85 protein-coding genes and 6 pseudogenes are annotated in these 100534 nt (G+C 69.7%); 53 read left to right on the top strand and 38 right to left on the bottom strand.

From position 1 onward, the window contains the following. The 5 genes from E1193_RS01940 to E1193_RS01920 form a co-directional block, all read left to right on the top strand. Window positions 1-220: SIP domain-containing protein (locus E1193_RS01940; RefSeq protein ID WP_207922504.1), on the top strand; the 220-nt coding region annotated here is incomplete at its 5' end. Window positions 221-347: 127 nt separating this feature from the next. After that, window positions 348-1223: an iron-siderophore ABC transporter substrate-binding protein gene (locus E1193_RS01935; RefSeq protein WP_207922503.1), complete on the top strand. Its 876-nt coding sequence runs from the start codon at window positions 348-350 to the stop codon at window positions 1221-1223. After that, window positions 1220-2269, top strand: coding sequence for an iron chelate uptake ABC transporter family permease subunit (locus E1193_RS01930; protein ID WP_132179567.1), 1050 nt, complete (start codon window positions 1220-1222; stop codon window positions 2267-2269). The genes E1193_RS01935 and E1193_RS01930 overlap by 4 nt, the downstream gene beginning before the upstream one ends. Before the next feature lie 47 nt (window positions 2270-2316). Continuing rightward, window positions 2317-3342: an iron chelate uptake ABC transporter family permease subunit gene (locus tag E1193_RS01925; protein WP_132179565.1), complete on the top strand. Its 1026-nt coding sequence runs from the start codon at window positions 2317-2319 to the stop codon at window positions 3340-3342. Then, window positions 3339-4136 carry an ABC transporter ATP-binding protein gene (locus E1193_RS01920; protein WP_207922507.1) on the top strand — a complete coding sequence of 266 codons (798 nt, stop codon included), beginning with the start codon at window positions 3339-3341 and terminating at the stop codon, window positions 4134-4136. The genes E1193_RS01925 and E1193_RS01920 overlap by 4 nt, the downstream gene beginning before the upstream one ends. A 613-nt stretch (window positions 4137-4749) precedes the next feature. On the opposite strand, the gene E1193_RS01915 is transcribed toward E1193_RS01920, so the two are convergent. After that, window positions 4750-5421: a response regulator transcription factor gene (locus E1193_RS01915; protein ID WP_132179561.1), complete on the bottom strand. Its 672-nt coding sequence runs from the start codon at window positions 5419-5421 to the stop codon at window positions 4750-4752. After that, window positions 5418-6716, bottom strand: coding sequence for a sensor histidine kinase (locus E1193_RS01910; RefSeq protein ID WP_132179559.1), 1299 nt, complete (start codon window positions 6714-6716; stop codon window positions 5418-5420). Before E1193_RS01910 ends, E1193_RS01915 begins: the two co-directional genes overlap by 4 nt. A gap of 160 nt (window positions 6717-6876) precedes the next feature. On the opposite strand from E1193_RS01910, the gene E1193_RS01905 reads away from it, so the two are divergent. The 5 genes from E1193_RS01905 to E1193_RS01875 all read left to right on the top strand — a co-directional run bounded on the left by E1193_RS01905 (window position 6877) and on the right by E1193_RS01875 (window position 11981). Continuing rightward, window positions 6877-7674, top strand: coding sequence for an ABC transporter ATP-binding protein (locus tag E1193_RS01905; RefSeq protein ID WP_132179557.1), 798 nt, complete (start codon window positions 6877-6879; stop codon window positions 7672-7674). After that, on the top strand, window positions 7674-10196 hold the full coding sequence (locus E1193_RS01900; protein ID WP_132179555.1) for an ABC transporter permease: 2523 nt from the start codon (window positions 7674-7676) through the stop codon (window positions 10194-10196). Before E1193_RS01905 ends, E1193_RS01900 begins: the two co-directional genes overlap by 1 nt. A 170-nt stretch (window positions 10197-10366) precedes the next feature. Continuing rightward, window positions 10367-10780 carry a MerR family transcriptional regulator gene (locus E1193_RS01895; protein ID WP_132179553.1) on the top strand — a complete coding sequence of 138 codons (414 nt, stop codon included), beginning with the start codon at window positions 10367-10369 and terminating at the stop codon, window positions 10778-10780. An 18-nt stretch (window positions 10781-10798) separates the two neighbouring features. Continuing rightward, window positions 10799-11140, top strand: a complete 342-nt coding sequence (locus E1193_RS01890) for a cupredoxin domain-containing protein (protein ID WP_132179551.1) — start codon at window positions 10799-10801, stop codon at window positions 11138-11140. A gap of 580 nt (window positions 11141-11720) precedes the next feature. After that, a complete protein-coding gene (locus E1193_RS01875) occupies window positions 11721-11981 on the top strand; it encodes an SHOCT domain-containing protein (RefSeq protein ID WP_132179549.1) in 261 nt (86 codons plus the stop codon). A 36-nt stretch (window positions 11982-12017) separates the two neighbouring features. Here E1193_RS01875 and E1193_RS32370 read toward each other — a convergent pair whose 3' ends face one another. The 3 genes from E1193_RS32370 to E1193_RS32790 all read right to left on the bottom strand — a co-directional run bounded on the left by E1193_RS32370 (window position 12018) and on the right by E1193_RS32790 (window position 15956). Further along, entirely contained in the window at window positions 12018-13877 is a 1860-nt protein-coding gene (locus E1193_RS32370; protein WP_207922502.1) for a Tn3 family transposase, read from the bottom strand. Continuing rightward, a complete protein-coding gene (locus tag E1193_RS32365; protein WP_207922501.1) occupies window positions 13838-14971 on the bottom strand; it encodes a DUF4158 domain-containing protein in 1134 nt (377 codons plus the stop codon). Before E1193_RS32365 ends, E1193_RS32370 begins: the two co-directional genes overlap by 40 nt. Window positions 14972-15788: 817 nt before the next feature. After that, window positions 15789-15956: a hypothetical protein gene (locus tag E1193_RS32790; protein WP_243707219.1), complete on the bottom strand. Its 168-nt coding sequence runs from the start codon at window positions 15954-15956 to the stop codon at window positions 15789-15791. A 473-nt stretch (window positions 15957-16429) separates the two neighbouring features. Between E1193_RS32790 and E1193_RS01860 the strand changes: the two are divergent. After that, window positions 16430-16624: pseudogene (locus tag E1193_RS01860) on the top strand (transposase); the annotation flags it as partial. Between the two features lie 137 nt (window positions 16625-16761). Here the strand turns inward: E1193_RS01860 and ileS are convergent. The 3 genes from ileS to E1193_RS01840 all read right to left on the bottom strand — a co-directional run bounded on the left by ileS (window position 16762) and on the right by E1193_RS01840 (window position 23477). Beyond that, a complete protein-coding gene (ileS, locus tag E1193_RS01855; RefSeq protein ID WP_132179547.1) occupies window positions 16762-19887 on the bottom strand; it encodes an isoleucine--tRNA ligase in 3126 nt (1041 codons plus the stop codon). Between the two features lie 675 nt (window positions 19888-20562). Further along, window positions 20563-21519, bottom strand: a complete 957-nt coding sequence (locus E1193_RS01845) for a helix-turn-helix domain-containing protein (RefSeq protein ID WP_132179545.1) — start codon at window positions 21517-21519, stop codon at window positions 20563-20565. A 125-nt stretch (window positions 21520-21644) separates the two neighbouring features. Further along, complete coding sequence (locus E1193_RS01840; protein ID WP_132179543.1) at window positions 21645-23477, bottom strand: carbohydrate binding domain-containing protein; 1833 nt, start codon at window positions 23475-23477, stop codon at window positions 21645-21647. 221 nt (window positions 23478-23698) lie between these two features. Between E1193_RS01840 and E1193_RS01835 the strand changes: the two genes are divergently transcribed. Beyond that, window positions 23699-23980 carry a hypothetical protein gene (locus E1193_RS01835; RefSeq protein ID WP_132179541.1) on the top strand — a complete coding sequence of 94 codons (282 nt, stop codon included), beginning with the start codon at window positions 23699-23701 and terminating at the stop codon, window positions 23978-23980. A 544-nt stretch (window positions 23981-24524) separates the two neighbouring features. On the opposite strand, the gene E1193_RS01830 is transcribed toward E1193_RS01835, so the two are convergent. Genes E1193_RS01830 through E1193_RS01815 form a run of 4 tightly spaced genes read right to left on the bottom strand, consistent with a single transcriptional unit; the run spans window position 24525 to window position 28411 of the window. Then, complete coding sequence (locus tag E1193_RS01830) at window positions 24525-25136, bottom strand: ATP/GTP-binding protein (protein ID WP_132179539.1); 612 nt, start codon at window positions 25134-25136, stop codon at window positions 24525-24527. After that, a complete protein-coding gene (locus E1193_RS01825; RefSeq protein WP_132179537.1) occupies window positions 25117-25509 on the bottom strand; it encodes a DUF742 domain-containing protein in 393 nt (130 codons plus the stop codon). Before E1193_RS01825 ends, E1193_RS01830 begins: the two co-directional genes overlap by 20 nt. Continuing rightward, entirely contained in the window at window positions 25506-25937 is a 432-nt protein-coding gene (locus tag E1193_RS01820) for a roadblock/LC7 domain-containing protein (RefSeq protein WP_207922506.1), read from the bottom strand. Before E1193_RS01820 ends, E1193_RS01825 begins: the two co-directional genes overlap by 4 nt. 56 nt (window positions 25938-25993) lie before the next feature. Beyond that, the gene (locus tag E1193_RS01815; protein ID WP_132179535.1) at window positions 25994-28411 is read right to left on the bottom strand and encodes a nitrate- and nitrite sensing domain-containing protein; all 2418 of its coding nucleotides are present in this window, start codon (window positions 28409-28411) and stop codon (window positions 25994-25996) included. A 245-nt stretch (window positions 28412-28656) separates the two neighbouring features. On the opposite strand from E1193_RS01815, the pseudogene E1193_RS01810 reads away from it, so the two are divergent. Beyond that, window positions 28657-28830, top strand: a pseudogene (locus E1193_RS01810) (IS5/IS1182 family transposase); the annotation flags it as partial. On the opposite strand, the gene E1193_RS01805 reads toward E1193_RS01810, so the two are convergent. The 9 genes and pseudogenes from E1193_RS01805 to E1193_RS01765 form a co-directional block, all read right to left on the bottom strand. Next, the gene (locus E1193_RS01805) at window positions 28827-30467 is read right to left on the bottom strand and encodes a prenyltransferase/squalene oxidase repeat-containing protein (RefSeq protein WP_132179533.1); all 1641 of its coding nucleotides are present in this window, start codon (window positions 30465-30467) and stop codon (window positions 28827-28829) included. The pseudogene E1193_RS01810 and the gene E1193_RS01805 overlap by 4 nt on opposite strands. Window positions 30468-30481: 14 nt before the next feature. Beyond that, entirely contained in the window at window positions 30482-31375 is an 894-nt protein-coding gene (locus E1193_RS01800) for a terpene synthase family protein (RefSeq protein WP_243707218.1), read from the bottom strand. A 20-nt stretch (window positions 31376-31395) separates the two neighbouring features. Beyond that, entirely contained in the window at window positions 31396-32778 is a 1383-nt protein-coding gene (locus E1193_RS01795; RefSeq protein ID WP_243707217.1) for a cytochrome P450, read from the bottom strand. A 444-nt stretch (window positions 32779-33222) separates the two neighbouring features. Continuing rightward, window positions 33223-33702 carry an SRPBCC family protein gene (locus E1193_RS01790; RefSeq protein ID WP_132179529.1) on the bottom strand — a complete coding sequence of 160 codons (480 nt, stop codon included), beginning with the start codon at window positions 33700-33702 and terminating at the stop codon, window positions 33223-33225. Next, window positions 33699-34061, bottom strand: a complete 363-nt coding sequence (locus E1193_RS01785) for a metalloregulator ArsR/SmtB family transcription factor (protein ID WP_132179527.1) — start codon at window positions 34059-34061, stop codon at window positions 33699-33701. Before E1193_RS01785 ends, E1193_RS01790 begins: the two co-directional genes overlap by 4 nt. Window positions 34062-34234: 173 nt before the next feature. Beyond that, window positions 34235-34501 (bottom strand): annotated as a pseudogene (locus tag E1193_RS32785) (IS1380 family transposase); the annotation flags it as partial. Between the two features lie 74 nt (window positions 34502-34575). After that, window positions 34576-34776: a hypothetical protein gene (locus E1193_RS01775; protein ID WP_132179525.1), complete on the bottom strand. Its 201-nt coding sequence runs from the start codon at window positions 34774-34776 to the stop codon at window positions 34576-34578. A 243-nt stretch (window positions 34777-35019) separates the two neighbouring features. Next, complete coding sequence (locus E1193_RS01770; protein ID WP_132179523.1) at window positions 35020-36354, bottom strand: anthranilate synthase component I family protein; 1335 nt, start codon at window positions 36352-36354, stop codon at window positions 35020-35022. Continuing rightward, entirely contained in the window at window positions 36351-36971 is a 621-nt protein-coding gene (locus tag E1193_RS01765; protein ID WP_132179521.1) for an aminodeoxychorismate/anthranilate synthase component II, read from the bottom strand. Before E1193_RS01765 ends, E1193_RS01770 begins: the two co-directional genes overlap by 4 nt. 178 nt (window positions 36972-37149) lie before the next feature. Between E1193_RS01765 and E1193_RS01760 the strand changes: the two genes are divergently transcribed. The 8 genes from E1193_RS01760 (at window position 37150) to E1193_RS01725 (ending at window position 48567) form a co-directional block, all read left to right on the top strand. Beyond that, on the top strand, window positions 37150-39588 hold the full coding sequence (locus E1193_RS01760; RefSeq protein WP_132179519.1) for an FAD-dependent oxidoreductase: 2439 nt from the start codon (window positions 37150-37152) through the stop codon (window positions 39586-39588). A gap of 77 nt (window positions 39589-39665) precedes the next feature. Next, window positions 39666-40799: an aromatic ring-hydroxylating dioxygenase subunit alpha gene (locus E1193_RS01755; RefSeq protein ID WP_132179517.1), complete on the top strand. Its 1134-nt coding sequence runs from the start codon at window positions 39666-39668 to the stop codon at window positions 40797-40799. A 31-nt stretch (window positions 40800-40830) separates the two neighbouring features. After that, window positions 40831-42135, top strand: a complete 1305-nt coding sequence (gene glyA / locus E1193_RS01750) for a serine hydroxymethyltransferase (RefSeq protein ID WP_347877003.1) — start codon at window positions 40831-40833, stop codon at window positions 42133-42135. Continuing rightward, window positions 42135-43352 (top strand): sarcosine oxidase subunit beta family protein, encoded by a 1218-nt coding sequence (locus E1193_RS01745; RefSeq protein ID WP_132179515.1) that lies wholly within the window; start codon window positions 42135-42137, stop codon window positions 43350-43352. Before glyA ends, E1193_RS01745 begins: the two co-directional genes overlap by 1 nt. Before the next feature lie 26 nt (window positions 43353-43378). Beyond that, window positions 43379-43684: a sarcosine oxidase subunit delta gene (locus tag E1193_RS01740; RefSeq protein WP_132179513.1), complete on the top strand. Its 306-nt coding sequence runs from the start codon at window positions 43379-43381 to the stop codon at window positions 43682-43684. After that, window positions 43681-46572, top strand: a complete 2892-nt coding sequence (locus tag E1193_RS33630; RefSeq protein WP_132179511.1) for a 2Fe-2S iron-sulfur cluster-binding protein — start codon at window positions 43681-43683, stop codon at window positions 46570-46572. Before E1193_RS01740 ends, E1193_RS33630 begins: the two co-directional genes overlap by 4 nt. After that, window positions 46565-47197: a sarcosine oxidase subunit gamma family protein gene (locus E1193_RS01730; protein WP_132179509.1), complete on the top strand. Its 633-nt coding sequence runs from the start codon at window positions 46565-46567 to the stop codon at window positions 47195-47197. The genes E1193_RS33630 and E1193_RS01730 overlap by 8 nt, the downstream gene beginning before the upstream one ends. After that, entirely contained in the window at window positions 47197-48567 is a 1371-nt protein-coding gene (locus E1193_RS01725; protein ID WP_132179507.1) for an L-serine ammonia-lyase, read from the top strand. Before E1193_RS01730 ends, E1193_RS01725 begins: the two co-directional genes overlap by 1 nt. A gap of 9 nt (window positions 48568-48576) precedes the next feature. Here the strand turns inward: E1193_RS01725 and E1193_RS01720 are convergent, their stop codons facing one another. From E1193_RS01720 to E1193_RS01695, 5 genes are all read right to left on the bottom strand, one after another. After that, a complete protein-coding gene (locus E1193_RS01720; protein ID WP_132179505.1) occupies window positions 48577-48876 on the bottom strand; it encodes a helix-turn-helix transcriptional regulator in 300 nt (99 codons plus the stop codon). A gap of 299 nt (window positions 48877-49175) precedes the next feature. Continuing rightward, a complete protein-coding gene (locus E1193_RS01710) occupies window positions 49176-49805 on the bottom strand; it encodes an MBL fold metallo-hydrolase (RefSeq protein WP_132179503.1) in 630 nt (209 codons plus the stop codon). Next, a complete protein-coding gene (locus E1193_RS01705) occupies window positions 49802-50887 on the bottom strand; it encodes an S-(hydroxymethyl)mycothiol dehydrogenase (RefSeq protein ID WP_132179501.1) in 1086 nt (361 codons plus the stop codon). Before E1193_RS01705 ends, E1193_RS01710 begins: the two co-directional genes overlap by 4 nt. 56 nt (window positions 50888-50943) lie before the next feature. Beyond that, complete coding sequence (gene purU / locus E1193_RS01700) at window positions 50944-51810, bottom strand: formyltetrahydrofolate deformylase (RefSeq protein WP_132179499.1); 867 nt, start codon at window positions 51808-51810, stop codon at window positions 50944-50946. A 211-nt stretch (window positions 51811-52021) separates the two neighbouring features. After that, on the bottom strand, window positions 52022-53623 hold the full coding sequence (locus E1193_RS01695) for a BCCT family transporter (protein ID WP_132179497.1): 1602 nt from the start codon (window positions 53621-53623) through the stop codon (window positions 52022-52024). Between the two features lie 399 nt (window positions 53624-54022). Here E1193_RS01695 and E1193_RS01690 point away from each other — a divergent pair. Both E1193_RS01690 and E1193_RS31650 read left to right on the top strand, forming a co-directional pair. Next, window positions 54023-54208 (top strand): annotated as a pseudogene (locus tag E1193_RS01690) (transposase); the annotation flags it as partial. A 206-nt stretch (window positions 54209-54414) separates the two neighbouring features. Continuing rightward, window positions 54415-54591, top strand: a complete 177-nt coding sequence (locus E1193_RS31650) for a hypothetical protein (RefSeq protein ID WP_165945583.1) — start codon at window positions 54415-54417, stop codon at window positions 54589-54591. 40 nt (window positions 54592-54631) lie between these two features. On the opposite strand, the gene E1193_RS01685 is transcribed toward E1193_RS31650, so the two are convergent. Beyond that, window positions 54632-55447 (bottom strand): IclR family transcriptional regulator, encoded by an 816-nt coding sequence (locus E1193_RS01685; protein ID WP_132179493.1) that lies wholly within the window; start codon window positions 55445-55447, stop codon window positions 54632-54634. 23 nt (window positions 55448-55470) lie between these two features. Here E1193_RS01685 and E1193_RS32765 point away from each other — a divergent pair, with 23 nt between their 5' ends. The 8 genes and pseudogenes from E1193_RS32765 to E1193_RS01645 all read left to right on the top strand — a co-directional run bounded on the left by E1193_RS32765 (window position 55471) and on the right by E1193_RS01645 (window position 63187). Next, a complete protein-coding gene (locus E1193_RS32765) occupies window positions 55471-56019 on the top strand; it encodes a bifunctional 3-phenylpropionate/cinnamic acid dioxygenase ferredoxin subunit (protein ID WP_243707216.1) in 549 nt (182 codons plus the stop codon). Further along, complete coding sequence (locus E1193_RS01675) at window positions 56016-57197, top strand: FAD-dependent oxidoreductase (protein WP_132179491.1); 1182 nt, start codon at window positions 56016-56018, stop codon at window positions 57195-57197. The genes E1193_RS32765 and E1193_RS01675 overlap by 4 nt, the downstream gene beginning before the upstream one ends. Window positions 57198-57239: 42 nt before the next feature. Continuing rightward, window positions 57240-58148: a bifunctional methylenetetrahydrofolate dehydrogenase/methenyltetrahydrofolate cyclohydrolase gene (locus E1193_RS01670; protein ID WP_132179489.1), complete on the top strand. Its 909-nt coding sequence runs from the start codon at window positions 57240-57242 to the stop codon at window positions 58146-58148. Beyond that, a complete protein-coding gene (gene folP / locus E1193_RS01665; RefSeq protein WP_243707215.1) occupies window positions 58148-59029 on the top strand; it encodes a dihydropteroate synthase in 882 nt (293 codons plus the stop codon). Before E1193_RS01670 ends, folP begins: the two co-directional genes overlap by 1 nt. Then, window positions 59029-59937: a methylenetetrahydrofolate reductase gene (locus E1193_RS01660; RefSeq protein WP_165945582.1), complete on the top strand. Its 909-nt coding sequence runs from the start codon at window positions 59029-59031 to the stop codon at window positions 59935-59937. The genes folP and E1193_RS01660 overlap by 1 nt, the downstream gene beginning before the upstream one ends. Before the next feature lie 44 nt (window positions 59938-59981). Continuing rightward, window positions 59982-60509, top strand: coding sequence for a hypothetical protein (locus E1193_RS01655; RefSeq protein ID WP_132179487.1), 528 nt, complete (start codon window positions 59982-59984; stop codon window positions 60507-60509). A 199-nt stretch (window positions 60510-60708) separates the two neighbouring features. Then, window positions 60709-60823: pseudogene (locus tag E1193_RS33915) on the top strand (pyridoxal 5'-phosphate synthase lyase subunit PdxS); the annotation flags it as partial. Window positions 60824-60877: 54 nt separating this feature from the next. Next, a complete protein-coding gene (locus tag E1193_RS01645; protein WP_243707214.1) occupies window positions 60878-63187 on the top strand; it encodes an FdhF/YdeP family oxidoreductase in 2310 nt (769 codons plus the stop codon). A gap of 226 nt (window positions 63188-63413) precedes the next feature. Here the strand turns inward: E1193_RS01645 and E1193_RS01640 are convergent, their stop codons facing one another. Continuing rightward, the gene (locus E1193_RS01640) at window positions 63414-63782 is read right to left on the bottom strand and encodes a LysR substrate-binding domain-containing protein (protein ID WP_207922498.1); all 369 of its coding nucleotides are present in this window, start codon (window positions 63780-63782) and stop codon (window positions 63414-63416) included. Between the two features lie 176 nt (window positions 63783-63958). On the opposite strand from E1193_RS01640, the gene E1193_RS31645 reads away from it, so the two are divergent. Together E1193_RS31645 and E1193_RS31640 are read left to right on the top strand one after the other, a co-directional pair. After that, on the top strand, window positions 63959-64096 hold the full coding sequence (locus E1193_RS31645) for a hypothetical protein (protein ID WP_165945581.1): 138 nt from the start codon (window positions 63959-63961) through the stop codon (window positions 64094-64096). Between the two features lie 121 nt (window positions 64097-64217). Continuing rightward, entirely contained in the window at window positions 64218-64361 is a 144-nt protein-coding gene (locus tag E1193_RS31640) for a hypothetical protein (protein ID WP_165945580.1), read from the top strand. A 14-nt stretch (window positions 64362-64375) separates the two neighbouring features. Here the strand turns inward: E1193_RS31640 and E1193_RS01635 are convergent, their stop codons facing one another. Together E1193_RS01635 and E1193_RS01630 are read right to left on the bottom strand one after the other, a co-directional pair. Next, entirely contained in the window at window positions 64376-66922 is a 2547-nt protein-coding gene (locus E1193_RS01635; RefSeq protein ID WP_132179483.1) for an FtsX-like permease family protein, read from the bottom strand. Further along, window positions 66919-67389, bottom strand: a pseudogene (locus E1193_RS01630) (ATP-binding cassette domain-containing protein); the annotation flags it as partial. The gene E1193_RS01635 and the pseudogene E1193_RS01630, both read right to left, overlap by 4 nt. A gap of 141 nt (window positions 67390-67530) precedes the next feature. Between E1193_RS01630 and E1193_RS01625 the strand changes: the two are divergent. The 3 genes from E1193_RS01625 (at window position 67531) to E1193_RS01615 (ending at window position 71018) form a co-directional block, all read left to right on the top strand. Next, window positions 67531-68772: a sensor histidine kinase gene (locus tag E1193_RS01625; protein ID WP_165945579.1), complete on the top strand. Its 1242-nt coding sequence runs from the start codon at window positions 67531-67533 to the stop codon at window positions 68770-68772. Further along, complete coding sequence (locus E1193_RS01620; RefSeq protein WP_132179479.1) at window positions 68762-69421, top strand: response regulator transcription factor; 660 nt, start codon at window positions 68762-68764, stop codon at window positions 69419-69421. The genes E1193_RS01625 and E1193_RS01620 overlap by 11 nt, the downstream gene beginning before the upstream one ends. Window positions 69422-69554: 133 nt before the next feature. Beyond that, complete coding sequence (locus tag E1193_RS01615; RefSeq protein ID WP_132179477.1) at window positions 69555-71018, top strand: NAD(P)/FAD-dependent oxidoreductase; 1464 nt, start codon at window positions 69555-69557, stop codon at window positions 71016-71018. 19 nt (window positions 71019-71037) lie between these two features. Here the strand turns inward: E1193_RS01615 and E1193_RS01610 are convergent, their stop codons facing one another. Genes E1193_RS01610 through E1193_RS01595 form a run of 4 tightly spaced genes read right to left on the bottom strand, consistent with a single transcriptional unit; the run spans window position 71038 to window position 75798 of the window. Beyond that, window positions 71038-72357, bottom strand: a complete 1320-nt coding sequence (locus tag E1193_RS01610; protein ID WP_132179475.1) for a toxic anion resistance protein — start codon at window positions 72355-72357, stop codon at window positions 71038-71040. A 16-nt stretch (window positions 72358-72373) separates the two neighbouring features. After that, window positions 72374-73516, bottom strand: coding sequence for a hypothetical protein (locus E1193_RS01605; RefSeq protein ID WP_207922497.1), 1143 nt, complete (start codon window positions 73514-73516; stop codon window positions 72374-72376). A 10-nt stretch (window positions 73517-73526) separates the two neighbouring features. Then, window positions 73527-74123 (bottom strand): hypothetical protein, encoded by a 597-nt coding sequence (locus E1193_RS01600; RefSeq protein ID WP_132179473.1) that lies wholly within the window; start codon window positions 74121-74123, stop codon window positions 73527-73529. Window positions 74124-74160: 37 nt separating this feature from the next. Further along, window positions 74161-75798, bottom strand: coding sequence for a vWA domain-containing protein (locus tag E1193_RS01595; protein WP_207922496.1), 1638 nt, complete (start codon window positions 75796-75798; stop codon window positions 74161-74163). 551 nt (window positions 75799-76349) lie between these two features. Here E1193_RS01595 and E1193_RS01590 point away from each other — a divergent pair. From E1193_RS01590 to E1193_RS01555, 8 genes are all read left to right on the top strand, one after another. Beyond that, entirely contained in the window at window positions 76350-77684 is a 1335-nt protein-coding gene (locus tag E1193_RS01590; protein WP_132179471.1) for a peptide ligase PGM1-related protein, read from the top strand. 100 nt (window positions 77685-77784) lie between these two features. Then, window positions 77785-78813 (top strand): zinc-binding dehydrogenase, encoded by a 1029-nt coding sequence (locus tag E1193_RS01585; RefSeq protein WP_132179469.1) that lies wholly within the window; start codon window positions 77785-77787, stop codon window positions 78811-78813. After that, window positions 78813-79655 (top strand): CoA ester lyase, encoded by an 843-nt coding sequence (locus E1193_RS01580; protein ID WP_132179467.1) that lies wholly within the window; start codon window positions 78813-78815, stop codon window positions 79653-79655. Before E1193_RS01585 ends, E1193_RS01580 begins: the two co-directional genes overlap by 1 nt. Window positions 79656-79700: 45 nt before the next feature. Continuing rightward, window positions 79701-80942, top strand: a complete 1242-nt coding sequence (locus E1193_RS01575; protein ID WP_132179465.1) for an aminotransferase class I/II-fold pyridoxal phosphate-dependent enzyme — start codon at window positions 79701-79703, stop codon at window positions 80940-80942. Then, window positions 80932-81492 (top strand): MaoC family dehydratase, encoded by a 561-nt coding sequence (locus tag E1193_RS01570; RefSeq protein WP_132179463.1) that lies wholly within the window; start codon window positions 80932-80934, stop codon window positions 81490-81492. The genes E1193_RS01575 and E1193_RS01570 overlap by 11 nt, the downstream gene beginning before the upstream one ends. Before the next feature lie 2 nt (window positions 81493-81494). After that, complete coding sequence (locus E1193_RS01565; RefSeq protein WP_132179461.1) at window positions 81495-82610, top strand: scyllo-inosamine-4-phosphate amidinotransferase; 1116 nt, start codon at window positions 81495-81497, stop codon at window positions 82608-82610. 32 nt (window positions 82611-82642) lie between these two features. Next, window positions 82643-83743: a class I SAM-dependent methyltransferase gene (locus E1193_RS01560; RefSeq protein ID WP_132179459.1), complete on the top strand. Its 1101-nt coding sequence runs from the start codon at window positions 82643-82645 to the stop codon at window positions 83741-83743. Beyond that, the gene (locus E1193_RS01555; RefSeq protein WP_243707213.1) at window positions 83697-83930 is read left to right on the top strand and encodes a transposase; all 234 of its coding nucleotides are present in this window, start codon (window positions 83697-83699) and stop codon (window positions 83928-83930) included. Before E1193_RS01560 ends, E1193_RS01555 begins: the two co-directional genes overlap by 47 nt. A 13-nt stretch (window positions 83931-83943) precedes the next feature. On the opposite strand, the gene E1193_RS01550 is transcribed toward E1193_RS01555, so the two are convergent. After that, window positions 83944-84831 (bottom strand): winged helix-turn-helix transcriptional regulator, encoded by an 888-nt coding sequence (locus tag E1193_RS01550; protein ID WP_132179457.1) that lies wholly within the window; start codon window positions 84829-84831, stop codon window positions 83944-83946. 25 nt (window positions 84832-84856) lie between these two features. Between E1193_RS01550 and E1193_RS01545 the strand changes: the two genes are divergently transcribed. Then, entirely contained in the window at window positions 84857-86095 is a 1239-nt protein-coding gene (locus E1193_RS01545) for an MFS transporter (protein ID WP_132179455.1), read from the top strand. A 150-nt stretch (window positions 86096-86245) separates the two neighbouring features. Here the strand turns inward: E1193_RS01545 and E1193_RS01540 are convergent, their stop codons facing one another. Next, complete coding sequence (locus E1193_RS01540; RefSeq protein WP_207922495.1) at window positions 86246-87376, bottom strand: amidohydrolase family protein; 1131 nt, start codon at window positions 87374-87376, stop codon at window positions 86246-86248. 232 nt (window positions 87377-87608) lie between these two features. Between E1193_RS01540 and E1193_RS01535 the strand changes: the two genes are divergently transcribed. From E1193_RS01535 to E1193_RS01500, 7 genes are all read left to right on the top strand, one after another. Continuing rightward, window positions 87609-88094 (top strand): MarR family transcriptional regulator, encoded by a 486-nt coding sequence (locus E1193_RS01535; RefSeq protein ID WP_132179453.1) that lies wholly within the window; start codon window positions 87609-87611, stop codon window positions 88092-88094. A gap of 827 nt (window positions 88095-88921) precedes the next feature. Further along, entirely contained in the window at window positions 88922-91714 is a 2793-nt protein-coding gene (locus tag E1193_RS01525) for a sialidase family protein (protein WP_132179451.1), read from the top strand. A 25-nt stretch (window positions 91715-91739) separates the two neighbouring features. Then, the gene (locus E1193_RS01520) at window positions 91740-92576 is read left to right on the top strand and encodes a carbohydrate ABC transporter permease (protein ID WP_132179449.1); all 837 of its coding nucleotides are present in this window, start codon (window positions 91740-91742) and stop codon (window positions 92574-92576) included. A gap of 16 nt (window positions 92577-92592) precedes the next feature. Beyond that, window positions 92593-93915, top strand: a complete 1323-nt coding sequence (locus E1193_RS01515) for a sugar ABC transporter substrate-binding protein (RefSeq protein WP_132179447.1) — start codon at window positions 92593-92595, stop codon at window positions 93913-93915. Next, window positions 93912-94946, top strand: coding sequence for an ABC transporter ATP-binding protein (locus tag E1193_RS01510; RefSeq protein WP_132179445.1), 1035 nt, complete (start codon window positions 93912-93914; stop codon window positions 94944-94946). The genes E1193_RS01515 and E1193_RS01510 overlap by 4 nt, the downstream gene beginning before the upstream one ends. A gap of 151 nt (window positions 94947-95097) precedes the next feature. Beyond that, window positions 95098-95967, top strand: a complete 870-nt coding sequence (locus E1193_RS01505) for a sugar ABC transporter permease (protein ID WP_132179573.1) — start codon at window positions 95098-95100, stop codon at window positions 95965-95967. Between the two features lie 53 nt (window positions 95968-96020). Next, window positions 96021-96512, top strand: a complete 492-nt coding sequence (locus E1193_RS01500; protein ID WP_132179443.1) for a hypothetical protein — start codon at window positions 96021-96023, stop codon at window positions 96510-96512. 558 nt (window positions 96513-97070) lie between these two features. Here E1193_RS01500 and E1193_RS01490 read toward each other — a convergent pair. Continuing rightward, window positions 97071-97853 (bottom strand): arylamine N-acetyltransferase, encoded by a 783-nt coding sequence (locus E1193_RS01490; protein WP_132179441.1) that lies wholly within the window; start codon window positions 97851-97853, stop codon window positions 97071-97073. 269 nt (window positions 97854-98122) lie between these two features. Here E1193_RS01490 and E1193_RS01485 point away from each other — a divergent pair, with 269 nt between their 5' ends. Next, on the top strand, window positions 98123-98581 hold the full coding sequence (locus E1193_RS01485) for a hypothetical protein (protein WP_132179439.1): 459 nt from the start codon (window positions 98123-98125) through the stop codon (window positions 98579-98581). A 131-nt stretch (window positions 98582-98712) separates the two neighbouring features. Here E1193_RS01485 and E1193_RS01480 read toward each other — a convergent pair whose 3' ends face one another. Continuing rightward, on the bottom strand, window positions 98713-100020 hold the full coding sequence (locus E1193_RS01480) for a hypothetical protein (protein WP_132179437.1): 1308 nt from the start codon (window positions 100018-100020) through the stop codon (window positions 98713-98715). Between the last annotated feature and the right edge of the window lie 514 nt (window positions 100021-100534).

Here is a 100534-nt window from a genome sequence, read left to right as displayed (position 1 = left end):
GGGCGGGACGGTGCTGACCGCCATGGTGGGCGACTGGCTGGCCGAGCACGGTGCTGCGGCGGCCGGGTCGGGAACCCACTTCTATGCCTGGGCAGCTACGGAGAGTAGCAGGATTGCGCAAGTGCGCCGGACCTTCGCCGAGGCGCGCATCGCCCCGGAGCGGGTTCACACGCAGGGGTACTGGCACGATCGCCCAACCCGCGAGGAGGTGGCGGATTAGGTTACGCTAACCTAATCCAATCGCCCCACCCTCACCGTAAGTCACCAGACGGGAATTCTGCACCATGCGCTCGACAACCCCTCGAACAACTCGCCGACGCCTCCTCGCCCTCACCATCGCCTCGACGATGGCGCTCGTCGTGGCCGCCTGCGGCTCCGCCGACTCCGACCCGGCGAGCAGCGTCGGCGACACCAGAACCGTCGAGCACGCGCGCGGCAAGACCGATGTACCGGCCGCGCCGACCCGAGTCGTCGTCCTTGAACCGGTACAGCTCGACACCGCTATCGCCCTGGAGATCACCCCGGTCGGCGCGGCCGTACTCAACGAGGCCACCGGCGTGCCCAAGTACCTCGGGGACAAGGCCGCCGGCATCACCACCGTCGGAACCGTCCAGGAACCCAACGTGCAGAAGATCGCGGCCCTCAAGCCCGACCTGATCATCGGCACCGAATCCCGGCACTCCGCCCTCTACGCCCAACTCACCGACGTCGCCCCGACCGTCTACATGGCCTCGCAGACAGACCCGTGGCAGGACAACGTCCGCTTCACCGCGACCACGCTCGGCGGCGCGGGCTCCGCCGACAAGCTCCTCACCGGCTACCAGCAGCGGTGTGCGGAGATCGCCAAGAAGTTCGGCACCGCCGGCAAGACCGCACAGCTCATCCGCCCCCGTGACGGCGTCCTCACGTTGTACGGGCCCACCTCCTTCGCAGGCAGCACGCTGGAGTGCGTCGGCTTCACCACCCCGCAGCGCGACTGGGAGAACTCCATCTCGGTCGACATCTCCCCCGAGCGGGTGCTGGAGGCCAAGGCCGACCACGTCTTCGTCACCACCGTCGACGTGAACGACCGCAGCACCATCCCGGCCTCGGTCAGCGCCAACGCCGCCGCCTTCCCCCGCCTGCACCTGGTCGACCAGTCCTTCTGGATCACCGGGGTCGGCACGGTCGGTGGGCAGACCGTCCTCGACGACCTCGAACGCATCCTCGCCGCGTCGAGTTGACCACCACCGCATCCGCGCGCGCGGCACCGCCGACCACCGGCCGTGCCGCGCGCCGTCGTACCACCCGGCGCTGGCTGGCCGGGGCGGTTGCCGTACTCCTGGGGTCGCTGGTGTTGTCGGTCTTCGTCGGTGCGAACCCGGTGCCCCCGTCTGACGTGTGGGCGGCGCTGCGGGGCGCGGGCACCGAGACCGCGCAGTACGTGGTCTGGGGACAGCGCCTGCCGCGCACCCTGGCCGGACTACTGGTCGGCGCCGCGCTCGGGGTCGCGGGCGCCCTGATGCAGGCGTTCACCCGCAACGCGCTCGCCGAACCGGGCCTCCTCGGCGTCAACGCCGGAGCCGCCGCGTTCGTCGCCGTGGGCATCGCCTTCTTCGGGGTCACCTCACCGGCCGCCTACATGTGGCTCGCCCTGCTCGGCGCGCTCCTGGTCGCCATCGCCGTGTACGCCGTCGGCGGTGCCGCCGACCTGCGGGCCACCCCGACCCGGCTGCTGGTGACCGGGGTGGCGACGGGCGCGGTGCTGGCCGGACTGACCACCGGAGTCACCCTCACCCACCCCGACACCTTCGACCGGATGCGCGGCTGGAACGCCGGCAGCCTGCTCGAACGCGACACCGCCGTGGTGCTCCCGGTGCTGCCACTGATCGCGGCCGGGCTGGTCGCGGGGCTGCTCGCGGCGCGCAGCCTGAACGCACTCGCGCTCGGCCCGGACCTGGCGGCCGCGCAGGGAGTCAGCCTCGTCCGGACCCGGCTGCTCGTACTGGGCGCGGTGACCCTGCTCGCCGGTGGGGCGAGCGCCGTCGCCGGCCCCATCTCGTTCGTCGGGCTCGTGGTACCGCACCTGGTGCGCTGGGGCGTCGGCGCCGACCAGCGCCGGATCCTCGTCGGATCCCTGCTGGCCGGCGGGGTCCTGGTGCTGCTCGCCGACGTACTCGGCCGGATCGCCGTCCTGCCCAGCGAGATGCCGGTCGGCATCGTCACCGCGTTTGTGGGCGCACCGGTCCTGATCGCGCTGGCCCGACGCCGACGGGCGACGGCGCTGTGAGCGCCGGGAGCCGGCCACCACGCCGCACCGAAGGACGCCGCCGGCTGGTGCTCGGCACCGACCGCGCACACGTGGCCGTCGGCGCACGCGAGGCCGCCGTCTGCGTCACCGCGGCGCTCCTCGTCACGGCGTTGGCGGTGATCGGCCTCTGGGTGGGTGACTTCCCGCTCCGCTTCGACGAGGTCCTCGGCGTGCTCGGCGGCCGGATCGGCGGGCTGACCCGCACCGTTGTGCTGGAGTGGCGGCTGCCCCGCATCGCCGCCGCCATCGCCTTCGGCGCGGCGCTCGGCGTCGCCGGTGCGATCTTCCAGACCATCACCCGCAATCCGCTGGCCAGCCCGGACATCATCGGTCTGGCCAACGGATCGTTCTGCGGAATGCTGATCGCCCTGCTGCTGCTCGGCGGCGGCTGGCACCTGCTGATGCTCGGCTCGCTCGCCGGTGGCCTGGTGGCCGCCCTGGCGATCTACCTGCTCGCGTACCGGGACGGGCTCTCCGGGTTCCGGTTCATCGTCGTGGGCGTCGGGGTTTCCTCGATGCTCGCCGCCACCAACACCTGGCTGCTGCTCCGCGCCGATCTGGAGACGGCACTCTTCGCCGCCGCCTGGGGCGCTGGCTCCCTCAACACCGCCACCGCCGAGGTGGTCTGGCCCGCCACCGGGGTCATCCTGGCGCTGCTGGTGATCACTCCCCTGTGGTCGGCGGCCCTGGCCCAGCTGGAACTGGGCGACGACGTCGCCGCCGCCAGCGGAGTCGCGGTCGATCGGGACCGCGCCGCCCTCGTGCTGGTCGCGGTCGTCCTGGTCAGCGCCGTCACCACCGTGGCCGGTCCGATCTCCTTCGTGGCCCTGGCCGCCCCGCAGATCGCCCGCCGGCTTGTCCGGGCACCGGGCCTGCCGCTCGCCGCCACCGCCGTGGTGGGGGCGTTGCTGCTGCTCGGCTCCGACCTGGTCGCCCAGCACGTGATCCCGCTGACCGTACCGGTGGGGGTGGTGACGGTCACCCTCGGCGGCGCGTACCTGCTCTGGCTGCTCGTCCACGAGTTCAGGAGGACCAGATGGTCGACCAACTGAACGCCCGACTCCGCGCGGAACGCGTCACCCTCCGCTATGATCATCGGACCGTCAGTGAGGATCTGTCGTTCGCGGTGCCGGACGGCTCGTTCACCGTGCTCATCGGGCCGAACGCGTGCGGCAAGTCGACACTCCTGCGGGCCCTTGCCGGGCTGCTCCGCCCCGCCGTGGGGCGAGTCCTGCTCGACGGGTCGGACCTCGTCGCCCTGCCGGCGAAGGAACGCGCCCGCCGGATCGCGCTGCTACCGCAGACCATGGCCGCGCCCGAGGGGATCACCGTCCGGGAACTGGTCGGCCGGGGCCGCTACGCCCACCAGCGGGTGCTACGCCGCTTCTCCCGGGCCGACGAGGAGGCCGTCGAAGCGGCCCTAGCCTCGACCGGCGCGACCGACCTGGCCAACCGCCGGGTCGACGAACTCTCCGGCGGGCAACGACAGCGGGCCTGGATCGCCATGGTGCTGGCTCAGGAGACGCCCCTCGTCCTGCTCGACGAGCCCACCACCTACCTGGACGTGGCTCACCAGATCGACGTGCTCAACGTACTGCACCGGCTGGTCACCCAGGGCCGCACCGTCGTGGCCGTGCTGCACGACCTCAACCACGCGGCCCGGTACGCCACCCATCTCGTGGCGATGCGCGACGGCCGGATCGTTGCCGAGGGCCATCCCGCCTCGACGGTGGGCACCGGACTCGTCGCCGAGGTCTTCGGGATGCCGAACCAGGTCGTCCCCGACCCGGTCACCGGAGCGCCGCTGGTCGTACCAGCCGACACCCGGGAGCCGGCCGCCGGCTGAGCCGGCCCCGGCGCCACGATCGACGGTGAATCCCTACCGCCGACTTTGGTCGATCTCGGTCATGACCAATCCAGCAAGCCGGGCGGAACCGTGTTCACGAGGCGATGTCTCAGTCATGCGAACCACGGAAGCGTAGGTCAACAGCGAGATCACACCTTGCGGTGGGTCGCCGGGGACTCGAACCCCGAACCCTTCGATCCAACCAGGAGAAGGAAGCGCTTCCATAACCGCACAGGCGGAAAGTGGACGCACTACTCGGGGTGCCGGTAACGAACGTGTCATCGGCCGCCAAATAGTTGATTTTTATAGGGGCGGCGGCAGCGTCTGCGCTGGTGTCCGTAAGGGGAACCTTCATCGGACACATTTTAGGCGGTCTGACCGACATGTCCTGGCGGTGATGCGGGGTAGGTCTGGTTCTGGGTTGTCGGTTGGTCGCTGCTGCGGTGGGTGGTCGGGTTGTGGCATCGAGCGGTCGGGTCGCGAGTATTGTTCCCGCGTCGCGCACCTCACGTCCGGTGACGGCCTGGGGCACGGACGCCACCTCGCCCGGCTGCCTCCCGCCGAGCCGGGTCCGCGGGCGGCTCGGGCATCCGCGCCGCGCGATCGCGGCCGCTCAGGCGGCCGATGCGTCCGGGCCGGGGCCGAGCCGGGCGTCGTGGACGAGGATGGCGGCCTGCACCCGATTGGCCAGGCCCAGCTTGGCCAGCGCCCGGCTCACGTGGGCCTTGACCGTGGCCTCGGCCATGTCCAGCTCACGCGCGATCTCCGCGTTGGACAGGCCGCGGGCCACAGCCCGGACCACGTCGCGCTCGCGGTCGGTCAGCACCCCCAGGCGGGCGCGGGCCTGATCCGCCACGGACGGGCCGCGCTGCGCGAACGAGCTGATCAGCCGCCGGGTCACCGTCGGCGCGAGCATCGCGTTGCCGGCCGCCACGGTACGCACCGCCTCGGCGAGGTCGCGCGGCGGCGTGTCCTTGAGCAGGAAGCCGACCGCTCCGGCGCGCAGCGCCGCGTGCACGTACTCGTCCAGATCGAACGTGGTCAGCATGATCACACGCGGCGGCTCGGGCAGCTGCGCGACGGCGGCGGCCCCGGCCAGCCCGTCGGTCCCCGGCATACGCACGTCCATCAGCACCACGTCGGGGCGGTGCCGCCGGGCCGCCTCCACCGCCTGCGCGCCGTCGCGGGCCTCGGCGACCACGGCGATGTCGCCGGCCGCCTCCAGGATCATCCGCAGGCCGGAACGCACCAGCGCCTCGTCGTCGACCACCACCACCCGGATCACTCCGGCACCTTCCGATCCGCGCCCGCCTGCGGCGGGTCGGCCGGGATGCGGGCGTGCAGTGTGAACCCGCCGTCCAGGCGCTGCTGGGCCTGCACCGTACCGCCCGCCAGGGCGACCCGCTCGGCGAGGCCGACCAGGCCCAGCCCGCTGCCCGGCAGCGGCGGCGCCGGGTGCGGCGGGGCGGCGTTGTCCACAAGCACCACCAGCTCGCGCGGCTCGTGGCGCAGCGTGACGGTGGTCGGCACGGCCCCGGCATGCTTGGCCACGTTCGTCAGCGCCTCCTGCACCACGCGGTATGCGGTGCGCTGCGCCGACAGCGACACCTGCCGCGGCTCGCCCTCGTCCGCCCGGCGCACCGGCAGGCCGGCCGCGCGGCTGGACTCCAGCAGCCGGTCCAGGTCCGCCAGCGTCGGCAGCGGCGCGAGGTCCGCGGCCGGGCCGGACGCGTCGGGCGCCCGCAGCATGCCGAGCACCTCGCGCAGCTCCTGCATCGCCTCCCGGCCGGTGGTGCGGATCAGCGCGGCCTCCGCGGCGGTACGCGGGTCCGTGGTGCTCACCTCCAGCGCTCCGGAGTGCAGCACCATCAGCGCCACCCGGTGCGCGACCACGTCGTGCATCTCCCGGGCGATACGGCGGCGCTCCTCGGCGCGGGCCCGCTCGGCCCGCTCGTGCTGCTCGCGTTCCAGCCGCTCGGCGCGTTCCCGCAGCTGCGCGAGGACCTGGCGGCGCGTCCGCACCCACAGCCCGAAGACGAACGGCAGCCCGACCGTCATGCCCGCCCAGGCCAGTCCCGTGAAGACGCTGTCGGCGACGAGCCAGCCGGGGTCCTCGTAGTACGGGCGGTGCGTGGCGCTCCAGCCGACCGGCACCCCGACCAGCGTCGCCGCGACGATGAAGAACGGCAGGGCGCGGCCGGGGTCGTGCGGCCGTCCCGGGCGGCCGGCGCCGGCGTAGTAGGACGCGGCGATCACCGGGGCCAGCAGGCTCAGCGCCAGCCACGACGCCAGCGAGATCACGAACAGCGGCCAGCGTGCCCGGCGCACCAGCGCAACGCTCGCCCCCGCCGACAGCGCCGCGAACGCGACCAGCGCCCACGGCGGGTCGTGGACATCTTCGGCGACCGGGTCGACGAAGATCAACATCGGCGGCACCAGCGGAGAGAGGACCGAGGACACCGCCACCGCGCCGCCCAGCACGAACGGGAACAGCCGGTGTGTGACGTGCCCCAGCCGGCTCGACGGCTGCAGCCACGACGGCACGCCCGGCACCGTCACCGTGCCGCCCTGCTGACCCATGCCGTGCCCTCCTGCCGTCGCCGCCCCCGTGACCAGCCTAGGCGGGCCGGCCGCCGCGGCGGACACTACTTCCGTCGCCGCGGCCTGCTACTTATGTAGCAGGCCGTGATCTACTCCTGCCCGACGGCAGGCACCGCCACCGCGCGGGAGCGTGTCCCCCATGACGAACTTCGACGCCGCGGTGAGCGCGGCAGACCTGACCAAACAGTACGGCTCGGGCGACGCGCAGGTGACCGCGCTGAACGCGGTGAACGTGGCCTTCGGCCGCGGCGAGCTGACCGCGATCATGGGCCCGTCCGGGTCCGGCAAGTCGACCCTGATGCACTGCCTGGCCGGGCTGGACACGCCCACCTCGGGCCAGGTGTGGCTGGAGGGCGCCCGCCACGGAGACGCCGGACGCGTCGAGCTGAGCGGGCTGCGCGACGACGCGCTGACCACGCTGCGCCGCGACCGGATGGGCTTCGTGTTCCAGGCATTCAACCTGCTGCCGACGCTGACCGCGTGGGAGAACATCACCCTCCCGCTGGACCTCGCCGGGCGCAGGCCCGACCAGGCGTTCGCCGACACGGTGATCGAAGCGGTCGGGCTGCGCGACCGGCTGCACCACCGTCCCGCCGAGCTGTCCGGCGGCCAGCAGCAGCGGGTCGCCTGCGCCCGCGCGCTGGTCAGCCGCCCCGACGTGGTCTTCGCCGACGAGCCGACCGGGGCACTGGACTCCCGCTCCGGCGCGGAGGTGCTCGGCTTCCTGCGCCGCAGCGTCGACCAGCTGGCGCAGACCGTCGTCATGGTCACGCACGACCCCGTCGCGGCCGGGTACGCCGACCGGGTGCTGTTCCTGGCCGACGGCGTCATCGTCGACGAGCTGCGAGAACCCTCCGCCGACCGGGTGCTCGACCGGATCCGCTCGCTGGAGTCCGTCGCGCGCGGCGGCCGTACGAGCGTCGGGGCGGGTGCCTGATGCTGCGGGCGATGCTGCGCGACCTGCGCGCGCACCTGGGCAGGGTCGTGATGACCCTGGCCGCGATCGTGCTCGGGGTGGCCTTCGTGGTCGCGACCTGGGTGGTGTCCGACTCGGCCGCGGCGACGGTGGGCGGCGCCCAGCGCACCGACCTGGCCGCGCTGGTGCACCGCGAGTCGGAGGATCCCACCGCGACGGACATCCCCGCGGACGTCCGCGACCGGCTCGCGCGGCTGCCGGGTGTGACCCGGGCCGAGGGCGTACGGGAGGGCTACGCGGCGCTGGTGCGCGCCGACGGCAAGCTCGGCGCCACATCCTGGCCGGACGCGGGCGGCACCGACTGGGACGGCTCACAGCGGTTCACGCTGAGCGCGGGCCGTGGCCCGCAGCGGGCCGGCGAGGTGGCGCTGGAACAGGGGGCCGCCGCCGAGGCCGGGCTGACGGTCGGGGACTCGGCGCGGGTGCTGCTCGGCGGCGACCGGTCGGACACCGCGACGGTCGTCGGCGTCTTCACCTACCGTCCGGCGGGACACGAGCTCGACCCGGCCGTGGCGTACGACGCGGATACCGCGGCCCGGCTGCTGCGCCCCCGCGACGCCGCTGCGGACGTCGTGCCCGGCTTCGCGCGGATCGAGCTGTCCGGGCCGGACGAGCGGGCCGTCATCGCGGCGGCGCAGGCCGAACTCGGCCCCGGCTTCGAGGTGGAGTCCGGCAGTTCGCTGCGGGCCGTGCGGGAGCAGGCGTCGCACGACGCCGCCGACACCATCCGCAAGGCGCTGCTGGCCTTCGCCGCGGTGGCGCTGATGGCCGGGGTGTTCGTCATCGCCAACACGTTCACCATGCTGGTCACCCAGCGCACCCGGCAGTTCGCGCTGCTGCGGGCGGTGGGCGCGCGGCGGCGCCAGGTGCGCCGGGCCGTGCTCGCCGAGGCGGTGGTGCTCGGCCTCGTCGGCTCGACGGTCGGCGTGGTGCTGGGCGTCGGCTTGGGCCTGCTGGCGATGCGCCTGCTGCCGGTGGCCGGGACGGTGGCCTACGCGGTGTCGCCGTGGGCCGTGCTGGTCGGCTACCTGGTCGGCGTGGTGGTGACGGTCGTGTCGGCGTACGGGTCGGCGCGGCGGGCGGCACGGGTGTCGCCGATGGCGGCGCTGCGCACCGACGCCGTCCTGCCGCGGCGCTCGCTGGTGCTGCGCACCGTGCTCGGCATGCTGGCCGTGGCCGGCGGCGTGGCAATGGTCGCGGCGACCTCCTCGGACAGGCTCACCGAGTCGACGCGGGCGCTGGCCATGTCCGGGGCGGTGCTGGCCTGGGTCGGCGTGCTGCTCATCGCGCCCGTCCTGGTCGTCGGGGTGCTGCGCCCGCTGACGGGGGTGCTGCGTTCGCCGCGCCCGGTCACCCGCATCGCCCTGCGCAACGCGGTACGCGATCCGCGGCGCACCGCCGCGACCGCGTCCGCGCTCATGATCGGCCTGTCGCTGGTGTGCGCGTTCGCGACGGTGGGGCAGACGCTCACCGACACCACGACCGCCGACGTGCGGGCGTCGGTGCCCGCAGACGCGGTGGTGCTGCGCGCCGCGACGTTCGGGACGTTCGACGACACGGTACGCACCGCCGCGGCGGCCGTCCCCGGGGTGACCGGCCTGGCGGCGCCGCGCTCGGGCGCGATGCTCGTGATCGGCCCGGGGGGCACGGCGAGGGACACCCTGTTCACCAGCCTCGACGCGGCCGCGCTGGGCAGTGCGCTGCGCGTCAGGGTGACCGCGGGCGACGCCGACCTGCGCCGCGGGGTGGTACTGGACCGGGGGTTCGCCGCCGAGGCGGGACTGCACGTCGGTGACCGGGTCCGGCTGCGCTTCGACGCCGCCGACGCCGCGGGCCGGGTCACGCCGGTCGAGGTGCCGGTGACCGTGGCGGGCCTGCGCGAGCCCAGCGAGCTGCTGCATGGGCAACTGCTCGACGACGCGCTGCTGCCGGACGGCGTCGCCCGCCAGGGCGGCAGCGTCTACGCGGTCGGCGCGGACGCGGCGGCGCTGCGTACCGCGATGGAGCGGTCGTTCGCGCAGCGGCCTGACGTGCTGGTGCAGGACCGCGAGCAGGTGCTCGACGAGGTGCTGGAGCCGTTCCAGCTGGTGCTCGGCCTGGTGTACGTGCTGCTCGGCGCGGCCGTGGTGATCGCCGTCTTCGGCGTGGTTAACACGCTGGCGCTGTCGGTCCTGGAACGCACCCGCGAGCTGGGCGTGTTCCGGGCGCTGGGGGCGTCGCGGGCGCTGGTGCGCCGCACGGTGCGCCGCGAGAGCGTGGTGATCTCGCTGTACGGCGGCGTGCTCGGCATCGGCGTGGGCGTGCTGCTCGGCGGGGTGATGCAGTACGTCATCCTCGCCAACCCGGTGTTCGCCATGTCGGTGCCCTGGCTGGCCGCCGCGGTGGCGCTGGCGGGCATGGCCCTGGTCGGGGTGCTGGCCGCGCTGTGGCCCGCCCGCCGGGCCGCCCGCGCGGACATCCTCGCCGCCATCGCCACGCAGTGACCGTCGGGCCGAGCCGGGTGCCCGCAGGCCCGGTTCGCCCGCCAGGAATGGAGCTGAGGCTGCCTACCCGTCGAGAAGCGGGTAGGCAGCCTGTGGCGTGACCGGAGCCACGCTTGCCTTGACACCGGCGGCAACGTTTAGCGTTGGCGGCGACAGGGAGGAGGCCGCGGATGCGTATCGGCGAGCTGGCGCAGCGCACCGGCACCAGCACCCGCACGCTGCGGTACTACGAGGAGCACGGGCTCATCCGGTCGCGCCGGGCGGCCAACGGCTACCGCGCCTTCGACGAGTCCGAGCTGCGCGTCGTACACGAGATCCGGTCGCTGCTCGCGGTCGGGTTCGACCTGGACGACATCCGCCCGTTCGTGGCGTGCCTGCGCGCGGGCCACGCCACCGGCGACGCATGCCCCGACTCGGTCGCCGTGCTGCGGCGCAAGCTCGCCGAGGTCGACACCTGCCTCGACCGACGCCGTACTGGCCGCCTACGCCGGGCCGTGGCCACCGGCGTGCTGGTGCTCGCCCTGGGCGCTTATACCCTCAACGGCGGACTCGAACTGACCGGCTCACCGCTGGCAGCCAGCTAACTCGCCCACACCCTCGGCCTGACCGGCGACGAAGCCGACGCCGCGACCCCGCCCGGCGAGCGGGTCACGGTCGCCGACGGCCGCCAGCGCGTCGTCATCACCGCCGTGGAGGGCGCCTACCAGCCCCGCAACCTCGACATCCAAGCCGGCCTGCCCACGACCTTGATCGTGCGGTCGGACCGGGCGCAGGGCTGCGTGCGGTCGTTCGTCATTCCCAGCCTGGGCGTGGAGAAGATACTGCCCGTCAATGGCGACACCGTCATCGACCTCGGCGTGCTCAACCCCGGCAGGCTCGCCTACTCCTGCGGCATGGGCATGTACACCGGCCGGCTCAACATCACCGACAAGGCCATCTCATGACCACCTACACCTTCGCCGTCACCGGCATGCACTGCACCAGCTGCGGGATGCTCATCGACGAGACCCTCGAAGACGACGTCCCCGGCGTGCGCCGCTCGCAGACGAGCCTGCGTAAGGGCCGCACCGTCGTGGAGACGACGGCGGAGTCGACGCCGCCGCCATCGCCGCAGCTGTCGAAGGCACTTATCAGGCGGTCTTGGAGGCGGTGTCATGAACCCGGCGCACACGGCCGTGAGGCCGCCGCTGTGGCGCCTGGGACGTGCGGCGATCTGGCTGCTGCTCGGCGCCGCCGCTGCATACGTGCTGGCGTTCAACCCCACCGATCGGGTCGCCGACCCGACCGGGCCGTGCCTGTGGCACGCGCTGACTGCTCGCGCTTGTCGGCCTCTACGCCCTGACCGCCTGGACGGTCCATGCCTACACCGGCCACAGGCTGCCGCTGTGGCGGCCCGGCCCCAAGGTGATCGCCGCCTACATCGGGCTGTTCCTGCTGTACGCAGTGGTGCTGCGCAACCTGCCCTGGCCGCCGTTGTCCTGGTTCAACATCCCCAACCTCACCTGAACGCGGGAGGTGACAGTGATGATGTACTGCAACGGAATGCTCATGATGGCCTTCATGACCATCCCGGCGATCCTCCTGATTGTCACAGTGCTCCTCGGCCTCGTGTGGCTCGTCCGCAGCACCGGCGTGCTGACCGCCCGCGGGCGGCCGGACACCGTTTCGCAGACACCAGAGGCGGAGCTGTTACTGCGCAGGCGCTACGCCGCCGGTGAGATCGACGACGAGGAGTACCAGCGGAGGCTAGCCGCCCTGCGCGGCCAGCCGTCCGCCCCAACATGAGATGTGCCTGGGCGGGTGCCTGCCCGGCCACGTCAGTCACGCCGCCGCCGATTGCGTCACCGGGCCGGCGTCGGCTCGCAACTCCAGCCGCTTGGCCATGTTGAGTTTCACCTCCCCGTACGGGGCGACGTGGGTCCAGAACAGCGGGGTCAGACCACGCCGGTCCTCGGCGGTGAGCGTGTCGGCCCACGCCGGTTCTGCCAGGACGTCTTGCACGAGCAGCGTGTTGACGTACGCGACAGCGGCCTGCAGCACGTGCAGGCAGGCCACGGACAGCTCCTGCTCGTCGCGGCGGTTGGAGGCGATGTCGCCGCCCTTGCCGTAGAACAGGACCTGGTTGCCGCCGTTCCAGCCCTCGGCGACGTTGAGGCCGTCGTGGATCTCGCGCTGCAGGTCCCGGTCGCGCAGGTACCGGGCCACGAAGATGGTCTTGGTGGCCCGGCCGACCTCGAGCATCGCCTGGTAGGTGGGGTGGGAGGCGGCACGGGTGAACCGGCGCAGGATCGCTTCCGTGGAAGCGGTGCCGGTCCGGATCGCCGTCGCATACTTGATCATCTGGTCGTACTGTTCGGCGATCAGATCCCAGCGGATCGACCGGCCCATCATCGCCGGGGCCAGTCCCGGCCAGGCGCCGGCCTCGCCAGGGGCGGGCCGGTAGAGCTTGACGTGGTTGATGCGCTTGATCCGCGGCAGCAGGTCGAAGCCCAGCAGCCGGGTGACGCCGAAGCCGATCTCGGACTGGCCGTGGCTGTCGGTGTAGTTCGCCTCGACCTCCATCGTGGTGCCGTGCCGCATCGTGCCCTCGATCATCGCGGCGACCTCGGACGCGGTACAGGAGATCAGCTGCGAGTGGATGGCCATCGACTTGCGTTCGACATGCCAGTAGATGAGCACCCCACGGCCACCGTAGCGGGAGTGCCACTGGGTGAAGATGTTCTGGTCGTAGGCGCCGAAGTGCGTCGAGTCACTGGCCACGGCGGTGGACCCGGTGCCCCAGACCTGCTCGGAGCGCACAGCGAAGGTCGCGTTGGCGATCTGCACGGCCATCGCCCGAGCGGTGTCGGCCGACAGGAACCGCCGGCGAACATACCGCAGGTCGTCCTCGGTGTGGCCGTGGTCGCCGGCCGCCGCCGCCTTGATGCCGGTGTTGGTGCCGTACCCGTACACACACAACAGCAGCCGCTCGGCCAGCACCGCCGGGTCCAGCCCGGCCCGCGTGCCGACGTTGGCCGCCGCGGTCAGGCACCCGGTACGCAGCGCCGCCTCCTTCAGCATGTCAATCAGCGGCACCGTGCCCCACTGCCGCTCGATCTCCCGCTTGAGCCTGCGCAGGTTGCGCGGCTCCGGCAGCGCGTCCAACGGCTCCAGCTTGATCGCCGCGCCGCCCGGGCGGGCCTTGACCGACAGCCACGGCGTACGTGCCAGGCCCGCGTGCAGGGCGTCGAGCTCGGCGCGCATCTGCTCGGTGATGAACGCGGTCGGATCCAGCGGCTTGCGCAGCGCGCCGTAGTGCTCGTGGCGGCGGGCCTCGAAGTCGGCGGGCAGGTCCTCGTCGGGGTTGCGGAAGTGGTCGGCGCCGACGACCCATATCTCCTTGCACCGCAGCGCCTCCCGCAGCGCCTGAAAGGTGCACACCTCGTACACCATCCGCACGACCCGCCTCCGGCCGCGCTTGTCCGGCTTGAACGCCAACTCCTCCCAGTCCCCCGTGATGCCGCGGTGCGCCGGGGGCAGCTCACCGTCGGGGTAGTAGTAGACGTTGCCCTTGGCATAGCGGGCCACCAGGTCCAGGGCGTCGATGACCGGCCGGTGGGTGGAGTTGGAACTGCCGAACTGCAGCACCTCCAGCAGCCGGATCAGGCCCTTGCGGTAATGGCTGGTGTACGAGGCCCGCATGGTCGTCTTGACCGTGCGCGGTACGTCGGGCCCTTGCTCTTGAACTCCGCGACCAGGTCCCGCAGCGTCTGCTCCCCACCCGAAGCCGGGAACACCACCTCCCGCACTACGGCGTCCGGCGCGGTCAGCGCCGCCTCCGCGATGCGAAACAGCAGGTTCTCCTTGCCGGTCACCTTCTTGAACTCGTTGATCAGCTCCTGGGTCACCTTCTTGTTCGCCCGCGCGTCGATACGGTGCACCGTGGAGATCAGCAACTCCACGAGCGTGTCGGTGAGTTCCCGCAGCCGCAGCCGCAGCAGCGCCGCCAGCAGCGTCACCCGCAGCTGCGGGGTATGCCGGGCAAGGTGCGACGGCGCCTCCACCATCGCGCGGGCCCGCCAACCGGCCACGACCTTCGGCGCAACGTCGGCGAACGCCGCCGCCGGGACGCCGACCGCCCGGACAGCCTTCAGCTTGTCGATCTCCGTCAGCATCGTGTCCAGACTCAGGTTCCCCGGCACCGACTTGATCAACGCCAGCAGCGACGGCCCGTCATCCTCACCGCCCGCCAGCTCCTCGACCCGCACCACCACATCAGCGGGCAACCGCGACACCACCCGCAGACACAGCGCCTCCTCCGCCTGGTGCAACGCCGAACGCACGATCCGCTCAACCCGCCCGTCCGCCGGCGGCTCGATGCGCTCACGCCGGCACTGCGCCAGCAACTCCTCACGCACCGGCTCGAACCGGCGCTCCTTGCACGCCACCTCTCCGGCCAGCCACCCGGTCAGCTTCTCCGCATCCGCGACCGAACACTCCCGAAACCCCAGGTGCGACCGGATCGCCGCCCGGTGCCGCTCCGCAGTCCGGCCTTCCCACTCCGCCAGCGACGCATCGCCCGCCGACACGCCCAACTGCTTGGTCACGAACGCCACCGCATCGTCGGGCAGCTCACCGCGGCCGCGGGGGAACCGGCCGGTGCGCGTGTAGAACTTCAACCACAGGGCGAAGACCAGCCTTGTCGCCTCATGGCGTCGTACGACGAGATCCATCTCGTCCGGGAGCAACGTCCAGTGCTCCACCAGCGCATCGATATCAAGGGGTGCTCTGCTCACGATCGCTCATCGTGCCGTCGCAACAGCGCCAGCGCAGCACCCTCAGCAGAGATCAACTAATTGGCGGCCGATGACACGTTCGTTACCGGCACCCCTACTCAGTCGAATGCTCTATCCAGTTGAGCTAGCGACTTAGGTGCCGATCATCGCACCGGCCGAGCCGGCATGGCTATCCGGTTTCGAAGTCACTGCCAGACACGGCAGACATGCGAGTGCCGCTCCCCGCCGGTAACGGCAGTGTCCGCAAGCCCACCGGCCTGGAGGACGTCTACAGATCAGGGCCCGTTGCGAGGCGAACCATCTGCCGCGATGCGAGGGTCGATTTGATGACGACGGATGCCCGGGCTCGGGCTTTCGAGGCGGCGGCTTTTGTCCGCTCTGTTCACCAATCCGCCGCGGCAGGAAGGCGGCGGTCGTCCCGCGAGACTGCCGAAGGACAGAGCGAAGGCCAACAGGAGGAACAAGTCCCACGGGAAGCGGCCGGAAGACGGCAGCAAGCGGTCGCAGGGCGATGGCGCGCGGTCGAGCTCGCCGACCCCGCCCCTCACAGCTCGGCACCAGGACAAAAACGGGATCGTCTCGCCAGCCCGCCCCGTCCTACCCTGTAACTGGATTTTCTTCTCCGCCCCACTCACGAGAGGACCTCACCCCGCGTGACGCCGCCTGCTCTTTAGACCTGACACGTTCCCCGCGCATCGGTTGCCGACGTCCCCGTCGGCTCTTGTCCCATGCCTTCCGTCAGATCTTCAGAGAGATCATGTCTACGCGTCCTCATATCGTTTTGTCCTGGACCGTTCGGCGCACGCGCCCTGCCCTGCTAGCGTTCGGCCACGTCCACTGCCATTGCGGCCTCGCCAGCACCGGCGACGGGAAGTCCCGCGTCAATGCCAACGGCGAACTCCTCGCCAACTGGCTCCTGGCCGCCTGCGTTTCCTGCAACCAGACCAGCAAAATCACCGTTCACGATCGCGTCCCGGTCCGGCACCTGGATCCGATCCTTCTCGAGGGTTATTCCGGCAACTCCTCCCGCCGCGGGCCTGAGCCGGGGCGAGAGGCAAGGTGGCCTTGCACCGGACTGCATCATGCGGCGGTCCGCGCGTGGTCGCTCATGACCGGGCGCGAACGAAGGTCAGGGCCGGCCCGATACCGGCGACGAAGGTGAACGCCCGGCATCCGGACGTAGCCGAGAACAGTGCGTACCGCGGACCACCGGAGTCAGTCGTCTGTCTGTCCGCGCTTCCTCGCCGACGGGTCAGGCGGAGTCTGCGCGGCTTGCTCCATGTTCAGGATGTTCTGGGTGATCGCGGCGATGCCTTCGCGCGCTTTGGGCGAGAGTTGTTCGATGGACCGGAGCGCGGCAGTGGTCTAGCGCGAGAGCAATGTTCAAGACCTGTGGATCCACCGAGAAGGGCGTACCTTCCCGGTGATCGATTTGTGTGGGTCTCGAGCAAGGCCGACGTTGAGACCGACCGTGGCACGTGGGTGCAGGCGCTGGTCGCGGTGGGGTATCAGGTGTATGCGATCGACCCGATGTCGGTGGCGCGGTACCGAGAGCGGCATTCCACCTCTGGTGCGAAGTCCGACGCCGGGGATGCGTACGTGCTGGCGGAGATTGTGCGTCTGGATCATGCCCATCACCGGCAGCTGGCTGGTGCGCGGCGATCGTGTCCAGCCAGGTCCAGCTGATCAACGTTCTCAACATCGAGATCGCCGAACTCGGTCAGGTCGTGGCCTGACATTTTGTGGGGCGGGTGCCGCGGACGCCCTGGCGTCCGCGGCACCGCGACACCTCAGGCCCGGCGGAGCCAGAAGGTCAGCCCGAGCGACGGGTCGGTGAACGGCTCGGCGTCCGGCCAGGACGGCTCGCCCGCGGCGCAGTCCGTGGCGAGCACCTCCTCCGCGACGAGATCACGGTGCTCGGTCAGCGCGAGCGCCGTTTCCTCCCGCGTCGCCCGGTACCGCAGCACGATCCGGTCGGTCACCTCCAGCCCGCTGGACTTGCGGGCCTCCTGGATCTGCCGGATCGCGTCCCGCGCCGTACCGGCCCGGCGCAGTTCCGGGGTGAGGTGCAGGTCAAGCGCCACGGTCGCCCCGGCGTCCGAGGCCACCGCCCAACCCTCACGCGGCGTCTCGATGATCACGACCTCGTCCGGGCCGAGGCTCACGAGGTCGTCCCCGACCGGGACGGTCGCCGAGCCCGTCTCCCGCAGCGAGGCGCTGAGCGAGACCGCGTCCGCCGCGGCGATGGCCGCGGCGACCTGCTGCACGGTCTTGCCGAACCGCCTGCCCAGGGTGCGGAAGTTCGCCTTGGCGGTCGTGTCCAGCAGCGACGTGCCCGCCGTGCCGACGGCGGTGACCGAGCCGACGTTCAGCTCCGCCGCGATCTCGGCCCGCAGGTCCGGGGTGAGCTCGTCGAAGTTCGCCACCGAAGCCAGCGCGCGGGCCAGCGGCTGACGCACCTTGATGCCGGACTCGGCGCGTGCGACACGGCCCAGCTCGACGAGCCGCCGGGCCAGTGCCATCTGGCGCGACAGCGCGGGGTCGATCAGTGACGGGTTGGCGACCGGGTACTCCGCGAGGTGCACCGACGAGGTGGCGTCCCGAGTCACCGCCACGACCAGGTCCTGCCAGATCCGCTCGGCGACGAACGGGGTGAGCGGCGCCAGCAGCAGGGTCAGCGTGGTGAGCGCCTCGTGAAGGGTCGCGAGCGCCGCCGGGTCCCCCCGCCAGAAGCGTCGCCTGCTGCGCCGGACGTACCAGTTGGAGAGGTCGTCGATGAAGGTCGACAACAGCCGACCCGCCTGGTGCGTGTCGAAGTTCGCCATGGCGGCGTCGACCTCGCGTACGAGGATGTTCAGCTCGGAGAGCAGCCACCGGTCGAGCACCGGGCGGTCCGCGGGCGCCGGATCGGCCGCCGACGGGGACCATCCGGCGGTACGGCCGTACAGCGCCTGGAAGGCGGCCGTGTTCCAGTACGTCAGGAGGACCTTCCGGACGACTTCCTGCAGGGCCGTGTGCCCCACCCGGCGGGCCGACCACGGCGAGCCCACCGCCGCCATGAACCAGCGGACGGCGTCCGCGCCGTGCCGTTCCATGAGCGGGATCGGCTCCAGGATGTTGCCCAGGTGCTTGGACATCTTCCGGCCGTCCTCGGCGAGGATGTGGCCGAGGCAGACCACCGTCTCGTACGGCGACCGGTCGAAGACCAGCGTGCCGACCGCCATCAGCGTGTAGAACCACCCGCGGGTCTGGTCGATGGCCTCGGAGATGAACTGCGCCGGATAGCGCTGGGCGAACAGGTCGGCGTTCCGGTAGGGGTAGCCGAACTGCGCGAAGGGCATCGAGCCGGAGTCGTACCAGGCGTCGATCACCTCCGGCACCCGCCGCGCCGTCCCGCCGCAGTCCGGGCAGGCGAAGGTGACCTCGTCGATGTACGGCCGGTGCGGATCCAGGCCGGACTGGTCCGTCCCGGTCAGCTCACCGAGTTCGGCGAGCGAGCCGACGCACGTAAGGTGCTCCTCGGGGCACTGCCAGATCGGCAGCGGGGTGCCCCAGTATCGCCGCCGGGACAGCGCCCAGTCGACGTTGTTGTTCAACCAGTCGCCGTACCGGCCGTGCTTCACGGTGGCCGGGTGCCACGTGGTGCGCTCGTTCTCGGCCAGCAGCCTGTCCCGGATCTCGGTCGTCCGGATGTACCAGGAGGGCTGGGCGTAGTAGATCAGCGCGGTGTGGCACCGCCAGCAGTGCGGGTAGCTGTGCTCGTACGGCTCGTCCTTGAACAGCAGTCCGCGGGCCTTGAGGTCCTCGACCAGCGGCCGGTCCGCCGCCTTGAAGAACAACCCGCCGATCAGCGGCAGTTCGGGCTCGAAGCGGCCGTCCGGTTGCACCGGGTTGACCATGGGCAGTCCGTACACCCGGCTGCTGGCGAGGTCCTCCGCGCCGAAGGCCGGTGCCTGGTGGACCAGACCGGTGCCGCTGTCCGTGGTCACGTACGACGCGAGGATCACCATGTGCGCGTCGGGGATCTCCAGGAGGGAGAACGGAGGCCGGTAGTTCCAGCGCTCCAGCTCCTTGCCCCGGAACGACTCCCCGGTGAGATCCCACCCGTCCCCGAGCGCGGCGGCGAAGAGCGGCTCCGCGACCACTAGCCGCTCGTTGCCGTCGGTCGCGACGACGTACCGGACGTCCGGGTGTACGGCGACCGCGACGTTCGACGGCAGCGTCCATGGCGTCGTCGTCCAGACCAGCAGCGACGTGTTGCCGGCCAGCGGACCCGAGGTCAGGGGGAACCGGACGTAGACCGAGGGGTCCACGACGGTCTCGTAACCCTGGGCGAGTTCGTGGTCGGACAGGCCCGTCTCGTCCCGCGGGCACCATGGCGCGACGCGGAAATCCTGGACGAGCAGGCCCTTGTCGTAGATCTGTTTCAGCGACCACCAGACGGACTCGATGTACTCGGAATCCATGGTCCGGTAGGCGTCGTGCATGTCGACCCAGTAGCCCATCCGTTCGGTGAGCTCGGCGAAGGCGTCGGTGTGCCGGGTGACCGACTCGCGGCAGCGGGCGTTGAACTCGGCGATGCCGAACTTCTCGATGTCCTGCTTGCCAGAGAAACCCAGCTCCCGCTCGACGGCCAGCTCGACCGGCAGCCCGTGGCAGTCCCAGCCCGCCTTTCGGGCGACGTGGAACCCCTTCATGGTCTTGTAGCGAGGGAAGATGTCCTTGAAGACCCGGGCCTCGATGTGGTGGGCGCCCGGCATGCCGTTGGCGGTGGGCGGCCCCTCGTAGAACACCCACTCGGGCTGGCCCTGCGACTGCTCGAGGCTGCGGGCGAAGACGTCGTTCGCGCGCCAGAAGTTGAGGATCTCGTGGTCGATAGCGGGAAGGTCGACCTGGGTCGGGACGCTGCGGTACATGACTCCTCCGTCGGATGCGTGCTCGTGCTCCGGCGGAGGGACGAGGCCGGCCGGCCCCGCGGTACCACCCTCCTTGGCCGCATGCGGCCCTCTCGTTGGTCGTACGGTCGGTTCTACTCGGCCGAGGCCTTTCCTCCGACGGCTCCGGGGTGATCTTCCCGCCGTGCACGCCCCCGGGCTTCCACCGTCCCCGGGTCGCTCCTGGCTGCGTTCGGCGGTACTCGTCCCCTTCAACGCCGCACACAACGATAGCGGATCAACGGGGCGCACCGGCGACGCGGAGGCGGCCGGGCGAGCCGGGCCGGCCGACCGGTGCCGCCGGTCTCGGGTCGGGTCGTGCTTCGACAACGCCGTCGCCGAGGCCACCCTTTTTCACCATCAAGGTCGAGGACGTCCACCGCCGTCAGTTCCGCACCCGCGCCGAGGCCCGAGTCAAGATCGCCCCCTGGATGACCGACTTCTGCAACCACCGCCGCCGGCACTCCGTCTGCGACGAGCGCTCGCCTATCGACTACAAACGATCAACGGCGCAGGCCATGGAGGCCGAAGCCGCAGAACGGAACCCTCCACGCTTCCAGGGAATTGACATCGGTCAGCGGCCCGGTTAGTGACCTCGCCGGCGAGCCCATTCTGGTTAATGGCCTCCAGTGACTGTGCGAGAGATTGCGAGCCCGGTCAGGGCACCGGGCTGGTGAAGGTGAAGATCTGCTCGGGGTTGTCGGTGCGGCACGGCTGCTGGACGGCGTAGCGGGGCGGCGTCCCGGCGGCACCCGGGCTGGGGATGGTCATGCAGAGCCCGCTGTGCACAAGTTCCAGCCGGTAACCGGCGACGGGTTCGGTGACGGGATGCAGGCGGAACTGTTCGGCTACCCCGCGCTGGCCGCAGTAGCTGTCGGCCAGCAGCGCGCCGGGCGACGGGTTGGCCTCCTCGACGCCGGTGCAACCCGCGCCGAATTTCGGGTGGTCGGTCTCGATCTGGTACGTGCCGTCCGGTAGCCGGCGCAGGGACATGTCGGGATGGCTGGTGGCACAGTTGGCGAGCGTCAGGTGACCGGTATCCGAGCCGGCCACCTCGGACAGGCACAGGTCGGTGACGGTCGACCGGATGCGGTTGCCGCCGTTCAAGGGAGCCGGGTGCGACTCCGCTGCCGAGGGGCGCTCTCCGCTGTTGACCGCCCAGCCAACCAGACCGGCCGGGACGGCGAGCATCGCGAGGGCGAGCACGGGGACGAGGCGCCGGCGGCTGGCCCCGGCCCGCCCAGCGGCCATCGTCCGGGCCGGGAGTGGCGTGGCGGTGCCGCCGCCTTCGCCGGCATCCACCGACCCGACGCGGCCCTCGTTGGTTGCCGGTGGCTCTGGTCCGTCGGCGAGGGCCGACGACTCAGTTCCGGCGGCGAGGGCCCTGCGCACCGCCAGCCACTCCTGCACGGTCGCCTCGTCCTGCCCACAGGCGCGGACGAAACTGGCGACCAGTTCCTCCCGGGGCAGGCTGGTGCGACTCAGCGCGGAGGCGACGGTGCTCGCCGGCAGGAAGTCGCCGGACTCGCGGGCCCGGGCAGCGAGCTGCCGGTAGGTGAGCCCGGACCACCGGCGCAGGCGCCGGAGCCCGGTCACGAACTCCTCGACTGTCATCAGGGCATGCGGTTGTGGCGGCTCCCCAATGGTAAGCACGGGATCACCCTACGCGACGGCCGCCGACTATGGACAGAGCGCCCGGCCACCGCGCCCGAGGACGAGCGCGGTGGCCGGGCCCCGCGCTAGCCGCGCAGGTGGTTGGCGTACACGTGGGCGCCGACGGCGAGCCCGGCGGTGATCCCGGCGTCCGCGTCGAACTGGAAGTGGACCCCGAGGTAGATCCGACTGCGGGCATTCTCCCGCGCCGCCTGGGTGAAGCTGCCGAACGACCGCCGCACCCCGGCCGCGTTGGGATCGTCCGTCGTGCCGGTGAACGGGATCGCGTCGGTCCCGAAGTAGGAGCGCAACACACCCGCCCAGGCGCCGGCGAAGGTGGCGTGCCCGGAGGCGTACGCCGGGAAGGCCGGAGAGAACGACTGTCCGGCGCGGTCCTGAGACAGGGGCCGCCAGGACGGGTCCGGTTGGGTACCGGGCCGACCGTCGGTGTCCGCGTGGTGGATCGCCGACTCCGGTCGCCACAGGTCGATCGGGGTGGCGTACTTGCTTCCCCAGGCGACGATCGCCGCGTCGGCCAGGGCCAGCGAGACCAGACCGAACAGGCGGGCGTTCTGCAGAACGGTCAGGTTCCGCTGCTCGGCGACGATCCTGGTGTGCGCCAGGAGCTGGCCCGGCGGCTTGTACGTGCCGGCGATGTCGTTGGCCCAGAAGAAGGCGATCTGCGTCTGCTCGGCGGTCCGGGTGCTGCCCGTGCGACCGCCGAGCAGCCGGACCTCCGTCACCTGGTCCTCGTATAGCTGGCTGCCGAGCAGCGCGGCGTAGCTGCCGAACCCACCCGGCAGGCCGGGGCGGAACTGGGCCGGCGAGGTCAGCGTGAACGGGGTCACCCGCCCCCAGTTCGGCGTGACGGCCGCTCCGGAGCCGGTCGGCCGCCACGAGCCCGGCACCCCGTCGGGCACGTACGGGCTCCCGTCGGCGGAACCGTCGGCGCGGCGGGCGTCCACGTTGCCGGCGGCCGCCTGGCTGCCGACCGCTCTGCCCCGCTCGACCTCGTCGGCGTTCAGCCCGGACGGCAGCCGGTCGGTGGCCGTGGCCAGTGCGGAGCCGAACGACCGGCCGGTGAACAGGGCACGGAGGCTGTCGTGGGCCGCCTGGTTGATCGCGGCCTCCAGCGAGGGCGCCACCACGTCCTCCAGGGTGCCGGGATAGTGGACCGGCACCCGCATCCGATAGGGCTGCCCGGTGCCGGTGACCGAGACGGCCGCGTCGTGCATCGCGGTGTGCATGATCGCGGCGATCCGGCTCAGCGAGGTGGGCGGCTCGTCGACCGCCCGGAAGGTGTCCAGCAGCACGCCGTTCCAGAACAGCACCGGGTCGGCCGCCGGGTTCGGCGCCAACGGCACCAGCGAGACGTTGTCCACGCGGACCGTCGAGGCCGGGCTCGCGCCCAGGTGGAGCAGCAGCACCGCCTTCGGGTCGCCGAACGGCGCGGTGAACTCGAAGCTGAACCGGCGCGTCGTCCCCGTCAGCTCCACGGTGCGGTCGAAGGCCGAGGTGTACGGCGAGTCGACGCGGGACACCGTGACCCGCATCGGTCGGTTGAGGTTGGCGGAGGCGTCGAACGCCACGCGGTAGGAGCGGCCGGCGGTGATCCCGAAATCGAAGTGGCCGACCACGTCGTCCCAGACCCGGGTGGCCCGCCCTGCGGTCCGGATCTGGAGCTGCCCGTCGACGACCGACGTCTGGGTTTCGGCCAGCCGGGTCCACCATGGTTCGGTGATCCCGTTGCCGAACGTTCCGTTCTTGATCAGTTCAGTGCCCGGGGGCGGCTCCACGGTGGCTGCGGTGGCCGGAGGCGCGACGAGGGCACCCGCCAGGGTGAGGATGAGCGCGAGCAACCCGGTCAGGGCGTGCCGGGTGGCCCGGCGCACGGGTCTTGCGCTGGTGGGATGGGGCATGGCCGTACCTCTCGGTGACGGGATGGGGGAAACGCCCTGCCGGCGGTGTCACCAACCCGGGCGAGGCCGGAGCGAAACCGCCAGCCGTCCATACCGGACGGTGCCTGGCGCAGCGTCAACGTAGGCGTCAGAAGAGGCCGCTGAACTGCTCGGAGGCGTTCGGAACAGTTCGAGACAGCGCAGCCGCCCACCGCCGACGGCCCGAGGTCGAGGATCGTCGGGTGCTCGGTCCAGTGCGCTGGGTCGCCGCCGGTGGCCGGAAGTCGGTACGGCTTTGGGGTCCGGTTACACGACGCCGGCTCGGCGAGCTGACCGGGCACACCGGCATGGTGTGGGCGGTGGCGATCGCTCCGGACGACCGGTGGATCGCGGTCGGTGGCGACGACGGCTCGGTGCGGACGGACGCCTGGAAGGTCGCCAAGTGGGCCGGACGAGCGGCGGGTGTGCCGCTACGACCGACCCGGCGCCGGGGACAGTCCGGAGCCGCAGCGACGGCCGCGTGACGCCGGGCAACTCGACCGGGAACTCGACAGGTGATTTGCCGCGCGGACCCGGATCGGCCGGTGGTGCTCGGAAGGCACTCCTTCGGCAGCTATCCGGTCCTCAGCTACACCGGTCGGCACCGGCAAGAGGGTGGCCGGATCGTGTTGCTCGACGGCGTGGACCCGCGCCTCGGTCTGTTGACCGCGGTGGGAAGGCCATCCTGGTCGAAGGTCGTGATGGCCAAGGAACACCTGGACCTACCGGTCGTGCAGGAGCAGACCTTGTCGGCCTTACAGGGCGCGAGGAACGCCTTCACCGACGTGCCACTGGTGGTGCTCCGGCGTGACAGGGGTGTAACGCCGGCCTGCCTTGACCGCCCAGCAACGACTGGCCGACCTGTCCAGAAAGGGAAGACTGGTGACGGCGACCGACAGCGGCCACGAGGTGCCCAGCGACAACCCCGGTGCCGTCGTGGACGCGATCAACCAGATATCCGGTGCGTGACGTTGCGCCACATCCCGGCCGCGACTGCGCTCACGGTGTTGAAAGGTGCGGCCGAGACCGCTACTGGACCGGCTCGGGTCTGCGGTTCCGGCTGGGCTGCCTCCTCGCGTGCTCGAGCAGTGCAATCAGCACCTCTTTGCTCGACTGCCGTTGACGGGCGTCGCAAAGCATCACCGGAACGTTCGGATCCAGGTCGAGGGCGGCCCTGACCTCGACGATGTCGTAGCGGCGGGCGCCCTCGAAGCTGTTCACCGCCACGATGAACGGTGTGCCGTGCCGCTCGAAGTAGTCGACGGACGGGAAGCAGTCGGCCAGCCGGCGGGTGTCGGCGAGCACGATCGCGCCCAGCGCGCCGAGCGCCAACTCGTCCCAGACGAACCAGAACCGGTCCTGCCCGGGAGTGCCGAACAGGTAGAGCACCAGATCGTCACTGATGGTGATCCTGCCGAAGTCCATCGCCACGGTCGTGGTGGTCTTCTGCTCCACGCCGGCGATGTCGTCGACCGGAACGCCCTTCTCGGAGAGCACTTCCTCCGTACGCAGCGGTTTGGTCTCGCTCACCGCGCCGACCATGGTGGTCTTGCCCACCCCAAACCCGCCGGCGATCAGGATTTTGGTGGCGGTCGGTACGCGAGGCCCGACCACCGGCCCGTCAGAGCGCTCGAAGTCCATTGATCACTGCCTTAAAGATGCTGTCGTCGGGAAGATCAGTCGGCGGTCGGGGCTCGCGGACCTGGACGAGTTGCCGGTCGAGCAGGTCACCGAGAAGCACCCGCACGGTGCCGATGGGAAGGTTGAGGTACGCCGCGACCTCTGCCACGGACAGCGGACGTCGACACAAGCTGACTACTTTGTGCTGCTCAGGTCCTATACCAACGTCGTATTCAGCTGGCGATCGGACGGTAACCACGAGCGAGATCAGGTCGAGCAGACTGCCCTTGGTAGGCCGGGTTCGCCCACGCGTCAGCGCGTACGGCCGAACGATCGGGCCGGCTTCGTCGTCGACCCACAGCTCCTGCGCGGATTCGTCGGGGGGAAGGGTCATCGGCGCGCCAAACTCTCCTCAAACGGCTGATCGCTGTTTCGCGCCGGCGACGCCAGATACTTGCCCGCCCGGGTGACGAGCATGGCCATCTCATAGGCGATGAGACCCACGTCAGCGTCGCCGGAGGCCAGCACCGCGAGACATGCGCCGCGGCCGGCTGCGGTGACGAACAGGAACCGGTCCGCCATCTCGATGATGGTCTGCCGGACGGGGCCACCTTGGAATCGCTCCGCCCCTCCTCTGGCAAGACTCTGAATACCAGCCGCCATGGCCGCCAGATGGTCTCCGTCGTCGCGGCTCAGCCCTCGTGAGGCGGCGAGCACCAAGCCGTCCACGGAGAGGACGACCGCATTCTCCGCCTGCCTGACGCGCCCGACCAGATCGTCCAGCAACCAGGCCAGGTCAGCGCTTGCGGCTTCTCTGTGCACCACGTTGTCCTCTTTCTGTCCGGCCAACGGCCGGGAGTGTGATCTCGCAGCTCGGGTCAGGTACGGGGCTGCTCATCCGCCGCCGGCACGTCGTTCGGGCGACCGCCGGGGTCGCCTGCCTGGCCGGGCTCGTCATCGAGCAGGCGCGCGGCGTCGGTGCGGCCGCGTTGGGTACCGCTCTGGTAGGAGCTCATCATCTTGCGCACTTCCTCCGGCGCTCGGGGCGTGTCCCCGTCGTCTGCGACTTCACCGGCACGGGGGTCTGCGGAATCCCGCAACTGTTGCGCGAGGCTTGCCTGGCGCACCCGCATCGGCAGCCCGCCCGGGGTGAATGAGGCATCCGGTGACGGGGCTGCCGCGGCGGTAGGGGGGCGAGCACCGGTGACGGTCGAGGTTGGCTCAGACTCGACCGACGACGACAGGTCCTTCCACGCTCGGCCACTCCGCTGCCGGGCAGGCGCGGGTGGATCAGCGAGGCTGATCGCGCTGGCAGGCTTCGCGCTGGTGCCGGCTTGTGTATCACCGTCACCGCGGCCGGCCGCGGCCGGCGCTCGCCGGCCCGCCCGAGAAGCGGCTGCAAGCTCGTTGTCGGGGACTTCGCTCACGAGTTCAGCGGGGATAAGCACGACGGCGGTCGTACCGCCGTACGGTGATTCCTTCAGCTGCACGCGGATCCCGTGCCGCTGAGAAAGGCTGCTCACCACGAACAGGCCCAGTTGAGAGACGTTGGCCAGGTTGAACTCTTTCTGGCTGTTGATCTGCGCGTTGGCGGCGGCGAGATCCTCCTGGCTCATGCCGAGACCGCGATCCTCGATCTCGATCACATAGCCGCTACCGACCAGCTGCCCCTTCACAGTGACCCGCGTGTGCGGTGGCGAGAACGACAGGGCGTTCTCGATCAGTTCCGCCAGCAGGTGGATCACATCGCTGACGGATCGGCCGGCCAGCCTGACGGAGCCGATGTGCAGCACGTCGACCCGCCGGTAATCCTCAACTTCCTGAACGGCGCCACGCACGGCGTCGATCATGGGCACGTTCTTTCGCCACGCGCGGCCGGGCGTCGATCCTGACAACACGATCAGGTTCTCCGCGTTGCGCCGCATCCGGGTCGCGAGGTGGTCGACCCCGTACAGACCCTCGAGCGTGTCCGGGTCTTCCTCCTGCCGCTGCATGTCGTCGAGCAGCGTCACCTGCCGGTGCACGAGTGCCTGGGTGCGTCGGGCGAGGTTGAGGAAGACCTCCCGCACGTTGCGCCGTAGTTCGGCCTGCTCCACTGCGGTCCGGATGGCGGTCTCCTGGACGCGGTTGAACGCTTGGCCCACCTGGCCGATCTCATCGTCGCCGAAGTCCAGTGGTGGGGCTTCTGCAGAGACGTCCACCTGCTCGCCTGCGCGAAGCCGGGCGACCACGCCGGGCAGTCGCTCGTCGGCGAGCTGGTGGGCGGCATCGCGAAGCCGCTGCAGCTGGGCCACCAGGGCGCGGGCGGTCGTGATCGACAGCAGGATCGAGGCGATGACGGCGATCGCGCCAAGGCCTGCCGCGAGGGTCAGTCGGACAATGACCCAGATGGCCACACCCGTGGCGTCACTCACGATTCCGCTGCCGCCGGCCGTCACCACGCCTTGCAGATCGGCCTGAGCCTCGTCCACCGCCGTGCGCCACTGGGCGGCCTCGACTGGCACGACCGACCGGGTGCCGCCGGCCCGGGCGATCCTGTCTTCGAGCGACCGGAGCCGGCTGAAGGCCTCGCTGGCGAGCATCTGCTCGTATCGGGCGCGATCGTCGGGAGACAGCTTGATCGCAGTCTCGGAACCCGAGTATCGCTGGTAACCCACGAGCTGCGCGAACTGGACCTGCTCGACGGCGGTGATCCGGCCGCTGGCGAGAACGCCGCTCATGAGCGCGTCCTCCTGCGAAATCACCTCCGACATCCTGTTCAGGCCGATGAGCGCTTCGGCGTATCCCGCGATCTCCTTGTCATCGAGGCTCGCGGTGGCGTGGTAGACACCGAAGATCGAGTCGATCGAGCCAGCGAATGCAGCCGCCGCGCTCGTGCGGTCGATGGTGCGCTCGTCGACGGACTTTCTGAGAGTGGCGAGGGCGTCCAGGCTGGCGTAGGTGGCGTCGAGTTGGCTGGCCAGCCTGGCGCTGCCAGCGAGATCCGCCTGCCAGCTCTGTGCGGACTCCTTGAAGGTCGTCGCGAGATGCTCGGTCTCTTGCCGCTGCGTGCCCAGGGCCGTGCGCGCCCGGCTGTCGCCTGGGCTACCCAGGTAGGCCAGGGTAAGTCGCCGCTCGACCTGCAATGCCGTCAGCAGGGGTGCGCTCGGCTCGTACACCTTGCTGTTCAGCGTATTGACCCAGAGCAGGTTAACGCCCTCCCGGAGGGTCACCCAAGCCGCGAACGCCCACAGGGCAGTGAGCGACGCCAACACCGCGACCACTTTGGTGCGTAGATTGGTACTGCGAGAACGCATTACACCGTCCAGTCGGCCCTGGCATAAAGCCTTGGTGAATTGTGGTACCTGGGCGCGTCCAAGGTTTTCGGCGCGCGACAACGGGGCACGCTAGCAGTGTCCGAAGCGTCCCTTCAAGCGTCGCTGATCACTGAGCCTTTTCCAAGCCGATCTTGCAGCCCGGCGCGGGTGCGGCGAGCCCGGGGATCGATGAGGGCGAGGCTGCAGGTAAGACAGCAGTCGACCGAGCTCCGATGCCCCGACCGCGCCGGCAGAAGACGGTCAACCGAGCACACGCGAAAATCCGTGTGCGTGGCGCACGAGCCATCGCCACCCTCAAGACCCGGAAGCTCCTGGACAAGTTGCGCTGCTGCCCACGCCGCGCCACCCCGATCGTGCAGGCCGTCCTCGTCCTGCAACACGTCGAAGCGAACCGCTAGGCAGGATGGAAAGAGCTCAGTGCCCTGGCAACTGCCTGTCGTGGCTTGGGTGCGGTCGTGGCGACTGTCGATGCGGGCAAGTCCGGCCGCTGCCAGGCGAGGTGGAGCGCGGCGAGCACCGCGGCGCGGACGATCGCCGCGGGGTGGTAGAGCTCTTTGCCATACCACAGGGGAGGACCGGGTCTCTGGCCCGCCGCGCTGCACAGGTACGTGTAGCCGCGGCTCGCGGCCGCGCCAACTCCAGCGGCCTCAGGACGTGCGGTCAGGAGCACGTGCAGCGCGTACGCGGTCTCCTCGGCGGTGCCGTCCCACAGCCCCCACGAGCCGTCGGACCTCTGGGTGGACAGGACCCAGTTGACGGCCCGCGCCACCGCCTCGACCGCCAGGGGCCTGCGGCCGAAGTCGTTGAGCGCCATGGTGCAGCACATGGTGGCGTAGTACGGCGAGGCGTGCCATCGGTCGCGCCACTGTCCGTCGGGCATCTGGTGCTCTCGTAGCGTCACCGTCAGCCGATCTATGGTCGCCACGTACCGTGGTGCAGGCTCGGGGTTGCTGTGCACGTACTGACCGAAGGCGTCCAGGACGTGCGCGTTGGTGGTGACCGAAAAGCCATCCTCCCCCGGCCATGTGCAGAACCCGTTCGCGGTCTCGTACGCCCACAAACCTCTGGGCTCCATGGGCTGGCCGAGCTGCCCGAGCGCATACAGCGCCACCGAAGTGGTGTCCGCGTCGGCGGGAAGCCCTGCCCCGCTGGGAGTGCCCCTCGGGTTCATCGCAGCGCTCAGCCTCGCCACAACGCCTGCGGGCACCGCTACCCGCATGCCGGCCCGCGCCAGTCCGCTTATGACCCATGCCGCCTCGAAAACGGTGATGGGAAGCGGACACGGCACCGACCCACCCCGGGCGACGCGCGCTAGGTAAGCCACGGCCGGGTCGGTGGGGGTGAGCGCATCATGGCTGGCGATCCAGGCGGCGGTTGCCGCCGGCGAGGCGCCGACCGTCCCGGGCCCCACCGGGCGGATGCCGGCGGCACGTCGGGCCGCAGGGCCGAGGACCTCCAGGAAATGCAGCAGCTTTTCCGGTAGCTTGGCTCCGGCCGCCAACGCGTGTCGGACCTTGAGGAGGCGGGTTTCGTTTATCCCCGCCGGCAGACCCAGCCGCGCACCCTGCCAAGGTCCGAGGCAGGGTGCTGCCGCATGGGCGAGGTGCTGATTGATCGCTGCCACCAGTGACGGCACGATGAGGTCCGCTCCCGGGGTGTCCGGCACCAGCAGATCTGCGCGTAGCCAGGTGGTGAGCGTCTGCAGGCCGCGGGTGGCCGCATCGGCCAGCCGGGCTACCTCGTGATCCCGTTGCGCCGCTGTTCCCGATTGAAGGGTCGCCAGCAGCGCCTCGGTGGCGCTCAAGGTCGGAACCAGCGCGTAACCCTGCGGCGGGCCCCACCCTCCGTCCGCCCGCTGGGCCCCTAACAAGTAGGTGATGCGCTCGGCATGCCCGTCGAGCCACGGTGCCAGTGCCACGAGCCGGGCAGTCTCGTACACCGATGGGGCAACGTGACCCTCCGGCTCTGCTTCCAGGCTGGCGATCAGGTCAGCTACGCCGGCGGCGATGTCGCCGTTCGCGGCGTTAGCGGGCATGGCGTTTGGGCTGCTCACAGGCTGCCCCAGAAATCTGACAGCTGGTAGAAGCCACTGGTGAACGCGATCTGGCGTCGAAGGAAAGCAGCCTGCCTGGGGCAGGTGGTTTCCAGCGGTCGGATCAGGTCGTGGCAGCGTTCGATGACCGTTGTGAGCCTGGCGGTCACCTCGGCGGAGTCGCTCACGAGCATGAGCGCGCTCAGGTCTCCCCACTCGACGTCGCGTCGATAGGTGGCTAGGTCGTTGACCAGCCGGATGGCGCGCTGCACCTCGCGGCTCGCGACTCTCAGCTCATCAAGATGGTCGAGGCTGCCCCGATCGCCGAGTTGGGCCCAGTGCGTCACGCTCACCAGCACGCTGGCGAGGTTGTCGGCGTTGGCGAGGTACTCGTCGAGAGTCGGAGCAGCACCTCGCGGGTCCGACGCCTCGTGCGCGGTCTTCCACCTCCACTCCTGGGCCATCGCCGCGAACACGCGGCCGAGTTCGTCTCGCCACACCGGCTGCATGGCCGCGAACGCCGGCACCACAGCCAATTCGTCGCGAATGCCGGCCAGCAACCGCGCCAGGGGATGCTTGTCGTCGGGTGGACTGCCGTCGCCGACTGCGAGGCAGTCGTCGATGATCATCCGCAGGTCATCTTCCGACTTCGCCAGGTAGTCGATCTGCCAGTCCGCCGCGAACACCCACAGCACGGTCCGGGCCGTCACCCGCAGTTGCTCAGCTGTGTACTCGGGTGCGGTGAAGGCCGCCGACATCGCGACGCTGGTGACGAACGCTGGGTCGAACGGCCGGCCAGCAAACAGGTCCTGGTGGTGGGATACGACCTCGTGCAGGTCTCGTCCGAGGCTGACGGCCAACGCGCAGGTCCGTCCCTGCTCAGTCGCGGTCAGTACGTCGCCGACGGCCACCGGTAAGTGCGGGCTAGGCATCAAGAGACCGAGGCGCCGTCGCGCGCCAGCAGAGTGAGCATATTTGGCCGAGGCCGTAGCGAGCCGCCGAGCCGCGGCTTGAGGTTGGCGGGCTGCTCGAGCCGGAACCGGTACCGGCTCAGCAGAGTGGCGATGATGATCGGCGCTTCAAGCAGGAAGAGGTGCTGCCCGATGCACTGGTGCGGGCCACCCCCGAACGGGAAGTAGCTGTAGCGGTGCTGCCGACGCGGTTGATCGGGGGAGAACCGCTCCGGGTCGAAGGCGTCAGGGCGGTCCCAGAACGTCTTCATTCGCTGGGTCGCGTACGGACTGACCAGGATGGTTGCTCCGGACTCGATTCGGACGCCGCCCAGGACTTGCTCCCCGACGGCTGTGCGCGGGATGTTCCAGCCTGCTGGCCAGAGGCGCAGCATTTCGTCCAGGACCATGCGTGTGTAGCGCATCTGCGGGATGTGCGCTCGCTGCACCGGTCCGCGCCCGACGACCTCGTCGATCTCCGCGTACAGCCGATCGGCGACATGAGAGTGCGTCTCAAGGACCGGCCACAGCCAGGACAGGACGCCGACGGTGGTCTCAGTTGCCGTGGCGAACATGGCGACTACGTCGCTGCGGATCTGGGCTTCGCTCGCCTGCGATCCATTGGCCCTTGGGCGGCAGAGTGTCGCGATGATGTCGTCGCCGTCGCCCGGGTTCGCGCGTTCCCTCTGGATGATCGGTAGGACCAGGGCGTCGATGCTCTCTACGGCCTTGCGGAAGGCGCGGTCGCCTGGCAGGGGAATCCAGTCGGGCACGCCTGGGGCGAGCAGGCGAGACACCATCGTGCGTGTGATCGTGCCGAGGTGCCCGAAGATGTGCAGCGCGTCGGACACAGGGATCTTCTCGCCGAAGAGCACCCGGGTGGTCGCCTGGCACACGATGCGCGACATCAACGTCATAGTGTCGACGGCCTGGCCCGTTCGGGCCGGCTCATCCAGCGCGTCGACCGCCTCGACGATGGCGACCGCCATCCGGTCGACCAGCACCTCGACGCGCTGTTTGGTGAACAACGGTTGTAGGGTGTCCCGGCTGGACTCCCACAACTCTCCCTCGGTTACGAGGATCGCGTCACCGACTGCTCGGCGAACGGTCCGCCAGAGCATGCTGTCGCCGTCGCGGATGTAGTAGGTCCTGTCCCGCAGGATCTGCTGCAGGTGCTCGGGATGGGTGACCAGGTATGGGCGGAAGGTTCCGAGGTTGAGCCGGACGACCTCGCCGCCGGATTCGTCTCCGAAGTGGACGAGCGCCGACAGCGGGTCACGGACCAGACGCGGTAGAGCGTCGCGAAGGGGGATGGTCTTGGCGGGGCCAGCAGCGACGCGCGCCTCAGGCATGAACACCTCCACGAACTGTTGTCCCCGAGACGTCTGGCCAGGAGCTCTGCGAGGCAGGGCCGGGATCATCATCGCACGCGCCCTAGCGCAACTCTAGGTCTGTCCCTGATAGACGCTAAGTGGACAGCTGACCGTGTGGTTGCGGGTGCAGACAGGGGTTGCAAGCGCGCCCGGGGCCCTCGACCTCGGTGCGGTGGCCTTCCTACCCCCTGCTTCAGGTTGGGCTATCCGTCTGCGGGTAGGAACTGGACCGTTGCCCAGCAGCCGTGACCCTCAGTGGGGAATTCGCGCGCTCTCTGTCGCGCTGCTCGCCCGGCGGCCGGCCAGGCTTGCGTGGATGGGTCCAGTCGCGGCGCAGTAGCCGCCGGTGCCACCTTCCAAGCCCTGGAAAGTCGTCCCACCAAGCACCCACAACCATTTACGCGGTCGTTAGCGAGGGTCGTTTGGCATGTGTCTCTATCGCTGCGCTTCGAAGTGCTTCTTCATCGCCGGGTAGTAGTCGTCGAAGTCCGGCGCCGGCTGGCCGTCGCGTGAGGCTACCAGCGCGTCCAGGTAGTACTCCCAGCCCGGTCCGACCTCGCCGACGCCCTCCGTGCCGGTCAGGTGCTGCGTGAACCGCAGCTCGGTCACGCCCGCACACTCGATCAGCACCATGTCCAGGTGCCAGCTGCCGTGCTCGTCCACGGCGGAAACCGCCAGCCGGCGCGGCGGCTCGCACGCGTTGATCGTCATGTCCATCCAGGGCTTGCCCTCCTCGTGCGCCATCTGGACCTTGATCGTGCGTCCCGGCGCCGCGTCGCCCTGCCACGGGCCGAACCAGCGTGCCGTGCGCGCCGGATCGGTGAGGCTCGCCCAGACGTCAGTCATGGGAGCGCGGAACGTGCGGGTCAGCACGAGGTCGTCGCCGAACAGTCGGCCGGTGGGTGTCGGGCTCATGCGGTCTCCTTCTGGGATGGGTGCCGCCCGGCGGCCGTGTGCCGCTCGCGGCGGGTGCGGTAGACCTCGGTCTCCAGCGCGTCGAGGCGGTGCTGCCAGCCGGACGGGCGCATCAACCGTTCCAGCCATCCGGCCAGCTCGTCGAGCGGGGCGGTGACCAGTGTGTAGACGCGCCGGCGTCCGTCGGCGGTGTCGCGCACCAGGCCGGCCTCGCGCAAGACGCGTAGGTGGCGGCTGACGGCTGGCCGGCTGATCACGAACCGGTCGGCGATCTGCCCGGCCGTGAGTGGTTGGTCACGCAGCATCAGCAGGATTTCCCGCCGCACCGGATCGGCGATCGCGCCCACCACCTCGTCCACGCCAAAAGCGTAACCAACGAGTTACGCTTTTGGCAACGCCGCATCCTGATGCGCAGCTCCCAGATCCATGATCAGATGCGCTGACCTGGCCGCTGGGAGGCGCTGTTGTCGGGGTCTTGGCGCTTTCGGTGGGATGGTGTCTCAGCCGATTGTCGGCGTGGCGTCGGTTGTGTGGAGGATGGCGCCTGCAGCTGCCGGACATGGCCGTGGGTGAACGTCCGCAGGAACGACCCCAGCGTCGAGGGTGTGTACACGCTGTCGAACAGGATCGGCAGACCGCCGTGGCGCAGCACGTCCAGGTCGTCGATCGAGTCGGCGCCGGTCACCATGCCCGCGACGATCGTGGCGACCTTTCCCGACGCGTTGGACCCTTTGTCCGTCGGCACACGCACCCGGTCGGCGACGACCCCGTACAGGTCGCACCGCTGAGCGAGGGCCATGACCGGCGCCAGCCCGGCACAAGACACCAGATCCGGATCATCAAACGATGCGCGCAGTGCTCCGGAGGTTGCGGTCAGCGCCGCCGGTCCCCTCGCCGCGTTACGTACCGCGTGAACGCGAAACGCCACGGGATGACGGCGAGGATGAGCACGGCCAGGGAGCAGGAGACCGCGACCTCCCGCGTCGCGGCGTCCATCGCACCGCCCTGCGGCACCGCGACCAGGGCGAGCCAGATCGGCTTCCACGCCGACTCGAACAGCAGGACCGGCACCATAGCCACGGGATACCGCAGCCCCAGCAGCGATACCGGCGACAGCGCACGCGGTGGTGGCCTTGGCGAGCCCAAGAGCGAACTCACCCTCGTGCCACCGGAGGATCTCGGTCCCCGAATGGTTGTCGAGGTCGTCGCGCCAACGCGAGCACGTCTCCTACCTCGCCGAACGCGGACCAGTTCGGTGCCGAGGAACGTCATCGCCTCGTCCGGGATGGCGAAATGCCGTCGGATGATCTCGGGACCTCAGTCCCGAAGTTCCGCCGGCTGGACCCGCCGGTCGCCCTTTCCGCCGTGGACCTCCACCGAAGGTTCGAAGACGTTCAGGAGCCGTTCGGCCTTCCACGTCGCCTCGGCGTACTCTTCGCGGACCTCCGACTGCACCGTGATCCCGCCACCGGTGCCAAGTTGCCAGATGCCGTTCCCGGCTGAGGTGAGGCTGCGGATGACCACGGCGAGGTCGGCGCGGCCGTCGCCAGAGATCCAGCCGAAGGCGCCGGAGTAGGCGCCGCGTGGTGTGGACTCGACGTCCCGGATCACCTCCATGGTGCGCAGCTTCGGGGCGCCTGTCATGGAACCGGCCGGGAACAGTGCGCGAATCGCGCCCACGGTCGTGACGTTGTCCCGGAGTCGGCCGCGCACCGTGGACACGAGCTGGTGCACCGACGAGTACGACTCGACGCCCATCAGCACGGGGACCTCGACGCTGCCAGGCTCGCTGACCATGCCGACGTCGTTGCGCAGGAGGTCCACGATCATCAGGTTCTCGGCCCGGAACTTGGCGTCCATGACCAGGTGGCGTCTCGAGGCCTCGTCCTCGTCCGGCGTGGCGCCCCGCGGCGTCGTTCCCTTGATGGGGCGCGTCTCGATGATTCGATCGCGGTCCACGGTGGCGTAACGCTCCGGAGAGGAGCTGAGCAACCAACGCCCGCTGTGCTGAAGGAATCCCGCATAGGGTGCTGGGTTGAGCCTTCGCAGCCGGAGGTAGGCGGTGACAGGGTCGAGGTCAGACGTCACCGTCAGTCGATGGGTGAGATTCACCTCGTAGCTGTTGCCGGCATGCAGATGCATCTGCACCGCCTTGAATGCCGCGGCGTAGTCTTCGGGGACGACGGGCGGCAGGACCGTCGTGGGCGGGGTGATCCTCGCCGCGATGTCACCACGCGCAGAGTCGTGGGCAATGACCTGGACATTTCGGGTGCGCATCCACACGGCATCCGGCATGCCCCCGTCCGTGTCCACGCTGGCGGGAAGGTCCGCCCGGCTGGCATAGCCGAAATAGCCGACCCAGAACACGTCCGCGGTGTCGTCGATCATCTCGGACTCGAGGACCTCGAAGATGTCGCTGCCCACCACCGTCGACCGTCCGCAGAAGTGGCGGGTGACTTCGCGACGCGATGCGGAGTAAGTCAGCGACACGTCGTCGTCGGCGAGCCACCCGAGGATCGAGCGGTTTCCGGACCACGGGCGCGAGGCGCCACCGTCCAGCCAGAAGCACCGGTCATGGGCCGCTGCGACGGCCGGGAACTGGGTCACGAGGCCGACGTCGCGGGCGCAGGCTGGTGCGGCCGGGGCGATCATGCCCGACCCCTTGGCTCGGCCGCGAGAAAGTTGCTGATCAGTTGCGCGCCGAATTCACTGAGCACGGAGTCGGGGTGGAACTGCACGCCGTGCAGCGGCAGGTTCCGGTGCTGGACCCCCATCACCACCTCCCCGGCGACGGCGTCGTGGCAGGTGGCGGTGACGACGAGGTCCTCGGGGACAAGGGTCGGTGCCAGCGAGTGATAGCGGACCCCGGCAAAGCAGGAGGGGAGTCCGGCGAAGAGACCCGTGTTGCCGTGTCGGATCCGGCAGACCTGACCATGAGCCGGGGCGATCCGCTCGACTACTCCGCCGTACGTCGTGACCAGTCCCTGCATACCCAGGCAGATACCGAGGACCGGCACTTTTCGAGACCGTAACACTGCGCCGCCCAGGCCGAAGTCCGCCGGGTTGCCCGGGTGGCCAGGACCGGGCGACAGGACGACGTGATCGAACGACAGTACCTCCGCGAGGTTCGTCCGGTCGTGTTGCACCACCTCGGGCAGGACTCCCGTCACTGACGCGACCAGGTGCGCGACGTTCCACGTGTAGGAGTCGTAGTGGTCAACCACCACGACGCGTGGCGCACACGTGCGGGAAGAAGTGCGTCGGCTCATCGCACCTCCTTCCCGTCGCAGCCCTGAAGCTCCGGCGAACTTCAGATCCAAGGCCGCGACGGCGTACCGGTCCCGTCGGAGTTTCGTCCGGGACAACCTCTTGACGCCGAACTTGACACACAGGCATTGTTGCTTAGGCCGCAATAGAATGCAAGATACGCAACAGGAGGGCTGCCGCATGGTCGGACGTCGGACCGTCATCATCGGTGCCGGAGTCGTGGGAGCTGCTCTCGCGGACGAACTGTCGGCGCTGGGCTGGACGGACATCCTCGTTCTCGACAAGGGCGACCTGCCGGCCACAGGGGGCTCGACGTCGCACGCCCCGGGCCTCGTCTTCCAGGCCAGTGGCTCGAAAGCCCTCGCCCAGATGGCTCGCTACACCGTGGAGAAGTTCGTCGCCCTGGAACACGAAGGCCAGTCGTGCTTCCTCCAGGTCGGTGGCCTCGAGGTGGCCACCACTCCCGAGCGGCTCGCCGAGCTGCACCGGCGTCAGGGCTGGCTCACGTCGTGGGGGGTCGAGGCGCGGCTGGTCGACCCGGACGAATGCGTTGAGCTGCATTCCCTGCTCGACCGCGAGCGCGTCCTCGGCGGCCTGCACGTCCCGACCGACGGCCTCGCCAAGGCCCTGGCGGCGGTCGAGGCGCAGATCGAGCGAGCCAAGGCACGCGGCGTGGAGTTCCTGCCGCGCCACGAGGTCGAGCACATCGTGGCGGAGAACGGCAGGGTCGTCGGCGTTGTCACCGACCACGGCGAGATCGCCGCAGACGTCGTCGTCTGCTGCGCGGGTATCTGGGGCCCGAAGGTCGCGGCGATGGCAGGAATGAAGCTGCCGCTGACGCCCCTCGCCCATCAGCTCGCCTGGACTGGTCCGATCCCCGCTCTCGCGGATCAGCGGGAGGAGGCCGTGCGCCCGATCCTCCGCCACCAGGACGAGGACCTCTACTACAGGGACCGCTACGACACGCTCGGTATCGGCTACTACGGACACCGCCCGATGCCAGTCGATGCCGAGGACCTGGTTCCGGTCGACGAGGCCGACGTCATGCCGTCCGTGCTCAGCTTCACGCCGGAGGACTTCGCCCCGGCCTGGGACGAGACGCGTTCGCTCCTACCGGCCACGGTCGAGGCCAAGATCGAGGAGGGGATCAACGGCGTCTTCTCCTTCACCCCGGACGGGATGCCCCTGCTCGGTGAGTCCCCGAATCTCGCCGGCTTCTGGGTCGCCGAGGCCGTCTGGGTCACGCACTCCGCGGGCGTCGGCCGGGCCATGGCCGAGTGGCTGGTCGACGGCTACTGCTCCAGCTTCGACCTGCACGAGTGCGACGTGAATCGCTTCGAGGACTTCCAGCTGGCGCCTGACTACGTCCTCGAGCGCGACTGCCAGAACTTCGTCGAGGTGTACGACATCCTGCATCCGCTGCAGCCGATGGTCTCACCACGGGGCCTGCGCACGTCTCCGTTCCACGCCCGGCAGCGGGAGCTCGATGCCTTCTTCCTGGAGGCGACCGGTTGGGAGCGCCCGCAGTGGTACGGCGCCAACCAGAGCCTGCTCGAGCGGTACGAGATCCCCCAGCCGAACGCGTGGGCGGCGAAGTTCTGGTCGCCGATCGTCGGCGCGGAGGCCCTGGCCACCCGCGAAGACGTGGCCATGTACGACATGACAGCCCTCAAGCGGCTCACCGTCACGGGCCCGGGCGCCACCGCGTTCTTGCAGCGCGTCACGACAGGCGACATGGACAAGTCGGTCGGCTCCGTCACCTACACGCTCCTCCTGAACGTCGACGGGGGTATCCGCAGCGACATCACGGTCGCTCGCCTGGGCGACAACCACTTCCAGGTGGGCGCCAACGGCGCGCTCGACACGGACTGGTTCAACCGCTTCCTTCCCGGGGACGACTCCGTCCAGATCACCGACATCACCCCCGGCACCTGCTGCATCGGGCTCTGGGGGCCGAAGGCCCGCGAAGTCCTCGGCTCGCTGACCGACGCGGACCTGACCAACAACGGGCTCAAGTACTTCCGCGCCGCCCAGTTCCACGTCGGCAACGTCCCCGTCACTGCCATGCGCCTCTCGTACGTCGGCGAGCTGGGCTGGGAGCTCTACACGACGGCGGATGTCGGTCAGCGGCTCTGGGACACGATCTGGCAGGCGGGGCAGGAACACGGAATCATCGCGGCCGGCCGTGGCGCGTTCACCAGCCTGCGCCTCGAGAAGGGCTACCGCTCCTTCGGGTCGGACATGACCTTCGAGCACGATCCCTACGAGGCCGGGCTCGGTTTCGCGGTCAAGCTCGACAAGGGTGACTTCATCGGACGCGACGCGCTGCTGCGACGCAAGGAGTCGCAGACGCGCACCCTGGCCTGCCTCACGATCGATGACCCGACCGACGTCGTGCTCGGCAAGGAGCCGGTCTTCGTCGAGGGCCGGTCGGCCGGCTACGTCACCAGTGCCGCGTACGGCTACACGATCGGCAACGGCATCGCGTACGCCTGGCTGCCGGTCGAGGCCGCCGCGCCCGGACAGCACGTAGAGATCGGCTACTTCGACCGTCGCGTCCCAGCCGTGGTCACCGCCGAGCCGCTGTTCGACCCGAAGATGACCCGCCTGCGCGGCTGACCCCCCATCCGGTTCGTGTCCATCTGGCGCCGACTCGCCCTGCCACCGACTCTTCCGTCCCTGCAAGGAGCAGCAGCATGACCGTCATCGCGAACCAGATCTCGGAGAGCCTCGTCAAGACGCTTCCCGGCTCCGCCTACTCGGACCCCGACCTCTTCGCCCGCGAGCAGGAGCTCATCTTCGGGCAGATGTGGTTCTGCGCGGTCAGTTCTGCCGAGATCGGCAAGGCGGGCTCGTTCCGAACCGTTCAGATCGGCGGCGAGAGCATCCTGCTCACGCGCTCGCGTACGGGTGACGCGCGCGGCTTCTTCAACATCTGCCGGCACCGCGGCGCCAAGCTGTGCACCGAAGAGGCCGGCGAGGTCGCCCGCTCGTTCCAGTGCCCGTACCACGCCTGGACCTACGACCTCGACGGCAAGCTCGTCGCCGCCCCGAACCTCACCAAGATGCCCGACATCGACCGCGTCGAGTACGGCCTGCGCAAGGTGCACGTCCGTGAGTGGCTGGGCTATGTCTGGGTGAGCCTGGCCGAGAGGCCCCCGTCGTTCGAGGACACCGTCATCGGCGATGTCCGCACCCGCCTCGGTGACGTCGAGTCCCTGGAGCGCTACGGCGTCGAGAACCTCCAGTTGGGCAAGCGCATCACCTACGACGTGAAGGCGAACTGGAAGCTCATCATCGAGAACTTCATGGAGTGCTACCACTGCGCCACGATCCACCCGGAGCTCACCGAGGTCCTGCCGGAGTTCGCCGACGGCCTCGCAGCGCAGTACTTCGTCGGCCACGGTGCGCTGTTCGGTGAGGACATCAAAGGCTTCACCGTCGACGGCTCGGAGGGCCTCGACAAGATCCCGGGCGTCACCGAGGGCCAGGACCGTCGCTACTACGCGGTGACCGTCCGCCCCCAGGTCTTCCTGAACATGGTGCCGGACCACGTCATCGTCCACCGGATGTACCCGCTCGCCCCCGACCGCACCATCGTCGAGTGCGACTGGCTGTTCCTGCCGGAGGTCGTCGAGAGCGGCGTGGACCTGTCCAAGTCCGTCGAGCTCTTCCACCGGGTCAACCAGCAGGACTTCGAGGCGTGCGAGCGCTGCCAGGCCGCCACGGATTCGCGGGTGTACGCCGACGGCGGCGTGCTGGTGCCGAGCGAGCACCACATCGCCGAGTTCCACAACTGGGTCCTCGACCAGCTCAACCGCGACGCCTGACGGCATCCCCGCCACCCGAAGGAAGAACATCGTGAGGACTACGAACAGTACCCGCAGGGTCGGCAACGTGCTGGACCGCAGCCTGGCCGACCTCGACCCCGAGATTGCTGCCCGGATCGATCGCGAGCTCGTGCGCCAGCAGACGACGCTGGAGATGATCGCCTCGGAGAACTTCGCGCCGCGTGCCGTGATGCAGGCCCAGGGCTCGGTGCTCACCAACAAGTACGCCGAGGGCTACCCCGGCCGCCGCTACTACGGCGGGTGCGAGCACGTGGACGCCATCGAGCAGCTGGCCATCGACCGCGTCAGAGCACTTTTCGGTGCCGAGGCGGCCAACGTCCAGCCTCACTCCGGCGCCCAGGCGAACGCCGCGGCGATGTTCGCCCTGCTCGAACCTGGCGACACCATCCTGGGCCTCGACCTGGCGCACGGTGGCCACCTGACCCACGGCATGCGGATCAACTTCTCCGGAAGGCTCTACAACGTCGTCCCCTACCGGGTCTCGGAAGTGGACTTCCGCGTCGACATGGCGGAGGTCGAGCGGCTGGCGCTGGAGCACCGGCCCAAGCTGATCGTGGCCGGCTGGTCGGCCTACCCGCGCCAGCTCGACTTCGCCGCGTTCCGGCGGATTGCGGACCTGGTCGGCGCCTACCTGATGGTGGACATGGCACACTTCGCCGGTCTGGTCGCCGTCGGTCTGCACCCGAGCCCGGTGCCGTACGCCGACATCGTCACGACCACCACGCACAAGACCCTGGGCGGTCCGCGTGGCGGAGTGATCCTGAGCAAGGGCGGCCTGGCGAAGAAGATCAACTCGGCGGTCTTCCCAGGCCAGCAGGGCGGGCCGCTCGAGCACGTCATCGCCGCGAAGGCCGTGGCCTTCAAGATGGCCGGGTCCGACGAGTTCCGTGACCGGCAGGCGAGGACCCTCGAGGGTGCCCAGATCATCGCCCGCCGTCTGTCGCGGCCTGACGTCGCCGTGGCCGGCGTCTCCGTCCTGACCGGCGGCACCGACGTGCATCTCGTCCTCGTGGACCTGCGCAACTCGGAGCTTGACGGGCAGCAGGGCGAGGACCGTCTGCACGCGATCGGGATCACCGTGAACCGCAACGCCGTTCCGTTCGACCCGCGTCCACCGATGGTCTCGTCCGGCCTGCGCATCGGCACCCCGGCGCTGGCGACACGCGGCTTCGACGCCGCGGCGTTCGAGGAGGTCGCGGACGTCATCGCGGCCGCACTCTCGGGATCCGGCGGCGAGGACCAGATCGCCGCGCTTCGCGGCCGCGTCGAGGCCCTGGCCCAGAAGTTCCCGCTCTACCAGCCTGAGGAGGACTGATGGCCAAGTTGCTTCCGGAGCACCCCGCCTGGCTGTGGCGGGACCCCGATCCGAGGTCGTCGTACGACGCCATCGTCGTGGGTGGTGGTGGCCACGGCCTCGCCACCGCCTACTACCTGGCCCGCAACCACGGCATGACCAACCTCGCCGTGCTCGAGAAGGGCTGGTTGGCGGGCGGCAACATGGCGCGCAACACGACGATCATCCGTTCCAACTACCTGTGGGACGAGAGCGCGGCGATCTACGAGTTCGCGCTCAAGCAGTGGGAGCTGCTGCCGGCGGAGCTGGACTACGACTTCCTGTTCAGCCAGCGTGGCGTCCTGAACCTGGCCCATACCCTGCAGGACGTTCGCGACTCGACGCGGCGGATCCAGGCCAACCGGCTCAATCGCGTCGATGCCGAGTGGCTGGAGCCCGACGAGGTCGCCAAGGTGTGCCCGATCCTGAACGTCTCCCCCGACGTGCGCTACCCGGTGCTGGGGGCGACATTCCAGCCGCGGGCCGGCATCGCCAAGCACGACCACGTCGCCTGGGCCCTAGCCCGTGCCTGCGACGCGCTGGGAGTCGACCTCATCCAGAACTGCGAAGTCACGGGCTTCGTCAAGGACGCAAACCGGGTCGTCGGGGTGGAGACCACCCGCGGACGGATCAACGCTGGCACGGTCGGCCTTGTCGCGGCTGGCCACAGCAGCGTTCTGGCGGAGAAGGCCGGCTTCCGCCTGCCGGTGCAGTCGCACCCGCTGCAGGCGCTGGTCTCCGAGCTCTACGAGCCGGTTCACCCGACGGTCGTGATGTCGAACCACGTGCACGTCTATGTGTCGCAGGCGCACAAGGGCGAGCTGGTAATGGGGGCCGGCGTGGACGCGTACAACGGGTACGGCCAGCGGGGCTCGTTCCATGTGATCGAGCGCCAGATGGCGGCGGCCCTCGAGCTGTTCCCGATCTTCGGGCGCGCCCACCTGCTGCGTACCTGGGGCGGCATCGTCGACGTCTCGCCCGACGCGTCGCCCATCATCGGCGCGACCCCGGTGGAGAACCTCTACGTCAACTGCGGCTGGGGCACGGGTGGTTTCAAGGCGACCCCGTCCGCCGGTTGGGCCATGGCGCACACCATGGCGACCGGTGAGCCGCACGAGCTCAACCGGCCGTTCGGGCTGGAACGGTTCACCACCGGTGCCCTCATCGACGAGCACGGCGCGGCCGCCGTCGCGCACTGACCCGATCACGAGAAGAGGCGACCGACATGCTGCTGCTGAACTGCCCCTGGTGCGGTCCGCGCGACGAGACCGAGTACCACTACGGCGGCCAGGCCCATGTGCCCTACCCGCAGGATCCCAGCGCGCTCAGCGACGAGGAGTGGGCCCAGTACCTGTTCTTCCGGGACAACCCCAAGGGCCCGTTCGCCGAGCGGTGGTGCCACAGCGTCGGCTGCCGCCGGTGGTTCAACGTCATCCGTGACACCCGGACCTACGAGGTCCTCGCCGTCTATACCAACTCAGAGCCGCGCCCCCAGGTCGGCGCTGGCGTCGAAGCAGGAGGCTCGCGATGAGCAGCCAGTCCCATCGGCTTCCCACGGGAGGCCGGATCCATCGTGAGACGATCCTGACCTTCACCGTCGACGGGGTCGATTACACAGGGCACCCCGGCGACACCGTCGCCTCGGCGCTCCTGGCCAACGGCCGTGTGCGCGTCGGTGACTCGATCTACCGCGGCCGCGCGCGCGGGATCGTCGCCGCGGGGCCGGAGGAGCCCAATGCCCTCCTGCAGATCGGCGGCGACTTCCCCGAGCCGATGGTCCCCGCCACGACGCGTCCCCTCGTCGACGGGCTCGTCGCACGGACCCTCTCCGGTCTGGGTGTGCTGGACCCCGGCGGGGAGGAGGCGATCTACGACAAGCTGTTCCGGCACACCGACGTCCTCGTCGTCGGCGCCGGACCCGCCGGCCTTGCTGCGGCGGTGTCCGCGTCCCGGTCGGGTGCGCGCGTGATCCTGCTCGACGAGCAGCCGGAGCTCGGGGGCTCGCTGCTCTCGAGCCGCCAGGAGAAGATCGACGGTCGGCCGGCCGTGGACTGGGTGGCCGAGGCCGCCGCGACCCTGGCCGCTGCGCCCGACGTCACCGTCCTCACCCGGACCGTCGCGTTCGGTTCGTACGACGACAACTACGTACTGGCCGTGCAGGACCGGACGGACCCGGCCGGCAAGCCGTCGGCTCCCGGCGTCTCGCGGCAGCGGGTCTGGCACATCAGGGCAGGCCAGGTCGTGCTGGCCACGGGGGCTCATGAGCGCCCACTGATCTTCGCCAACAACGACTGCCCGGGCATCCTCCTCGCCGGTGCCGCGCGGACCTATGTCAACCGCTACGCCGTCAGGCCGGGGGAGCGGGCAGTCGTGGCCACCACCAACGACAGCGCTTACGACACCGTGGAGGACCTCCTCGCCGTCGGCGTGGAGATCGCAGCGGTCCTCGACGCCCGGGAGACCCTGTCGTCGCGGGGGACTGAGCTGGCGGCGCGTGGTGTGCGGGTGGTGACCTCCAGCACTGTGCAGCGGGCCGAGGGTGACCCCGCCGCCGGCCGACTGGCCCGGGTCCACGTCGGCAGGCTCGACGCGGACGACACGGTCAGCTTCGTGGAGACGCTCGAGGCAGACGTGCTGGCCGTATCCGGCGGCTGGAGCCCGGTGGTCCACCTGCACAGCCAGCGGCAAGGCACCCTGCGTTGGGATGACGAGCTGGCCGCCTTCCTGCCCTCGGGCACCGTGAAGGGACAGCAGGTCGTCGGCTCCGCCGCCGGGACCGTGACCCTGGACGAGTGCCTCCGCGAGGGATCGCTCGCCGGCGCCGAGGCAGCCTCCCGCGCCGGGTTTCCGGTTACTCCGCTGTCGGTCGGCGGCTCCGCGCCCCTGTCGGCGCGTGGTGAGGTCCGCCAGCTGTGGCTGGTGGCCGGCCCCGAGGGCGACGCGGGCACGTGGGACGAGCACTTCGTCGACCTGCAGCGTGACCAGACCGTCGCCGACGTGTGGCGGGCGACGGGGGCTGGCATGCGCAGCGTCGAGCACGTCAAGCGCTACACCTCGATCGGGACCGGCCAGGACCAGGGCAAGACCTCCGGGGTGAACTCCATCGGCGTCATCGCTGCCGCCCTCGGTGGGGTTGGCATGGGGGAGATCGGGACCACGACCTACCGGCCGCCGTACTCGCCGGTCTCCTTCGCGGCGCTGGCGGGACGCGAGCGCGGGTCCCTCTTCGACCCGGAGCGCACCACCGCGATCCACGGCTGGCACGTCGACGCCGGCGCCGAGTTCGAAATCGTCGGCCAGTGGCTGCGTCCGTGGTACTACCCGCAGCCCGGCGAGGACATGGAGGCCGCCGTCGAGCGCGAGTGCCGTGCTGCTCGCACCGGTGTCGCGATGATGGACGCGTCGACCCTCGGCAAGGTCGAGGTCCAGGGTGCCGACGCCGGTGAGTTCCTGAACCGGATCTACACCAACGCCTTCAAGAAGCTCCCGGTCGGCTCCGCCCGGTACGGCGTCATGTGCAAGCCCGACGGCATGATGTTCGACGACGGTGTGACGATCCGCCTGGCCGACGACCGCTATTTCATGACGACCACCACGGGTGGGGCCGCCAACGTCCTCGACTGGCTCGAGGAATGGCTCCAGACCGAGTGGCCGGAGCTGGATGTCTACTGCACGTCGGCCACCGAGCAGTGGTCGACCATCGCCGTCGTCGGACCGCGCTCGCGGGAGGTCGTTGCCAGGGTCGCCCCTGAACTCGACGTCTCCAACGAGGCCTTCCCGTTCATGACGTTCCGTGAGACCACCCTCGCTTCCGGGGTGCCGGCGCGCGTCTGCCGCATCTCCTTCTCCGGTGAGCTGGCCTTCGAGATCAACGTGGCCGCCTGGTACGGCCGCGCGGTCTGGGAGGAGGTGTACGACGCGGGGAACGATCTGGGGATCACGCCCTACGGCACCGAGACCATGCACGTCCTGCGCGCCGAGAAGGGCTACCCGATCGTCGGACAGGACACCGACGGGACGGTGACTCCGCAGGATGCCGGGATGGACTGGATCGTTTCCAAGCAGAAGGACTTCGTCGGACGCCGGTCCTACACCCGTCTCGACACCCAGCGTGCCGACCGCAAGCACCTCGTCGGCCTCCTGCCGGTGGACCGGACGACGGTCCTTCCGGAGGGCAGCCAACTGGTCGCGGCTGGTGTCGCTGTCGACGGAGGCCCCGACCCTGTCCCCATGCTCGGTCACGTCACCTCCAGCTACCGAAGCGTTGCCTTGGAGCGGCCCATCGCGCTGGCGCTCGTCGCGAGCGGAAGGGACCGGATCGGGGAGGTGCTCGTGGCGCCCGTCGGCGACCGACTCGTCGAGGTCGAAGTGACCTCTCCCGTGCTCTACGACCCCGAAGGGACGAAGCGTGATGGCTGATCTGACAGGGCTGCGGCGCAGCCCGCTCGACGGGCTCAGCGCGGACATTCGCAACGGCGCGGCCGGTGAGCAATCCGTGCGGCTCCTGGAGCGGCCCTGGCTCACCATGGTGAGCCTGCGGGTGGATCCGCGCTCGGAAGCCGCCCGCCGGATCGAACAGGTCCTCGGGACCAGGCTCCCCCGAGCCTGCGGTGAGGTCACGAGCCAGGACGCGCACGACGTGCTCTGGCTGGGCCCGGACGAGTGGCTCGTCGTCTCCCAGATGGGCGCGGACGTCCTCGTCAAGGGGGTCTCCGACGCCCTGGCGGAGCTACGGGACACCGGAGCCGCCGCCCACGCGGCTGTCGTTGATGTCTCCGCGAACCGCACTGTCCTCGAAATCTCGGGGCCGAGCGCCCGTGGGGTCCTGGAGAAGGGCTGCCCGGCCGATCTCCACCCACGCGCCTTCGACGACGGAACGGCGATCGCCACTACTCTCGCCCGGATCCCGCTGCTGCTGTGGAAGGTCGACCCGAACCTGTTCCGGCTGCTGCCCCGGGGGTCCTTCGCGCCGTACGTCGCGCGTTGGCTGCTCGACGCGATGCAGGAGTTCACGCCGGACCGTCCGGCTCTCAGGGGCGCTTGATGGCACTGTCTGCGTTCGACCTCTACTCCGTCGGCATCGGCCCGTCGTCGTCGCACACGGTCGGTCCGATGCGCGCCGCGAAGCGGTTCATCGACGGGCTGGCGAAGACCGGGCGGCTCGCGGACGTGCGTCGGGTGCGTGCCGAGTTGTTCGGGTCGCTGGGTGCCACCGGCCATGGGCACGGCTCGCCCAAGGCGGTCGTGCTCGGCCTCGAGGGCGAAGACCCGGCGACGACCGACCCCGACCGGGTCGATGGCCGGATCGACGTGATCCGGGAAACCGGCATCCTCGTCCTCAACGGCGAGGCACCGGTCCGGTTCGATGTCGACTCCGACCTGGTCATGCACCGGCGCAGGAGCCTCGCTGCCCATCCCAACGGCATGACGTTCGCCGCGTACGACGACGACGAGGTCGAAATCAGCTTTCGGACCTACTACTCGGTCGGCGGCGGATTCGTCGTGGATGAAGAGGCCACCGGGGCAGACCGGGTCGTCGTCGACAACACCCCCGTCAAGTTCCCATTCAGCACGGGCGCGGAGCTGCTGGAGATCTGCGCTCGTGAGCAGCTCTCGATCAGCGACGTCATGCTGGCCAACGAGCTGTCCTGGCGCTCTGAGCCGGAGATCCGCGAGGGGATGCTCCACCTCTGGTCGGTCATGGCCGACTGCGTCGAGCGTGGGTTCCATCGGGAGGGTGTTCTTCCGGGTGGACTGCGGGTGCCTCGCCGCGCGCCCAGCCTCTACCGGGACCTCTCTGCCAAGGGGTTCGACGACCCGCTCCATGTCGTCGACTGGGTGAACCTCTACGCGCTGGCCGTGAATGAGGAGAACGCCTCTGGTGGCCGGATCGTGACTGCACCGACCAACGGGGCCGCCGGCATCATCCCTGCGGTGCTGCACTACTACGTCCGGTTCGTTCCAGGGGCCGCCGACGACGGTGTCGTCCGCTTCCTGCTGACCGCTGCTGCGATCGGGATCCTCTTCAAGATGAACGCGTCGATCTCCGGAGCGGAAGTCGGTTGCCAGGGTGAGGTGGGGTCGGCCTGCTCGATGGCCGCGGGTGGCCTGGCCGAGGTCCTCGGCGGTACGCCGTCCCAGGTCGAGAACGCAGCCGAGGTCGGGATCGAGCACAACCTGGGCCTCACTTGTGATCCGGTGGGCGGCCTGGTGCAGATCCCGTGCATCGAGCGGAATGCGATCGCTTCGATGAAGGCCATCAACGCGGCGCGCCTGGGGATCTACGGGAACGGCAGCCACAAGGTCAGCCTCGACAAGGCGATCAAGACCATGCGAGACACCGGCCGCGACATGAAGGACAAGTACAAGGAGACCGCCCGAGGCGGTCTGGCGGTCAACGTCATCGAGTGCTGAGTCCGGGTCTCACAGGTCACCCGTGCCGGACGCCTGCTCACCGATCCAGACGGCCAGCTGCCTCCGGCTGGTGAACCCGAGCTTGCTGAGGACGTTCTGCACGTGGGTCTCGACGGTACGCGGGGAGATGACCAACGCCTCGGCGGTCTCCCTGTTGCCCGGTCCCCGGTGCACCAACGCCTGGTTGAAGGCCTCGTCCCCCAGCACGCCGCGTGCCGCGCTCAGGGCCGCTTCGTGTAGCACATCGAGGCCGGGCAGGGTCTGGATCGACGTCTCGATCAGGTCCCACTCGTTCTGCGCAGCGCCCATCAACACCGCAGTTCGCTAGCGACGGAGATCTTCCCGACGCCGTGACCAGTAGATGCCCTTGACCGCCAGGTTGTCCGACTCGGTAGCACCGGAAGTGAACCCGATCTCGCTTGGCCTGGCGTTGAGCGAGGCGACGATCGCTTCGCCAGTTCCTCGACCAGCCGCCGCGCGCTCCGGCCCGAGGGATGCAGCGAGGACGGGCTGCCGACCTGGGCGAGCTGGCGGGTTCATGGCCGCGACTGCCTCGGGATACATCGGCGTGCTTGCCGCGTGGTCGAGGCAGACAGGCTGCGACCGCATCAGTACCCTCGCGCGATCCAGTCCTCCAGGCCAGCGGCCTCGGTCCCCACCGTGGTGTCGCCACCGTGACCTGTGTGAACCACTGTGTCCCCCGGCAGGGAGAGCAACGTGTCGCGGATCGAGCCGATGATCGTCGGGAAGTCGCTGAACGAACGTCCCGTCGCGCCCGGGCCGCCGCTGAAGAGAGTGTCGCCGGTGAACACGGCCCGGAGCTCCGGGCTGTAGAAGGAGCAGGCGCCTGGCGCGTGGCCGGGCGTGTGCAGTACCACGAGAGAGGCACCACCCACCTGAAAGACATCGCCATCCGCGAGGTCGCGGTCTGGCGCGAACGGGTGGACCATGTCCCACAAGACCCTGTCCTCGGGGTGCAGGAACGAGGGCGCGCCCGTTGCCGTGGTCAGCTCCTGGACCGCGTTGATGTGGTCGTTGTGGGCGTGGGTGAGCAGAATCGCTCGTACCCGGCGGCCGGCGACTGCCTTGAGGATCGGCTCTGCCTGGTGAGCCGCGTCGATGATGACGCACTCGCTCTCGTCGCCGAGCACCCAGACGTTGTTCTCGACGTCCCACGTGCCGCCGTCGAGGCTGAACGTGCCGGCGGTGACGACGCGGGTGACCTGCGCCGCGCTCACAGTTCGACCACCGAGCGGAGCACCTCGCCGTGGTGCATCTTCGCGAAGGCGTTCTCGACGCCGTCCAAGGGGATGGTCTCGGTGATGAAGTCGGACAGGGGGAAGCGGCCCTGCTGGGCAAGGTCGACCAGCATCGGAAAGTCCCGGGAGGGCAGGCAGTCGCCGTACCACGACGACTTCAGGGCGCCGCCGCGACCGAAGACCTCCAGAAGCGGCAGCGTGATCTGCAGGTCGGGAGTGGGGACGCCGACGAGGACCACGGTTCCGGCCAGGTCGCGCGCGTAGAACGCCTGCTGGTACGTCTCAGGGCGACCGACGGCGTCCACGACGACGTCGGCACCGAACCCGCCCGTCAGGCCACGGATCGCCTGGACGGCGTCCTCGACGCGAGAGTTCACGGTGTGCGTCGCGCCGAAGCCCCTGGCCCAGTCCAGCTTCTTGTCGTCGACGTCCACGGCGATGATCGTGGTGGCGCCCGCGAGCCTTGCTCCAGCGATGGCGGCGTTGCCCACGCCACCGCAACCGATGACGGCGATCGAATCGCCGCGTCCGACGCCACCGGTGTTCACGGCGGCACCAAAGCCCGCCATGACGCCGCATCCGAGGAGCCCGGCAGCGCTTGCCCCGATCTCGGGATCAACCTTGGTGCACTGACCGGCCGCGACGAGCGTCTTCTCGACGAACGCACCGATTCCCAGGGCGGGGGACAGGGGAGTTCCGTCGGTGAGGGTCATGCGCTGCTGGGCGTTGTGCGTGTTGAAGCAGTAGACGGGCTTGCCCTTCGCGCACGCCCGGCACTGTCCGCACACGGCTCGCCAGTTGAGGACGACGAAGTCGCCCGGAGCGACCTCGGTGACGCCCGGGCCGACGGCCTCGACGACGCCGGCGGCCTCGTGGCCGAGGAGGAACGGGAACTCGTCGCTGATTCCGCCCTCCCGATAGTGCAGATCCGTGTGGCAGACGCCGCAGGCCTGAACCTGAACCACGGCCTCACCCGGACCTGGATCCGGCACGACGATGTCGACCACCTCGACCGGAGCTCCCTTGCTGCGGGCGATGACTCCCTGGACGGTGACGGGCATGACTCTCCTTGTTGCGGGCGGGATGTTGGTCGGCCGATCAGGCCGGATTGAGCCGTTCAGCGGAAAACGACGGTGCGGTTGCGGTCGAGGAGCACGCGGTGCTCACTGTGCCAGCGGATTGCGCGCGCGAGCACCTGCGCCTCGACGTCACGGCCTGCGGCGGCCATCTCAGCCGGGTCCAGCGAGTGGTCGACACGGACCACGTCCTGCTCGATGATCGGTCCCTCGTCCAGGTCCGGCGTGACGTAGTGGGCCGTGGCTCCGACCAGCTTGACGCCGCGAGCGTGGGCCTGGTGGTAGGGCTTGGCACCCTTGAAGCTCGGCAGGAAGGAGTGGTGGATGTTGATCGCGCGTCCCTCGAGCTTGCCACACAGTCCGTTGGAGAGGACCTGCATGTAGCGGGCGAGGACGACGAGGTCGACGTCGAGCTCGTCCACCAGCTCGAGCAGGCGCGCCTCAGCCGCGGGCTTCGTCTCGGGGGTGACCGGCACGTGGAAGAACGGAATGTCATTCGCCTCCGCGACCGCCTCGTAGTCGCGGTGGTTGGACACGATTGCCGGGATCTCGATGTTGAGCGCACCGGTTCGTGTGCGGAACACCAGGTCGTTCAGGCAGTGCCCGAAGCGGGAAACCATCAGGAGCGTACGTGTCGGCGTGTGGACGTCGTGGAGCTGCCAGGCCATGGCGAACTGGCTCGCCACCGAGGCGAAGTCCCGCCGCAGCGCGTCGGCGGACGCGCCCTCCAAGCGGAACTGCACCCGCATGAAGAACGTATCGGTGAGCCGGTCGTCGAACTGATGGCTGGCGTTGATGTTTCCGCCGTGCTCCATCACGAAGCGACTCACCGCAAAGACGATGCCCGCTCCCTCCGGGCACGTCAGCGTGAGCACGTACTCATGACCGGCGGAGGGGCGGGATGCCATGGCAACTCCTTTGCGTATTACACAACTCAGTGAGTTATACGCAACAGACTGCCTTGAAGCGCAGGCGCAGGTCAAGAGCTGAGTCTGTCGCTTCTTCGATGCTGGACGCTCACTTCGTCCGGTGGTGCAGGTCCTCGCGTCCGGAACGCCAGCCGGCCGGGAGCCTGGACCCGTGAAGGTCCGGCTCCCGGCCGGGCGGGAAGGTGCCGATTCAGACGAGTGGCTGCTGGGCCGCCGGGGAGTTCCCATTCGTCGCCGGGACGGGGCTCGTCTCGTCGAAGGCGCCGAGGGAGATCTCGAGCTTCTGGCGTCCCGGAGGGGGCCCAGGGTCAGGCTCCTTGCGAAGCTCCTTCACCAGTGAGACCCCGGCCCCGATCATGATGAACATGAAGGGGAACGCGGCCAGGATGCACAGCGTCTGCAAAGCGGCGAGGCCTCCGGCGTACAGCAGGATCGCCGCGACGGCACCCGTCATCACCCCCCAGAAGACGGTGACGAGGGCGCGCGGCTCGCTGCGGCCGCGACACGACAGCATGCCCATGACCAGCGCGGCGGCGTCCGCACCCGAGATGAAGAAGAGCGCCACGAGAATCACCACGATCAGGGCCGTCAGCGTGAACCACGGGTACTGGCGCAGCAGCTCGAACAGCGCGGTCTCTTGGCCGACCGCGAGTGCGCTGGAGAGGTCGGTGCCGCCGAGCTGCAGGTTGATCGAGATGCCACCCAGGATCGAGAACCAGACGAAGGTCACGAGGCTGGGCGCCAGCACGACGCCGAAGACGAACTGACGGATGGTTCGACCGCGGGAGATGCGTGCGATGAACGCGCCGACGAAGGGCGTCCACGACATCCACCAGGCCCAGTAGAAGATGGTCCATCCGCCGAGCCACTCCTGGCCGCCGAAGGCGCCAGAGCGGAAGCTCATCGGCGCGAGCTGGTACAGGTAGTCGCCCACCGACTCGGTGAAGGTGCTGAGGATGAACACCGTCGGGCCCACGACGAACAGGAAGAAGAGCAGGGCAACCGCGAGAACCATGTTCGTGTTCGAGAGGTACTGGATGCCGCGGTGAACTCCGCTCACCGCCGAAACGACGAAGGCGAAGGTGAGCACCGCGATGATGCCGATCGCGACCGGCGTCGACTTCGGGAGCTGGTAGAGCTGGTTCAGGCCGGAGTTGATCTGGAGCGCCCCGAGGCCGAGGGACGTGGCGGAGCCGAACAGGGTCGCAAAGATCGCGAACGTGTCGATGGCTCGTCCGGCCCCACCTTCGGTGCGCTTCCCCAGCAGTGGGAAGAACGTCGAGCTGATCAGGTTCGCCCGACCGTGGCGGAACGAGAAGTAGGCGAGCGCCAGTCCGACCACGGCGTACATCGCCCATGGGTGGAACGCCCAGTGGAAGAACGAGTATTGCATCGCGAGCTGGGCGCTCTCCTCGGTGTTCGGCTCGGCCAGGCCCATGGGAGGCGCGCTCAGGTGGGAGAGCGGCTCGGCGACTCCGTAGAACATCAGGCCGATTCCCATGCCAGCGCTGAACATCATGGTGACCCAGCTGATCGTCCTGAACTCCGGCCTCTCGTCGTCGGCTCCGAGCCGGATCCGGCCGAAGCGGCTGCAGGCGAGTGTGACTGCGAGCAGGACGAAGGCTGTGCTGGCGAGGACGAAGAGCCACCCGAAGCTCTTGATCACCCAGGCCAGGGCGTCCCCGGAGACAGTGGCCAGGCTGTCGTTGTCGAGGATGCCCCAGAGGACGAAGCCGACGGCCAGGGTGGCGGAGCTGGCCATGACGATCTTGTCGACCGGCAGCTGGGTCATGCGTTCGCGCCGTGGCGACACAGGTGGATTCTCGGTAGTTGTCATGCGGCGAGGTCCCTTCAGTGGGTTCCGCGTGCCCGGGCGTTGTGCGACTGTAGATCCGAGGTTGTGTGATCCGCAACACCTTGCGGCAAATGAAACAGAGGGTGAGCCCGGAATTCGCCCGGCGCAAGCACGCGTCGCGTGACGGCTTCGATGCCGAGGAGATGTCAGCCGACTGCTGGCGAGGGTCGGCGGCGTGGTGGCATCGACCCCGGCGCCCCTCGCCGATCACCTCCCGGCCAGCAGGCCACGGCACTGTCCGTCGGACGCCAGCGACGCCGAATCGGCGAACCCCGCCCCGCACGTGCCGGCCGGTAACGGTCGGGGACGCCCGATCATCTATCCCCGTCGCGACGCGTCGTGGACGCGATCCGCTACCTCGACCGCACCGGCTGCCAGTGGGACACCCTGCCGGCCGACTTCCCGCACCCGAAACTCGTCTACCACTACTTCGAGACCTGGACCGCCGACGGCACCCTCACCCGCATCCGCAACCACCTGCTCGAACAGGTCCGCCAGCAGGTCGAGCACCGGCACGCGTAGCCGACCGCCGCGCTGGTCGACTCCCAGTCGCTGCGCGGCGCGGCGACCGTCGCCAGGTCCAGCCGCGGCTACGACGCTGGCACACGCGTGAACGGCCGCAAACGGATCTCGCGGTCGACACGTGCGGGCTTCTGCTCGCGGTCCTGGCCACCGGCGCAGGCCTGCAAGACCGCGACGGCGCCCGGCCGCTGCTCTGGGCCGTCCGCGTGTGTTCCCCGGGCATCCGGCTGGTCTGGGCCGACTCCGGCCATGCCGGCCACCTCGTCGGCTGGGACGCCGAGCAGCTGCGACTCACCCTGCGGATCCTGGCCAAGCTGGCCGGGCGGACGACCTTCGTCGTGCTGCACCGCCGCTGGGCGGTTCATCATGACCCCGCCGGCTGACCGGCCACCAGTACACCTGAAACCCCTATTTACCAGGGTCTCAGGCCAGCCAGCCCATCCGGTGGCTGACGCGACCGCCGGCGTCCTTGATCTCGCCCTTGATGCTCTCGATGCGTGCCTTGTCGAACCGGAAGGCCGGGCCGGAGACACTCATCGCCGCGACGATGGTTCCGGTGTGGTCTCGCACGGGCGCCGCCGCCGCGTTCAGCCCGGCCTCCAGCTCTTCGAATGCGGTCGCGAATCCCTCTTCGCGGATCTTCGTCAACTCCTCGATGAGGGCCTTCCGGGAGGTGATCGTGTGCTCGGTGTAGGCGGGCAGTTCTGCTGTGTCGAGCACCGCGTTCAGTCGCTCCTCGCTCAGGTGGGCGAGGAGGACCTTGCCGCTCGAGGTCGCGTGCAACGGCGTCAGCTGGCCCACCCAGTTCTGGCTGGCAACCGCTGCCGAGCTGCGCGCCTGTTGAACATTCACCGCGAAGTGCTCGCGCATCACCGCGAGGTTGATCGTCTCGCCCAGTCGTTGGGCGAGGTCGTCGAGGACCGGTTGGGCCTGGCGCACCAGGTCGGTCCGGGTGGGGATGGCGCTGGCCAGGCGGAGGATGCCGAATCCGAGCTGGTACTTGCCGCGTTCGGAGTTCTGCTCCACCAGGTCACGGTCCTCGAGCGCGGCGAGCAGCCGGAAGGCGGTCGACTTGTGTACGCCGATCTCCGCGGCGACCTCGCTGACTCCGGCGCTGCCTTGGCGGGCAAGGATCTCCAGGACGCTGACTGCGCGGTCGACTGACTGCACGCCGCCCTGGCCGTCTGCGGTGCCGTTGCGTGCGGTCCGCCGACCCACGATCTGCTCCGTGTTGCTCATTACGCAACCGTACCCCACGCCAGATGCTGGCGGAATCCGGCATGAATGTGATGAGTGCCGCCGACCTCCGGCGGTCGCACGTGGGCGTGGAAACGTGTGGCGAAACGGCGGACGTGAACCTCGCGGTGCTCGGCAGAACTCTTGACACGCGCCGTCGCATCGGCCCAGACTGTTGCGCATTGCGAGTCAGGTTGTGTCATTCGCACCCAGGTGGAGAGAGAATGATTCGAGTCTGCCCCGTCTCCGCGTTGTCGCCGGGTGAGTCGCTGCGTGTCGACGCCGAGCCCCCGATCGCGGTTTTCCACACGGAGGACGGCGAAATCCTCGCCATCGATGACACATGTACTCACCAGGACGCCTCGTTGGCCGACGGATGGCTCGAGGGGTGTGAGGTCGAGTGCCCGCTCCATGGGTCCAGGTTCAACTTGCGGACCGGACGGGTGGATGCGCCACCGGCGAAGAAGCCCGTACGCACTCACGACGTTGTCATCGAGGATGACCACATCTACGTCGAGTTGTCGGATGAGGAGCCCAACCTTCCGCCGGGCGTGACGCTGGGGTCCAGGTCGTGAAGACAGTCACCGTTGTCGGCGCATCCCTGGCCGGCCTCTACGCAGCCAGGGCTCTCCGTGAGCAGGGATTCGACGGCCGCCTCGTGGTGATCGGCGACGAACCGCACCGGCCCTACGACAGGCCGCCACTCTCGAAGGACTTCCTGGCGGGAAAGATCGAGGCCGACGTCCTCGCCCTCGAAGGGCCCGACGACTCGCTCGAGGCCGACTGGAGGCTCGGGTCCGTCGCAACCGCACTGGACAGGACCGCGCGCGAGGTCGTCCTTGCCGGGGGCGAGCGGATCGCGAGTGATGGCGTCGTGGTTGCCACTGGAGCCCGCGCCCGATCCCTGGCCGAGAGCGGAGATCTGGCTGGCGTCCACGTCCTGCGGACGCTCGACGACGCTCACGCGCTGAAGGTGGAGCTGGTGCCCGGCGCTCGCCTGGTCGTCATCGGTGCCGGCTTCATCGGCGGGGAGGTGGCTTCGACCGCCAAGGCGCTCGGACTGGATGTCACGGTGGTCGAGGCCATGCCGACGCCCCTCGCCGGTCCGCTCGGCGTCGAGATGGGCGCAGTCGTTTCCGGCCTGCACGAGGACCACGGTGTACGGCTGCGGTGTGGGGTCGGCGTGCGCAGCCTCGTCGGCCGCGGCAACGTCGAAGGTGTCGAACTCGCCGATGGAACACTGCTTCCGGCGGACGTGGTGGTCGTCGGAATCGGTGCCACTCCGAACACGGAATGGCTTGCCCAGTCGGGCGTGCAGCTCGGCAACGGCGTCGAGTGTGATCGCCAGGGACGCACCAGCCTCCCGGGGGTCGTCGCCGTGGGTGACTGCGCCTCCTGGCACGAGCCGCGGCTCGGCCGTCCGCATCGTGTGGAGCACTGGACCGGCGCCATGGAGCGACCCGCTGTCGCGGTGGCCAGTCTCCTACGAGGCCCTGACTCAGGGAGCTCGCCGACGGATGGGGGAGATTCCAAGATCCCTTACTTCTGGTCCGACCAGTACGACGTCCGGATCCAGTTCGCCGGCCACGCTGCCCAGGCCGACTCCGTGACGATCGAGGAAGGCTCTGCCGAGAGCCGCAGCCTGCTGGCGGTCTACCGGAGAGGTGACGTCCCGGTGGCGGCGCTGGCCATGAACCAGGCGCGGCTCTTCGGGCGGTGGCGCCGCCAACTCAATGCTGCCGCGTCAGCCTGACCCCCCTGCCCGATACCCCACGAATCCCGGAAAGGCGAGCCGGTGGCTACCGCGAAAAGGATTGACGGACGGAAGGTCGCTGCGGACTTGAAGCAGCAGCTTGCGTCCCGGGTGCGTGTGCTGAGCGCGCAGGGCATTCGTCCGGGGCTCGGGACCATCCTGGTAGGCGACGACCCCGGCAGCCATTCCTACGTTGCCGGGAAGCACCGGGACTGCGCAGAGGTCGGCATCGACTCCATCCGTATCGAGCTGCGCGCCACGGTCACCCAGGCCGAGATCGAGGCGGCCGTGCAACGCCTGAATGACGAACCGGCCTGCACGGGCTTCATCGTGCAGCTTCCCCTGCCACCGCACATCGACACGCACCGGGTCCTCCAGCGGATCGACCCCGAGAAGGACGCGGACGGTCTGCACCCCACCAACCTCGGCAAGCTGGTTCTCGGCATACCCGGACCGCTGCCCTGCACTCCCAGAGGGATCATCGAGCTGCTGCGCCAGCACGACGTCGAGATCACGGGACAGCGTTTCTGTGTCATCGGTTGTGGCTTGACCGTGGGACGGCCTCTCGGGCTGATGCTGACCCGACCGACCGAGCACGCCACGGTGACGCTGTGCCACGAGGCGACCGTCGACGTGGCCGCCCACACACGGGCCTCCGACGTCGTCGTCGCCGCTGCCGGCGTCGCGCACCTGGTGAGGCCCGACTGGGTCAGCCCTGGAGCCACGGTGCTCTCCGTCGGTGTGACCCGCACGATCGAGGGCATCCTCGGCGACGTCCACCCCGAGGTCGACACCGTCGCCGGCAGGGTCAGCGGCGCCACTGGCGGGGTCGGCCCGATGACGAGGGCCATGCTGTTGACGAACATCGTCGAGATCGCCGAACGGACCCGTGGCCGGTCGACCGGCGCTGCCGCCCCACAGCTCGTGGGCGTGTCCCCCGAGCCGGTCTGATGAGCGCGCTCATGCTGCCCGAACTAGCGCCCACGATGCCGGCCGCCGACGTTGCCGATCGGTGTCGGGTGCTCGGGATCCTGAACGTCACGCCCGACTCGTTCTCGGACGGTGGTCGGTTCAACAGCATCGACGCTGCTGTCGCACGCGGGCTGGAGCTGGTGCGGCACGGTGCGGACTTCGTCGACGTCGGCGGCGAGTCGACCCGGCCGGGCGCACGGCGAGTGAGCGAGCCTGAGGAACGGCGCAGGGTGCTTCCCGTCGTCGCTGCCCTCAGCGAGGCCGGCGTCCGCGTGTCGGTGGACACGATGCGCGCCAGCATCGCTGCGGCGGCGGTCGCTGCGGGCGCCGTCCTGGTCAACGACGTGTCGGGCGGTCTGGCCGACCCGGCGATGTTGCCGTTCCTCGCAGAGTCCGACGTCCAGTGCGTTCTCATGCACTGGCGTGGCCACGCCGAGATCATGCAGGACCTCGCGATCTACCGGTCCGTCGTCGAGGACGTGTGCATCGAGCTCGCGCAGCGTTCGGACGCGGCGCTTGCGGCCGGCGTTCGACCCGAGAACATCGTGCTCGACCCGGGGCTGGGATTCGCGAAGAACTCTGGGCAGAGCTGGTCACTCCTGGCCGCGCTGCCACGGCTCCACATGCTCGGGTTCCCGGTCCTGGTGGGCGCGTCCCGCAAGCGTTTCCTGGCCGAATGCGTCGACTACGGTGGCCTCGACCCCTCCATCTCAACAGACCGCGACGACGTCTCCAACGCCGTCTCCGCACTCGCGGCGTCGGCCGGTGCCTGGGGAGTTCGCGTGCACTCGGTCGGGCCGGCCGCCGCCGCCGTCCGCACCGCCAGCCGCCTGCGGGCCGCCGCCCTGGGGGAGGACTGATGCGGCACCGGAACCGCGCCGACGTCCTCCATCGGCTCCTCAGTCGGGCCCGCTACGAGGTCCTCCCGACGGCAAGCGTCGTGGACGAGGTGTCTGCCACCTTGCCCACCGGGGCAACCGTCACTGTGACGGCATCGCCGTCGAAGGGACTGGAGGCGACGCTCGACCTCTCCGAGCGCCTCGCTGCCCTCGGCTTCGACGTGGTGCCGCACCTCGCGGCCCGGATGATCCATGGGCCCGGGGAACTCGGGGAGATCACCAACCGGCTCGCGCGCGCAGGCATCACCAAGGTCTTCATACCCGCCGGTGATGCCGATCCGCCGGCCGGTGCCTATCACAGCGCCCTGCAGGTGCTCGAGGACCTGGCCTGCGCCGGGAACCCGTTCTCCGAGGTAGGCATCACCGGCTACCCGGAGTCGCATCCACGCATCCACGACGACCTCACGATCCAGGCGATGTGGGACAAGCGACGGCTCGCCACGCACATCGTCAGCAACCTGACGTTCGACCCTGGTGTGCTGTCTGCGTGGGTGAGGCGGGTCCGCGCGCGGGGCGTGACGACTCCGATCCTCGTGGGACTTCCCGGGCCCGTCGAGCGCACGAAGCTCCTGCGAGTGGCAACGAAGATCGGTGTTGGGGAGTCGGCGAAGTTCCTGGCCACGAATCGCAGCATGTTCGCCCGGATCGCTGCGCCTGGTGGCTACGACCCCCTGCGCTTTCTGGGCCGCGCCGCCGCTGTTCTCGGGCGCGACGACATGTTTGTCGGCGGCCTTCACCTGTTCACGTTCAACCAGGTCGCAGAGACGGAAGCATGGCGTGCCTCGCAGCTCGCGCGCCTGCGGGAGCACCGACTGACACCGGTTATCGCCGAGGGCCGGGATGCGATGTGGGTCGGGGGTGGCGAGTGAGCACCCTGCTGGGAGCCCGGCCCGGGCGAGTCACCCTTGCCCAGGTGGAGCAGCACCTGCTGGCCCGGTGGCCGGATACCAAGATCAACCCCACCCTCGACCGCATCGAGAGGCTGCTGGACCTACTGGACCGGCCGCACTGCGAATACCGGGCGGTCCACCTCACGGGTACGAATGGGAAGACGAGCACGGCGTGCATGGTCGAGGCGCTGCTCGCCGCCTCCGGTCTTGAGACTGGACGGCTGACCAGTCCGCACCTGACGAGCATCAGGGAGCGCATCGGCTTCCGGGAGCTCGATCCCGTCATCGACGCGGTGGTCTGCACCCGCAACTCGAGTCCGCGCAGTCTCCCATCCGAGGAACTCGCCGCATGTGCCCGGCAGGTGATGGGAGAGGACCGGGTGTTCGTCGCGCCTGACGTGAAGTCGGCTCTCGATGCGGCGGACACGCTCTGCGCGTCCAGTCCCGGCCATCCTTCCGAGGCGCGGGTTGTCGTCGCCGGGTCCATGGTCACCGTCGGCGATGCGGCACGTGCGCTGCCGGGCTCCTCCATGCAGCGGGGGAGTCGATGACCGGCACCGGCCACCCTCATCCCGTTCACCGCCGCGTAGGTCAAGGTCATGGAGCTGAACCGCATCGACCTGGCCTGACCCCCTGACGACCGACGGGCGAGCCCCTGCCCGGGCGACGTGCCCGTCGGTTCCGGGGTTGGGTGCTGGAAGCGCGCCTGGCACCCAACCCCACTTACTCATCCCGACCGAACGGACCATCATGGACATCGGAGTTGTCGCTCACGTCGGCGCCTTCGAAGTCAAGCGCGGCATGGCCGCGATGCTCAAGGGCGGCGTGATCATGGATGTCGTCACTCCCCGAGCAGGCCAAGATCGGGCGACCTCCTGCTCGTCATCAAGTGACGCACGTGGCACGAAGGAGAGAAACAGTGAACCAAGACGCCGGCCGAATGGGAGCCACTGAGGATCCCGCGGACGACCTGAAGGTCACCGCCCCGAAGACGTGGGCGGCTGGCCTGCCCGCGGTCGCCCACGCGCTCCAGTACTCCCTCGAGCAGACGACCGTGCGCCGTACGGCTCTGACGCTGCTCAACGTGAACCAGGCTGAGGGCATCGATTGCCCCGGCTGTGCGTGGCCGGAGCCTGACCGTCGCCACAGGAACGAGTACTGCGAGAACGGCGCCAAGCACATAAACGACGAGGCCACCAGCCGTCGCGTGACCCGCGACTTCTTCGCCGAGCACTCGATCGAGGAGCTCGACGGCAAGTCGGACTTCTGGCTCAACCAGCAGGGCCGCCTCACCGAGCCGATGGTGAAACGTCCTGGTGCCGCCCATTACGAGCCCATCGCGTGGGACGACGCCTTCACGCTGATCGCCGACCAGCTCAACAGGCTCGCGTCCCCGGACGAGGCGATGTTCTATGTGTCGGGCCGGCTCAACAACGAGGCGGCGTTCCTGCTCCAGCTGTTCGCGCGGGCGTTCGGCACGAACAACCTCCCGGACTGCTCCAACATGTGCCACGAGTCGAGTGGCTCCGCTCTCGGCGAGACGCTCGGGATCGGCAAGGGCAGCGTCTCGCTCGAGGACATCTACCACGCCGATCTGGTCTTCGTGGTCGGGCAGAACCCGGGAACCAACCACCCACGCATGCTCTCTGCGCTGGAGCACACCAAGCGCAACGGCGGTCAGGTCGTCGCCGTGAACACCCTCCCCGAGGCGGGCCTGATGCGGTTCAAGAACCCGCAGAAGGCCAGCGGTCTCGTCGGCCGCGGCACCGTCATCGCCGACCAGTTCGTGCAGATCCGGCCGGGCGGCGACCTCGCGCTGTTCCAGATGCTCAACCGCCTGCTCCTGGAGGCGGACGATGCGGCGGGCGGCGGTGTGCTCGACCGTGGCTACATCGAGCGGTACACCACTGGCTTCGAGGCGTTCGCGCAACACATCCGGACCGTCACCTGGGCCCAGGTGCTCTCCGCGACGGGCCTGCCCCGTTCCGAGATCGAGGAGGTTCACCGGCGGGTGCTGGCGAGCAAGTCGGTCATCGTCTGCTGGGCGATGGGCCTGACCCAGCAGAAGCACGGCGTCCCGACGATCCGTGAGGTGGTCAACTTCCTGCTGCTCCGCGGCAACATCGGCAAGCCCGGCGCGGGCGTGTGTCCGGTGCGCGGCCACTCGAACGTGCAGGGAGACCGCACCATGGGGATCTGGGAGAGGATGCCCGACTGGTTCCTCGACGCCCTCGGTGCCGAGTTCGGCTTCGAGCCGCCGCGGGCGCACGGCGTCGACACGGTCGGCGGCGTCCGGGCGATGCGCGACGGCAAGGCCCGGGTCTTCGTCGGCGTGGCCGGCAACTTCGTCCGGGCCACTCCCGACAGCGCGGTGACCGAGGCCGCGCTGCGCAGCTGCAGCCTGACGGTGCAGGTCTCCACCAAGCTCAACCGGTCGCACACCGTGACGGGTGAGACCGCGGTGATCCTGCCGACCCTCGGGCGCAGCGACCGCGACGTCCAGGCCACCGGTGAGCAGTTCGTCACCGTCGAGGACTCGATGAGCATCGTGCACGCCTCGCGAGGTAAGCTCGAGCCCGCTTCGTCGCACCTGCTCAGCGAGGTGGCGATCATCTCCCGCCTGGCGCGACGCACCCTCGGCGGCACGCCTCCGATCCCGTGGGCGGACTTCGAGGCCGACTACGGACTGATCCGCGACCGCATCTCACGTGTCGTCCCCGGCTTCGAGGACTTCAATGCGCGCGTGATGAAGCCCGGCGGATTCACCCTGAACAACCCGGTCAACTCCGGCGTATACCCGACGCCGAGCGGCAAGGCCGTCTTCACGGCCAACGAGCTCACGTGGCTGCAGACCCCACCGGGCCATCTCGTGCTGCAGTCGCTACGCTCTCACGACCAGTGGAACACGGTCCCGTACGCGATGAACGACCGCTACCGAGGAATCCACGACGCTCGTCGCATCGTCATGGTCAACCCGAAGGACATTGCAGAGCTCGGATTCACCGATGGTGACCTCGTCGACATCGTCAGCGTCTGGCACGACGGGAGCGAGCGCCGGGCCCCCGGGTTCCGCCTGGTGGGCTACCCTGCGAGCCGCGGCTCTGCCGCGGCGTACTACCCGGAGACGAACGTACTGGTACCACTCGACAGCGTGGCCGACATCAGCAACACCCCCACATCCAAGGGTGTGATCGTCCGCTTTGAGACCGCGTCCGGTTCGGCGGGCTGAGGGGATCATGCGGGAGCGCGGCCGCGCCGGCAGCTAGGGCCGCGGCGGCCAGGGAGGTGAGTGTGCGCACGGGACCTCCCGTGGCCGGCTTCGCGGTCATGCGACGCGGCGGATGCGGCGGACGGCGAGCCCGACAAGCGGACCAGCGGCGGGCGAGGAGAGCCAACAGCAGGCCGGTCTCCGCGCGGATTTCCGCCACGGGGTGACCGGCCAGCGCACGTGATGATCAGCACTCGGTCGCCTCTTGCACGCAGATGCAGCACGCTTCGATGAAGACACGGACGGCTTCGCGGTTGTCTCCGGTACGCCAGACAACGGCAAGCTCGCTGGGCGACAGTCCGGCGACCGCCCGGCAGACGATGTCCTCGCGCTGATAGATGCGGGCGTTGCCCGCAGCGAGCAGGACGACACCAAGTCCTGATGCGACCATCTCGAAGGCCTCATCGGCGGTTTCGGCGGTAGCGACCACCCGCGCCGGTGCAGGGCGCTGGTCGTTGCCAAGCCAGAATTCGCGAAGCACTCCGGCCTCTGGTGGCAGTGCGATGAACGGCTCGTCGGCGAGGTCGGCGAAGCTGACCCCATCTACGTAATCCACGTCGTCACGCGCTCCACGGGAGGTTGGGATGACCCCGGGGTTGCGTCTCCTCGGCTCTCGGCTCTCGGCCCCGGCGTCGAGACGGTGACCGCGGAGGCTGCTTTCCGAGCGCCTGCCTGCACCCGGTCACCCGCGATCAGGTCGTCGACCCGGTCGACGGCACGCCGGGGCTGCGGGTGCGTTTCCTCGCCGCCGACGGCACCGTGCTCGCGCAGGAGCACCGAGAGAGCGGGCACCTGGTCGACCTGGACGGCTTCGGCGGCGCCCGTCCGGAAAAGGTGGCCGCGATCGAGCTGACCGCCCGGTACGTCTGACGTGGACGGGCACCCACCTGCTCGGTGCGGCCGGCGTCGGCCGGTTTCGGCTCACGGTGGTCGGCGCGCCGGTGTTCGACCGGTGGATCGCGCCGCCCGGTGCCGACCTGGTGGAGCGCGGATGCGCCCCGATCAGACGTACGCACCCGTGGAGCTGACGGCCGGGCAGCCGGCGGACGACGCACCACGCTACTCCGTGCTCTCGTACCTGAACTCCGGTCGGCTCCAGCCGCAAGCGCCGTTCAACGTCGAAGAGCCGGGATGACCCGGCCGCGTCGGTCATTCGTGCGCGATGGCCCGTAGGACGTCCGTGCGGGCGGCCCGGACGGCCGGTAGTGTCGCGGCCAGCACGCCAATCAACACGCCAGACGCGAGGTAGGCGGTGAGGAAGGTCCACGGCAGCGCTAGCTCGGTGATGCCTTCGGCGCGCAGCGCCCGCGCCACCGCAGCGCCGAGTCCCGTGCCGACGGCGACCCCGAGCAGCGCGCCGAAGATGGAGATCGCCACTGCTTCCGCGGTGACCATCTGCACCGTCTGTCCGCGGCTGAGCCCCACCGCGCGCAGCAGGCCGAGTTCCCGGGTGCGTTCGAGCACCGACAGGGCCAGCGTGTTGATCACGCCGAGCGTTGCGATCAACATGGCTACGCCGAGTAGCACCTGCAGCAGCGCCAGGACGGTACGGAAGACGCCGGTGGCGATGTCAACGAAACCGGCCGGGTCGGTGACCACGGTTTCGGGACTCTCCGCCAGCAGCGAGCTCACCTGAGCGCGTACGTCGGCCTCGGAGGCGCCAGGAGCCAGCCGCACCAGCCCGGTGGCAGGCTGCTGCCGTGACAGGTCCGGCACCACCGAGGCGGGCAGGATCCAGCCGCCCGCCCAGTCGCTGCGGTAGGTGCCGGCCAGGGTGAAGGTGCGGCTGCGGCCACTGGCGAAGGAGATTGTCACTGGGGAGCCGATCCGCAGGTCGAGGTCAGCGGCGGTGTCGGCGTCTGCGACGACCTCGTCGGGTGCGAGTGGGCCGAGGGAGCCGGCCACGTGTTCGACCTCGACCGTCGACCACCAGGCGGCGATGTCATCGACCGCGAGGATGCCGGTCCGACCGCGGTTGGTCAGTGCCAGGTCGTCGTAGACGCCGACGACGGCGGCGACGCCGGGCAGTGCCCGAATCCGGTCGAGGATGGCCGGGTCGAAGGTCTGGGGGCGATCGGTGCTCGTGGGTTCGGTGAGGATGAGGTCGGCCCGGTAGTAGTCGGCTGCTGTGCTGTGGAAGCTCGCGGTGGCCGAGGTGAGCACGACGTTCACCGCGGTGACCAGCGCGATGCCGACCATCAGCGCCGCCGCGGTGCTCGCGGTACGACGCGGGTTGCGGCCGGCGTTGAGCCGTCCCAGCCGTCCGGGAGGCGACCAGGCGAACAGCCGGCCGATCAGGTTCACCTCGGGCCGCGCGATGACCGGGGTGAGCAGCGCCGCGCCGACGAAGCTCGCCAGGACGCCGCCGAGAACGGTGCCCAGCGGGATGTCGTCGGTGCCGCCGGAGAACGCGATGACGAGCAGGGCGACGCCGACGGCACCGATCACCGCGCCGGCCACGGTCAGCCTCGTGAGCGGACGGTTGGGGGAGGAGATGGCACGCAGCGCGGCCACCGGTGGTACGCGGGACGCGCGCAACGCCGGTCCGAATGCTGCAACCACGGTGACCGCCAGGCCGAGCGTGACGGAGGTGAGTACCGCCGCCGGCGGGACGCTCGCCGCGCTCAGGCCCACGTCGCCAACCGCGGTGTTGCCGGCCAGCCGGGGCAGCAGCACGGCGATGCCCACCCCGAGCGCGGCACCGGCCGCCGAGGCGGCGGATCCGACCAGTACCGCCTCCACGAACACCGAGTCGATCACCTGTCGGCGGCGGGCGCCCAGGGCGCGTAGCAGCGCGAGTTCCCGGGTGCGCTGCGCGATGACGATCGAGAAGGTGTTGAGGATGAGGAAGACGCCGACGAACAGGGCGATCCCGCCGACGGCCAGCAGGATCAGGGTGATGGTGGCGAGGTCCTCCCGCGCCGACTCGGACTGGGTCGCGCGCAGCTCGTCGCCGGTGCGGACGACGATGTCGTCTCCCAAAGCGCTGCGGAGCCGATCCCGTAGGACGGCGGGGGTGACGCCGGGGGCGGCGCGGACGTCCACCGCGGAGTACACGCCGGGCCGGCCCAGCATGAGCTCGGCTGCTACCGACTCGTGGAAGGCGATCTCGTGGGCGCCGCCCACACTGTCCCGGTCTCCGCGGTAACCGACTATGCCGATTACGGTGAACATCTGCTTCGGTCGTTGGGTGAGCACGGCCACCCGGTCGCCGACCTGTGTACCGGCGGCCCGGGACAGTGCCGCGTTGATTGCGATCTCGTTCGGCGCCGCTGGTGCGCGGCCGGCCCGCAACCGGATCGATCCGCGCTCGCCGGTCCAGTTCGTGCCCAGTCGAGGCCGGTTGAAGCTGGTCCCGATCACCTTGCCGTCGGCCCCGACGAGCCGGGCGCCGTCCTCGCTGACTACGCCGGTCGCTGTGGCCACGCCCGTCACGGCGGCGACCCGCCGAACCAGGGCGGCCGGTACCGGTGTGGTGGCCGAGTCCTCGCCGATCCCGGGGAGCACCTGCTTCGCCGTCACTTGGACCTGGGTGTCCTCATGCAGGCCGGCGTACAGGTCGCGTAGCGACCGGCCGAGGGTGTCGGTGACCACGAGCGCCGCCGACATGAAGGCCACGCCGAGCACGATGGCCAGCGCGGACAACAGCATCCGGAGCCGGCGCGAGCACAGGCCGGCGAGGGTCGCCCGGATCATCGGGCCGCACCCTGAATGTCAAGACGCTTCATCGTGTCGATTACGGCGTCAGCGGTCGGGGCTGCGAGATCCTCGACGACAGTGCCGTCGGCGAGGAAGATCACCCGGTCGGCGTATGCGGCGGCGGTGGGGTCGTGGGTGACCATCACGATCGTTCTGCCGAACTCGCGGACCGACCGGCTGAGGAAGCCGAGCACCTCGGCGCTGGATCGGGAGTCGAGGTTTCCGGGGGGCTCGTCTGCGAACACCACCTAGGGCCGGGTGATCAGGGCACGGGCGCAGGCCACACGCTGTTGCTGGCCGCCGGAGAGCTGGTCGGGCCGGTGACCGAGACGGTCGCGGAGGCCGACCGTCTCGACCACCGTGTCGAACCACCCCGGCTCGGGTCTGCGGCCGGCGATCGCGAGCGGGAGCAGGATGTTCTCCCGGGCGGTGAGCGTGGGCAGCAGGTTGAACTGCTGGAAGAGGCCGCACGGCCGGTTCGTTGGTTGTGGTCACGCCCATAGCCAAGCGGCCGTCCGCGCCGCCCACACTGTCCCCAGCGGGGGGCCAGAAGGTGTATCCAGCTGTACCGTGCCGCCGGCCGCGCTGCGGTAGCGTGGGCGGACATGCCGATCCGCACCGCGTTGGATGCGCTGTCGCTGCCGCCGACGCGGCTGGTGCGCAGCTCGTGGCCCTGGAGATCGGCGCTCTACCTGGCGGGTGGCGCGCTGCCCGGGGCGCCGGCGATTGTCCTGCTGATGCGGTACGGCATCGAGGATCCGGTTCCTGTGCTGCTCGCGGCGGTGTCGACGCTCGCGGCGGGCGCGGTCGTCTTCGGTAGGCTGGAGCGGTGGCGGCTGCGTCTCGTTGACAGCGTGCCGGTACCAGACGCCCATCGGCCGCTACCGCCGCGGGGCTGGCGGCACGCGTTGCGGGCACGGCTTCGCGAGCAGGTCACCTGGCGCGAGATCGGTTTCATCGGCATCTCGATCGGCGTCCTGTGCTGGCTGGACGCGGTCGTGCTGGCATGCATGGTGGGCTATCCGGTAGCCGCCGTACTGAGCCCATTCCACGAGCAGGACAACAGCCCGTTGGCGACTCTGGTGCCGGTGGGGATGGGCGTGGGGCTACTGGCCGCGGCCCCATACGTGGTGACGGCCTGGGCCGGTGCCCGGGCCGCGATGGCGCGGGCGTTGCTCGGGCCTCGCGAGTCGGACCGGCTCGGTGACCGGCTGGTCGAGGTGACCCGGTCGAGGGCGCGGCTGGTGGATGCGTTCGAGGTGGAACGCCGCCGCATCGAGCGCGACCTGCACGACGGCGCCCAGCAGCGGCTCGTGGCCCTGAACGTGTACCTCGGGCTCGCCCGCCTGGAGGTGCCGGCCGGGTCACCCGCGCATGAGCCGCTGGTCAGGGCGCACGAGCTGGCCCGGCGGGCGCTGAGCGAACTGCGCGAGCTGATCCGCGGTGTGCACCCCCAGGTACTCACCGACCGCGGGCTTGCCGCAGCACTGCATGACCTCGCCGGGCGCTCGCCGGTGCCGGTCGACGTCGACGTCCGACTGCCCGGCCGACTTCCGCCGGCCATCGAGGTCACCGCGTACTTCGTGGTCGGCGAAGCGTTGACCAACGTCGCCCGGCACAGCCGGGCGGGTCGGGCCGGTGTCACGGCGGGCCTGAACGATGACCGGCTGATACTGCGAATCAGCGATGACGGGGTAGGCGGTGCAGACCCGCAGGCCGGAACCGGGCTCGCCGGACTGGCCGACCGGGTGGCGGCCGTAGGTGGGAAGGTGTCGCTGTCGAGTCCGCCAGGCGGGCCGACCGTGGTGCAGGCGGAGTTTGCCGGGGCGGTGTCCGATGCCGCGTGAGCGGCGGGTGATCGTCGCGGAGGACGACGTGCTCACCCGGGAGGGGATCATGAGTCTGATCGCCCGGTTCGGGCATCGGGTTGCGGCCGCCGTCGGTGACGCCGACGCCCTCGTCGCGGCGGTGCGCGAGCAGCGGCCGGACGTGGTGGTCACCGACGTACGGATGCCGCCCACCTTCACCGACGAGGGGTTGCAGGCCGCGTTGCGGCTGCGTCAGGACGACCCCGCGCTGCCGATTCTCGTGGTCAGTCAGTACGTCGAGCAGACGTACGCGGCCGAATTGCTGGAATCCGCCCGTCCCGGCACCGCGGGCATCGGCTACCTGCTCAAGGATCGTATCGGTGAGGCAGTCGAGTTCATCGAGGCGCTCGACCGTGTCGCCGAGGGCCACACAGTGGTTGACACCGAGGTCGTACGCCAGATGCTCAGCCGACGCCGGGACCCGCTGACCCGGCTTACCCCCCGGGAGCGCGAGGTCCTCAGCCTGGTGGCAGAGGGCCGGTCGAACGCAGCAATCGCGCGGGCCCTGTTCATCACCGAGACGGCGGTGGCCAAACACATCGGCAGTGTGCTCATCAAGCTGGACCTGCACCCCGACGAGGACGACCATCGCCGAGTCCGGGCGGTGCTGGCCTACCTGCGCGGCTGATGGTCCACCGGCGTCGACGGCGTCGTCGTCCCCGCCGCCGGCCTGCCAGCACACACCGGCGCCTGACGCCCGCCAACGTTGCCCGCCCCGACGAGGTGCGGCCTGCCCTTTCCGCTCTGCCAAGCCAGGCCACATGCAGCACGGTTCGTCGCAGGTGCGGATGCCGACGGGAGATCCCGATGAACGCGGTTGGCTGAAACACGACGAGCCCACCGGATCGACACCCGAAGACCTTCACCCAGGCCACGGTGCCATCGACCACCCTGGTGGGTATGACGTCGCAATTGTTCGACTCAATGCAGAAGCTGACTGCTGGGCATGGCGGGTGGAGTGGCCAGGCTACCGTGATTGTGTGGATGCGGACGTCGTCGTCGTCGGGGCTGGTGCCGCCGGGCTCGCCGCGGCGCGGCAGGTGAGTGAGGCTGGCAAGCGAGCCATCGTGTTGGAAGCGCGCTCTCGTATTGGCGGGCGGGTGCATACCGATCGCGGCTTCGCCGGATTTCCGGTCGAGCGAGGCGCGGAGCTGCTACACGGTTCATCCAGCCTGTCGCGCACGTTGGCGGAGACCGCCGGCCTTACCGTGCTACCGGCGATGTCGATCTGGCGCGGTCGGGTCGTGGACGGGGGCCGGGTGCGTCGGCTGCTGCCTTGGCTGCTACCGGCGACGGGACGGTACGTCCGCATCGTGCGTGCCGTGCGTTCGCACGGCCTCGATCCGGACGCATCGCTCGGTGACCTGCTGCGCGGTCGCCGGGCTGGCGGCCGACTCGGCCGTCTGGCGGTCGTTCTGGCCAATGACGCAGGTACAGATCTGGACGGCTTGAGCGTACGGTACCTGGCCCGGGTGATGGCCAATGGCGAGGAGACCAGCCGCCAGGCGCGGGTCGCCGAAGGCTACGACCGTCTGATCGAGTACATCGCCGAAGGTTGCAGCATTGTTCGAGACGCCCCGGTCACCGCGGTGCGTTGGATGTCAGACGGCGTACAGGTCGAGGCGGATCGCTGCTACAGCGCACGGCGAGCGATCATTACCGTGCCGCTCGGCGTGCTCAAGGCCGGCACCGTGCGGTTCGAGCCACCGCTGCCACCGCCCAAGGACCGGGCAGTCACCGAGCTGGCCATGCATCCGGGCATGAAGGTGCTGCTGCGCTTCACCAGCCGACCGTGGCCGGCCGGCGCCAGCTACCTCCTGCTCGATGATGACGTTCCCGTGATCTGGCCACCCCACCCCGACGCGCCGGTGCTGACGGCGTTCGTGATGGGACCGCGGGCAGCGGCCCTACGTAGACCACCGGGCCCGGTCCAGCGGGTGGTGTCCGCTCTAGTCAGGGTCTGGGGCGAACGGGTACGCCGTGACCTGGTCGACGCCCAGGTTGTCGACTGGGGCGCCGACCCGTGGACACTGGGCGGCTACTCCTCCGAACCGCCTGGCAGCGGTCACCAACGGGCCGCGCTCGCCGCTCCCTGCGGCCCGCTCCACTTCGCCGGTGAGGCCACCGACGACATCGCCCCCGGCACCGTCAGCGCGGCACTCCGCTCCGGCAGGCGCGCCGCCGTCGAGGCCATCCGGTCGATTGACGCTGCCGCGACGCGATAACTCGGTACACGCACATCGGCTACCTGTAGCGGGGCCGCCGGTCCGTGCGTGCCGCCGACGCCTGATCGAGCACCGAGGCGGGCAGTTGCGGCCCGGCCGGCAAGGCCAGTGGTTCCTTGGCCCGGGTCACCAGCTCGACCACGATCTGCGACAGCCGGTTGGCCGACTGCGTCATGGACTGGTTGGCGGTGACGATCGCGGTCACCACCTCGGTGCGCCTCTGCTGGCCGTAGCGGACCGCCTCCTCGATGCCCCGTGCCTGCGCGTCGATCGACTCCGCGACCTCTAGGAGGGTTTCTGGGCGGATGGTCGGGGTCTGGATGGTCCGGGCGATTTGCGGCACGGCGGACTGCGATGCCCTGGCGTACGCGGAGAGCACGTCGTTGGCGCCGTCGGCGACCACCTGCTGCATGTCGGCGGCCTGGTTGGCCTGCAACAGCAGCGCCCACTGGGCGATGGTGAGCTTCATCGTCGGGATGGTCAGGTTCATCAGCAGCGCAAGACGCTGGCCGAGGCCGTAGTTGAGCGCCCGGATGTTGCGGACCTGCGGTGAGGTCGACCAGGCCACGAAGAGTCGCTGTTGGAACTCGTTGATGCGTACCTCGAGTGCCTGGATGAACTCGGTGACCCGGGAGAGCCGCTCCTGCTGGTCGCATTCGCCGACCGCGCCCGGCGGGACGGAGATCGACCGGGCCTCGGCGAGCGCTTCGTCGCGCACCAGCTCCATCACCGCGATCGCACCGATGAGCTGTCCGATCGCCGCCTCGTTGGCCTTGTACAGCTCGTCGCAGAGCACCACGTTGCGACGCAGTTCGTGTTGCTTCGCGCTGAGCTGTCCGGCCACCTTGTCGAGCTGCTGCTCGACCGTCCTGGCCTCCTCGAAGAGCATCTCCAACAGATCACGTCCCCTGCGGAACAGTCCCTTGATCGCATCGGAGAACCTGTTGAACGTCTCCCGGACCTTGGGGTCGCTCGGGTCGTACTTGCGCCGGAACGTACGCATCCGGTCGTTGAGCTGCCGCATGATGCCGGTCAGTTCCGGGATGTCGACCCGCCCGACCTCTCGGAAGATGCGGCTGACCTGGGCGTTGACCTGGTCGATGGCGCTGTTGCCGAAGGACGCCAGCTGTTCGGTGTTGGCCAGCATCGCCGGGTAGAGCTGCTTGGCCGTGGCCTCCGCCTGGGCTCGCTGGGCGGGGCTGAGCAGGTCCTTGCAGACCATCACGCGTGGTTGGGCAGTGCTAAGAGCGTCGGTGATGGCGGTGTCGGCCGCACCGGCCGGCGGGTCGGCCGCACCCCCCACGATGCTGTCGAAGTCGATCTGCAATCCGTCGGTCATACCCCTTCGGTCTCCCTCACTGGCAGGTTTTGGCGTCCTTGATGCAGTTCAACAGCGCGAGCGTCACGTCCGCGGCGGGCGCCGGGGTGGTGCGGATCTGCTCGGCGAGCGCGAGGTCGGGAAAGTCGGCGACCTCGTTGGCGCCGACCTGCAGCGCCGAGCGGAATCCGTAGGTCTTCCAGGCGATCGTCTGGATCTCCGGGTCCTTCATCGCCTCGATCAGGCGGGCGGCGGTGGTATTGAGTGCCAGCAGTGGGTGATCGCTGTAGATGGTCGGGTCGGGATAGAGCAGTCGGACGTTCCTGAGCACGCTGGCGGTGTTCACGTCGCCCCGCGCGACCAGCTGGATGAGTTGGTTCTCGTAGCCGGCGTAGAGCGGTGATTTGAACTCGCCGCCCTGGGTGAGCCACTCTCGGAACCCGGAGTCGGAGCTACGTGCCTGCAATCCCTGCGCGTCGTACACCGCCCGCATGGTGGGCAGGGCGTTGCGCGCCTGGGTGAGGTTCGGTGCCTGGTACACGTCGTCGGTGGCGATGATGCTCAGCTGGAGCTGGGCCAGCACGAAGCCGCTGTTCGACTTGGCCGCGTCGGTGCTCGCCACGGTGATCGGCCCGCGAAGTTCGGCCGCGCCAATGCCGTCCCAGGTCTGCTTCTTCAGCACGTGCTCCAGCAGCAGGGACTTCATGTCGACCAGGTAGTACCGGTTGCCGCGCTGCTCGACGAGACCGCGCTTCATCAGGGACTCGGTGCCGCGCGGCCCCGCGTAGATCACCTCGGGAGACTGGAGCAGGTTCTCGGCCCGGTAGTCCGGGAACGCGCGCTGATGTTGTGCCTCGAACACGCTCTGCGCGCTGGCGCTCGCCGGCCAGAGGCAGTCGAGGTGGCGAGCCTTGAGGTCGTCACTGCTCAACTGCACCTGGTCGTACGAGCCGAGCGGCTGGAAGTCGACCTCGAGACGGTACTTGTTGCGCAGGATTCGGGTGATAGCGGCGTCGGCCATCAGCTCGGATTTCTCGGATCCGCCGAGGCATCTGACCACGGTCGGCGCAGCGGACGAGGTCGCGGGTCGGTCGGCGCGGACCCACAGCACGGCGGCGACGACGCAGACGACGAGCACCGTGGCCAGTCCGATCAGAAATCGAACGCTTGGCAGTCTCACGATGGTTCCTTCACTCCAGCTCCGGCAGCTTCGGTGGTGCGACGGTGTCGAGGTTGGCCCGGTACTGCGCGATGTCGCCCTGGTTGACCAGCCGCACGCTGTCCAACGCGAAATCGGCGAAGCGTTCGAACGCCAGCTCTCCGCTGCGCTTGAGGGCCTCCGGGTCGGTATAGAGCACCGGCTTTTCCTGGATGTCGAGGTACTGCCGCACGACCCCGTCGAGGCTGGTCAGGTGCCCGCCGATCTGGCTGGCGGTGGAATAGAGGCTGTTCGGCGCGGCCGTCCGTACCCGGTCGAACAACTCGGGTACGTAGCGGCAGGCCGATTGCAGGGCGGCGCGGGCGGCCGGAGCCTGCACCTCGCGGCTGAGCCGCTCGATGCCGCGCAGCACCTTGAGTGCCTCGTCGGCCGTGGCCCGCGCCTCGTCGAGGTACTCGTCGCCGCGTGCCTGCGCCGGGCTGCGGTCGTCGAGCATGAGGTACGTGCCGAGGGCCGCGGCGACCGCCAACAGCGGTGCCCACAGGAAGTTGCCGGTGGTGGCGAAGACCCCGGCGAACACCGCGGCCGCGGCGGTGAGCGCGACCGGAGCGGCCAGTTTCCTCCTCATCGGCACCGCCGGTGTACGCCGGTGTGGCGGCGGCCGATCACTTGTAACCCGCCGCCTGGCGCAGCGCCGCCACCAGGTCGTCCTGTGCGACATAGGTGCCGCCGGTGGCAGCGGCGACGCCCTTGAGCTGCGCGGCGTCGACGTCGCGGCCGAAGGCGATGGCGATCACGGGTACGCCGAGCGATCGCAACGCGCGCACCGCACCACCCCGGTCGTCGTTTTCGGACTTGCCGTCGGTCATCAGCACCACCAACCGTCGGCGGTCACCGGGCTGTGGCCGGCTCAGGTCGGCGGCGGCCCGTTGCAGGCAGGCGTACATGTTGGTGCCGCCCGTGGGACGGTAGGCGGTGATTCGCTCGGTGAGCCCGTGCAGCCCGGCCGCGTCGTCGCCGTCCACCACCCACGGTGTGCCCTCGACGAGGTCCCGGTTGAAGATCCCGACGGCGGTCGAGTCCTGCGGGTGCGTACGCAGGAAGTTGAGCGCAGCCTGGTCCTGGTCGAAGATCTGGCGCGCGGCCGCCTTGACCCCGTCCCAACCCTCGTTCGAGGCCATCGACCCGCTGCCGTCGAGGCAGTAGAACGTGTTGACGGGGCGCCGGTACCGGGTCTGGTAGCGGTCGAGCGCCGCCTCGATGACCGGCGCCGCCGGATACTGGATGCCCTGCTCGTTGATGGCTGCGTGGATGCCCCATTCCGGGTTGAACACGGACAGGTCGGGGTTGTCCAGCGTCAGACCGACGCCGGTGACCGGTCGCCGCCCCAGCTTGAGCAGTTGGTCCTGCGCGCCTGGGTCGGTGAGCAGGTGCGTCTGCAATTCGCGGACGATGCCGCGTTTGGCGACGTCATCCTCCCCGCCGTGCGGCAGGAAGCCCAGTGGTGCGTCGCTGATCGCCAGCGAGCCGCGGGGGTACGCCACCACCAGGGGCTCTTTGCCGGCCCTGACCAACTCCTGGTTCTTCTCGATGACCAGGTCCTCGTAGGTGAACACGGTGCGGCATTCGGCGGGGCGGGCAAGGCACTCGGTCATCAGGGTGCCCGTCGAGGGCGGCGTCTCGTCCATCGCCGCGATGAACCGGGTGACGCCCTTTTCGACGGCCGGGGAGTCGAGCTGCTGCTGACTCAGCGGGGTGCCCGGACCGTTGCCGGCGAAGTAGTTCATGAAGCCGAACAACACGGTGGCGCCGGAGTTGGACTGCGTCGGGTTGGTGACCCAGACCGTCGTACGGCCCGATTCGACCGCCTCCAGGATCTGCGCGATCCCGACGTCCGGCTGGCCGGCGAAGCCCAGCCGCTGCATCTCGCTGCGCCAGCCGGCGAACACCACCGGCGTCAGGAACATCGGCTTCACGTCCTGCAGGACGTTGGCCTTGTCCCCGAGTTGGGAGAAGACGCTGGACGCGAACCAGTAGGCGTCGTAGTCGCGGCTGCCTGCCGCCAGCAGCCGGGCCTGGTCGACTGAGCCCTTCAGGGTGATGTCGCACCGGTAGCCCTTGCTGGCGCACCACGGCTTGACGATAGTTTCGACGACGCTCTCCTGTTCGGACCCGGCGACGATCCGCAGCGAGGAGCCGCCGTCGATGCCCGCCGACCCGCGCGGGTCGGGCTCGTCGCTGGTGCAACCGGCAGCCAGCACCATGATCGCCGCGGCGACCGCCGCAAACCCCATGCCCCGCATCTACGCTCCGTTCCGCCGAAATCGTTGACCTCCGGAGACCCCGGCTTGTTGGTAGCAGCGGTCGACCAACGGGACGGGGAACCCGGGGTGAACAATGCGGTTCGGATGCGCGTCCGCTCCGGTGCGATCGCACGGTTTGTCTGCGGTGCCCGGTGCTGGGGATTTGTGATCGAGCGGCCTCTGCGGAGGGGGGCGGCCTGCTGCACGCGTTGACCGCGGTCCCTGATCCCCGTTACCCGCGTGGATTTTGTTGCCGGACCGCGAGCTGCCCAGAGGCGCGAGCGGGACGTATCACCTCGCGGGCCTTTCCTGGCGAAGGGGTGCCAATCAGACATTTCAACTACCCATGGTGTGTGTAGCGTCACTCATTGCTGTCATCGGTGATGATTGATAGCGTGACGTCCAAGCAACTTCCAAAGATTGCCATGTTTGGATCTGTTGGGTCATGGCGGTGACCCGGCTCTGTCTCCTGTCGCATGCTCAGCCGCCGGTCGATGCCGGCCGGGGCGAAGCCGTGGGCCGGACACGCCGCCAACAGCGATGGAGCGGTCATGACCACGTTGATCATCGGCAACAGCCGGACCTCGGAGATGGTCGGTGATCTCGCGGCGCTGACCCCCGCCCAGCTCCGTGGCGGCGGCTGTGTCGCGCAGCGCATGCTCTGGTTCGCCCGGGACGGCGACGTACTGGTGCTGCCGTTCGCCCCGCCACCGGAGTACCTGAGTTACGTCACCGGCCTGACCGGTACCGACGCCACCTCCCTCACCCTGGTGGTCCCCCCGCCCGGCAGCCTCGGCTCGGACCTCCTCACCCCGGACCGGCTCACCGATCCCGGCTTCGTGGCGCAGCTCCGCCGCGCCTTCGGCAACGGGCCACCGGGCGAGATCCTCGCCGTCTACAAGGATCTCTGCGTCACCGGGCTCGCCCGGGCGTTGGCCGCCGAGGCGGCCCTACCCGGGTACCCGTTCAGCGCCCAGGCCGGCGACGCACTGGTGAACAGCAAGGCCGGGTTCCGGGCGCTGGCCGCGGGCGCCGGCGTACCGATCGCCCCGGGCACCGTCGTCAGCCGTCCGGAGCAGGCACTGGAGGCGATCACCGGCCTGTTCGACCAGGGCCACAGCGTGATGGTGAAGTTGGAGTTCAACGGCGGTGGTTTCGGCAACGAGATCCTCAGCCGCACCGATGGTGTGGAGCCGACGGGTGCGCCCCGCGTGGTGGTGCTGCCGGACCGTTCCGCCGTGCTCTCCTATCTGGAGCGGCGCTGGGAGTGGCTCACCGCGGACCGCGCGCACCGGCTGGTGGTGGAGCGCTTCTTTCCCGGCTCCACCACCGTCTACGCGGAGTTTCTCATCGCAGACGAAGGGGCCCAGCTGATCGGCGTGGGTGAGCTGCTGATGGAGCCGGTGGCGATTGGCGCGGTGCTGCCGGCGCAGACAATCGAGCCGGAGACCAGAGCGGAGTTGCTCGACGGCGCCCAGCGGCTGGTCGAGTCCCTGCGGGTACTCGGTTACCGAGGGGTGGTCAGCGCCGACGCCATCCACACCCAGGACGGGCAGGTGCTCTTCACCGAGACGAACTGCCGCCTCACCGGCTCCACCCACGTGCACCTGGTGCTCGACGGCCGCGTGGTGGACGCCGACTACCGGGAGAAACGGGTCTTCCTGGAACGCGATGGCTGGGTCGTGCCGTCGTTCGGGGCGGCCGTCGACCGGCTCGCCGCGGCCGGTCTGGCCTACGACCGGACCAGCCGTACCGGAGTCGTGATCACGTCGAACGAGGTCGACGGGGACGGCACCGTCGCCTGCTGTGCGATCGCGGAGGACCTGGCCGCGGCGGAGGAGATGCACCGCGGGCTGGGCCGGCTCTTCGTGGACGGCACGCCGTGACCGGCGCCGCGCAGCCGGGCCGCACCCGCCGCCACGGCGGCGGACCCGACCGCACGGGATCGGACGGCATCGGCGCCCGGCGGCCAAGGTGAACAGGTATATGCGGGCGGTGGTCCTGCGTCGCCCCGGAGGCCCGGAAGTGCTACGCGTCGAGCGGATACCCGAGCCGCTGCCCGGCCCGGGGGAGAGCCTGATCGATGTGACCCTGACCGGGGTTAACTTCGACGACCTGGAGCAGCGGGCCGGGGCCCACCCCCAGCTGCGGCTGCCCGCGGTGCTCGGCGTGGAGGCGGCCGGCCACCGGCGGACCGACGGCCGGCGGGTGGTCGCGCTGCTGCGCCAGGGGGGCGGGTACGCCGAGGTGGTGGCGGCGCGGGACGCGTACACTGTGGAGATCCCGGCGAGCATCGACGATGCGCAGGCGGTCGGCCTGTTCGAGCAGGGCGGCACCGCGTACGGGGCCCTGCTGCTGGCCGGGCGGCTGCGGGCAGGGGAGAGCGTGGCGGTCTCCGCGGCGGCCGGGGGAGTGGGCCACCTCGCGGTGCAGCTCGCCGTGGCGCTCGGCGCCTCCCCGGTGATCGGGCTCGCCTCCACCGCGGCCAAGCGGCAGTTCGTCAAAGGGCTCGGCGCGGACGTGGCGCTGGACCCGGCGGACCCGGAACTGGCCGGCCAACTACGGGAGGCGGCCGGCGGCGCCGGGGTGGACCTGTTCGTCGACTCGGTCGGCGGCGCGGTGGCCCGGGCCGGGCTGGCCGGCCTGGCGCCGTTCGGGCGGCTGGTCTGCCTAGGCTGGCGCCCCGAAACCGCTGCCGCTGACACCAGTGCCGTCGCTGGTTCCAGTGCCGCCGCCAGCGGCGCTGATGCTGACGCCGGCGTCGTCGCGCTGACCACCGCCCAACTGGCGCGGGACTCCATCGGTTGCGCCGGGTTCTGGATGCGGCACGTGGTCGACCACCGCGAGCTGTTGTGCGGCATCGCTGACCGGCTGTTCGAACTGGCGGCACAGGGCCGGCTCGCGGTGCACGTCGACCGGGCGGTGACGCTGCCCGAGGCCGGCGCGGCGCACGCGGCGGTCGCCGCCCGAGCCACCAGGGGCAAGGTTCTCATCGACGTACGCCGGGAGGTGTGATGTTCACCCGGTACTGCCGTTCCGTGCTCTGCACCCCGGCGACCGCGTCCGACCGGTACGCCAACTGTCACCGCTCCGGGGCCGACATCTGCCTGGTCGACCTGGAGGACTCGGTGCCAGCGCCGGCCAAGGCCGACGCCCGGGTGCGGGCGACAGCCTTCTTCACCGGCGAGAGCGCCGCCGGTCGCCGGTGCGCCGTGCGGGTCAACGCCATCACCGAGCCGGACGGCATGCGGGACCTGCTCGCCCTACGGGAGTATCCGGTCAAGCCGGCCATCGTGCTGGTGCCCAAGGTGGAGTCGCCCCGGGACATCGAGATCGTGGCGCGGCTGCTCCGGCCGGCCGGTCCGAACCTGGAACTGTTCGCGGTGATCGAGACGCCGCGCGGGGTGGAGAACGCCGCCGCGATCGCGGCGGCCTCACCCCGGCCGCGTGCGCTGATCTTCGGGTCTGCGGACTACGCGTCCGCCCTCGGCATCCAGCTGCGCTGGGAGCCGCTGGTGCATGCCCGCACCCGTGTGGTGAACGCCGCCCGGGCGGCCGAGGTCGAGGCGATCGATTCACCGACCTTCCACCTACAGGACCTGACCGCACTGCGGCGGGAGGCCATCCTGGCGCAGGATCTTGGGTTCAGCGGCAAGATCGCCCTGCATCCCCGCCAGGTGGCCGTCATCAACCAGGCATTCTCGCCAGATGCCGAGTCGCTGGAGGCGGCCCGCCGGGTGGTGGCCGCCGGGCAGCACAGCGGCCAGGGCATCACCACCGTGGAGGGGGTGATGGTGGGTCGGCCCTTCTTCGAGGCGTCCCGGCGGCTGCTCGACGAGTTCGACCCGTCTGGCTGACCGTCGGGACACCAGCCGTCCGGCCCATCGACAGGGACAAGGGAGATGACGAGCAAAGACGAGGAACAGAACATCATCGGGCCGCGCCGATACCGCAACGCGGAGAAGATGATCCGGACCGCCGACCCGGTGTGGCAGGCAGCGGCCGACCACGGCCTGACCGGGATCAGGGTCGACACGCCCTCGGGCGACGCGAACAACCGGCTCGTCGACCGGGAGACCGGCCGTGAGTTCGTCAACATGTGCTCCTGCGCGTACCTCGGACTCAATCACCACCCGGCGGTGATCGAGGGCGCCGTGGCGGCGCTGCGCGAGGCCGGCGCAACCTGGCTGGTCACCTCCACCACCCGTATCCGGCACCAGTTGCTGGACCGCCTCGAGGAGGAACTGGGCGAGCTGTTCGGCACCCAGGTGCTTCCCGGCACCTCGTGCAGCGCCCTCACCGCCGGCATCCTCCCCCTGGTCGCCTCCGGGCACCTTGCCCCGGGCGGCCCCCGGGTGATGGTCTTCGACCGGTTCTGCCACTTCTGCATGTCGTACGTGAAGCCCATCTGTGCCGAGGAGAGCCTGGTCCTCACCTGCGACCACAACGACCTGGACTACCTGGAGGACGTCTGCCGGCGGTATCCCAGCGTGGCGTACGTCGCCGACGGCGCGTACTCGATGGGAGGTGCCGCCGCCCTGGACGGCCTGCTGGACCTCCAGGACCGGTACGGGCTGTTCCTGTTCATCGACGACTCGCATTCGCTGTCGATCGTCGGCGAGCGGGGCGAGGGTTTCGTCCGCTCCCGACTGACCATGAACCCGCTCACCGTCATCGTCACCAGCCTCGGCAAGGGCTTCGGCACCGGCGGCGGCGTGGCCATGCTCGGCGACCCGAAGACGTACGGCTTTCTGACCAGGCACGCCGGACCGGTGGGCTGGTCACAGAACATGGCCCTGCCCCTGGTGGGCGCCTCGTTGGCGAGCGCCGCTATCCACCGCTCACCCGAGCTGGGCGAGTTGCAGCGTCGGCTGCACGACAACGTGGCGTACTTCGACGAGCTTCTGCCCACCTCGTTCGCGGGCAACGGCCTGCCGGTACGCCGGATCACCGTGGGCGACGCCGACCGGGCGGTACAGCTCTCCGCGGAGCTGTACCGGCGGGGCTTCTACAGCTCCGCCGTGTTCTTCCCGATCGTGCCACAGGGACAGGCCGGGCTGCGGATCATGATCCGCGCGGACATCGACCAGAAGGTCCTGGCCACCTTCGTCGACCACGTACGGGAGCTCACCGATGCCCTTTGAGCAGGAAGGGAAGCCGATTGTGGACCGGCCCCATCCGACCGGGTACCGCAAGGTGGGTGAGCACCGGTACCGCGAACAGGTCGGCTTCTACTACGACGAGATCGTCGTCGGTACGGTGATCGAGCACCGCCCCGGCCGTACCGTGACCGAGATGGACAACGTGCTGATGAGCATGTTGAGCATGAATGCATCACCGTTGCACATCGACGGCGCGTACGCCGCCCAGGGCCGGTGGGGCAAGCCGCTCGTCTCCAGCCTGGTGACGCTGAGCATCGTCGGCGGGATGACCGCCCGCAGCACCAGCGGCCGGGCGATCGCGAACCTCGGGTGGGACCGGATTCGCCTGTCCCACCCGGTCTTCGTCGGCGACACCCTGTACGCCCAGAGCGAGGTGACCGCCAAGCGGCTCTCCGCAAGCCGTCCGGGCGAGGGCATCGTGAGCTGCCGCACCACCGGAATCAAGGCCACCGGCGAGGTGGTGCTCACCTTCGACCGCAGCTTCCTGGTGCCAACCCAGGAATCCAGCATCGACTCCAGAGTAGGATACTGACAGTGACCGCTGACCAGATGGTCACCAGGCCAGCCCCGTCCACCACCCCCGACCCTTCCGGTCTGCCGGCAGTCAGCTCCTGGGACGAGTTCACCTCCCTCCGCGAGATCGTCGTCGGGCACGCCAAGCACAGCCGCATCCCCGAGCAGGACGACCCGTCCGCGTGGCTGACCTGCTACCCGAAGCTGACCCGGGCGGAGCTGGGCAAGCTCGAGGTGGGTGAGGTGCCGGCACACATCGTCGAGGAGACGGACGAGGACCTGGCCGTGTTCGTCGCCACCCTGCGAGAGCTGGGTGTGACCGTGCACCAGCCCGCGGTCGTCGACCACGGCAGGGAGTTCGCCACCCCCCAATGGCGCAGCGCCGGATTCCAGTCGTACTGCCCCCGCGACCTCACCCTGGTCGTCGGTTCCACCATCATCGAGGCCCCCAGTCCGACGCGGGCCCGCTACTTCGAGCTGTTCGGGCTGCGCCCGCTCTTCCAGGACTACCTGCTGCGCGGCGCCACCTGGCTGGCGGCGCCCAGGCCGCAACTGCCCGACGAGCTGTACCTGGTCGACGCGGACGGCCTGCCCGACCTGGGCGAGGCCGAGCCGGTCTTCGACGCCGCCAACGTGCTCCGCCTCGGGCGGGACCTGTTCTACCAGGTGTCCCGCAGCGGCAACGAGCTCGGACTGCGCTGGCTGGAATCCACCGTCCGGCTGCTCGGGGACATCCGGGTACACCCGCTGCGCGGGATCTACGGCTACACCCACATCGACAGCACCATCTCCTTCCTGCGCCCCGGCCTGGTGCTGCTCAACCCGGGCCGGATCAAACCGGACGCGGTCCCGGAACCGCTGCGCGGCTGGGACGTGCTGTGGTGTCCGCCGCTGCGCCAGCCCGCGATCTGGCAACCCACCCTGAGCGAACACTGGATCAGCATGAACCTGCTGATGGTGGACGAGGAGCACGCGATCGTCGACGCCGACCAGCCGGAGCTGATCAGCGCACTGGAGCAGCGCGGCATCACCGTGCTGCCGCACCGGCTGCGCCACGCCCGGGCGCTTGGCGGCGGCTTCCACTGCGTCACGCTGGACACCGTCCGCACCGGCGGACCGGAGAACTACCTGGACTGAGCGGCCCGCGTCCAGTCCGATCGAGGAGCACGATGACCACCTCCGTCAACATGGTGGTGGCCGGGTCGACCGTGCGGGTCCTGGTGGACCCGGCACAAACCGCGGCACCCGGCGTCCCCACCCTCGGCCCCAGTATCGGCGAGTACCCGTGTTACGACGCGGTGTCGTACGCGCGGATGACCGACGACGAGGAGCGCAACCAGCGGTTCCGCGCCGCGCTGGCCCGGTTGGCCGCCGGCCGGGTGGTGCTCGACATCGGTACCGGCGCGGACCTGCTCTGGGCGCGGGAGAGCGTGCGGTACGGCGCCCGCCAGGTCTTCGCGATGGAGGCGATGGAGGAGTCGTTCCAGCGGGCCGGGGCGTGGCTGGCGGAACCGGGCACCAGAGAGCGAGTTACTCTGCTGCGCGGGGTCTCCACCGAACTCGACATCTCCCCGAAGGCGGAAGTCTGCGTCGCCGAGATCATCGGATCGCTGGCCGGGGCCGAGGGCGTCGCCGCGGTGCTCACCGATGCCCGGCGCCGGCACCTCACTCCGAATGCCGCGGTCGTGCCGGCCCGATGCGTCACACTCGCCGCGCCGGTCGCCTTCCGGCGGCTCTTCGCGGGCGGGCCCGTGGCCTTCGCGGCGGACTCGCTCAACTACCTGAAGACCATCTTCGAGTGGCACGGAGCCCCGTTTGACGTACGCCTGCGCATCGAGCACCCAGCCCGCGACGCGTTGCTCGGCGACGGTCAGGTTGTGGAGTTCCTCGACCTCAACGGCCAGCTGCCGCTGGAGCAGCGGCAGTCGGTCCGCCTCGCCATCGACCGACCGGGCGTGGTGGACGGGGTGCTGACCTGGCTGCGGCTCTGGGGCCTGCCCGACGGGGAGCCACTGGACGCGCTGCGGGTGGCGAGCAACTGGGCGTCCATCTACTTTCCGCTGTTCGACTCGGAGCATCCGGTCGAAGCGGGCGACGTGCTCGACCTGACCGTTACGTCGACCCTGAGCGAGGACGGGGTACACCCGGACTATCACCTCGCCGCGGTGCTGCGCACCGCGGCCGCCGGTACCCGCTCGGCCAGCCACAGTTCCCCGTACCGGGGTGGCGCGTTCCGCAACCACCCCATCCACCGCCACCTCTTCCCGTAGTCGTCGGTGGCCGCAGATCCACGCGTTCCTGACCACCGGAGTCACCAACGCCGGGTCCGAAGGCGCCAACCGCCTCACCAAGACAATCGCCCGCGACGCCGACGGCTTCCGCAATCCCGAAAACCAACGCCTCCGCACCCGTACGGTCACCACCGGACGCCGCGGCAGACACCTCAGCCCCGCCTAACTTTGAAGAGCCCCTATCCGGCGACCGGAACGTGATCTCGGACCAGGCGCAGCATCTCGCTGACCGAGCCGGCCGGATCGGTCACAGGGAACTGGACGGCGCGCACCGTCGCGGCCGCGTCGAGCAGCAGCGTGGCTCGCTTGAGCCGGTCAGTGCCGGCGGCTCGGAAGGTGGGCAGCAGCAGCGCTGCGGCGAGCCGCCCGTCGGCATCGGAAAGCAGCGGGAACGGCAGCTCGGCGTGCGCGGCGAAGGCAGCCAGCTGGTCCGGACGCTGAGTGCTGACCCCGTGGATACGCGCACCTGCGGCGGCGAAATCGACGGCCCGTGCGGCATAGGTGCTGGACTCAAGCGTGCAGCCGGGAGCGCCGGGAATGTCCGCCCAGTACGGCGGGAGGCCCTGTACGCCGGGCACGAACGCGCCGGGGAAGCAGTAGAGCACCGTCCAGGCATCCGGGTCGGCGGGCGGCACCGGTACGCCGTCGTGGCGTACCAGGGTCAGCTCGGGGAGTCGGCGTCCGACGAGGGCGTGCACCCGGCGCGCCTCCGCCGACCCGGCCGCCGCCGTGGCGGTGAGCGACCCGTCGCCGAGCACGTGCCGGTCGCCCCACTCCTGCAGCGCGATCAGCACCGGCAGCAGGCCCTCGCCCTTGGCGGTGAGGAGATAGTCGTATCGCGGCGGGCGATCCGTGTACCGCCGCCGGTGCAGCACGCCGTGCTCAATGAGGGCGGCGAGGCGCTCGGTCAGGGCGCGGCGGCTCATCCCGAGCCCACGTTGCAGGCCGTCGAAGCGGGTCACGCCGCCGGCAATGTCGCGGATCAGCAGGAAGGTCCACCAGTCGGTCAGCACGCCAAGGGATTGCGCGATGCCGCAGTCCGCATCGGCGAGGTCGACTCTTCTCACACCTACCACTATAGTCAGTTCCATTATGAAACTCACTGCCTTCTGGTGTTGGTGGGTCGCCGGCACGACCAGTCACCTCGGCTCGGCGGTCGGCGGGGTGGCTCTGCCGCTGACCGCGCTGACCGTGCTGGACGCGTCGGCCTTCGACATGGGTCTGATCACGGCGGCCGGCTATCTCGCGTACCTTTTGATCAGCCTGCCCGCGGGGGTGATCGTGCAGCGCGTACCGCTGCGCGGCATGCAGGTCGTCCTGGATCTGATTCGGGCCCTCGCCATCGCGTCCGTCCCCCTGGCCTGGTGGTTCGACGCTCTGTCGGTGGCCCAGCTAGTCGCGGTCGCCTTGGTCGTGAGCTTCGCCAACGTGCTGTTCGACGTGGCGAACCAGACCTTCCTGCCGGAGATCGTGCCGGCCGCGCAGTTGCAGGCGCGCAACAGCCTCAACTCCGGCACACATGCCGCCACTCAGCTGGGCGGGCCGTCCCTGGGCGGACTCGCGGTGCAACTGCTGGGTGCGGTGCCGACGCTGTTCATGGACGCCGTCAGCTATCTGATCTCCGCCGTGCTGCTGCGCACCCTTCCGGCCCGGCGTGTGCAGCGACCGGCAGAGCGGCCACCAATGGTCACGATGATCCGCGAGGGCTGGCACTTCGTGCTCCGACACCCGATCATCGGGCCGGCCATGTGGGACGCCACCGCGACGAACTTCGTCTGCGGCGCGATGCTGGCTCTCTTCCCGTACTACCTAGTGCGCGAGCTGCACGCGTCGCCGCTCATGGTCGGGCTACTGCTCGCCGCCGACGGCCTCGGCACGCTCGTCGGCGCCGCGCTGACCACCCGGTTCACCGGTCGGGTCGGCACCGCGCGCGGCCTGATCGTCGCGGCCTTCGTCGGTGTGGCCGGCGCGCTCATCATCCCGCTGGGCACAGGCACCGCCGCCTACTTCGCCTTCGCCGCAGGCAACCTCATCTTCGCCGGCTCCACGGTGGTGCTCAGCGTGACCACCCGCACCTACCGGATGCTCGCCAGTCCGCCAGACCTTCTGTCGCGGGTGATCGCCACGGTTAAGTTCGTCTCCTGGGGCGCCATCCCGATCGGCGGCCTACTCGCCGGCATCCTGGCCGGGTCGATCGGGGCCCGCACCACTCTGCTGATCTTCGGGGCGCTCACCGTGCTGTCCCCGATCATCTACCTGTCGACCCCGATCCGCCGGCTGCGCGACCTGCCGCTCGACGCCGCCCCGAAACCCGCCGAAGCGCGGGTGTGAACCGCGCAACAGAACGGGCGGGCCTTCGCAGCGACCCGCTCGTGTTTACGACTCAGGGTCCCCGGAAAAGTCGTCAGGTGATGCCGAGTAGTGCCGGCGGGGCGGGTGCTGTCGCGGGCGTGGTGGCAGTTGGCCCGGCGCTCCGTCCCCTCAGAGATTCAATAGGCGTTCCGCGTTGCGGTGTGCGATGCGCTTGAGGTCGGCGCGGGAGAACGGCGCCGTGCGGAGGAACTCGACCGCCTCGGCGGTTGATTCGTAGGGGTAGTCGACGGCGAACAGCAGCCGGTCGACGCCGATGGCGTGGACGGCTCCGAGCAGGGCCGCGTGGGAGAAGACGCCGCTGGTGGTCGCGTAGAGGTTGTGCCGCAGGTAGTGGGAGGGCAGCTGTCGTGGCCTGCTCTCGCGGTCGGCCTGGTGATAGCGGCTGTCGAGCCGGGCCAGCTGGAAAGGCAGCAGTTCCCCCATGTGCCCCAGCGTCACCGACGCTCCAGGGAACTCGTCGAACACTCCACCGTAGATCAGGCGAAGTGCGTGGGCCCCGACCGCCGCTGTCCACCCCCAGGACGGCCCGCTCAGCACGGGGTATCCCTCGAACACCCGCCAGTGATCGGCGGGGAAGAGCGCGGGATGGAGGTAAAGCGTCACGCCGAGCCGTTCAAGCCCGGCCCACACCGGCCGGAACTGCGGCTCGTCGAGGTAGTGGCCCTGAACGTGGTCGTTGTGCAGGACCCCTTTGAGGCCGAGTTGTTCCACCGCCCGGCGCAGCTCGACCACGGCGGCCTTCGGGTCCTGCAACGGCAGGGTGGCGAAGCCGGCGAACCGTGTCGGGTGGGCAGCGACCACTTCGGCCAGATAGTCGTTGACTCGGCGGGCCGTGGCCACGGCCTCGGAGGGGTCCTCGATGGCCTCCACGCCGGGTGAGGTGAGCGACAGGACCTGTACGTCCACCCCATGCTCGTCCATGTCCGCCAGACGCAACTCCGCGATGTCGGCGAGTCGGCGGCCCCACTCCTGCACCCAGTCAGCAGGCATACGAGCCTTGCCCGGCCACGGGATCAACTCCGGAACGGAGAATGCCTCTTCGACTGCGATGACCTTCATGCCGCGTCCCGGGCCGGCGGCGGTCCCGGCCGACGTGAGGGTGGCGGCCTCGGCCGCGGCGGGGGGCGGGGCCCCGAGGCCTGCCGTGCCGGCGGTGACGCCGGCCGCGGCGGCCAGCAGACGCCGCCGCGACGTGCCCGCGGCGAGGGGGGATACAGACGGTCCTGTCGTCATCGTCATGCCTTTCCATCGGATTATGGGAATCGAGGACGTTGGGGGAGCCCCGACGCGGCTGCGGGGAGCCGACAACGAGCAGAGCGGTGCGGCGGCCGCACCAATCATTAGGTAGCCTAATCGTAGGTTACCTAATGATCGGTGGTGTCGGAGCCAGTGATGTTGGTCACCAAACCTGACCGGCCTACCATCGGCAGAGCGCGCCGAACCGACCATCCCACCGTGAAAGCAGACCGACATGTCCTCCTCCCCGTCTGAATCCGAGCCGCTCATCCGGCTGCTGTGGCGCGCGCACAACTGGTTCCGAGCCGCCCTGACCACTGCGTTCGAGGCCCAGGAAGACGGGGTGACCATCAGCGCGGCACACGTGACCCTGCTGAGTCAGCTCCCGTCAGAGGGCGCGAGCATCGCCGAGCTGGCTCGGCGTCTAGCTGTCAGCGCCCCGACCGCCCACCAGTGGGTCCATGAACTTGTCGCCCTGGACGTGGTGACCGTGGAAAGCGATCCCCGGTCCGCTCGGTCAAAGCTCGTGCGCCTCTCGGCGGCCGGCGTCCGGCGCCGCGCGGAGACGATGCGGATACTGGCCGGGCTCGAAGCCGTGCTCGCCGAGCGCGTCGGCGCAGATACCGTCACCGCACTTCGGGCCGCGCTGGAGCAACCGTGGGGATCTCCGGAGTCGGCGGTGGCGAAACTCGCCGACCTTGCGACCCAGCAACGCCGTTGACCCCAGGAGCAGCGACCGCCAGCGTGCCGGTCAGCAACGGACGCAACTCGACCAGCAGGCCGTCGACCACCTATTCGGCCGTCGCGCACGGCGGCTCGCCGTCGCCGGATAGTTGCAGCGGATAAACATCGATCGAATGGAGAACGTTCGCTCGGCCCTCTGGACGAGCCGGTCATGACCGGTCATGGAGACACTGCGTAAACCCACCGCGACGGCGGAGTGGGGGGATCGCCCTCGGTTGTTGTCGACGGGCGAACTGTTACGGATGCAGGGATGCGCCCTTGACGATCTTGTCAACCTCCCTGCGGTCCCCTCGCATGGCGATGCCGACCAGGCCCAGCTTGTCGGCCTCCACGCCCCGCACGGCCGCTCGGTTGTCCTCGTCGTTGTTCGTGGCGAAGAGAACCTCGGTGTAGATGGTGGCCGGGACGCCCCGCCGGTCGCCGCTGCGCGGACTGGGGCCCTGGACGACGCCGGGCGGCGGTTCCGCGTCGAACGCGGCGCCGCCGGTCAGAAGAAGACCAGGAATGCCGTCGTGACGTCACACCGACGTCGAAGCCGGCTTGGGCGAACGCGACGGAGTAGGCCCGGCCGATGCCGTGTCGCCGCCGGAGACGACGGCGGTTTTCGGGAACTGTCGCTACGCGACGGCATGCCGGGGCGGTACCGGCCAGGCATGCGGGCAACCACTGCGCGGACTTGGATGCGGGCCGCGGGATTGTCCCCGGTCCTGGTCTCTGACATCCTCCTGTGTAGACGCTGCCAGTGACGGTCGCCAACCCAGGTGCCGCGCTGCGGCGACGCCTTCTTTTGGCGGAGGGACCATCGTGAAGCGTAGACGTCGCCATCTTCTTGCAGGCATTGCGGCCGGTGTCCTGGTGGCATCGGCCGGTTTCGTCGGTATCCACTTCTCCGGCGCCGAAGCGCCAGCCACCGCCGCGGTCGGCGACGGTGAGATGCCCGGTGGGCTCGGCACCCATCTGGAGCGCCTGCGGCAGGCCGCTCCCGGCAACGACGGCATGTCGCCGGACGGGCCCGGTGGCGCCGCCCAACAGGAGTTCCTGGAGCGCGCCTATCCGGCCAACGCCATCACCATCACCCAGCTCGACCGGTCCAAGGCGGCCTACACGGCCGCCGAGAAGCGCTTCCGTGGTAGCCAACGGTGGACCAACGTAGGGCCGAGCGAGGCGGTCTACCCGTTCACCGAGTACCGCAACGCGTTCAACTACGTGCCCAACGAGTACGTCGCGGGTGGCAGGGTCACCTCGATCGACATCAGCCCGGACTGCAACAAGCTGCTCTGCCGGGCGTACGTCACCCCGGCCGGCGGTGGCGTCTGGGGCACCCTGAACATTCTCGCCGCCGAGCCCAAGTGGTTCTACCTCGGCGGCCCGCTGGGCATCAACGCCGCCGGCTCGGTGAGGATCGACCGCAACGACCGCACCGGCCTGACCATCTACGTCGGCACCGGCGAGGCGAACACCTGCGGCTCCGGCTGCGTCGCCGGCGTCGGCCTGTACCGGTCGACCGACGGTGGCCTGACCTGGTCCGGCCCGCTGGGCAAGGACGTGTTGGCCGGCAAGGGCATCGGCGAGATCACCATCAAGCCCGGTGACCCGAAGACGCTCTACGTGGCCACCACCACCGCCCTGCGCGGCATGTCCAGTTCCTGCTGCACCGGGGTCACCCGGCCGGTACCGGACGCCGAGAAGTGGGGCCTGTACAAGTCCACCAACGGCGGCAAGAGCTGGAAGTTCATCCACAACGGCTCGGCGGACGCCAGCGAGTGCACCGGCAGCTCGGCCGAGTTCAACAACACCACCTCCTGCTCGCCACGGGGTGTGCGCTACGTCAAGCTCGACCCGAAGAACGCGAACGTCGTCTACGCCTCCTCCTACGCCCGGGGCGTGTGGCGCTCGCCCGACGCCGGGGCGACGTGGACGCAGATCAAGCCGTCGCTCAACCCTGCGCTGCCCCAGACTCGCGCCGCGATCGACGTGACCACCCTGCCGGGTGGCAAGACCCGGATGTACGTCTACGAGGGCAACATCGGCAACCCGTACTCGCGGCTGCTCCGCAGCGACGACGTGGCCACCGGCAACCCGACGTTCACCGATCTGACCAGCGCGAACCCGGCCGACCCGGGCTTCGCCACCTACAACCAGTGCGGCGGCCAGTGCTGGTACGACGTGTTCGTGCACACCCCCGAGGGGCACCCGGACATCGTTTACACCGGCGGTAGCTACGTCTACGGGGAGACGGTGGCCCACAAGCGGGCTGTCGTCCTCTCCACCGACGCCGGGGTCAGCGGCACCGACATGACCTACGACGGTACGAACGAGCTGCACCCCAACGGCCTGCACCCCGACCAGCACGCGCTGGTCACGAACCCACGCAACCCGTACCAGTTCTTCGAGGCCAACGACGGCGGCGTCATGCGCTCCAGCGGCGAGTTCGTCGACCGGTCGTCCTGGTGCGACAACCCCGACCGCAACCTGACCGCACAGGCGCAGAAGGACCGCTGCAAGCAGATGCTGTCGCGGATTCCCTCCAAGCTGGAGGGCATCAACAAGGGCATGAACACGCTGCAGTTCATCAGCCTGTCGGTCAGCCCGCACAACGCGAACCTGCTGCAGGGCGGCACCCAGGACAACGGCACCTGGGAGAACAAGGGCGAGCGCCGACGCTGGGTCAACACCATGATCGGTGACGGCGGCGCCTCCGGCTGGGACGTCGGCAAGCCGGAGTTCCGGTTCCACACCTTCTTCGACGTCTCGCCCGAGGTGAACTTCAACAACGGGGACATCGGCAGCTGGATCTGGACCGCCGACCCGATCTACGGCCAGCCCGGCAGCCTGTTCTACGCCCCGGTGATCAGCGACCCGAAGGTCAGCGGCACCATGTTCGCCGGCACCGGGCTGTCGGTGTACCGCACGAAGACCTCCGGCCTGGGCGACCGCAGCCTGGCCGAGGCCAACCGGATCTGCAACTCGTGGACCGGCACGTACGAAGAGCAGTGCGGCGACTGGGAGCCGCTGGGTACCACCAACCTGACCGACGCCGCGTGGGGCGACCGGGCCGGCGGCGCTGTCTCGGTCATCCAGCGGGTCGACTCGGACACCTCCACCGCCTGGGCGGCCACCAGCACCGGCCGGGTCTTCGTGACCCGCAACGCCGACGCCGAGCCGGCCTCCGCGGTGACCTGGACCCGTGTCGACACCGCCACCACGCCGAACCGGTTCGTCACCAGCATCCACATCGACCCGGCCGACCCGGCCCGAGCGTGGATCTCCTACAGCGGCTTCAACTCCAACACCCCGGCCACCGCCGGGCACGCGTTCGAGGTGAAGACCACCGGCAGCGGGGCGACCTGGACCGACCGGTCGTACAACGTCGGCGACCAGCCGATCACCGACCTGGTCCGGGACGACGTCACCGGCGACCTGTACGCCTCCACCGACTTCGGTGTGCTGCGGTTGGCCAAGGGCAGCACCTCCTGGGTGAAGGCGGCCGGCGGCATGCCGAACGTCGAGGTCGCCGGGCTGACCATCGTGCCGGGCAAGCGGATCCTCTACGCGGCCTCGCACGGCCTCGGCGCCTGGCAGTTGAAGCTCAAGTAAGGAACGGATCATCGGCAACATCCCGGTGAGGGGCCGCGACCGCGGCCCCTCACCGCTGCCCGAGCAGGCCGCCCGGCTGTGGCGTTCCCTCGGCGCGGCCTTCGTCATCCTGGTGTTCGTGCCACCGCTGCTTCTGCTGGTCTCCGGCTCTCTCACCGAGCCGGGCCTACCGCCGTCACCCACTCCGCAGCTGGTGCCCGACCCGGTCTCCACCACCGGCTACGAACGCGCCCTCGACCTGGGCGGTCTGCTGCGCGCCTCGCTCAACTCGGTGCTCGTCGCCGTCGTGGCGGTGCCGCTGAGCGTGCTGGTCGCCTCGCTGGCCGGATTCGCACTGGCCCGGCTGGCCCCGCGTACCACCGCCGTGGTGGTCGCGGCCTCCCTGGTCGCGCTCATGGTGCCGGCGACGGCGCTGCTCGTGCCGCGCTTCGCGATCTTCCGCTTCCTGGGGCTGACCGACACCCTCGTCCCTCTGATTGCTCCGGCCCTGCTGGGCACCTCACCGCTCTACGTCCTGGTCTACTACCTGGCCTTCCGGGCGCTGCCGGCCGACCTGTACGACGCCTGCCAGGTCGAGGACCTGTCACCGGTACGCACCTGGTGGCAGGTCGCGCTGCCGCTCGTGCGCCCGGTGACCGCCGGGCTCACCGCGCTGACCTTCATCCTGACCTGGTCGAACTTCCTCGACCCGCTGATCTACGTCTACGATCGCGATCTGTTCACCCTGCCGCTGGCACTGCGATCGCTGTCGCTGCTGGACCCCACCAACTTCCCGGTCTTCCTGGCCGGGGCGGTGATCGCCACGCTTCCCGCGCTGGGCGTCTTCGTCCTGGCGCAGCGGCGCTTCCTGCACGACCACTGATCCGAGGGAATGACTAGTGAGACCGAAGTCCCTGCTCGCCGTGGCGCTGTGCGGCGCGCTCGCCGTCACCGGCTGCGGCTCCGGCGTCGGGTCGTCCTCCCGCGACCAGGTCAAGCTGCTGGTCTTTGGCGCTCCCGAGGAACTGGCCGCGTACCGCACGCTGATCGACGCGTACGAGGCGGCCCGGCCCGGCGAGCGGGTTCAGCTGATCGAGGCCAGCGACCGTAAGGACCTGCTGGCCCGGCTGGCCACCTCCGTCGCCGGCGGTGCGCCGCCGGACTTGTTCCTGATGAACTACCGCTTCTACGGCCAGTTCGCGGCCAAGGGGGTGGTCGAGCCGCTCGACGAGCGCATCGCCGCCTCCGACGCGGTCGACCCGGCCGACTACTACCCGGTGGCGATGGACGCGTTCAAATGGCACGACCGGCAACTCTGCCTGCCGCAGAACGTCTCCAGCCTCGCCGTCTACTACAACCGCACGCTGTTCGCCAAGTACGGCGTACCGGAACCCGTACCCGGCTGGACCTGGAACGACCTGGTCGGTACCGCCACCGCGATGACCCGCGACGACCGCGGCCTGGTCATCAGGGGCACCGAGGCGGAGGGTGCCGCCCGGCTGCCCGCCGTGCACGGCCTCGGCGTCGAGCCGTCGATCATCCGGCTCGCGCCGCTGGTGTGGTCCAACGGCGGCGAGGTCGTCGACGACCCCGAGCGGCCCACCCGGCTCGCCCTGGACAGCCCCGCCGCCCGGGAGGCGCTGAAGAACCTCGTCGACCTGCGGCTGGCGTACGGCGTGGCGCCCAGCGACGCGGAGGTGGAGGCGGAGGACGACGAGTCCCGCTTTCTCAACGGCCGGCTCGCCATGCTGATGACCTCCCGGCGGGCCACCACCAACTTCCGCACCATCACCGGTTTCGACTGGGACGTCGCCCCGCTTCCGGTCTACCAGCGGCCGATCGGGGTGCTGCACTCCGACGCGTACTGCATGACCCGAGGGTCGAGGAACAAGGACTCCGCCTGGCGGTTCATGGAGTACGCCATGTCGGCGGACGGGCAGAAGATCATCGCGGCGACCGGCCGCACCGTACCGTCGCACGTCGAGACGTCCCGCTCTCCGGCCTTCCTCGACCCGAACCTGCCACCGCGCAACTCCCGGGTCTTCCTCGACGCCATTCCCACCGTCCGGGCGCTGCCCACCGTCTCCACCTGGCCGGAGATCGAGGACCTCAGCTACGGCATCCTGGAGAACGCCATGCACCGCGGCGACCGGCTCGACGACGTCATCCGCGAACTGGACATCAAGAGCCGGCCCGTGTTCGCGCGAGGGGAGAACGGGTGAGCGAGGCCGGACTGGTCCTCGACGGTGTCAGTGCCGCATACCGCACCGAGCCGGTCCTGCACGAGGTCGACCTCGCCGTCGCCCGTGGCGAGCTGCTGGTCGTGCTCGGTCCGTCCGGTGCCGGCAAGTCGACCGTGCTGCGGGTCGTGGCGGGACTGGAGCCGGTGTCGGCCGGGCGGGTGCGCATCGCCGGCCGCGACGTCACCGACCAGCGGCCCGGCCTGCGCAACGTCTCCATGGTCTTCCAGTCGTACGCGCTGTTCCCACACCTGACCGTCGCCGAGAACATCGCCTTCGGGCTCGAGGTGCGCGACACTCCGCGCAGGGTGGCCCGCGAACGGGCCCGGGCGGCGGCCGAGACGGTCGGCTGCGCCGGGCTGCTCGATCGTCGGCCCGGGCAACTCTCCGGCGGCGAGCGCCAGCGGGTCGCCCTGGCCCGGGCGCTGGTGCGGGAGCCGGACGTGTTCCTGCTCGACGAGCCGTTGTCCAACCTGGACCTGGCACTTCGGGTGGAGATGCGCGCCGAGCTGCGGGCCCTGCACGACCGCCTCGGTGCCACGATGGTCCACGTCACGCACGACCAGACCGAGGCGCTGGTGCTCGCCGACCGGATCGCCGTGCTGCGCGATGGCCGCATCGAGCAGGTGGGCACCCCGGAGGAGATCTGGCGGACCCCCGCCACGGTCTTCGTGGCCCGGTTCGTCGGCTCCCCGGCGATGAACATGCTCCCGGCCGGCGGCCCGCTGCTCCCCACCGGCGATCCGCCGGCCCTGCCCGTCGAGGCGCAGATCGGTTTCCGGCCCGAGGCGGCCACCCTCCACACAGGCCACGGCGCTCCCGCCATCGTCGACCGGGTCGAGGTGGTCGGCGAGGACGCCTACGTGTACCTCACCCTCGAAGGGGGGCAACCGGTGGTCGCCCGGGTGCCCACCGCCCGCCGTCCCGGCCGGGGCGCCGCGGTCCGCGTGGGCGTTCGCTGGGTCGACACGCACGTCTTCGACGCCACCTCCGGCCGCCGGTTGGCGCCGTGAGCGCGGGGAACCAGCCGGGTGGGGCAGCCGACTGGTCGCGAACAGGAGCTGACACGTGAGCGCGGGGAGTGAGGCGGGTCCGCGACCTTCGGGAACAGGAGCCGGCAGCCCGGCCCGGCCGGACGCGCGCTCGCGGCGGCAACTGGCGTTGATGCTCGCGCCGTACCTGGTCGGTCTGGTCGGTCTGGTGCTGCTGCCGGCCCTGGGCATCCTTGCCCTGGCGTTCAGCCACTACGACCTGGTACGCCCACCGGCCTGGGCCGGCTTCGACAACTTCACCGCGTTGGTCGAGGATCCGATCTTCCGCATCGCGGTGACCAACACCCTGGTGTTCGCGATGGTGGCCGTGCCGCTGCGGGTGCTGTTGGCGCTCGGACTGGCGTTGCTGTTGCACCGCCGCGCCCCCGGGGCCGGCACCGGCCGCGCGGCGGCGCTGCTACCCACCGCGGTGCCCGAGATCGCGTACGGCCTGCTCTGGTTGTGGTTGCTCAATCCCCTGTACGGGCCCATCAACCAGGTGCTCCGCGTCGGTGGGGAGAACGGGCTGACCGCGCTGGGGCGCACTCCGCCGCAGTGGCTCACCGATCCAACCGACGCCCGGGCCGCGATCATCCTGATGAGCCTGTTCACCATGGGGGAGACCTTCGTGGTGCTGCTGGCCGCGCGGCGGGCGCTGCCCAGGGACGTCTACGAGATGGCCGCGGTCGAGGACGCCACCGGCTGGGACATGTTCCGCCGGATCACCCTGCCGCTGATGGCGCCGGTCCTGGCCCTGTTGGCGGTCCGCGACGCCATCGCCAGCCTGCACTTCACGTTCGTGCCGGCGTTCGTGGTGACCGATGGTGGCCCGCCCCCGTACGCCACCACCTACCTGTCACTGTTCGTGTACCAGACCGGCTTCGAGTACCTGCGCTACGGCTACGCGGCGGCGGCCACGCTGGTCATGATGTTGCTTACCCTGACCGCGGTGCTGGTGCAGTGGCGGTTGATCCGCCGCTACCGACGCTTCTACCCGCGCTAGCGGGGAACCGCCGCGGGTGACCGGTGCGTCCCAGGTGACGGAGGTGTGCTGCCATGCGTCGAGCGTCGATCGTGCTGACCGCGGTCGGGGTGCTGCTGCTGATGACCGCCTGCGGTCTGGGGGGCGACCCCGGCCCGCGGCGGGCCGTCCCACCGACCGGTTCGCCGCCGTCGAGCCCGGCGCCGACCGTCGAGTCCCCGCCCGCTGGCGGCTCCGGCGTCGCGACGCCGACCGACCCGGTTGGATCGGCCGGGCGGCCCTCGCCGGGCCGCACCGGAGTCGCGCCGCCCTCGCCACCCGGCGGGGAGGTCCCGGGCGGACTGCCGTGGAGCGGGCGCACCCTCACCGGCACCGTGGAACGCTCGGGCGGGTGCACCACGCTGTTGGTCGGGACGCGACGCTGGGCGTTGACTGGTGAGGCGGCCGAGGCACTGAGCCCGGGTGACCGGGTCACCGTGCACGGTGCGTTGGCCCCCAGGCCAGCCGCCTGCGCCGACCGCGACCTGGCCCAGAGCGTCGCCGTCGCTCGCGTCGACCCGGCCTGACCCCGCCGTACCGGTGTAGGCGTGGCGCCCGCAGGGGTGGGTAGCGCCGCTCGTGGTGGCCGGGTCGTGCCAACCACGGCAGTCGTCGTCCAAACACCGGGCGAACGCCTGGTCGGTGGAGATCGAGGTGATCGCGGCGGCGGTCATGTGGCGGGCGGATCGGTCGGCGAAACCATCACCGACGAGGCGGGTCAGCTGGCCTACCTCAAAACGTTCCGGCTGTCGGCCGCCCAGACCCGCCGTGGACATCTGCTGTCCCAGCTCGCGGCCCACGACTGGGACCTCGACGCCACCGCTACGGCACTCGGCACCGACCGGGACGGACTGGTCCGACGTCTCGACCCGCCGGCTTCGGCCACCTGCTCCGCCCCGGCATCATCGTTGCCTGTCGAAGGCGCGCCCGGGAACTGCGCAGCCTGGCGACGAAGGCAGGCCCGTGAAGTGACGAGGTGCGCCGTAGCATCCGGTCACCGCCATTTCCGGAACCGCCGGCTGTACCACCGCGAATGCCCGGATTGTTGGCGATCACGGGCAGCCAGCGGTTCTCCCCAGCCACCGTCACACTCCTACTGTCGGTCGGGCCAGGGAAGGTACCCGGTCCAGCACGATGCCGAAGTGGTCGCGGTACGCGGACAGCAGCGCCTCGTCGGTGCCGAGCGGGACCTCGGACCGCGTGGCGTCGTGCGTCAGGATCAGCGTGCGGCCGCTGATCGAGATTCGTCCGTCGCCGTCGATCCGCGAGCAGATCGCTCCGCGGGTGAAGGGCGAGTCTGGCGAGGTCTGCTGCCACCAGCAGGTCGGTGCGAAGTCCGCCAGCGAGCGCGCCCGCCGCTCGATCCGGTACTGCGGTCGCCCGTCCTTGATCACGTCCACGTCACTGTCACCCACGTCGACCAGTGCGAACCGGCCACCGGGATCCGCCTGCTCGGCCCGGCTGGTGAACTCCAGCGGGTACACGCTGTGGCTGCCGAAGCCGACGTCGACCAACCACGGCCCGCCGCCCTCGGCCGTGGACACCAGCAGCGCCAGGTGGTCGAACGGCGAGCCGGGACGTTCTCCGCCATACACGCGGGCGGCGGCCCGTACGACTCGGTAGCCGAGCGCCTCCAGCAGCATCGCGAATGCGCCGTTGAGTTCGTAGCAGAAGCCACCGCGCCGGCGTCGGACGATTTTGTCGATCAGGTCGTCCTCGGCCAGGGAGATCGGTTCGCCCAGGTGGATGCTGAGGTTTTCGAAGGGCACCACCGCTTGGTGGGCCCGATGCAGCTCGCGCAGGGCCGCGCCGTCGGCGACCCGGGGCCGCTCCACACCGATTCGTTCGAGATAAGCGATCACGTCCATACGCCGAGCATCCAACCTGAAGCCTGGTTCAGGTCAACTGCCGACGGTTCGCTCGGTTGATCATGAAGCTATCGCCCAGAACGCCCCGGCTGTCCCGTGCGTGCGCGGTGACTGGTGTGAGCCGTCGTGTCCACGGCCGCGGTCGTGGCCACTCGCATCCGGACGCCGCCGACCGGGCCGGGGCGGGGCCCGGTCGGCGGTGCCACGCAGAGCGGGTGCACGGGTGCCGATGACAAACTTCGTCAGACCCGCGCACTAGGTTGCCGGTCATGGCGATTCCCGACCGCGTGCCGATCGTGCACGAACCTGGCTACCGCACCGACACGATCGGCAGATACGACGGCGGGCAGTTCTTCGGCTCGGTCACCGCGACTCTCGAGGACGGGACGGGCAACATGCCCGACTGGTCCCGCTACAAGCGGTGGTACGCCGTGCTGCACCTGTTCGACGCCGACGGCGGGCATACCGGTTCCCAGATCTGGTTCGCCGGCACTAGCGAGCATGAGAAGGTGTCGATCAAGAGCGCAGAGGAGTGCCTCGCCATCTGGCTCACGGCGCTGCCAGGGCGCACCTTCGGTGACATCGCTATCAAGTTGTTCGACGTACACGTCGATGGCCACGTTTTCGGGCTTGTCGACCAGTCCGAGGATCACGGGCAGGATCACGCCGAGCTCCTCCCCGACACTCTGGGATTCGATCCACCATGGGACGGCTGCTACGACACCTGAGGCAGAGTCCCTGACGACGTCCGGATGGTCGTCGTCAGGGACCCGGTGGAACTGCTTCGCTTAGCGCTCGTCGGGTGGGTCGGCCGTAGCCGGGCCGCCGCCGGTGCGGTATGGAGGCCGTGCCGGAGGTCCTACGTCGACAGCAACGAGAACACGTTGTCGTTCACGCCGCCGCCGGGCAGGGCCGACCAGGCGCTACCGTTCCAGCGGGCGATCTTGCCCGCTGGCTGCCCCCCTGCGTTGTTGAAGAAGCCGCCGACGACGAGGAAGCCCGCGTGGGGGGTCACCGCGAACACGCCGCCGTCCGTTCCGACGCCGGCCGGACCGGAAAGCGCCGACCACGTGGAGCCGTTCCACACGGCGACGTTATTCACCACGACACCGCCTACGTGGGTGAACTGCCCACCGGCGACGAGCAGCCCGTTGTAGACGGTGAAATCGCGGACATCGCCGTTCAAGCGGCCACCAGGCTGCCCGCCCAGCACCGACCACTGGCCGTTGAAACGCACCGCCACGTCGTTGACGCTGAAGTTGTTTTCGCTGTAGGCCCGAGACGCCACCAGCGCGCCGTTGTAGTTCTCCACGGCCAGCACCGTGGCGCCCTCGATCGGCTGGCCCACCGATGACCAGGTGCTGCCGTTCCACGCGGCCACGCTGTTGGCGGCCACGCCACCGGCGGAGGTGAACAAGCCCGCGACGACCAGTAGGCCGTCGACGACGGTCAGGTCCCACACCGGCGCGCTGACACTGCCTCCGTACTCGGTGCCGACGCCCGACGGGCCCGGCAAGGCGAACCAGTCGCTGCCGTTCCACCGGGCGATGTTGTTCACGGTCACCCCACCGGCGCGCGGGAAGGAGCCGCCGACGTACAGGTCACCGTTGTAGACGGCCAGGGAAGCAACGAACCCGAGCGGCCGGACCACCACACCGATGGCCCCACTCGACCCGACCAGTGGCTCCCAGGTGGTCCCGTTCCAGCTGGCGATGCCGCTGACCACCACGCCGCCAGCCTCCATGAACGAGCCGGCGGCGATGAGCTTGCCGTTGTACATGGTCATCGCGTCGACCGTCTCGTCGGCGCCCTCGCCGTTCGGGCCGGAGAGCGCGGACCAGTCGACTCCGTTCCAGGCCGCGATGCTCGTGGCGCCTGTCCCACCGGCCTGGGTGAAGTAACCGCCGGCGAACAGCTTGCCGCCGGGAATGGCGTCCGAGGCCGCTGCGGCGCCGGAGAAGGCCACGGTCCCGGCGACCACGATGACGAGACCCAGTACTGCCTGCATCACCGCCTGCAGAAGACGGCGGGCAGCACGATTCGACGTGGATTTCTTTGACACCTTCACGCAATCCCCCGATCTCGGAAGCGGCGCAATGCTGCTTCCCCGTACGGTGATAGCCGCCGCGACGCCAAGGCCGCCGCGTTTCCGCCAGCAGACGCCCATATCGACACACGGCTAAGTGCGGCTTTGCGCAGAGTCAAGCAAGTGGCGACGTTGCGTGTCAAGCAAACGTCGCGTGAGCCAAGTCTCTGTCCGGCAAAGCCGGCCAACTGGCGGAAGCGTCCACGACCGCCCACCCAGTGACACGCCCAACGGTTTGTTCAAATTTCTGCAAACGAAAAAACTCAAGTCGGTAAGACATCTGTCATCATTAAGCAATTTTCATCGGGTGTGGGTCGCTCGAGATCCTGGCTGGCGAGAGCGTGTCGGCGTTCCGCATAGGATGAGACTCCCGGCAGGACGGCGGTCGACCTAAAACGACAGCCCTGTCAGAGTCTCGTTGCTGACGGCGTTGCTGACATCCGGTTGTCCACGCGCAGCCTGACGAGTCCTGCAATGCCGATCCGAGCACGACGTGCCGAAAGGGAGGGTGTTGCGGGCGGCTGCCGGCCCATGAGCAGGCGTCCTCCTATCCTGGTGGCTTTTGGTCAAAATCTGAACCGGTGGGAAGCTGTCT

The sequence above is a fragment of the Micromonospora sp. KC606 genome (genome assembly GCF_004348675.1).
Lineage (GTDB): Bacteria > Actinomycetota > Actinomycetes > Mycobacteriales > Micromonosporaceae > Micromonospora.
Note: the sequence above shows the minus strand (reverse complement) of the source record. Positions and strands in the feature narration are given on the sequence as shown.

Excerpts from the sequence above, each read along its gene's own strand:
- E1193_RS01935 (WP_207922503.1), top strand. The coding sequence starts at position 348 with ATGGCGCTCGTCGTGGCCGCCTGCGGCTCCGCCGACTCCGACCCGGCG.
- E1193_RS01910 (WP_132179559.1), bottom strand. The coding sequence starts at position 6,716 with ATGGGTCAGCAGGGCGGCACGGTGACGGTGCCGGGCGTGCCGTCGTGG.
- E1193_RS01905 (WP_132179557.1), top strand. The coding sequence starts at position 6,877 with ATGACGAACTTCGACGCCGCGGTGAGCGCGGCAGACCTGACCAAACAG.
- E1193_RS01900 (WP_132179555.1), top strand. The coding sequence starts at position 7,674 with ATGCTGCGGGCGATGCTGCGCGACCTGCGCGCGCACCTGGGCAGGGTC.
- E1193_RS01895 (WP_132179553.1), top strand. The coding sequence starts at position 10,367 with ATGCGTATCGGCGAGCTGGCGCAGCGCACCGGCACCAGCACCCGCACG.
- E1193_RS01875 (WP_132179549.1), top strand. The coding sequence starts at position 11,721 with ATGATGTACTGCAACGGAATGCTCATGATGGCCTTCATGACCATCCCG.
- E1193_RS32370 (WP_207922502.1), bottom strand. The coding sequence starts at position 13,877 with ATGCGGGCCTCGTACACCAGCCATTACCGCAAGGGCCTGATCCGGCTG.
- ileS (WP_132179547.1), bottom strand. The coding sequence starts at position 19,887 with ATGTACCGCAGCGTCCCGACCCAGGTCGACCTTCCCGCTATCGACCAC.
- E1193_RS01845 (WP_132179545.1), bottom strand. The coding sequence starts at position 21,519 with ATGACAGTCGAGGAGTTCGTGACCGGGCTCCGGCGCCTGCGCCGGTGG.
- E1193_RS01840 (WP_132179543.1), bottom strand. The coding sequence starts at position 23,477 with ATGCCCCATCCCACCAGCGCAAGACCCGTGCGCCGGGCCACCCGGCAC.
- E1193_RS01830 (WP_132179539.1), bottom strand. The coding sequence starts at position 25,136 with ATGGACTTCGAGCGCTCTGACGGGCCGGTGGTCGGGCCTCGCGTACCG.
- E1193_RS01825 (WP_132179537.1), bottom strand. The coding sequence starts at position 25,509 with ATGACCCTTCCCCCCGACGAATCCGCGCAGGAGCTGTGGGTCGACGAC.
- E1193_RS01815 (WP_132179535.1), bottom strand. The coding sequence starts at position 28,411 with ATGCGTTCTCGCAGTACCAATCTACGCACCAAAGTGGTCGCGGTGTTG.
- E1193_RS01805 (WP_132179533.1), bottom strand. The coding sequence starts at position 30,467 with ATGCCCGCTAACGCCGCGAACGGCGACATCGCCGCCGGCGTAGCTGAC.
- E1193_RS01790 (WP_132179529.1), bottom strand. The coding sequence starts at position 33,702 with ATGAGCCCGACACCCACCGGCCGACTGTTCGGCGACGACCTCGTGCTG.
- E1193_RS01775 (WP_132179525.1), bottom strand. The coding sequence starts at position 34,776 with ATGGTGCCGGTCCTGCTGTTCGAGTCGGCGTGGAAGCCGATCTGGCTC.
- E1193_RS01770 (WP_132179523.1), bottom strand. The coding sequence starts at position 36,354 with ATGATCGCCCCGGCCGCACCAGCCTGCGCCCGCGACGTCGGCCTCGTG.
- E1193_RS01765 (WP_132179521.1), bottom strand. The coding sequence starts at position 36,971 with ATGAGCCGACGCACTTCTTCCCGCACGTGTGCGCCACGCGTCGTGGTG.
- E1193_RS01760 (WP_132179519.1), top strand. The coding sequence starts at position 37,150 with ATGGTCGGACGTCGGACCGTCATCATCGGTGCCGGAGTCGTGGGAGCT.
- E1193_RS01755 (WP_132179517.1), top strand. The coding sequence starts at position 39,666 with ATGACCGTCATCGCGAACCAGATCTCGGAGAGCCTCGTCAAGACGCTT.
- E1193_RS01745 (WP_132179515.1), top strand. The coding sequence starts at position 42,135 with ATGGCCAAGTTGCTTCCGGAGCACCCCGCCTGGCTGTGGCGGGACCCC.
- E1193_RS01740 (WP_132179513.1), top strand. The coding sequence starts at position 43,379 with ATGCTGCTGCTGAACTGCCCCTGGTGCGGTCCGCGCGACGAGACCGAG.
- E1193_RS33630 (WP_132179511.1), top strand. The coding sequence starts at position 43,681 with ATGAGCAGCCAGTCCCATCGGCTTCCCACGGGAGGCCGGATCCATCGT.
- E1193_RS01730 (WP_132179509.1), top strand. The coding sequence starts at position 46,565 with ATGGCTGATCTGACAGGGCTGCGGCGCAGCCCGCTCGACGGGCTCAGC.
- E1193_RS01725 (WP_132179507.1), top strand. The coding sequence starts at position 47,197 with ATGGCACTGTCTGCGTTCGACCTCTACTCCGTCGGCATCGGCCCGTCG.
- E1193_RS01720 (WP_132179505.1), bottom strand. The coding sequence starts at position 48,876 with ATGGGCGCTGCGCAGAACGAGTGGGACCTGATCGAGACGTCGATCCAG.
- E1193_RS01705 (WP_132179501.1), bottom strand. The coding sequence starts at position 50,887 with ATGCCCGTCACCGTCCAGGGAGTCATCGCCCGCAGCAAGGGAGCTCCG.
- purU (WP_132179499.1), bottom strand. The coding sequence starts at position 51,810 with ATGGCATCCCGCCCCTCCGCCGGTCATGAGTACGTGCTCACGCTGACG.
- E1193_RS01695 (WP_132179497.1), bottom strand. The coding sequence starts at position 53,623 with ATGACCCAGCTGCCGGTCGACAAGATCGTCATGGCCAGCTCCGCCACC.
- E1193_RS01685 (WP_132179493.1), bottom strand. The coding sequence starts at position 55,447 with ATGAGCAACACGGAGCAGATCGTGGGTCGGCGGACCGCACGCAACGGC.
- E1193_RS32765 (WP_243707216.1), top strand. The coding sequence starts at position 55,471 with ATGCTGGCGGAATCCGGCATGAATGTGATGAGTGCCGCCGACCTCCGG.
- folP (WP_243707215.1), top strand. The coding sequence starts at position 58,148 with ATGAGCGCGCTCATGCTGCCCGAACTAGCGCCCACGATGCCGGCCGCC.
- E1193_RS01660 (WP_165945582.1), top strand. The coding sequence starts at position 59,029 with ATGCGGCACCGGAACCGCGCCGACGTCCTCCATCGGCTCCTCAGTCGG.
- E1193_RS31640 (WP_165945580.1), top strand. The coding sequence starts at position 64,218 with ATGCGCCCCGATCAGACGTACGCACCCGTGGAGCTGACGGCCGGGCAG.
- E1193_RS01635 (WP_132179483.1), bottom strand. The coding sequence starts at position 66,922 with ATGATCCGGGCGACCCTCGCCGGCCTGTGCTCGCGCCGGCTCCGGATG.
- E1193_RS01625 (WP_165945579.1), top strand. The coding sequence starts at position 67,531 with ATGCCGATCCGCACCGCGTTGGATGCGCTGTCGCTGCCGCCGACGCGG.
- E1193_RS01620 (WP_132179479.1), top strand. The coding sequence starts at position 68,762 with ATGCCGCGTGAGCGGCGGGTGATCGTCGCGGAGGACGACGTGCTCACC.
- E1193_RS01615 (WP_132179477.1), top strand. The coding sequence starts at position 69,555 with ATGCAGCACGGTTCGTCGCAGGTGCGGATGCCGACGGGAGATCCCGAT.
- E1193_RS01610 (WP_132179475.1), bottom strand. The coding sequence starts at position 72,357 with ATGACCGACGGATTGCAGATCGACTTCGACAGCATCGTGGGGGGTGCG.
- E1193_RS01600 (WP_132179473.1), bottom strand. The coding sequence starts at position 74,123 with ATGAGGAGGAAACTGGCCGCTCCGGTCGCGCTCACCGCCGCGGCCGCG.
- E1193_RS01595 (WP_207922496.1), bottom strand. The coding sequence starts at position 75,798 with ATGCGGGGCATGGGGTTTGCGGCGGTCGCCGCGGCGATCATGGTGCTG.
- E1193_RS01590 (WP_132179471.1), top strand. The coding sequence starts at position 76,350 with ATGACCACGTTGATCATCGGCAACAGCCGGACCTCGGAGATGGTCGGT.
- E1193_RS01585 (WP_132179469.1), top strand. The coding sequence starts at position 77,785 with ATGCGGGCGGTGGTCCTGCGTCGCCCCGGAGGCCCGGAAGTGCTACGC.
- E1193_RS01580 (WP_132179467.1), top strand. The coding sequence starts at position 78,813 with ATGTTCACCCGGTACTGCCGTTCCGTGCTCTGCACCCCGGCGACCGCG.
- E1193_RS01575 (WP_132179465.1), top strand. The coding sequence starts at position 79,701 with ATGACGAGCAAAGACGAGGAACAGAACATCATCGGGCCGCGCCGATAC.
- E1193_RS01570 (WP_132179463.1), top strand. The coding sequence starts at position 80,932 with ATGCCCTTTGAGCAGGAAGGGAAGCCGATTGTGGACCGGCCCCATCCG.
- E1193_RS01560 (WP_132179459.1), top strand. The coding sequence starts at position 82,643 with ATGACCACCTCCGTCAACATGGTGGTGGCCGGGTCGACCGTGCGGGTC.
- E1193_RS01545 (WP_132179455.1), top strand. The coding sequence starts at position 84,857 with ATGAAACTCACTGCCTTCTGGTGTTGGTGGGTCGCCGGCACGACCAGT.
- E1193_RS01540 (WP_207922495.1), bottom strand. The coding sequence starts at position 87,376 with ATGACGATGACGACAGGACCGTCTGTATCCCCCCTCGCCGCGGGCACG.
- E1193_RS01535 (WP_132179453.1), top strand. The coding sequence starts at position 87,609 with ATGTCCTCCTCCCCGTCTGAATCCGAGCCGCTCATCCGGCTGCTGTGG.
- E1193_RS01505 (WP_132179573.1), top strand. The coding sequence starts at position 95,098 with ATGCTCGCGCCGTACCTGGTCGGTCTGGTCGGTCTGGTGCTGCTGCCG.
- E1193_RS01500 (WP_132179443.1), top strand. The coding sequence starts at position 96,021 with ATGCGTCGAGCGTCGATCGTGCTGACCGCGGTCGGGGTGCTGCTGCTG.
- E1193_RS01490 (WP_132179441.1), bottom strand. The coding sequence starts at position 97,853 with ATGGACGTGATCGCTTATCTCGAACGAATCGGTGTGGAGCGGCCCCGG.
- E1193_RS01485 (WP_132179439.1), top strand. The coding sequence starts at position 98,123 with ATGGCGATTCCCGACCGCGTGCCGATCGTGCACGAACCTGGCTACCGC.
- E1193_RS01480 (WP_132179437.1), bottom strand. The coding sequence starts at position 100,020 with ATGGGCGTCTGCTGGCGGAAACGCGGCGGCCTTGGCGTCGCGGCGGCT.